The 110582-nt window shown below is 74.2% G+C and carries 108 protein-coding genes and 1 pseudogene (1 of these 109 running past the window's edge); 61 read left to right on the forward strand and 48 right to left on the reverse strand.

Annotated features, from left to right (window positions below; genetic code table 11):
- Nucleotides 1-287 precede the first annotated feature (287 nt).
- Nucleotides 288-728 carry a PhlB family protein gene (locus tag ACZ7RU_RS30795; protein ID WP_401119605.1) on the forward strand — a complete coding sequence of 147 codons (441 nt, stop codon included), beginning with the start codon at nt 288-290 and terminating at the stop codon, nt 726-728.
- 108 nt (nt 729-836) lie between these two features.
- Here the strand turns inward: ACZ7RU_RS30795 and ACZ7RU_RS30800 are convergent, their stop codons facing one another.
- Both ACZ7RU_RS30800 and ACZ7RU_RS30805 read right to left on the reverse strand, forming a co-directional pair.
- Nucleotides 837-1799 (reverse strand): electron transfer flavoprotein subunit alpha/FixB family protein, encoded by a 963-nt coding sequence (locus tag ACZ7RU_RS30800; protein ID WP_470344247.1) that lies wholly within the window; start codon nt 1797-1799, stop codon nt 837-839.
- A 45-nt stretch (nt 1800-1844) separates the two neighbouring features.
- Nucleotides 1845-2630 (reverse strand): electron transfer flavoprotein subunit beta/FixA family protein, encoded by a 786-nt coding sequence (locus ACZ7RU_RS30805; RefSeq protein ID WP_470344248.1) that lies wholly within the window; start codon nt 2628-2630, stop codon nt 1845-1847.
- A gap of 371 nt (nt 2631-3001) precedes the next feature.
- Between ACZ7RU_RS30805 and ACZ7RU_RS30810 the strand changes: the two genes are divergently transcribed.
- Together ACZ7RU_RS30810 and ACZ7RU_RS30815 are read left to right on the forward strand one after the other, a co-directional pair.
- Entirely contained in the window at nt 3002-4273 is a 1272-nt protein-coding gene (locus ACZ7RU_RS30810) for a hypothetical protein (protein ID WP_470344249.1), read from the forward strand.
- The gene (locus ACZ7RU_RS30815) at nt 4270-4887 is read left to right on the forward strand and encodes a hypothetical protein (protein WP_470344250.1); all 618 of its coding nucleotides are present in this window, start codon (nt 4270-4272) and stop codon (nt 4885-4887) included. Before ACZ7RU_RS30810 ends, ACZ7RU_RS30815 begins: the two co-directional genes overlap by 4 nt.
- On the opposite strand, the gene ACZ7RU_RS30820 is transcribed toward ACZ7RU_RS30815, so the two are convergent.
- The 4 genes from ACZ7RU_RS30820 to ACZ7RU_RS30835 form a co-directional block, all read right to left on the reverse strand.
- The gene (locus ACZ7RU_RS30820) at nt 4856-7021 is read right to left on the reverse strand and encodes a tetratricopeptide repeat protein (RefSeq protein WP_470344251.1); all 2166 of its coding nucleotides are present in this window, start codon (nt 7019-7021) and stop codon (nt 4856-4858) included. The two genes, ACZ7RU_RS30815 and ACZ7RU_RS30820, sit on opposite strands and share 32 nt — an antisense overlap.
- A gap of 318 nt (nt 7022-7339) precedes the next feature.
- Entirely contained in the window at nt 7340-8137 is a 798-nt protein-coding gene (locus tag ACZ7RU_RS30825; protein WP_470344252.1) for a family 1 encapsulin nanocompartment shell protein, read from the reverse strand.
- Between the two features lie 26 nt (nt 8138-8163).
- Nucleotides 8164-9234, reverse strand: a complete 1071-nt coding sequence (locus tag ACZ7RU_RS30830; protein ID WP_470344253.1) for a Dyp-type peroxidase — start codon at nt 9232-9234, stop codon at nt 8164-8166.
- Nucleotides 9235-9376: 142 nt separating this feature from the next.
- Nucleotides 9377-10720: an MFS transporter gene (locus tag ACZ7RU_RS30835; protein WP_470344399.1), complete on the reverse strand. Its 1344-nt coding sequence runs from the start codon at nt 10718-10720 to the stop codon at nt 9377-9379.
- A 220-nt stretch (nt 10721-10940) separates the two neighbouring features.
- On the opposite strand from ACZ7RU_RS30835, the gene ACZ7RU_RS30840 reads away from it, so the two are divergent.
- Nucleotides 10941-11366, forward strand: coding sequence for a winged helix-turn-helix transcriptional regulator (locus tag ACZ7RU_RS30840; RefSeq protein ID WP_470344254.1), 426 nt, complete (start codon nt 10941-10943; stop codon nt 11364-11366).
- Nucleotides 11367-11461: 95 nt separating this feature from the next.
- Here the strand turns inward: ACZ7RU_RS30840 and ACZ7RU_RS30845 are convergent, their stop codons facing one another.
- A complete protein-coding gene (locus ACZ7RU_RS30845; protein WP_470344255.1) occupies nt 11462-12085 on the reverse strand; it encodes an FMN reductase in 624 nt (207 codons plus the stop codon).
- Complete coding sequence (locus ACZ7RU_RS30850; RefSeq protein WP_470344256.1) at nt 12082-13197, reverse strand: LLM class flavin-dependent oxidoreductase; 1116 nt, start codon at nt 13195-13197, stop codon at nt 12082-12084. Before ACZ7RU_RS30850 ends, ACZ7RU_RS30845 begins: the two co-directional genes overlap by 4 nt.
- A gap of 148 nt (nt 13198-13345) precedes the next feature.
- Here ACZ7RU_RS30850 and ACZ7RU_RS30855 point away from each other — a divergent pair, with 148 nt between their 5' ends.
- On the forward strand, nt 13346-14107 hold the full coding sequence (locus tag ACZ7RU_RS30855) for a PP2C family protein-serine/threonine phosphatase (RefSeq protein WP_470344257.1): 762 nt from the start codon (nt 13346-13348) through the stop codon (nt 14105-14107).
- Between the two features lie 87 nt (nt 14108-14194).
- Here the strand turns inward: ACZ7RU_RS30855 and ACZ7RU_RS30860 are convergent, their stop codons facing one another.
- Both ACZ7RU_RS30860 and ACZ7RU_RS30865 read right to left on the reverse strand, forming a co-directional pair.
- On the reverse strand, nt 14195-16477 hold the full coding sequence (locus tag ACZ7RU_RS30860) for a M9 family metallopeptidase (protein WP_470344258.1): 2283 nt from the start codon (nt 16475-16477) through the stop codon (nt 14195-14197).
- A 340-nt stretch (nt 16478-16817) separates the two neighbouring features.
- Nucleotides 16818-17384, reverse strand: a complete 567-nt coding sequence (locus ACZ7RU_RS30865) for a DoxX family protein (RefSeq protein WP_470344259.1) — start codon at nt 17382-17384, stop codon at nt 16818-16820.
- Nucleotides 17385-17595: 211 nt separating this feature from the next.
- Between ACZ7RU_RS30865 and ACZ7RU_RS30870 the strand changes: the two genes are divergently transcribed.
- Together ACZ7RU_RS30870 and ACZ7RU_RS30875 are read left to right on the forward strand one after the other, a co-directional pair.
- Complete coding sequence (locus ACZ7RU_RS30870; RefSeq protein WP_470344260.1) at nt 17596-18192, forward strand: TIGR03086 family metal-binding protein; 597 nt, start codon at nt 17596-17598, stop codon at nt 18190-18192.
- 152 nt (nt 18193-18344) lie between these two features.
- Nucleotides 18345-18824: a hemerythrin domain-containing protein gene (locus ACZ7RU_RS30875; protein WP_470344261.1), complete on the forward strand. Its 480-nt coding sequence runs from the start codon at nt 18345-18347 to the stop codon at nt 18822-18824.
- 93 nt (nt 18825-18917) lie between these two features.
- Here the strand turns inward: ACZ7RU_RS30875 and ACZ7RU_RS30880 are convergent, their stop codons facing one another.
- Entirely contained in the window at nt 18918-19706 is a 789-nt protein-coding gene (locus ACZ7RU_RS30880) for a VOC family protein (RefSeq protein WP_470344262.1), read from the reverse strand.
- Nucleotides 19707-20019: 313 nt separating this feature from the next.
- Here ACZ7RU_RS30880 and ACZ7RU_RS30885 point away from each other — a divergent pair, with 313 nt between their 5' ends.
- The 3 genes from ACZ7RU_RS30885 to ACZ7RU_RS30895 all read left to right on the forward strand — a co-directional run bounded on the left by ACZ7RU_RS30885 (nt 20020) and on the right by ACZ7RU_RS30895 (nt 23188).
- A complete protein-coding gene (locus tag ACZ7RU_RS30885; protein ID WP_470344263.1) occupies nt 20020-20697 on the forward strand; it encodes a TetR/AcrR family transcriptional regulator in 678 nt (225 codons plus the stop codon).
- A gap of 187 nt (nt 20698-20884) precedes the next feature.
- Entirely contained in the window at nt 20885-22411 is a 1527-nt protein-coding gene (locus tag ACZ7RU_RS30890) for an MFS transporter (RefSeq protein WP_470344264.1), read from the forward strand.
- 336 nt (nt 22412-22747) lie between these two features.
- A complete protein-coding gene (locus ACZ7RU_RS30895) occupies nt 22748-23188 on the forward strand; it encodes a PPOX class F420-dependent oxidoreductase (protein WP_470344265.1) in 441 nt (146 codons plus the stop codon).
- Between the two features lie 117 nt (nt 23189-23305).
- Here ACZ7RU_RS30895 and ACZ7RU_RS30900 read toward each other — a convergent pair whose 3' ends face one another.
- Entirely contained in the window at nt 23306-23575 is a 270-nt protein-coding gene (locus ACZ7RU_RS30900) for a DUF1876 domain-containing protein (protein WP_470344266.1), read from the reverse strand.
- 175 nt (nt 23576-23750) lie between these two features.
- On the opposite strand from ACZ7RU_RS30900, the gene ACZ7RU_RS30905 reads away from it, so the two are divergent.
- From ACZ7RU_RS30905 to ACZ7RU_RS30920, 4 genes are all read left to right on the forward strand, one after another.
- Nucleotides 23751-24638, forward strand: coding sequence for a YndJ family protein (locus tag ACZ7RU_RS30905; RefSeq protein ID WP_470344267.1), 888 nt, complete (start codon nt 23751-23753; stop codon nt 24636-24638).
- The gene (locus ACZ7RU_RS30910; RefSeq protein ID WP_470344268.1) at nt 24635-25147 is read left to right on the forward strand and encodes a DUF1990 family protein; all 513 of its coding nucleotides are present in this window, start codon (nt 24635-24637) and stop codon (nt 25145-25147) included. Before ACZ7RU_RS30905 ends, ACZ7RU_RS30910 begins: the two co-directional genes overlap by 4 nt.
- Nucleotides 25148-25846: 699 nt before the next feature.
- Nucleotides 25847-26467, forward strand: a complete 621-nt coding sequence (locus tag ACZ7RU_RS30915) for a hypothetical protein (protein WP_470344269.1) — start codon at nt 25847-25849, stop codon at nt 26465-26467.
- A 48-nt stretch (nt 26468-26515) separates the two neighbouring features.
- Nucleotides 26516-26881, forward strand: coding sequence for a hypothetical protein (locus tag ACZ7RU_RS30920; RefSeq protein ID WP_470344270.1), 366 nt, complete (start codon nt 26516-26518; stop codon nt 26879-26881).
- On the opposite strand, the gene ACZ7RU_RS30925 is transcribed toward ACZ7RU_RS30920, so the two are convergent.
- Genes ACZ7RU_RS30925 through ACZ7RU_RS30935 form a run of 3 tightly spaced genes read right to left on the reverse strand, consistent with a single transcriptional unit; the run spans nt 26849 to nt 28866 of the window.
- A complete protein-coding gene (locus ACZ7RU_RS30925) occupies nt 26849-27664 on the reverse strand; it encodes a zf-HC2 domain-containing protein (RefSeq protein ID WP_470344271.1) in 816 nt (271 codons plus the stop codon). The two genes, ACZ7RU_RS30920 and ACZ7RU_RS30925, sit on opposite strands and share 33 nt — an antisense overlap.
- A complete protein-coding gene (locus ACZ7RU_RS30930; protein WP_470344400.1) occupies nt 27661-28224 on the reverse strand; it encodes a sigma-70 family RNA polymerase sigma factor in 564 nt (187 codons plus the stop codon). Before ACZ7RU_RS30930 ends, ACZ7RU_RS30925 begins: the two co-directional genes overlap by 4 nt.
- Before the next feature lie 51 nt (nt 28225-28275).
- Nucleotides 28276-28866, reverse strand: coding sequence for a hypothetical protein (locus ACZ7RU_RS30935; RefSeq protein WP_470344272.1), 591 nt, complete (start codon nt 28864-28866; stop codon nt 28276-28278).
- A 201-nt stretch (nt 28867-29067) separates the two neighbouring features.
- On the opposite strand from ACZ7RU_RS30935, the gene ACZ7RU_RS30940 reads away from it, so the two are divergent.
- Nucleotides 29068-29457 (forward strand): thioredoxin family protein, encoded by a 390-nt coding sequence (locus ACZ7RU_RS30940; RefSeq protein ID WP_387758269.1) that lies wholly within the window; start codon nt 29068-29070, stop codon nt 29455-29457.
- 98 nt (nt 29458-29555) lie between these two features.
- Here ACZ7RU_RS30940 and ACZ7RU_RS30945 read toward each other — a convergent pair whose 3' ends face one another.
- Entirely contained in the window at nt 29556-30518 is a 963-nt protein-coding gene (locus ACZ7RU_RS30945) for a helix-turn-helix transcriptional regulator (RefSeq protein ID WP_470344273.1), read from the reverse strand.
- A 293-nt stretch (nt 30519-30811) separates the two neighbouring features.
- On the opposite strand from ACZ7RU_RS30945, the gene ACZ7RU_RS30950 reads away from it, so the two are divergent.
- The 6 genes from ACZ7RU_RS30950 to ACZ7RU_RS30975 all read left to right on the forward strand — a co-directional run bounded on the left by ACZ7RU_RS30950 (nt 30812) and on the right by ACZ7RU_RS30975 (nt 36929).
- Nucleotides 30812-31546 carry an alpha/beta hydrolase gene (locus ACZ7RU_RS30950; protein WP_470344274.1) on the forward strand — a complete coding sequence of 245 codons (735 nt, stop codon included), beginning with the start codon at nt 30812-30814 and terminating at the stop codon, nt 31544-31546.
- Nucleotides 31547-31736: 190 nt separating this feature from the next.
- A complete protein-coding gene (locus ACZ7RU_RS30955) occupies nt 31737-32090 on the forward strand; it encodes a hypothetical protein (protein WP_470344275.1) in 354 nt (117 codons plus the stop codon).
- Entirely contained in the window at nt 32087-33547 is a 1461-nt protein-coding gene (locus tag ACZ7RU_RS30960; protein WP_470344276.1) for a dihydrolipoyl dehydrogenase family protein, read from the forward strand. Before ACZ7RU_RS30955 ends, ACZ7RU_RS30960 begins: the two co-directional genes overlap by 4 nt.
- Before the next feature lie 140 nt (nt 33548-33687).
- Nucleotides 33688-34782, forward strand: coding sequence for a WD40/YVTN/BNR-like repeat-containing protein (locus ACZ7RU_RS30965; protein ID WP_470344277.1), 1095 nt, complete (start codon nt 33688-33690; stop codon nt 34780-34782).
- Nucleotides 34783-34985: 203 nt separating this feature from the next.
- Nucleotides 34986-35738 carry a GNAT family N-acetyltransferase gene (locus tag ACZ7RU_RS30970; RefSeq protein ID WP_470344278.1) on the forward strand — a complete coding sequence of 251 codons (753 nt, stop codon included), beginning with the start codon at nt 34986-34988 and terminating at the stop codon, nt 35736-35738.
- Between the two features lie 162 nt (nt 35739-35900).
- Nucleotides 35901-36929, forward strand: a complete 1029-nt coding sequence (locus ACZ7RU_RS30975) for a LacI family DNA-binding transcriptional regulator (protein WP_470344279.1) — start codon at nt 35901-35903, stop codon at nt 36927-36929.
- Between the two features lie 29 nt (nt 36930-36958).
- Here ACZ7RU_RS30975 and ACZ7RU_RS30980 read toward each other — a convergent pair whose 3' ends face one another.
- Together ACZ7RU_RS30980 and ACZ7RU_RS30985 are read right to left on the reverse strand one after the other, a co-directional pair.
- Nucleotides 36959-37477 carry a GNAT family N-acetyltransferase gene (locus tag ACZ7RU_RS30980; RefSeq protein ID WP_387758255.1) on the reverse strand — a complete coding sequence of 173 codons (519 nt, stop codon included), beginning with the start codon at nt 37475-37477 and terminating at the stop codon, nt 36959-36961.
- A 299-nt stretch (nt 37478-37776) separates the two neighbouring features.
- On the reverse strand, nt 37777-38241 hold the full coding sequence (locus ACZ7RU_RS30985; RefSeq protein ID WP_470344401.1) for a MarR family winged helix-turn-helix transcriptional regulator: 465 nt from the start codon (nt 38239-38241) through the stop codon (nt 37777-37779).
- A gap of 118 nt (nt 38242-38359) precedes the next feature.
- Here ACZ7RU_RS30985 and ACZ7RU_RS30990 point away from each other — a divergent pair, with 118 nt between their 5' ends.
- Nucleotides 38360-39142 carry a dioxygenase family protein gene (locus ACZ7RU_RS30990; protein ID WP_470344280.1) on the forward strand — a complete coding sequence of 261 codons (783 nt, stop codon included), beginning with the start codon at nt 38360-38362 and terminating at the stop codon, nt 39140-39142.
- A 36-nt stretch (nt 39143-39178) separates the two neighbouring features.
- Here the strand turns inward: ACZ7RU_RS30990 and ACZ7RU_RS30995 are convergent, their stop codons facing one another.
- Nucleotides 39179-39826, reverse strand: coding sequence for an NAD(P)-dependent oxidoreductase (locus ACZ7RU_RS30995; protein WP_470344281.1), 648 nt, complete (start codon nt 39824-39826; stop codon nt 39179-39181).
- Between the two features lie 145 nt (nt 39827-39971).
- On the opposite strand from ACZ7RU_RS30995, the gene ACZ7RU_RS31000 reads away from it, so the two are divergent.
- Nucleotides 39972-40565, forward strand: a complete 594-nt coding sequence (locus ACZ7RU_RS31000) for a maleylpyruvate isomerase N-terminal domain-containing protein (RefSeq protein ID WP_470344282.1) — start codon at nt 39972-39974, stop codon at nt 40563-40565.
- 9 nt (nt 40566-40574) lie between these two features.
- Here the strand turns inward: ACZ7RU_RS31000 and ACZ7RU_RS31005 are convergent, their stop codons facing one another.
- From ACZ7RU_RS31005 to ACZ7RU_RS31015, 3 genes are read right to left on the reverse strand one after another with little or no spacing between them, the layout of a single operon-like run.
- A complete protein-coding gene (locus tag ACZ7RU_RS31005; RefSeq protein ID WP_470344283.1) occupies nt 40575-40961 on the reverse strand; it encodes a VOC family protein in 387 nt (128 codons plus the stop codon).
- Between the two features lie 10 nt (nt 40962-40971).
- The gene (locus ACZ7RU_RS31010; protein WP_470344284.1) at nt 40972-41517 is read right to left on the reverse strand and encodes a GNAT family N-acetyltransferase; all 546 of its coding nucleotides are present in this window, start codon (nt 41515-41517) and stop codon (nt 40972-40974) included.
- The gene (locus ACZ7RU_RS31015) at nt 41514-41975 is read right to left on the reverse strand and encodes a group II truncated hemoglobin (RefSeq protein WP_470344285.1); all 462 of its coding nucleotides are present in this window, start codon (nt 41973-41975) and stop codon (nt 41514-41516) included. Before ACZ7RU_RS31015 ends, ACZ7RU_RS31010 begins: the two co-directional genes overlap by 4 nt.
- 200 nt (nt 41976-42175) lie before the next feature.
- Here ACZ7RU_RS31015 and ACZ7RU_RS31020 point away from each other — a divergent pair, with 200 nt between their 5' ends.
- The 3 genes from ACZ7RU_RS31020 to ACZ7RU_RS31030 are packed head-to-tail and all read left to right on the forward strand — an operon-like array spanning nt 42176 to nt 44928.
- Nucleotides 42176-42940, forward strand: a complete 765-nt coding sequence (locus ACZ7RU_RS31020) for an SDR family NAD(P)-dependent oxidoreductase (RefSeq protein WP_470344286.1) — start codon at nt 42176-42178, stop codon at nt 42938-42940.
- A 20-nt stretch (nt 42941-42960) separates the two neighbouring features.
- Nucleotides 42961-43341 (forward strand): MerR family transcriptional regulator, encoded by a 381-nt coding sequence (locus tag ACZ7RU_RS31025; RefSeq protein ID WP_470344402.1) that lies wholly within the window; start codon nt 42961-42963, stop codon nt 43339-43341.
- Between the two features lie 51 nt (nt 43342-43392).
- Nucleotides 43393-44928, forward strand: a complete 1536-nt coding sequence (locus ACZ7RU_RS31030; RefSeq protein ID WP_470344287.1) for an AMP-binding protein — start codon at nt 43393-43395, stop codon at nt 44926-44928.
- Here ACZ7RU_RS31030 and ACZ7RU_RS31035 read toward each other — a convergent pair.
- The gene (locus ACZ7RU_RS31035) at nt 44921-45697 is read right to left on the reverse strand and encodes a helix-turn-helix transcriptional regulator (RefSeq protein ID WP_470344288.1); all 777 of its coding nucleotides are present in this window, start codon (nt 45695-45697) and stop codon (nt 44921-44923) included. The two genes, ACZ7RU_RS31030 and ACZ7RU_RS31035, sit on opposite strands and share 8 nt — an antisense overlap.
- Before the next feature lie 194 nt (nt 45698-45891).
- On the opposite strand from ACZ7RU_RS31035, the gene ACZ7RU_RS31040 reads away from it, so the two are divergent.
- Complete coding sequence (locus tag ACZ7RU_RS31040; RefSeq protein ID WP_470344289.1) at nt 45892-46710, forward strand: TIGR03084 family metal-binding protein; 819 nt, start codon at nt 45892-45894, stop codon at nt 46708-46710.
- Between the two features lie 137 nt (nt 46711-46847).
- Nucleotides 46848-47459, forward strand: coding sequence for a hypothetical protein (locus tag ACZ7RU_RS31045; protein ID WP_470344290.1), 612 nt, complete (start codon nt 46848-46850; stop codon nt 47457-47459).
- A gap of 86 nt (nt 47460-47545) precedes the next feature.
- Here ACZ7RU_RS31045 and ACZ7RU_RS31050 read toward each other — a convergent pair whose 3' ends face one another.
- The 3 genes from ACZ7RU_RS31050 to ACZ7RU_RS31060 all read right to left on the reverse strand — a co-directional run bounded on the left by ACZ7RU_RS31050 (nt 47546) and on the right by ACZ7RU_RS31060 (nt 53418).
- Nucleotides 47546-50803, reverse strand: coding sequence for an error-prone DNA polymerase (locus ACZ7RU_RS31050; RefSeq protein ID WP_470344291.1), 3258 nt, complete (start codon nt 50801-50803; stop codon nt 47546-47548).
- A 61-nt stretch (nt 50804-50864) separates the two neighbouring features.
- The gene (locus tag ACZ7RU_RS31055) at nt 50865-52598 is read right to left on the reverse strand and encodes a DNA polymerase Y family protein (protein ID WP_470344292.1); all 1734 of its coding nucleotides are present in this window, start codon (nt 52596-52598) and stop codon (nt 50865-50867) included.
- 1 nt (nt 52599) lies between these two features.
- The gene (locus ACZ7RU_RS31060) at nt 52600-53418 is read right to left on the reverse strand and encodes a hypothetical protein (RefSeq protein WP_470344293.1); all 819 of its coding nucleotides are present in this window, start codon (nt 53416-53418) and stop codon (nt 52600-52602) included.
- Nucleotides 53419-54189: 771 nt separating this feature from the next.
- Between ACZ7RU_RS31060 and ACZ7RU_RS31065 the strand changes: the two genes are divergently transcribed.
- The 5 genes from ACZ7RU_RS31065 to ACZ7RU_RS31085 all read left to right on the forward strand — a co-directional run bounded on the left by ACZ7RU_RS31065 (nt 54190) and on the right by ACZ7RU_RS31085 (nt 57408).
- Nucleotides 54190-54765, forward strand: a complete 576-nt coding sequence (locus ACZ7RU_RS31065) for an RNA polymerase sigma factor (protein WP_470344294.1) — start codon at nt 54190-54192, stop codon at nt 54763-54765.
- Between the two features lie 20 nt (nt 54766-54785).
- Entirely contained in the window at nt 54786-55154 is a 369-nt protein-coding gene (locus ACZ7RU_RS31070; protein WP_470344295.1) for a hypothetical protein, read from the forward strand.
- Between the two features lie 111 nt (nt 55155-55265).
- Nucleotides 55266-55940: an ArsR/SmtB family transcription factor gene (locus ACZ7RU_RS31075; RefSeq protein ID WP_470344296.1), complete on the forward strand. Its 675-nt coding sequence runs from the start codon at nt 55266-55268 to the stop codon at nt 55938-55940.
- Entirely contained in the window at nt 55937-56686 is a 750-nt protein-coding gene (locus tag ACZ7RU_RS31080) for an SRPBCC family protein (protein WP_470344297.1), read from the forward strand. Before ACZ7RU_RS31075 ends, ACZ7RU_RS31080 begins: the two co-directional genes overlap by 4 nt.
- Before the next feature lie 149 nt (nt 56687-56835).
- Nucleotides 56836-57408 carry a dihydrofolate reductase family protein gene (locus ACZ7RU_RS31085; RefSeq protein WP_470344298.1) on the forward strand — a complete coding sequence of 191 codons (573 nt, stop codon included), beginning with the start codon at nt 56836-56838 and terminating at the stop codon, nt 57406-57408.
- A 19-nt stretch (nt 57409-57427) separates the two neighbouring features.
- Here ACZ7RU_RS31085 and ACZ7RU_RS31090 read toward each other — a convergent pair.
- Nucleotides 57428-58143: pseudogene (locus tag ACZ7RU_RS31090) on the reverse strand (SAM-dependent methyltransferase).
- Between the two features lie 124 nt (nt 58144-58267).
- On the opposite strand from ACZ7RU_RS31090, the gene ACZ7RU_RS31095 reads away from it, so the two are divergent.
- Nucleotides 58268-58858, forward strand: a complete 591-nt coding sequence (locus ACZ7RU_RS31095) for a DinB family protein (protein ID WP_470344299.1) — start codon at nt 58268-58270, stop codon at nt 58856-58858.
- A gap of 42 nt (nt 58859-58900) precedes the next feature.
- Here the strand turns inward: ACZ7RU_RS31095 and ACZ7RU_RS31100 are convergent, their stop codons facing one another.
- Nucleotides 58901-59458 carry an ATP/GTP-binding protein gene (locus ACZ7RU_RS31100; RefSeq protein ID WP_470344300.1) on the reverse strand — a complete coding sequence of 186 codons (558 nt, stop codon included), beginning with the start codon at nt 59456-59458 and terminating at the stop codon, nt 58901-58903.
- A 500-nt stretch (nt 59459-59958) separates the two neighbouring features.
- Between ACZ7RU_RS31100 and ACZ7RU_RS31105 the strand changes: the two genes are divergently transcribed.
- From ACZ7RU_RS31105 to ACZ7RU_RS31120, 4 genes are all read left to right on the forward strand, one after another.
- Nucleotides 59959-61110: an SUKH-4 family immunity protein gene (locus tag ACZ7RU_RS31105; protein WP_470344301.1), complete on the forward strand. Its 1152-nt coding sequence runs from the start codon at nt 59959-59961 to the stop codon at nt 61108-61110.
- 237 nt (nt 61111-61347) lie between these two features.
- Nucleotides 61348-62106, forward strand: coding sequence for a MerR family transcriptional regulator (locus tag ACZ7RU_RS31110; RefSeq protein WP_470344302.1), 759 nt, complete (start codon nt 61348-61350; stop codon nt 62104-62106).
- A 537-nt stretch (nt 62107-62643) separates the two neighbouring features.
- Nucleotides 62644-63684: an isopenicillin N synthase family dioxygenase gene (locus ACZ7RU_RS31115; protein WP_470344303.1), complete on the forward strand. Its 1041-nt coding sequence runs from the start codon at nt 62644-62646 to the stop codon at nt 63682-63684.
- A gap of 208 nt (nt 63685-63892) precedes the next feature.
- Nucleotides 63893-64669, forward strand: coding sequence for a MerR family transcriptional regulator (locus ACZ7RU_RS31120; RefSeq protein WP_470344304.1), 777 nt, complete (start codon nt 63893-63895; stop codon nt 64667-64669).
- Between the two features lie 103 nt (nt 64670-64772).
- Here ACZ7RU_RS31120 and ACZ7RU_RS31125 read toward each other — a convergent pair whose 3' ends face one another.
- The 4 genes from ACZ7RU_RS31125 to ACZ7RU_RS31140 all read right to left on the reverse strand — a co-directional run bounded on the left by ACZ7RU_RS31125 (nt 64773) and on the right by ACZ7RU_RS31140 (nt 70661).
- Nucleotides 64773-66950: a 3-hydroxyacyl-CoA dehydrogenase NAD-binding domain-containing protein gene (locus ACZ7RU_RS31125; RefSeq protein ID WP_470344305.1), complete on the reverse strand. Its 2178-nt coding sequence runs from the start codon at nt 66948-66950 to the stop codon at nt 64773-64775.
- Nucleotides 66951-66976: 26 nt separating this feature from the next.
- A complete protein-coding gene (locus ACZ7RU_RS31130; RefSeq protein ID WP_470344306.1) occupies nt 66977-68191 on the reverse strand; it encodes an acetyl-CoA C-acetyltransferase in 1215 nt (404 codons plus the stop codon).
- Nucleotides 68192-68283: 92 nt separating this feature from the next.
- Nucleotides 68284-69426, reverse strand: a complete 1143-nt coding sequence (locus ACZ7RU_RS31135; protein WP_470344307.1) for an acyl-CoA dehydrogenase family protein — start codon at nt 69424-69426, stop codon at nt 68284-68286.
- A gap of 2 nt (nt 69427-69428) precedes the next feature.
- Nucleotides 69429-70661, reverse strand: a complete 1233-nt coding sequence (locus ACZ7RU_RS31140; RefSeq protein WP_470344308.1) for a CaiB/BaiF CoA transferase family protein — start codon at nt 70659-70661, stop codon at nt 69429-69431.
- A 206-nt stretch (nt 70662-70867) separates the two neighbouring features.
- Here ACZ7RU_RS31140 and ACZ7RU_RS31145 point away from each other — a divergent pair, with 206 nt between their 5' ends.
- From ACZ7RU_RS31145 to ACZ7RU_RS31165, 5 genes are all read left to right on the forward strand, one after another.
- Nucleotides 70868-71419 (forward strand): GNAT family N-acetyltransferase, encoded by a 552-nt coding sequence (locus tag ACZ7RU_RS31145; RefSeq protein ID WP_470344309.1) that lies wholly within the window; start codon nt 70868-70870, stop codon nt 71417-71419.
- Nucleotides 71420-71531: 112 nt separating this feature from the next.
- Complete coding sequence (locus ACZ7RU_RS31150; protein WP_470344310.1) at nt 71532-72509, forward strand: hypothetical protein; 978 nt, start codon at nt 71532-71534, stop codon at nt 72507-72509.
- Entirely contained in the window at nt 72506-73774 is a 1269-nt protein-coding gene (locus tag ACZ7RU_RS31155) for a sensor histidine kinase (protein WP_470344311.1), read from the forward strand. The genes ACZ7RU_RS31150 and ACZ7RU_RS31155 overlap by 4 nt, the downstream gene beginning before the upstream one ends.
- A gap of 68 nt (nt 73775-73842) precedes the next feature.
- Nucleotides 73843-74535: a response regulator gene (locus tag ACZ7RU_RS31160; protein WP_470344403.1), complete on the forward strand. Its 693-nt coding sequence runs from the start codon at nt 73843-73845 to the stop codon at nt 74533-74535.
- A gap of 168 nt (nt 74536-74703) precedes the next feature.
- On the forward strand, nt 74704-75357 hold the full coding sequence (locus tag ACZ7RU_RS31165; protein ID WP_470344312.1) for a Pr6Pr family membrane protein: 654 nt from the start codon (nt 74704-74706) through the stop codon (nt 75355-75357).
- A 105-nt stretch (nt 75358-75462) separates the two neighbouring features.
- Here the strand turns inward: ACZ7RU_RS31165 and ACZ7RU_RS31170 are convergent, their stop codons facing one another.
- The gene (locus ACZ7RU_RS31170) at nt 75463-75675 is read right to left on the reverse strand and encodes a hypothetical protein (RefSeq protein WP_470344313.1); all 213 of its coding nucleotides are present in this window, start codon (nt 75673-75675) and stop codon (nt 75463-75465) included.
- 120 nt (nt 75676-75795) lie between these two features.
- The gene (locus ACZ7RU_RS31175) at nt 75796-77409 is read right to left on the reverse strand and encodes an ABC-F family ATP-binding cassette domain-containing protein (protein ID WP_470344314.1); all 1614 of its coding nucleotides are present in this window, start codon (nt 77407-77409) and stop codon (nt 75796-75798) included.
- Nucleotides 77410-77926: 517 nt separating this feature from the next.
- Between ACZ7RU_RS31175 and ACZ7RU_RS31180 the strand changes: the two genes are divergently transcribed.
- The 4 genes from ACZ7RU_RS31180 (at nt 77927) to ACZ7RU_RS31195 (ending at nt 82384) form a co-directional block, all read left to right on the forward strand.
- On the forward strand, nt 77927-79153 hold the full coding sequence (locus ACZ7RU_RS31180) for a trypsin-like serine peptidase (protein ID WP_470344315.1): 1227 nt from the start codon (nt 77927-77929) through the stop codon (nt 79151-79153).
- Nucleotides 79154-79282: 129 nt separating this feature from the next.
- Nucleotides 79283-80920 carry an ABC-F family ATP-binding cassette domain-containing protein gene (locus tag ACZ7RU_RS31185; protein ID WP_470344316.1) on the forward strand — a complete coding sequence of 546 codons (1638 nt, stop codon included), beginning with the start codon at nt 79283-79285 and terminating at the stop codon, nt 80918-80920.
- A gap of 68 nt (nt 80921-80988) precedes the next feature.
- Complete coding sequence (locus tag ACZ7RU_RS31190) at nt 80989-81672, forward strand: nitroreductase family protein (RefSeq protein WP_470344317.1); 684 nt, start codon at nt 80989-80991, stop codon at nt 81670-81672.
- Nucleotides 81673-81754: 82 nt separating this feature from the next.
- A complete protein-coding gene (locus tag ACZ7RU_RS31195) occupies nt 81755-82384 on the forward strand; it encodes a GNAT family N-acetyltransferase (RefSeq protein WP_470344318.1) in 630 nt (209 codons plus the stop codon).
- 19 nt (nt 82385-82403) lie between these two features.
- Here ACZ7RU_RS31195 and ACZ7RU_RS31200 read toward each other — a convergent pair whose 3' ends face one another.
- Complete coding sequence (locus ACZ7RU_RS31200) at nt 82404-83357, reverse strand: aldo/keto reductase (RefSeq protein WP_470344319.1); 954 nt, start codon at nt 83355-83357, stop codon at nt 82404-82406.
- A gap of 185 nt (nt 83358-83542) precedes the next feature.
- Between ACZ7RU_RS31200 and ACZ7RU_RS31205 the strand changes: the two genes are divergently transcribed.
- From ACZ7RU_RS31205 to ACZ7RU_RS31215, 3 genes are all read left to right on the forward strand, one after another.
- Complete coding sequence (locus ACZ7RU_RS31205; RefSeq protein WP_470344320.1) at nt 83543-83896, forward strand: hypothetical protein; 354 nt, start codon at nt 83543-83545, stop codon at nt 83894-83896.
- Nucleotides 83897-84071: 175 nt separating this feature from the next.
- Complete coding sequence (locus ACZ7RU_RS31210) at nt 84072-85607, forward strand: carbohydrate binding domain-containing protein (RefSeq protein WP_470344321.1); 1536 nt, start codon at nt 84072-84074, stop codon at nt 85605-85607.
- A 147-nt stretch (nt 85608-85754) separates the two neighbouring features.
- Nucleotides 85755-87170, forward strand: a complete 1416-nt coding sequence (locus tag ACZ7RU_RS31215) for an SDR family oxidoreductase (protein WP_470344322.1) — start codon at nt 85755-85757, stop codon at nt 87168-87170.
- Between the two features lie 28 nt (nt 87171-87198).
- On the opposite strand, the gene ACZ7RU_RS31220 is transcribed toward ACZ7RU_RS31215, so the two are convergent.
- Nucleotides 87199-87636, reverse strand: coding sequence for a hypothetical protein (locus tag ACZ7RU_RS31220; protein WP_470344323.1), 438 nt, complete (start codon nt 87634-87636; stop codon nt 87199-87201).
- Between the two features lie 37 nt (nt 87637-87673).
- A complete protein-coding gene (locus ACZ7RU_RS31225; RefSeq protein WP_470344324.1) occupies nt 87674-88417 on the reverse strand; it encodes an SDR family oxidoreductase in 744 nt (247 codons plus the stop codon).
- 98 nt (nt 88418-88515) lie between these two features.
- Here ACZ7RU_RS31225 and ACZ7RU_RS31230 point away from each other — a divergent pair, with 98 nt between their 5' ends.
- Nucleotides 88516-89136, forward strand: a complete 621-nt coding sequence (locus ACZ7RU_RS31230) for a TetR/AcrR family transcriptional regulator (RefSeq protein WP_470344325.1) — start codon at nt 88516-88518, stop codon at nt 89134-89136.
- Between the two features lie 1261 nt (nt 89137-90397).
- Here the strand turns inward: ACZ7RU_RS31230 and ACZ7RU_RS31235 are convergent.
- The 6 genes from ACZ7RU_RS31235 to def form a co-directional block, all read right to left on the reverse strand.
- On the reverse strand, nt 90398-90928 hold the full coding sequence (locus ACZ7RU_RS31235) for a hypothetical protein (RefSeq protein ID WP_470344326.1): 531 nt from the start codon (nt 90926-90928) through the stop codon (nt 90398-90400).
- A 281-nt stretch (nt 90929-91209) separates the two neighbouring features.
- Entirely contained in the window at nt 91210-91749 is a 540-nt protein-coding gene (locus tag ACZ7RU_RS31240; protein ID WP_470344327.1) for a GNAT family N-acetyltransferase, read from the reverse strand.
- 55 nt (nt 91750-91804) lie between these two features.
- Nucleotides 91805-92155, reverse strand: coding sequence for a hypothetical protein (locus tag ACZ7RU_RS31245; protein ID WP_470344328.1), 351 nt, complete (start codon nt 92153-92155; stop codon nt 91805-91807).
- A 266-nt stretch (nt 92156-92421) separates the two neighbouring features.
- Nucleotides 92422-92637, reverse strand: a complete 216-nt coding sequence (locus ACZ7RU_RS31250; RefSeq protein WP_470344329.1) for a hypothetical protein — start codon at nt 92635-92637, stop codon at nt 92422-92424.
- Nucleotides 92638-93131: 494 nt separating this feature from the next.
- Nucleotides 93132-93794: a class I SAM-dependent methyltransferase gene (locus ACZ7RU_RS31255; protein WP_470344330.1), complete on the reverse strand. Its 663-nt coding sequence runs from the start codon at nt 93792-93794 to the stop codon at nt 93132-93134.
- On the reverse strand, nt 93791-94381 hold the full coding sequence (def, locus tag ACZ7RU_RS31260) for a peptide deformylase (protein ID WP_470344331.1): 591 nt from the start codon (nt 94379-94381) through the stop codon (nt 93791-93793). The genes ACZ7RU_RS31255 and def overlap by 4 nt, the downstream gene beginning before the upstream one ends.
- A gap of 56 nt (nt 94382-94437) precedes the next feature.
- Between def and ACZ7RU_RS31265 the strand changes: the two genes are divergently transcribed.
- Nucleotides 94438-94956, forward strand: coding sequence for an ArsR/SmtB family transcription factor (locus ACZ7RU_RS31265; protein ID WP_470344332.1), 519 nt, complete (start codon nt 94438-94440; stop codon nt 94954-94956).
- A 10-nt stretch (nt 94957-94966) separates the two neighbouring features.
- Here ACZ7RU_RS31265 and ACZ7RU_RS31270 read toward each other — a convergent pair whose 3' ends face one another.
- The 4 genes from ACZ7RU_RS31270 to ACZ7RU_RS31285 all read right to left on the reverse strand — a co-directional run bounded on the left by ACZ7RU_RS31270 (nt 94967) and on the right by ACZ7RU_RS31285 (nt 99886).
- Nucleotides 94967-95494, reverse strand: a complete 528-nt coding sequence (locus tag ACZ7RU_RS31270; protein WP_470344333.1) for a hypothetical protein — start codon at nt 95492-95494, stop codon at nt 94967-94969.
- 174 nt (nt 95495-95668) lie between these two features.
- On the reverse strand, nt 95669-96604 hold the full coding sequence (gene hemC, locus ACZ7RU_RS31275) for a hydroxymethylbilane synthase (protein WP_470344334.1): 936 nt from the start codon (nt 96602-96604) through the stop codon (nt 95669-95671).
- Nucleotides 96605-96747: 143 nt separating this feature from the next.
- Nucleotides 96748-99063, reverse strand: a complete 2316-nt coding sequence (locus tag ACZ7RU_RS31280; RefSeq protein ID WP_470344335.1) for an ABC transporter permease — start codon at nt 99061-99063, stop codon at nt 96748-96750.
- Nucleotides 99064-99163: 100 nt separating this feature from the next.
- Nucleotides 99164-99886 carry an ABC transporter ATP-binding protein gene (locus tag ACZ7RU_RS31285; protein WP_470344336.1) on the reverse strand — a complete coding sequence of 241 codons (723 nt, stop codon included), beginning with the start codon at nt 99884-99886 and terminating at the stop codon, nt 99164-99166.
- 118 nt (nt 99887-100004) lie between these two features.
- On the opposite strand from ACZ7RU_RS31285, the gene ACZ7RU_RS31290 reads away from it, so the two are divergent.
- The 6 genes from ACZ7RU_RS31290 (at nt 100005) to ACZ7RU_RS31315 (ending at nt 105374) form a co-directional block, all read left to right on the forward strand.
- Complete coding sequence (locus ACZ7RU_RS31290) at nt 100005-100868, forward strand: sensor histidine kinase (protein WP_470344337.1); 864 nt, start codon at nt 100005-100007, stop codon at nt 100866-100868.
- Nucleotides 100865-101575 carry a response regulator gene (locus ACZ7RU_RS31295; protein ID WP_470344338.1) on the forward strand — a complete coding sequence of 237 codons (711 nt, stop codon included), beginning with the start codon at nt 100865-100867 and terminating at the stop codon, nt 101573-101575. Before ACZ7RU_RS31290 ends, ACZ7RU_RS31295 begins: the two co-directional genes overlap by 4 nt.
- Nucleotides 101576-101806: 231 nt before the next feature.
- On the forward strand, nt 101807-103012 hold the full coding sequence (locus ACZ7RU_RS31300; RefSeq protein WP_470344339.1) for a cytochrome P450: 1206 nt from the start codon (nt 101807-101809) through the stop codon (nt 103010-103012).
- Nucleotides 103013-103063: 51 nt separating this feature from the next.
- A complete protein-coding gene (locus tag ACZ7RU_RS31305) occupies nt 103064-104224 on the forward strand; it encodes a type III polyketide synthase (RefSeq protein WP_470344340.1) in 1161 nt (386 codons plus the stop codon).
- Complete coding sequence (locus ACZ7RU_RS31310) at nt 104221-104805, forward strand: NUDIX domain-containing protein (protein ID WP_470344341.1); 585 nt, start codon at nt 104221-104223, stop codon at nt 104803-104805. Before ACZ7RU_RS31305 ends, ACZ7RU_RS31310 begins: the two co-directional genes overlap by 4 nt.
- A gap of 107 nt (nt 104806-104912) precedes the next feature.
- Nucleotides 104913-105374 (forward strand): SHOCT domain-containing protein, encoded by a 462-nt coding sequence (locus tag ACZ7RU_RS31315; RefSeq protein WP_470344342.1) that lies wholly within the window; start codon nt 104913-104915, stop codon nt 105372-105374.
- 235 nt (nt 105375-105609) lie between these two features.
- Here the strand turns inward: ACZ7RU_RS31315 and ACZ7RU_RS31320 are convergent, their stop codons facing one another.
- A complete protein-coding gene (locus ACZ7RU_RS31320) occupies nt 105610-108069 on the reverse strand; it encodes a Tex family protein (protein WP_470344343.1) in 2460 nt (819 codons plus the stop codon).
- 257 nt (nt 108070-108326) lie between these two features.
- Here ACZ7RU_RS31320 and ACZ7RU_RS31325 point away from each other — a divergent pair, with 257 nt between their 5' ends.
- The 3 genes from ACZ7RU_RS31325 to ACZ7RU_RS31335 all read left to right on the forward strand — a co-directional run.
- A complete protein-coding gene (locus ACZ7RU_RS31325) occupies nt 108327-109226 on the forward strand; it encodes an aminoglycoside phosphotransferase family protein (RefSeq protein ID WP_470344344.1) in 900 nt (299 codons plus the stop codon).
- Nucleotides 109227-109576: 350 nt separating this feature from the next.
- A complete protein-coding gene (locus ACZ7RU_RS31330) occupies nt 109577-110266 on the forward strand; it encodes a TetR/AcrR family transcriptional regulator (protein WP_470344345.1) in 690 nt (229 codons plus the stop codon).
- 23 nt (nt 110267-110289) lie between these two features.
- A protein-coding gene (locus tag ACZ7RU_RS31335; RefSeq protein ID WP_470344346.1) for a tyrosine-protein phosphatase crosses the window boundary here: on the forward strand, nt 110290-110582 show its 5' end (the start). 445 nt of this gene lie beyond the right edge of the window; only the first 293 of its 738 coding nucleotides appear in the window; it begins with the start codon at nt 110290-110292; its stop codon lies off the right edge, out of view.

Consider the following 110582-nt stretch of genomic DNA (forward strand, 5'->3'; position numbering starts at 1 on the left):
TCCGCCGCGAACGGAGCGATCTTCGCCTCGGCCAGCGAACGCACCGCCTCACGGAGCATCCCGTGCTCCTCGGAGATACGGAAGAGATCGAAGTCCTGGCTCATGATCGCCACTCCTGTTTCACGACGGTACTCAGTACCCTTCATTATGCACGTGCACGGCAAAAAGGGAACTCAGTGCCTTCCCTTCGCGGCACTGAGTTCCCTATCCTTTTCGTGCCGAACTTCTGGCGTACTTCCGCCGTACTTCTGCCGAACGAGCCGGCCCGAGCGCAGGGAGATGACAGCGTGGTCCACTCAGCCATCGCCGAAGCCGACACCCGGAGCACGACGCTGTACTTCCAGCGCTGCGCGTGGTGCAACAACCCGACCTTCCAGCGGCTGCTCTGCCCCACCTGCGGATCCACCGACCTCAGGCTGGAGCCCAGCGAGGGCACCGGCGTGGTGCGGCGCTGCGCGGTCGAGCAGGCCCGGACGCCGCTGGTCCGTCAGAAGTCCCTGATCCGGATGGCGGAGGGCTTCGACGTCTGGTGCATCGTGGACGGGATGCGCAGCACCGTCCCGGTCGGCACCCGGGTGCGGCTGCTCTCCTCCCCCGACTCCGACCAGCCGGAGCTGCGGCTGCTGCCGATGGAGGAGCCGCCGGTGCCGCAGGACCCCGAGCCGCGCCCGCTGCCGCCCGCCCAGGGCGGCTTCACCCAGCACCTCGCGGCGTTCGTCACGGAGTGAGCCGTACGGCGACCGGGACGGGCGGCGCGCCTGAGCGCCGTCGGGAGACGACGGAGGGCGTGACACCGAGGGGTACTCGGTGCCACGCCCTCCGTCGTCGTCCGGAGATCAGGCCTTGCGGGCCTTCACCTCGGCGGTGAGCTGCGGCAGCACCTCGAAGAGGTCGCCGACCACGCCGTAGTCGGCGAGCTCGAAGATCGGGGCCTCGGGGTCCTTGTTGACGGCCACGATGGTCTTCGAGGTCTGCATGCCGGCCCGGTGCTGGATGGCGCCCGAGATGCCGTTGGCCACGTAGAGCTGCGGGGAGACCTGCTTGCCGGTCTGGCCGACCTGGCTGCTGTGCGGGTACCAGCCGGCGTCCACGGCGGCGCGCGAGGCGCCGACGGCCGCGCCGAGCGCGTCCGCGAGCTCCTCGACCACGCCGAAGCCCTCGGCGGCACCGACACCGCGGCCGCCGGAGACCACGATGGCGGCCTCGGTCAGCTCGGGACGGCCGGAGGACACCCGCGGGGTGCGGGAGGTGACCTTGGCGGCGTTGCCGGTGAACTCGACGGCGACGTTCTCCACGGCGCCGGCGGCCGGGGCGGCCTCCGGGGAGACGGCGTTCGGCTTGACGGTGATGACCGGCGCGCCGTTGCTCACCCGGGAGTCGACGGTGTACGAGGCGGCGAACACCGACTGGGTGGCGATCGGGCCCTGGTCGCCGGCGCGCAGGTCGACGGCGTCGGTGATGATGCCGGAGCCGAGGCGCAGCGCCACGCGGGCGGCGACCTCCTTGCCCTCGCCGGAGGAGGTGACCAGCACGGCGGCGGCGTCGCTGGCCTTGGCGATCTGGGCCAGGGCGTCCACCTTGGGGACGACCAGCTGGTCGGTGAACTCGGCGCCGTCGGCGACGTACACCTTCGCCGCGCCGAACTCGCCGGCCTTGGCGGCGATGTCGGCCGCGGCCGCACCGGCGCCCAGGACGACGGCGGACGGCTCGCCGATGCGGCGGGCCAGGGTCAGCAGCTCCAGGGCCGGCTTGCGGACCACACCGTCGGCGTGGTCCACCAGGACGAGAATCTCAGCCATTGCTCAATGTCTCCGTGTTTCGCTGGGTCGGGGGGTGGGGGCGGCTCAGATGAACTTCTGGTCGGCGAGGAAGGTCGCGAGCGCCTTGCCGCCCTCGCCGTCGTCCTTGACGACCGTGCCCGCGGTGCGCGCCGGGCGCGCCGCCACCGACTCGACCGCCGTCCACGAACCCGCCAGGCCGACCTCGTCCGCCTCGATGCCCAGGTCGTCCAGGTCCAGCGACTGCACCGGCTTCTTCTTCGCCGCCATGATCCCCTTGAAGGACGGGTAGCGGGCCTCGCCCGACTGGTCCGTCACCGAGACCACGGCCGGCAGCGGAGCCTCCACCAGCTCGGTCGCCGCGTCACCGTCACGACGGCCCCTCACCACGCCGCCCTCGACCGACACCTCCGACAGCAGCGTCACCTGCGGCACGCCCAGACGCTCCGCCAGCAGCGCCGGCAGCACACCCATCGTGCCGTCCGTCGACGCCATGCCACCGATCACCAGGTCGAACCCGGTCCGCTCCAGCGCCTTCGCCAGGATCGCCGACGTGCCGATCACATCGGAGCCGTGGATGTCGTCGTCGTTCACGTGCACGGCCTTGTCCGCACCCATCGACAGCGCCTTGCGCAGCGCGTCCTTGGCGTCGTCCGGCCCGACCGTCAGCACCGTGACCTCGGCACCCTCGTTCGCCTCCGCGATCCGCAGCGCCTGCTCCACGCCGTACTCGTCGAGCTCCGACAGGAGGCCGTCCACACCCTCCCGGTCGGTGGTGTGGTCGTCCGCGAAACGACGGTCACCCGTCGCGTCCGGCACGTACTTCACACAGACGACGATCCTCAAGCTCATGAGCGGTTCTCCTGTCACGGGTGCACGGATGCACTGGATCCATGGCCTCAGGCATGCCGAGGGTACTGAGTGCCAAGTCCGGCCCGGGTACGACCCACGCACCGCAGGCGCCACCTGGACCGGCATACCGTGTCGGCTCTCTTCGACTGGCGTCAGAGGCTCCACGGAGAGAATACGGCACTCAGTACCCCTCGTAAAGGAACTCAGTACCCTTGCGGCCCCCGGCGACCGGACGGGCGGCCCGGCAAGCGGACACAAGGTTTCCGCAAGCACCGACCAGGTCGCGTCATGGAATCCGCCAGACGGCCCGAGGAGCATCGACCCCGGGGCCGGCCGACGGCTCCGACCTGGGATCAAGGAGGGGGAGAAGGATGACCTTGGTGCACGGGGAACAGGACGTCACGACGACCGACGGCGGGCGCGGGACGCCGGCGGCCTGGAGCAACAACGGGCCCTGGGAGACCCTGCGGGACCGCAAGGAGGTGCTCGTGGTCGCGCAGACGATGGTGTACGCGAAGCGCCTGCACGACTTCTACGCGCTGCTCGCCGCCGACCTGCGGGTCCACGTGCAGTTCACGGTGGCGCCGCACATGTTCAACGGGGGTGCCGCGGAGATCCTCCGGGCGCTGGGCGGCACCGTGCTGCCGTGGGAGCAGGCGGTCCGGCGCGAGTTCGACCTGATCCTGGCCGCCGGTTCCCAGGGCATGGAGCAGTTGCACGGCCCGGTCGTCCGGCTGCCGCACGGGGCCGGCAACATCAAGCTGTCCCGGCGCAGCACCCCGGACGGCGAGCGGGCGGCCATCGGGCTCGGTCCGGACTACCTCTACTGGGAGGGGAGGCTCGTCCCCGCCTCGTTCGCGCTGGCCCACGAGGAGGAACTGCTCGAACTCGGGCGCGGCTGCCCGGAGGCCCTGCCGATCGCCGAGGTGGTCGGCGACCCGTGCTACGACCGCATCGCCGCCGCGCTGCCGCACCGGGAGCGCCACCGGGCCGCGCTGGGGCTGCGGCCGGAGGAGAAGCTGGTGGTGGTCTGCTCCACCTGGGGCGACGGCTCGCTCTTCACCCGGCTCGACGCCGTGCTGCCGAGACTGACCTCGGAGCTGCCCCGGCACGGCTACCGGGCGGTCCTGCTGACCCACCCCAACATCGCGGCCCAGCACTCGGCCTACGCGGTGCGCTCCTGGGCCAAGGCCACCGCCCGGGGGGCCGTCACGGTGGTCCCGCCCGAGACGGACTGGCGGCCGCTGCTGGTCGCCGCCGACTTCGTCATCGGGGACCACGGCTCGGTCACCCTGTACGGCGCGATGACCGGCGTTCCCGTCCTGCTCGCCGAGTACCCGCACCGGCATGTCAACCCGCGCTCGCCGGCCGCGCAGCTCGCCCGTACCGCGCCCGCGCTCGCGCCCGGGCATCCGCTCACCGGCCAACTCGCGTACGCCGCCGAGCACTACCACCCGGAGGACTACGCGGCGATCGCCGCCCGGATCAGCTCCGAGCCGGGCCGCTTCGACCGGAACGCCCGTCGGCTGCTGTACCGCGTCCTCGGGCTCGGCCAGCCGGCGCACGCCCCGGACCCGGAGCCGCTCCCGCTGCCCGAGCCGCTGGACGCGATCGCGGCGGCCGAGGGACGGCGGGCCGGATGACGGCCGCGCTGCACACGGTGCGCCTGGTGCCGGTCGGCGCTTCGGCGGTCCGCGGCTCCTCCGCCCGGAGCGGCTCGGCGGCCGCGCTGTTCGAGGCCCGGGTGACGTCCACGACCGGGGTCCGCCACGGGCTGCTGGCCGCGGACCCGGCGTCCCCGGCGTCCCCGACTCCGGGCGGACGGCCGGGGCCCGGGTTCGTGGACGAGCACCTCGTGCTCGACCTCACCGAGCCCGGGGGCCTGCACTGGCGCCGACACGCCGACGTGCTGCACCTCGGGCCGGTGCGGGCGGCGGACGCCCACGCGCGGCTCGCGGAGCTGCTGTCCGCCCACCCCGGGTGTGCGGTGGCCACGGCCGAGCACCGTCCGGGGGCGGTGCTGGTGCTCGCCCGGAACGGGGCGCGGCTCGTCCTGCGGGCCCGGGGCCCGGTCGGTGGGCCGGTCCCGGCGTCGGCCCTCGGGTCGCTGGCGCACGCCTGGCTGGCGGCCGGGCGGGCACTGGACGAGCTCGACCGGGTCAGTGCCGGCGGGTGGCACGACCCGGGTTCCGGGTGGCACGCCCCGAGGGCCGGGTGGCGCCGGCTCACTCCTCCGGTTCGTCCGGGCGGGCGGTGACGGCGGAGTCGGCGCCGTACGCGGCGAGGCGGTCGGCCAGTCTGGCCGCCTCGGCCGCGGCACCGATCTCCCGGTACCGGGCCATGGACTGCTCGAACCGGGCGCGCGCCGCGTCCGGACGGCCGCGCAACTCCTCGACCTGGCCGGCGAACTCCAGCGTCCGCGCCTCCCAGTGCGCGGACAACCGGGCCCGGAAGCCCGCGAGGGCCTCCTCGATGCGGGCCTCGGCCGGCTCGTACGCGCCCAGCCGGCCGTACGCCAGCCCCAGGAAGGCCGTCGCACGGGCCGCCTCGTAGTCGTCCTGGACCGAGGCCAGCTCGCGGCCCGCCCGCTCGATCGGCTCCACCGCCTCGGCCGCCCGGCCGGCCAGCAGCAGCACCTCGCCGTACGCCAGCCGGGCCAGCGCCGCACCGCGCAGGTAGTCCTCGGCCTCGCGGAGCCGGACCACCTGGTCCAGGCACTCGGCGGCCGCCTCCAGCCGGCCGGCCATCCGGTGGGTCTGGCTGAGCCCGTACAGCGCGTCCGCCTGGGCCAGCGGACGGTCGACGTCCCGGGCGAGGGCGAGGGCGGCGGTGAACCAGTCCGCCGCCTCCTCCCCCTCGCCCGCGTTCCGCAGGCCGTTCCCGCCGCTGGTGAGCATCCGCAGCTCGCCGCTGCGGGAACCGTCCGCGCGGGCGGCCCGCAGGCCGATCCGGTGGGCCTCGACCCACAGCCGGCCCGGGCGCAGCCGCAGGAACAACGGCCACATGGCGTCGGCGAGTTGCCAGGCGGCCGCGGGCCGGCCCAGTTCCTCGCACCAGCGCAGGACGTCGGCGAGCCGGTCGCGTTCCGCGTCGAGCCACTCCACGGCCGGCACGTCGCCCGTGAACTCCCGGGCCGGGTGGACGGCGCGGGTGCGGTAGTCGCGGGCGAGGGTGCGGTGGCTCGGCGAGACGACGGCCTCGGCGGCCGTGGCCGAGGCCAGGTACCAGTCGACGACCCGGTCGAGCGCGGCCGCGGCGGGCCGGGTGCCGCGGACCAGCGCCCCCTGTGCCCGGGCGTGCAGCCGCACCAGGTCGTGGAAGCGGAACCGCTGCGGCCCGGTCTCCTCCAGCAGGTGCACGTCGATCAGGCCGTCCAGCAGCCGATCGGCCCCGGCCAGGTCCACGTCCGCCAGCACCGCGGCGTTCTCCAGGGTGAACTCGGCGAAGGGCAGCAGGCCGAGCAGCCCGTAGAGCCGGGCGGCGTCCGGCTCCAGCACGCCGTAGGAGGCGTCCAGCAGGTCCCGCACCGTCTCCCCCTCCACGTCCAGCGCCGCCAGCCGGTCGGTACCGCGGCCGAGCATCTCGGCGGTCGCCGCGAGCGACTGGGCCGGGCGCGCCGCGATGCGGGCCGCCGCCAGGCAGATCGCCAGCGGCAGCCCGGCGCAGGCCTCCACCACCTCGGCCGCGGCGTCGCGCTCGTCGACCACCCGGCTCCTGCCGACCCGCGCGGCGAGGATCTCGGTGGAGGCCTCCGGGGCGAGCGGGGCCAGCGGCCGGAAGACCGCGCCGTCGATGCCCAGCCCGGTGAGCCGGCGGCGGCTGGTCACCACGACCACGGTGTGGTCCGAGCCGGGCAGCAGCGGCCGCACCTGGGCGGCCGTCGAGGCGTTGTCCAGCAGCACCGAGATCCGCCGCTCCGCCGCCAGCGAGCGCCAGAGCGCGGCGCCCTCCTCCAGGGTCCCGGGCACCGGGGAGATCCCGAAGGCCCGCAGGAAGCCGCCGAGGGCCTCGGCCGGGTCGGTGGGGCCGTCGGGCGCGTAGCCGCGCAGGTCGGCGTACAGCTGGCCGTCCGGGAAGCGGTCGGACTGGCCGCGCAGCCACTGCGCGGCCAGGGCCGTCTTGCCGACCCCGGCGGGGCCGGTCACCACGACGGTGACGTCCGCCGCCCCGGCGTCCGGGGCCAACGAGCGGTCCAGCGACTCCAGTTCGGCGTCCCGACCGATCAACCGCCTCGGACAGGGCGGGAGTTGCCGCGGCGTCGGCAGGGCGGGCGGCCCGTGCAGGTGCAGTCCGCCGTGGATCGCGCCGGCCTGCACCACCGGGCCGGAGACCGTCGTGGCGCCGGCCAGCGAGTTCCGCACCACTCCGCACGGCAGGTTGGCGTCGTTCACCGGCACCCGCCGACCACGGTCGATCCTGTCACTGGCTCCCCCGGCCTCGGACGAATTACCCCTGTGGCGCTATCACATGACGTGTCGTCATGCCGGGACAATTCCCGAAAGCACGACCGCTGAACCCTGTGGTGCTATGGCCGACCTCCGGGAGACGCCCACGATCGTCACCGGATCGCATACGTACACTCTGCGGACGGATTCCCTGCTGATCGACCGGTACCTGTATCCGGACCTCTCCGAACAGGCCGCACTACTCGCCGAGAACCGGACAGGACCACCAGGCCGGAACCGTGTTGGGCTGCCGCCGCGAGCGCCCTAGGCGCGTAGGACGACGGCTGCCTCTCCCGTGTACACCCGGAACGTCATCGATTCCTGAAGGTAAAGGCGAATCGTTTCTGCGTCGTGGGAGAGGTAGCCCACCGAGGCGTCCTGGCCGAGGAAGAGCTCGAAGTCCCCGCCGCGGACGGAGAGCAGGTAGGCGCCCTCGATGGCCGGGGCCCAGATGATGTCGCCGTCGAGGAGCCGGGCGAGGTGGTTGTGGACGGGGTAGCCGTGGTCACTGGTCTCGTTCACCGCGGTGAAGGCGGCCGCGCCGAGCAGGAGCGAGTAGGGGCCGCCGACGCCGGCGAGGCGCAGGGCGGTCAGGGCCCGGCTGACGGCCTCCGGGTACTCGCGGACGTCGTCGGGGAGTTGGACCTGCGGATTGGTGGAGGCGGCCCGGATGCCGTCGATGGCGGCGGCGCGGTAACCCTCGAAGACGGCCCGGTCCTCGGCCAGGGCGAGAGTGCGGGCCGCGTCCTTGACCGGCTGCCAGTCCGAGTCCCGGGAGCCGCGCTCGACGTCGTCCACGGCGTCCCGGCGGACGGTGAAGGGGACACGCAGCTCGACCACCGGCTGGGCGGCGCGGGCGCGGGCCTGGACGCCGTCCGCCGGGGGGTCGACGGTGGTCAGGTGGCCGGTGCCGACGGCGGCGAGGGCGGCGCCCTCGGGCCCGGTGAGGTCGACCACCCGGCGGCCGGCGATGTGGAGCTTGAAGGTCTGGCGGGCCTCCTCCTCGATCTCCTCCCAGGCGGCGGCGGAGATCGGGGCGAGGTCCCGGTGGAGGTTGTTCATGGGCGGGGTCCTGTTCGGCGGGTCTGTCAGGGACTCTGCTTGAGGCTGCCGATGCCGAGCGAGCCGTCCCCGGGGGCGGGGGCGGACTCCGGAGCGGCGGCGGGCGCGGCGGACGCGGGGGCGGCGGTGCTCCGGGGGACGGAGGGTGCCGGGGGCGGGGAGTCGAGGAAGTCGGCGGTCGGGACGAAGAACAGCCCGCCGGTGACGGCGGTGGAGAAGTCGAGCAGACGGTCGGTGGTGCCGGGCGGGTCGCCGACGAACATGTTGCGCAGCATCTCCTCGGTCACCCCGGGGTCGGCCGCGTAGCCGATGAAGTAGGTGCCGGCCTCGCCGCCGTGCCCGGCGGAGCCGAACGTGCCGTACGGCATGTTGAAGCGGAGGATCTTCCGCTCCTCGCCGTCCGGTCCGGTGATCACGGTGAGCGCCACGTGCGAGTCGGCGGGCTTGACGTCGTCGTCCAGTTCGATGTCGGTGAGCTTGGTGCGGCCGACCGCCCCCTCCTGCTGCTCGACGCTCAGGGCGTTCCACCCGTCCATGTCGTGGACGTACCGCTGCACGACGACGTAGCTGCCGCCGGCGAACGCCGGGTCCTCGGCGCCGATCAGGGCGGCGTGCTCGGCGGCCCGGCCCTCCGGATTCTCGGTGCCGTCGACGAAGCCGAGCAGGTCCCGGTCCTCGAAGTACTTGAAGCCCTGGACGGAGTCGACGACGGTGGCCGCCCCGGCCAGCCGCTCGGTGAGCTGCGCGGCCAGTTCGAAGCAGAGGTCCATCCGCTCCGCCCGCAGGTGCAGCAGCAGGTCGCCGGGGGTGGCGGGGGCCCGGTGGCGGGGGCCGACCACCTCCTGGAAGGGGTGCAGGGAGGCCGGCCGGGGGCCGGCGAAGAGGCGGTCCCAGAGTTCGGAGCCGATGCCGGTGACACAGGTGAGGGCGCCGTCGGGGGCCCGGAAGCCGACCGCGCGGCGCAGGCCCGCGAGGTCGGGCAGCAGGTCGCGGACGACCGCCTCCCGGCCGGGTTCGACGGTGAGGACCAGGAAGACGGCCGCGCTGGTGAGCGGGGAGAGTACGGCTTGCGGTTCGGCCCGCACGGTCGTGATCATGGGACTGATTACACCGCAAAGCGGACGATCCGGCGCGTCCGACACGCAGCCGAACGGCCCTACCGGGCAGGCCGGACAGCCCCGTCGGAGTGCGTTCCGACGGGGCCGTCCGGCTGACGCGGCCGCCCCGTCCGGGTGAACGTCAGGCGCGTCGCCGCCCGGCGCCGGTGGCGGCCACCACGGCCCCCAGCACCGCCGAGACGACCGGCACCACCAGGCCCGCCCGGAAGCCCTCCAGCGCGGTGGCCCCCGACCCCAGCGCGGCCAGGTTCACCGTGGTCACCACCGAGAGGCCGAGCGCCGCCCCGAACTGGAAGGAGGTGTTGAGCAGCCCGCCGGCCAGCCCCTGCTCCTCCTCCGCGATCCCCTCGGTGGCCGCGATGGTCAGCGGCCCGTACGCGAGGGCGAAGGCCAGCCCGGTCAGCAGCATGGTCGGGAACATCATCGGGTACGTCCAGTCGGCGCCCACCGGCAGGAACAGCCCGTACGAGAGCGCGGCCAGCAGGAAGCCGCCGAGGATCACCCGGGCGTTGCCGAAGCGCTCCACCAGCTTCGGGGTGAGGGTCGGCGCCAGCACCGAGTCCACGCCGACCGCGAGCAGCGCCAGGCCGGTCTGGAGCGGGGACCAGCCGCGCAGGTCCTGGAGGTAGAGGGTGGCGGTGAACTGGAAGCCGAAGAAGGAGGCGGCGAACAGCACCGCGCCGAGGTTGGCCCGCAGCAGCGGCCCGGAGCGCAGGACGCCCAGCCGCACCAGCGGCGCGGGCGAGCGCCGCTCGACCACCGTGAACACCGCCAGCAGGGCGAGCCCGCCGGCCAGCACGGCGGCGGTGGTGCCGACCCGCGCGCCCGGCTCGCCGATCCGGACCACGCCGTACACCAGCAACAGCATCGCCCCGGTCGCGGCGGCCGCCCCGGCCAGGTCGAAGCGCCCGCCGGACCGCTCCGGCGCGGCCTCGCGCGGGATCAGCTGGACGGCCGCCGCCAGCAGCGCCCCGGCCAGCAGCTCCGGGGCGAAGAACACCCAGCGCCAGCTGACCGCCGTCAGCAGGCCGCCGACCACCAGGCCGAGCGAAAAGCCCGCCGCGGCCGTCCCCGCGTACACCAGCAGCGCCCGGTTGCGCCGCGGGCCCTCGGGGAAGGCGGTGGTGATGATCGACAGCCCGGCCGGGGTCATGAAGGCCGCCGACAGGCCGGTGACGAACCGGGCCAGGATCAGCACCCAGCCCTCGGTGGCCAGCCCGCCGAGGCCGGAGAAGAGCACGAAGACGGTCAGCCAGCACAGGAACATCCGGCGCCGGCCCAGCAGGTCGGCCGTCCGGCCGCCGAGCAGCATGAAGCCGCCGTAGCCCAGCACGTACGCGCTCAGCACCCAGGACAGCGCGCCGGTGGACATCCCCAGCTCGGCGCGGATCGAGGGCAGCGCCACGTTCAGCATGGCGACGTCGATGCCCTCCAGGAAGATCGCGCCGCAGAGCACGGCCAGCACTGCGGCGGACCGGCCGCCGAACCGGGCCGGGGGCTCCGGCGGCGCCGGGCGCTCCCCGGCCCCGGGAAGGGCTTCCCGACTGTTTTCGGGCAGGGCTGATGACACGGACACCTGGGGCTCCTCGGGGAGACGGGGGGTGGCGAGGGCCCCGGACGGTTCTCAGCCGTCCGGTCGGTTCCCTCTTGTAACCACTCGTCATCCTCGGGCAGCATCGGGAGGCATGGAAGAAGGCACTTCGAAGGAACCGACGCACTGCCCGGGTACCGAGGGTGGCTACGACGTCCTCCAGTGGGACGTCCGGGAGGACTGCGAGGTGCGGCAGATCCTGGACCGGATCGCCGACAAGTGGTCGCTGCTGGTGATCGCCCTGCTGGACCGGCAGTCGCTGCGCTTCACCGAGCTGCGCCGGGCGATCGACGGGGTCAGCCAGCGGATGCTCACCGTCACGCTGCGCCAGCTGGAGCGGGACGGCCTGGTCGAGCGGACGGTGCACCCGGTGGTGCCGCCCCGGGTCGACTACGCGCTGACCCCGCTCGGACGGACGCTGCACGCCACCATCCAGTCGCTGGTCACCTGGACCGAGGCGCACCAGCGCGAGATCGCGGCGGCGAGGGCGGCGTACGACACCCGGGAGAACGCGTCCTGAGACGCGACGCGGGGCGGGCGCGCCTCGTCGCGCACCCGCCCCACTCCTGCCCCGACTTCCGCTTCCCGTCCGGCCCTCGCGGCGTCCGGGCCGGCTCAGACCCGCAGCGCCGCCAGCTGCTCGGCGAACGGCACCACCTGCTCGGGCACCGCCGGCGCCGCCGGACCGCTCCCGGCCAGCAGGGCCGCCAGCTCGCCGGCCGCCCGGTCGATCCGGCGCGGCAGGCCGTCGGTGAGCCCGTCCCCCGCCGTGCCCCAGTCGTCGGTGGCCGCGTAGACGGCGGTCGGCAGCACCACCGCGCGCAGGTAGCTGAACAGTGGCCGGACGGCGTGCTCCAGGGCGAGCGAGTGCCGGGGCGTGCCGCCGGTGGCGGCGATCAGCACCGGCTTGCCGGTGAGCGCGTCGTTGTCGACCACGTCGAAGAAGGACTTGAACAGACCGCTGTACGAGGCCGTGAAGATCGGCGTCACCGCGATCAGGGCGTCCGCCTCCGTCACCGCCTCGATCGCCGCGCGCAGCCCGGCGCCGGGGAAGCCGGTGACGAAGTTGTTGGCGATCTCCACTGCCAGGTCCCGCAGTTCGACCACGGTGACGTCCACCTCCCGCCCCTCCTGGGCGAGTCGGCGCACGGTCGAGTCGGTGAGCCGGTCCGCCAGCAGCCGCGTCGAGGACGGCTTGCTCAGCCCGGCACTCACCACCACCAGCTTGAACGCGGTCACTTGGCCACCTCCGCCTTCTCGTTCTCCTCGTTCGCGCGCGCGTCGCGCGCCGCGACCAGCGCGGTGTGGGTCGGCCCGTCCGGCACCTCGGCCGGGCGGCCCTTGGCGAACTCCTCGCGCAGCACCGGCACGACCTCCTCGCCGAGCAGGTCCAGCTGCTCCAGCACCGTCTTGAGCGGCAGGCCGGCGTGGTCCATCAGGAACAGCTGGCGCTGGTAGTCGCCGAAGGTCTCGCGGAAGGTCAGGGTCTTCTCGATGACCTCCTGCGGGCTGCCCACGGTCAGCGGGGTCTGCTCGGTGAACTCCTCCAGCGAGGGCCCGTGCCCGTACACCGGCGCGTTGTCGAAGTACGGACGGAACTCGCGCACCGCGTCCTGGGAGTTCTTCCGCATGAACACCTGCCCGCCGAGCCCGACGACGGCCTGCTCGGGCGTGCCGTGGCCGTAGTGGGCGTAGCGCTCGCGGTAGAGCTCGATCAGCTTCTGGAAGTGCTCCTTGGGCCAGAAGATGTTGTTCGCGAAGAAGCCGTCACCGTAGTAGGCGGCCTGCTCGGCGATCTCGGGGCTGCGGATCGAGCCGTGCCAGACGAACGGCGGGACGTCGTCCAGCGGGCGCGGCGTGGAGGTGAAGCCCTGGAGCGGGGTGCGGAAGCGGCCCTGCCAGTCGACGACCTCCTCGCGCCACAGCCGGCGCAGCAGCGCGTAGTTCTCGATCGCGAGCGGGATGCCCTGGCGGATGTCCTGGCCGAACCACGGGTAGACCGGGCCGGTGTTGCCGCGGCCCATCATGACGTCCACCCGGCCCTCGGCCAGGTGCTGGAGCATCGCGAAGTCCTCGGCGATCTTCACCGGGTCGTTGGTGGTGATCAGCGTGGTCGACGTGGAGAGGATGATGCGGTCGGTCTGCGCGGCGATGTAGCCGAGCATGGTCGTCGGCGAGGACGGGACGAACGGCGGGTTGTGGTGCTCGCCGGTCGCGAAGACGTCCAGGCCGACCTCCTCGGCCTTGCGGGCGATCGCCACCATCGCCTTGATCCGCTCGTGCTCGCTCGGGGTGCGGCCGGTGGTGGGGTCGGTCGTCACGTCGCCGACGGAGAAGATTCCGAACTGCATGCTGATCACCACGTCCCAGGTAGTCTAAATTTCAACCACCTTAGCGCCGGGACGCGGGCCGGTATTCCGCCTGGTCGCCTCCCGTGCCCTGCGACGACAATGGAAGGCGCGGAGAGACCAGGGAAGGCTCCGGAAGGGCGGCGGACGGATGGGTCCGTACATCGCGGTGAGCGCGCTGAGCCACGAGGGCCTGGTGCGGGAGCACAACGAGGACAGCCTGGCGGTCGGGCCGTGGACGCTCTGCGCCACCGTGACCACCAACCCGCAGACCCTGCTCTTCCCGCTGGGCCCGCCCTGCGTGATCGCGGTCGCCGACGGCCTGGGCGGCCACCCCGGCGGCGAGGTGGCCAGCGCCCTGGTCGCCCGCCGGCTCGCCGCCGACGGGGGCGCGCTGGACGACGAGGAGTCCCTCCGCGAGGAGCTCCAGGCCTGCAACCGGGCCGTCTACGCGGCCGCCGCCGAGGAGCCCGAGCTCGCCGCGATGGGCACCACCGTCGCCGGGCTGGTGCTGCTGCCCGAACGGGTCCTGGCCTTCAACGTCGGCGACAGCCGGGTCTACCGGATCACCGGGGACGGGCTGCGCCGGGTGAGCGTGGACGACAGCCCGCCGCTGCCGCCCGGGCAGCGCACCACCTCGGTGGTCACCCAGACCCTGGGCGGCTCGCTCGGGCTCACCTTCGTCGAACCGCACGTCCGGGCGGCGCCACTGGCCGCCGGGGACCGGTACCTGGTGTGCAGCGACGGGCTCACCGACCCGGTGCCCGAGGAGGAGCTGGCCGGGCTGCTGGAACGGTCGTCCGAGGGGGCGGACCGGTCGGACGGCAGGGCGGCGTTCGAGCTGTGGAAGGCGGCGATCGAGGCCGGCGGGCCGGACAACATCACCCTGGCGCTGGTGCGGGTGGGCGCGTAGGGCTCCCCCGACGGCACGGACCCGCCCCGGGCGGGGCGCCGCAGCGCTCCGCCCGGGGCGGTCACCTGTCCGTTCGCCGTACTCGGCTCACATCTCGCTCGTGACGCTCACCCCGCTGAAGCCCTGCTGGGCGTAGAGGCTGAAGTAGACGTAACCCGCCGGCGGGTTCGTGACGGTCAGCGTCTCGGAGTTGTCCGGGTTGGTCGACCGCGCGGTGTTCGCGTTCGTGTAGGCCCAGCCCGCCGCGTTGTAGTAGAGGTCGCCGTTGCCGGTGCCGCCGTTGGTGGTGATCTTCACCTGCTTGGTGCCGGCCGGCACCAGCAGGTAGAAGTGCGCGTAGTTGCCCGTGCCGGCCGCGACGCTGCTGCGGGCGCAGTTGGCGTCCAGCTGCCGGACGTCGGCGGCGCTGCACTCGGGCACCTGCGGGACGGTCGGAGTGGTGCCGCAGGCGCCGTTCGCGCACTTGGTCAGCCAGCTGTCGAAGTCGGCGTCGTAGCGGGTGCCGATGGTGGTCTTCAGGATGGCGCGGGCGCCGTCCCAGTCACCGGCGCGGTACTTGGCGAGGACCGCGTCCACGTCGGAGCGGTGCTGCTCCAGCATGTAGCGCACGGCCAGGTAGCCCCAGCGGTAGACCCGGTCCTGGTCGCCGTAGCCGGTGTCGAAGAGGTCGCTCAGCCTGTAGGTGTGACGGCCGGCCGCCGCGACGGCGGCGTCGTTGTTCACCTTGCGGTACGAGTAGGACACGTACTCGGCGAAGCCCTCGACCCACCAGACGGTCGGGGTCTTCATGCCGGCCTCGAAGTCGCCGTACATGTCGAACCGGCCGTCGAGGTAGTGGGTGTACTCGTGGTTGAGGTTCCAGATCTCGAAGGACGGGCGGGCCCACTCGGCCTCGTAGCAGAGGAAGCGCGGCTGGTTGCCGGCCTTGGCCGGGTCGCCCTCCAGGTACATGCCGCCGTTGTTGGTGTCGATGCCGTAGATCGCGGCGGCCAGCACCTGGTAGTCGAGCGAGGAGTGGAAGACCACGACCTCGATCGTCTTGTTCTGGTCGTCCTTGACCGCGCCGTTGTCCTTGGCGACCGAGTGGAAGTACGCGTCCTGGCCGTTCAGGCTGGTGCAGGCGGTGCCCAGCTGGGTGCTGTCCAGCGCCTGGGCGAGCAGGGTGATGCTGGGGCTGCAGACGTGCTTGACGGTCAGCACGCCGGCCTTGAGCTGGTCGGACTTGTTGCAGGTGCCGTAGTACGAGCAGTTGCCGATGTCGTAGTAGTCGACCGCCTCGGCGACGGCGGCCCACTGGAAGACGGTGCGGCCCTTCGGCTCCGCCTTCTGGACCAGCGCCTTGGCCAGCGGACGGACCTTGGCCTGGAGCGCCGTGTCCTTCAGGAAGCGGGACAGCTCCTTGGTCGCGTTGTAGACCAGCACGCCGTAGGTGTCGCCGAGCAGGGCGTTGTTGCGGGTCGCGAAGTCGGACAGCGCGTCCAGCACGCTCGGGTCCGCCTCGACGGCCGCGTCGAAGCCGGGCACCTGGTGGCCGCGGAACAGCACGGTGAACACCGGGTTGACCGCCCACGCCATGCCGGCCGGGTTCCAGGTGTCGGCCTTGTAGTCGCCCAGCAGCCGCTTGACCACCGGCAGGTAGCGGACGTTCTCCTGCGCGCTGTCGATCAGGGTGATGGCCTCGCCCAGGATGGGCGCGTTGCCCGCCACGACGTCGCGCGAGTGCGCACTGTTGAAGAAGGCGTCCAGCCCGGACTGGATCGCGGTCTTGAGGCCGGCGCCGTACTCGCCGACGTCCTCCTTGTGGTACCACTGCACGAAGTAGCCGGCGCGCAGGAAGAGCACCAACTGCTCGACGGAGGTGGAGTTGTCACCGGGGTAGCCGGCCGCCGCGTCGCGCAGCGCGTAGGCCACCGTGCTCATCTGCTCCTCGCGGAACGCGCCGCGCGCGTCGCCGCCGGTGAGCTGGAACAGCGAGTTGACGCACTGGATGTCGGCGTCCTTGATGTGCTGGACCAGGTCGCTGCCGGTCCGGCCGGTGAAGTCGCCCTTGTTGCAGGGCTTTTCGGCCGCCGCGCCGAGGCCGAACACCTTGGCGGTCGACCGGACCTCGGCCGGCCGGGTGTCGACCGGGAGCGGGGCGCGCTCGTCGGCCGAGGCCAACTGCTGCCCGCTGTCGGCTCGTTCGGGCGCACCGATGGCCGGCTGGGGGGCCGGTCCGGCGGGGGTCGGGGCGGGGGTGCCGCCGGACGCGGGGCCGGCGGGGGCGGCCTGGGACTGGGGGGCGAACAGGCCGACCGCCAGGAACAGGGACAGGACGAGCGTCAGCAATCGTGCCAGCTGCGGGAGTCGCAGCAGACGTGAAGGACTCACGTGGGGGCCTCCGGGCCGTCGTCGGCCGCGACTCGGGGCGCGGCCGGTGGGGGTGTCGAGGACCGTTGGTGACGATGCCACGTGGGGGCGGCTCCGTCGGGCACGGCGGGGGATGTGACATGTACCATGGCACACATCACATGCCTCTGGGAACCCGGCGCGTTGTGCACGATTTGCGGGGAACGGAGGCGGGAGCCGTGATGACGGGCCGTCGAAAGACCGGCCCGGGCCTTTACCCGAGGCCCCTCATCCGCAACGACGGGAAGGGCATGGCGACGCGTCGTCACCATGCCCTTCCCGCTTGCGAAGCAGCCGCTTGCGGCGCGGCTGCCCGCGGCGGCTACTTGCGCAGCAGCAGGATCACGCCCGCCGTCACCAGGCCGACCACGACGGCGGCCGCACCGTACGCCAGGCGGTGCGCCCGCAGCACCGGCAGGAAGCGGTCCACGGCGTAGCGGCCGGGGCCGGTCAGGGCGAGCGCGGCGGCACCGGCGGTCAGCAGCAGCTCGTACTCACTGCCCTTCGGGGCGAAGAAGCCGCCGCCCCAGGTGACGGCGATCGCGTTGACCATCGTGCCGACGATCGCGGCGCCGGCCAGCGGGGTCAGCAGGCCGACGGCGAGGGCGAGGCCGCCCAGCGTCTCGGTGAGGCCGGCCACCACGGCCATGGCGTTGCCGGCCGGGTAGCCGCTCATGGTGAAGAACTGACCGGTGCCGTCGATCCCGCCGCCGCCGAACCAGCCGAACAGCTTCTGGCTGCCGTGCGCGGCCATGGTCAGGCCGAGGACGAGGCGCAGGAGCAGGAGTCCGGCGTCGTAGGCGTGCGGGGAGGTCGTCGCGGGCCCGGCGCTGCCCCGGGCCGGGCTGACGGTGGTGGCGGCGGTCGTGCTCGGGCTGCTGCTCGGCATGCGCGTCTCCATCGATCGGGGTTCGGTCGTCGTCCGGCGCGGCCGGACGTGGTCAGGTCGTGGTGCGCGGCGGGCGGGCGGGGTCGCCACCCCGCGCCATTGTTCAAATTTGAACCGCCGCTCTTCCGACCGTACCCCGAAGTTCGAATTTGAACAACTGACGGGGCGTCGACAACTCGCGATGCCCGTCCGGGCCGGAGAGGGTGGAGGCATGGCTCACCACAGGCAACACCGACGGGAGGCACGGGCGGGCACCCCGTACGCCGAGGCGCTGGACGCCTTCGGCGAGCGCGTCCGGCTCATCACCCCCGGCCAGTGGGACTCCCCCACGCCGTGCAGCGACTGGTCCGTCCGCGACCTGGTCAACCACCTCACCGGCGAGCAGCTCTGGGTGCCCGAACTGCTGATGGGCGCCACCATCGGCGAGGTCGGCGGGCGCTTCGACGGCGACGTGCTCGGCGACGACCCGGTCACCGCCTGGACCGAGGCCGCCGAGGCCGCCCGGGAGGCGTGGGCCGTCCCCGGCGCCACCGAGCTGACCGTCCACCTCTCCTACGGGGACGTCTCCGGCCAGTACTACCTGGACCAGCTCACCACCGACCTGGTGGTCCACACCTGGGACCTCGCCGAGGGCATCGGACGGCGCACCCGCCTGCCCGCCGGGCTCGTCGAGTTCGCGCTCGGCGAGTTCAGCGGGTACGGGGACCTCTCCGGCAGCGGGCTCTTCGACCCACCGGTGCCGGTGCCCGACGACGCCGCCCCGCAGACCCGGCTGCTCGCCCTCACCGGGCGGCGGGACGGCGGGTGAGCGGGGGCGGGCCGGGCCCGGGGTGAACGGGGGCCGGCCCGGGCACGTCGGGGCGCGACTCCGGGTGTGCCGGGGACGCTACTCCGGGTGAGCGGCCCGGCGCCGGATACTGGAAGGCAGGGGGAAGTCTTCCGTGCGAGAGGCGGCGGGCCATGAGCCGCAGGCCTGACATCCTCGGCGAGTTCACCGCCGACCACCGGGCGGCCACCGAGCTGCTGGACCGGATCGAGGCCGCACCGGCCGACGACCCCGGGCGCGGCGAGCTGCTCTCCCGGCTGACCGACCTGCTGTTCGCCCACTGCGCCGCCGAGGAGGAGCACCTCTTCCCGGTGGTGCAGCACGACGTGCCCGACGGCGGGGCCCTGGTGTACCGCAGCATCCACGACCACCTGGCGATCGGGCAGTACCTCGCCGACCTCCAGGGGCTCGGACCGGCCGACCCGGTCTTCGACACCCTGCTGCGCGGCCTCGCCGAAACCCTGCGACAGCACCTGCGCGGCGAGGAGGAGCGGCTCTTCCCGGCCGCGCGCAAGGCCCTGCCCGCGGCCGCCCGCACCGCGCTGGGCGACCGGCTGCGGGCGGAACGGGCGGAGCTGGAGGCACCCGAGGGGCCGGCCGGTCCTTCGGGCTGATCGATCCTTTCGGCTGATCAGTGGCCGATCATCGGCCGGCGGTGGCCGATCAGTGGCCAATCACTGGCCGATCACTGGCCGATCACTGGCCGATCAGCCCTTCGGGCCGATCACCGCGAACCGGGCGCCGTCGCGGTCCCGCAGCCGAGCCACCCGGCCGTAAGGGGAGTCGAAGGCCGGGCCGATCGCCCCGCCGCCCAGCTCCACGGCCCGGGCCAGCGCCCGGTCGGTGTCCGGGACGGCGAAGGACACCTCCCAGTGCGGCGGCGTCCCGGCCGGGCCGCCCGACTGCTCCTTGGCCAGCGCGGCCACGCTGTGCCCCTCGGCGCGCAGCACCACCCGGTCGTGCTCCCAGCGGACGTCGAAGCGCTCCGGGTCGCGGCCGTCCCAGCGGAACACCTCGCCGTAGAACAGCGCCGCCGCGAACGGGTCCGGGGTGCGCAGCTCGATCCAGACCGGCGCCCCGGGCAGGTCCAGCCGCCGGGCCCGGCCCGGCGGGCCCTCCCAGATGCCGAACGCCGCGCCCGCCGGGTCCGCCGCGAAGGCCACCCGCCCGGCGTCGAAGGCCAGCGGGCCGACCGCCAGCGTCGCGCCGCGCTCGCGCACCGCGTCGGCGGCGGCGTCGGCGCTCTCCGTCCCGAAGTAGCTGGTCCACGCGCGCGGGATCGCCCCGACGCCGGCGACGCCCAGCCCGGCCACCGCCTCCCCGCCGGTCACCGCGTGCACGTACGGACCGAAGCGGTCCGCCACGGGCTCGAACTCCCAGCCGAGCAGCGGCCCGTAGAACTCCTCGGCGTCCTCCAGGTCCCGGGCCATCAGGCTCACCCAGCACGGTACGGCCGCCACACAGCGCACCCTCGCGGCCGTCTCACCGCTGCTCATCGCGAACCTCCTCGCCCACCCGGCCGCCGGGCCCCTCCCGACTCCCACGGCCCACCGGCCGCCCGGGACACCCACACCCTAGGCCGCCACCCGCACCGCCCCGGGAAGCCATGCCCGGGATCAGCGCACCCGCTTCTCGAGGGGCCCGGTGTCCGGGGAGATCTCACCGCTGCGGCCCGGCCGCAACAGCCGCACTCTCGTCGACGTGACGCAGGTCACATCGGCGCGGGAAATTCCGGGGACAGATTCCCCGTTTCCGAGTACGTTGGCAGAAGCGGGGAGAATTTCCCCGGTATCCTGAGGAGCAGTCGTCGTGACCACCACCGCCGAGTCGGGCCGTCCCGCCGGGAGCGCGCGTACGCCGAAGTTGCGTGCGGACGCGAGCCGGAACCGGGAGCGGATCGTGCTGGCGGCCCGGGACGCGTTCGTCGAGCACGGTGCGGACGCGCCGCTGGACGAGATCGCGAAGCGGGCGGGGGTCGGCAACGCCACGCTGTACCGGAACTTCCCGGACCGGATGGCGCTGATCCACGAGGTGGCGGTGCTCGTCAAGAACCGCATCCTGGCCCTCGCCGAGGCGGCGACGGTGGAGGCGGACGCTCCTGACGGCGGCGGCCCGTTCGACGCCCTCCAGCGGTTCGTGCACGCGTCCGTCGGAGAGAAGGTCGGCGGCCTCTGCACCCTGTTCAGCACCCATGTCGACCCGTTCGGCCCGGAGTTGACCGAGATCCGGGAGCGTCTGCAGGCCGCCGTGGGCGGGCTGATGGAGCGCGCCCGGGCCACGGGCGAGCTGCGGGCGGACGTCGATCACGGTGACCTGTTCATCGCGATGAGCCAGCTGACCCGGCCGCTGCCGAACACCTCCTGCCGACTGCTCGACGACTTCGTCCACCGGCACCTGCAGATCTTCCTGGACGGCCTGCGCGCTCCGGCGCCTTCGACCCTGCCCGGCAGGGCCGCGACCTTCGAGGACTTCCAGCCCCAGAACTGACCGAGTACCAGCACCGACCGCCCGTACCGACCACGCAGTACCGACGACGTAGGACCGACCGCCCGGCGGCGCCCTGCCGCGCCCCGGCGCGCCCTGACACCGCACCTTCCGTACGGCGACCTGCCGTGTCCCCGTACGGCGCTCGACCGTTCACGCACACCACACGCACCGTGAAGTGAGTACCCCCATGCCTCAAACCGACGCCCGACCGGCGACGCTGCCCGATCCCCGGCGCTGGAAGGCGCTGATATTCATCGGCCTCGCCCAGCTGATGGTCGTCCTCGACGCGACCATCGTGAACATCGCCCTGCCGTCCGCACAGCAGGACCTGGGCATCTCCGACGGCAACCGCCAGTGGGTGATCACCGCCTACGCGCTGGCCTTCGGCGGCCTGCTGCTGTTCGGCGGCCGGATCGCGGACCTGTGGGGCCGCAAGCGGACCTTCATCGTCGGCCTGACCGGCTTCGCCCTCGCCTCCGCGCTCGGCGGCGCCGCGGCCAACACCGCGATGCTGCTCGGCGCCCGCGCCCTGCAGGGCGTGTTCGGCGCGCTGCTCGCGCCGGCCGCGCTGTCGCTGCTCGCGGTGACCTTCACCGAGGCCAGGGAGCGCGCCAAGGCCTTCGGCATCTACGGCGCGATCGCCGGTGGCGGTGGCGCGATCGGTCTGATCCTCGGCGGCCTGCTCACCGAGTACATGAACTGGCGCTGGACCTTCTTCGTCAACATCCCGTTCGCCATCGTGGCCGCCGTCGGCGCCGTCATGGTGATCCGCGAGCCCGCCGAGGGCCGCAACCGCAACAGGCTGGACGTCCCCGGCGTGCTGCTGGTGACCGCCGGCCTGGTCTCGCTGGTCTACGCCTTCACCCGCGCCGAGGCCGACGGCTGGTCGTCCGCCAGCACCGTGGGGCTGTTCGTCGCGGCCGCCGTACTGCTGACTGCCTTCGTGCTAGTGGAGCGCCGGGTCAAGGCCCCGCTGCTGCCGCTGCGCGTGGTGCTCGACCGCAACCGCGGCGGGGTGTACCTGTCGCTGGGCATGGCAGTGATCGGCATGTTCGGTCTGTTCCTCTTCCTGACCTACTACCTGCAGATCGTGCTGGGCTACAGCCCGGTGCTGACCGGCGTGGCCTTCCTGCCGATGGTGGCGGGCATGATCACCGGCTCGACCCAGATCGGCGCCCGGCTGATGACCAGGGTCCCGGCCCGCTACCTGATGGCGCCCGGCTTCCTGACCGCCTCGGTCGGCATGTTCCTGCTGGCCCACATCGGCGTGGACACCTCCTACCCGGCGCTGATCCTGCCCGGCCTGGTCCTGATGGGCCTCGGCATGGGTACCGCGTTCATGCCGGCCATGAGCCTCGCCACGCACGGCGTCCAGCCGCGCGACGCGGGAGTGGCCTCGGCGATGGTCAACACCTCGCAGCAGGTCGGCGGCGCCATCGGCACCGCGCTGCTGAACACCATCGCGGCCAGCGCGACCACCGGCTGGCTCGCCTCGCACGCCACCGCGGCGGCCACCTCGCCGGAGGCCGCCAAGGCGTTCCAGTTCCAGGGCATGGTGCACGGCTTCTCGACCGCGATCTGGGTGTCCTTCGGGATCCTGGTGGCGGCCGCCGCGGTCGCCTTCACCTTCGTCAACGCCGGCCGGCCGGGTGCCGCGGCGGGCCCGGGCACGGGCGCGGCGAAGGAGAACGAGGTGCCGGTGCTGGTGCACTGACGCCCAGGGGTTGCTCGGGTGCGTACGCGGCCCGTCCGGTGTCCTCCACGACACCGGGCGGGCCGCTCGCCGTTCCCGGGCCCGCACGCCCGGCTCACGGCGCACGAACAGCCCTGCCCCCTCGTACTGTCCGCCGCGGTCGACGAGAATGGAGTGGCCCGCCCGGCGGGCATGCTCACCCGCACCCGGACCCGGCACTCGCGCGGGTTCCACGGCGTTCCACGGCGTTCCGCGGCGAGAGCGGCCGGATCCCCGAGCCGACCGCCGAGGAGTTCCGCGAGACCGCCGAGGGCCACCAGCTCCGACCCGCACCCCCCGACGGCACAGGGAGGACAGGTGCACCACCGAACCGACGGGCTCGCCGACAGCAGGTACCTCCTGCTCACCACCTTCGACGAGGACGGCGGCCGCATGGACTCGCAGCTCTGGGTGGTGCCGGACGGCACGGCCCTCGGGGTCTGGGCCCCGGCCCACTCCGGCGAGGCCGAACGGATCCGCCGCCATCCCCGGGTACTGATCGGCCCCTGCGACGCCCACGGGCGCCCCACCGGCCGCCAGGTCCCGGCCCGGGCACGGCTCTGCGACGCCGACGACACCGCCCGCTACCGCATCTCGCTGATCAACAAGTACGGCCTGACGGCGCTGCTCGTGCTGGCCCGCAGCCGGTTCCGGGTGGGACTGGCGGGGACGGTCGGGATCCGGATCACGCCGAGCGAACTGGAACAGCGGCTGGTCGGCCCGGAGTGGCGGCCGCCCGCCGGCTACTGCGCCAACTGACGGGGCATCAGTTCGCTTCGGGCACCCGGACGCCCGGGCTCCGGGAGCGGCGGCCGATCGACCACCGATCGACCACCGTCCGACTGCCATCCGACCGTCGTCCGACCGCGTCGGACGTCAGGACAGCGGGTGGGTCGGGACCGGACTGACGTCCTGGATCTCGCCGTGGGCCTTGGTGAGCAGCTGCGAGGCGAGCTCGTTGAGCGCGCGGGCCCCCGCGATCTCCTCGCCGACCCTCAGCTGTTCCGGGTCGGAGGGATGGCGGCTGCTGTAGCCGTGGGCGCGTAGTTCGGTCCCGTCGCCGAGCCGCAGCAGCGCCGCGGCGCTGGTCCGCGGCCCCTCTTCGCGGAACTCCATCTCGATGTGCCAACCGACCAGAGTCTGCATGGCGGATCACCTCCATCGGTTACTCCTCCAGGGTGCGCCGCACCCACCGTGAACACCAGGCCAGCGGATCCGGACGTCACCGGGTCGGACCCGGGGGCGGGTTGAACGCGTTCAATTCATCCGCGTAGAGTCAGCGACGCAAGCCATTTGAACGCGTTCAAGGGGGGTGTCCACGATGGGGACAGGCACCACGGAACTGGTCGACCTGCTGATCCTGCTCGGCATGGGCGCCGTCGTCCCACTCGGCATGGCCCTGGTCGGCGAGCCCGGGCTCGCCCGGGTCCGCCGGCTATGGCCGATCGCGGCAGTACCCGGCGCGCTCTCGCTCTGGCTGCCCCGCGGCGCCCTGGCCACCGGCAGTGCCGTGCTCTACGCGCTCGGCACCCTGGCGATCGCCCTCCATGCGCCGCTGCGGCTGGCCCGCACCCGTTCGCTCGCGCCCGCCGAGGTCGCGGTGCTCACCGCACTCGCCGCGCCCTCGGTGGCCGGGGTCGCCCTGGTCGCCGAGCGCTCCGGCTACCCGCTGTTCGGCTTCGAGCCGCACATCCTGGCGCTCACCGTCCCGCACTTCCACTACGCCGGGTTCACCGCCGCCCTGGTCGCCGGACTCGTCTGCCGCGCCGCCCGCCCGGACTCCGCCGCGGCCCGCTGCGCGGCGCTCAGCGTCCCGGCGGGCACCCTCCTGGTGCTGGCCGGGTACTTCCTCGGCAACTGGTGGCAGTTCGCCGGGGCCGTCGTGCTCACCACCGGCATGTGGCTGGTCGGCCTGGTCACCTGGCGGGAACTGCGCCCCCGCAGCGGCGACCGGGCCACCGCCCGGCTGCTCGCCGTCTCCTCGGCCGTCCTCGCGCTCACCATGGTGCTCGCCCTGTGGTGGGCCCTCGGCCGGGCCGCCGGACTCCCCCACCCCACCCTGACCTGGATGGCCGCCACCCACGGCGTCGGCAACGCGCTCGGCTTCGCGCTCTGCGCCCTGCTCGCCTGGCGCCGGATCGCGGCCGACCGTACTGGCGCCGACCGGATCGCCACCACCCCGACCAAGGCCCCGGAGGCCGCCCGATGAACGACTACAGCTACCCCGAGCAGGGCGCCAGCCGCACCGGCGAACTGCCCCCCGGCTACCACCACCTGCGGCACAGCGCGCTCATCGGCCACGGCCGCCCCGCCCTGGCGGCCGCCGGAGCCGCCCTGCTCGAATGGCGGATGCACCGGCTCGCGGGCGTCCGCGTCGACGCGGCGGCCGACCGCGCCGCCCCGGGCGTCGCCGTACGCTGCGCCATCGGCCTCGGCCCGCTGCGGGCCGGCGCCCCCAACCGGGTGCTGGCCGTGGTCGACGGCCCGGACCGGTACGGCTTCACCTACGGCACCAGGACCGGGCACCTGGCGTGCGGCGAGGAGACCTTCCTCGTCGAGCTGGCCCCGGACGGCGACGTCCGGTTCTCCGTCACCGCCTTCAGCCGACCCGTCGCCTGGTACGCCCGGCTGGCCGGCCCGCTCCTCCCCCTCGCCCAACGCGCCTTCGCCCGCCACTGCGGACGCGTCCTGGCCCGGATCGCCGCCGACGCGAGGTGAGTGGCGGAGTCGGTCGGTCGGGCGGCGGATCCCCGCCGACACCGTCAGGTGGTCGATCGCCCGATACACCCGGCTCGCCGACCCAGGCGGCGAGGGTCCGTTCCCCGGCCACCGCCGCCCGCCGGGCACGCCTGGCGTGCCCGGCGCACCGTCGCCCTCCACTGCGAACGGGCCCTGCCCTGGATCACGGCAGAACCGGTCGAACAACGCAGGCCAGTCGAGCGAGCCCGGCGGTGGTCGCGGACCGGTCCGCGGCCACCGCCTTCAGCTTGCCGCTCATCTGGCACGCCCGACGCGCCGACCGGCCTCCAGCGCCCGGGCACCTTCACCCGCCACTACGGACAAGCACCGGCCCGCACCACGGCATACGGGCTGGCCGTGCAGCAGCGACTCGGTCCGGCCCCACAGGTCGTCCGGCACCGACCACGGCGGTCTCTTCCCCGCGCCTCCTGGGCACCAGGCAGTTCCGTCAGCTCCTCCTGGTCCGACTGCGAACCTGTACCGGCTCGCACACAGGCCGATCGGCCGAAGGCCAGCGGGAAACGGGGACCGGCGCTCCGGTGCCGGCTCCGGCCGACCGGTCTCCTGGGAGGGCCCGCTGCTCCGCCCGCCCAGCGCGCCTTCGTCCGGCTGCGGGTCTGTACCGACCCGCACGCAGGCCGGCTGGTCGGGGTGGGGGCTGTTCGGGATGATCGGCGGATGATATCGATGCGACCGGTCCTGGAGGTCTCCTCTCCCGGCGGCTTCACGCTCTGGCCGACGGGCCGCCACGAGCCGTACGGAAGCCTCACGCTGGACGGGCGGCTGGCGCCGGACGACGTGGGCACGGCGGTGTGGTGGCTGGCCGAGCACAACGACGTCGAGGCCGAGGAGCGCGAGCCCCGGCCGGCGGATCCGCCGGGGGCCTTCCTGCACGGGCTGCTCTCCGAGTCGCACCCGTACGCGCCCGGCGGGCTGGTGGTGACGGACTCCACCACGGGTGCCGTCTTCGAGCCGGGCTGTTGCAGCGGCTTGGAGGACTGGCGCGACTGGCTGAACGTCACGGACGGCTCCGGGACCGCCTGGTTCGGCCACGACCCCGACGCCCGGGCCGAGTGCGTCGCCCGGGTCGTCCGGCTGAGCCAGGACGCCGAGGGCGGCGGAGGCCCGGTGATCGAGCTGCCGGTGGACGAACTGCGCCGACTGCTCGCCGGTGCCGAGCGGGACCTGCGCGACTTCCTCGCGCTCGCGGCGGAGTGGGCCGAGCGGCAGGTGCCCGGGTACGCCGCCGCCGTCACCGCCGCGCTCGCCCGCGCCCTGGACCTGGAGCCGCCGTCGTGACGCTCGCCGGACGCGGCCTGGCAGCACGACCCGTTCCTGCACCCGCCGTTGCGGCTGCCCGAGTACGTCCGGCGGCAGAACGCGCTGTTGGACGGCGTCGACCTGCCGGGCTGCCCGGCCTGCGGGGAGCAGGGGCCGCCGGTGCGGCTCCCGACCGGCCACGGCAGCGGCCACGCCGAGCTGTGCCGCTGCTGTGCCCGGGTGCCGGCGCCCTGCGGCTGCGGGCGGTGGCACGGGTTCGAGCCTGCGCTGCGGGTCGGCTGGCGCCGGACCTGGCGGCGGGAGCACATGACCGCCACCGGCGAGCCGAGCCCGCACTGGCCCGGTGTCCGGGGGACGGCCCGGGTGGAGCGGTTGGAGTCGTACGCGGTCCGCCGGGAGTCAGGCGGGGTGGGTCGGGATCGCGACCAGTAGCGCGCCGCCGTCCTGGACCCGGACCTCGAAGTGGTCGATGTCCCCGGGCTGGAGCGCCGTGCCGCCGGTGGTGCGCACGGTGCCGTCCCCGCCTCCGTTCCCGTTCGCGTAGCCGCCCGCCGGGACGGACCAGGTGGTAACGGTCTGCTGCTCGCCGGTGCGCGAGACGGCGACCAGCCGACAGGTCAACGGGCCCTGGACGCCGCCGAGTTGCAGGCTGATCCGGCTGCCCCAGGTGGCGCCGTCCACCCCGACGGTCGCGTGCGCGCCGGTGCCCGGGTCGGTGGCGCTGAACTGCTGGGCGGCCGCGACCACGGCGGGCGTCCGCTCGGCGGTGATCACGGCGGCGGTGACGGCGGGGCCGGCCGCCACCATCACGGTCGCGGCCAGGGCCAGCACCAGCCGCCGCACCCGGCCCCGCCGCCGGGTGGCGCCGACCTCGGCGACCAGCCGTTCCAGCAACTGCGGGTCCGGTTGCGGGGCGGGGTCGGCCGGGTCGGTCCCGGCCGCCCGCGCGGTGGCCGCGTACTCGGCCAACAGCGGCTCCATCGGGCCGAGTCGGGACACCTGATCGACGCACTGCGGGCAGTCGGCGAGGTGCCGTTCGAAGGCGGCGCGCTCGGCGGGCTCCAGCAGGCCGAGGACGTACGCACCGGCGTCGACGTGCTCCGGGCCGGGGACGTGGCGAGGTGCGCCGGCGGCGTCGCCAGGCCGGACGGCGCCGCCGGGCAGGCCGTCGGGCAGCCGGTCGGGGGCGGGGTCGGGGTCGGGGTGCCTGGTCACGATGTCACTCCCCGTTCCTCCAGCGCGAGCCTGAGCGAGCGCAGCGCGTAGAACACCCGCGAGCGCACCGTCCCGGCCGGGATGCCGAGTTCGGCGGCCGCCTCGTTGGCCGTGCGGCCCTTCAGGTAGGTCTCGACGATGATCTCCCGGTGGGCGGGCGAGAGGTCGTCGAGCGCGTCCGCGACGGTCATCATCCGCAGCGCCCGGTCGGTCTCGTCCTCGGCGGGCAACTGCTCCAGCGCCGACGCGTCCACCTCGCGCGGCCGGGCCAGAGCGCTGCGGTGGCCGTCGATCACGATCCGCCGCGCGACCGTGACCAGCCAGGGCCGCAGCGAGCCGCCCTCCGGGTCGAGCCGGTGGATGTTGCGCCAGGCGCGGACCAGCGTCTCCTGCACGACGTCCTCGGCCCGCTGCCGGTCCCCGGCGACCAGGTGGAGCACGAAGCCGAACAGCGGACCGGCGTGCTCCCGGTACAGGGCGCGCATCAGGTCCTCGTCCGGCGCCCCCGCGCCGTGGCCGCCGGAGCGGCCGGAGCGGCCGACGGGGTGCTCCTCGGTCACCACATCATCGTCGCGCACCCGGGCCTCCTGGTCGAGGGCGGTCGGAACCGGTCAGTAGCCCGGGGCACCGGGCATCGGGGTACCGGGTGCAGGGGTGCCGGGCATCGGGTTGCCGGGGTTCGTCGGGCTCGGCGTGGAGCCACCCGGGGCGCCCGGGGCGCCCGCCCTGCCGCCGCTCGGGGTCAGCGCGAACCAGGTGCCGCCGACGCCCTGGCCCTTGGTGTCGCCGGGCTTGGCGTCCGGCGAGTAGCGGTAGGCCGGCCAGCCGTTGAGGGTGACCTGCCTGGTGCCGTCGGCGCGGGTGACGGTGCCGACCAGCTTGCTGTCGATGCCCTTCACCGTGACGTCGCCGTCGGCGTGCTCGGGCGGCCAGACGACGGCGCAGCTCCCGTTGCAGGAGGACTCCGGCGGGCTGTTCCGGTCCTGGTCGAAGCGGTAGAGCGTGAAGCCGGCGCTGTCGGTGACGATCGTGCCCAGCTTCGGGTCCTGGGCGGTCTGCATCGTGACGCCCGCCGGGGCGCTCGGCCTGCCCGACGATCCCGAGGAGCCGCCGGACGATCCGCAGCCGGCGATCAGGGCGGCCGCCGCGATGCCGGACGCGGCCAGCACGACGGTCCGGCGGGTACGGAGTGTGCTGCGCATGGGGTGCCTCCCGCGCGGGGGAATGGGTCGGGACGGACCGGACACCCTCCGGTACGGGCGGCGGCCGTCGGCTGCTCAATCCCGGACGCCGGGATTCCCGGCGCACCTCGCCCGGAATACCCCGTCGACCGGGGCCGTTGTGGCGGGCACCAGGCCCGAACCGGCCCGGACCGCCACCGCCGGAAGGGAAGGAAGCGCGAGATGAGCAGCACGGTCGAGCTGACCAAGGAGAACTTCGACGAGATCGTCCCGGGCCCGGAGGGCAAGGACTTCGTCTTCATCGACTTCTGGGCCGGGTGGTGCGGGCCGTGCCGCCAGTTCGCCCCGGTGTACGAGAAGGCGGCCGAGCGCCACTCGGACCTGGTCTTCGCCAAGGTGGACACCGAGGCGCAGCAGGAGCTGGCCGCCGCGTTCGACATCCAGTCGATCCCGACGCTGGCGATCATCCGTGAGGGCGTGCTCGTCTTCTCGCAGCCCGGAGCGCTGCCGGAGGCGGTGTTCGAGGACCTGATCGGCCAGGCCCGCGGCCTGGACATGGCCGAGGTGAAGCGCAAGGTCGCCGAGGAGCAGGCGGCCGGCGGCCAGGCCTGATCCGGACGTCCGAGGGCCCGGGGAGCGTCGTCTCCCCGGGCCCTCGCCGTGCCGGGCCCACCCATGCCAGGACGTGCCTGCGCCCGGGCTCCGGATTGTCAGTCGGGTTCGGCGCCCCAGGCAGCGAGCCGGGCCGCGAGCGCCCGTACCTCGGCGCGCAGGGCTGCGGGCTCCCGGACGGTGAACGGCCACCCCAGCCCGGCCAGCAGCACCGCGACGCCGTCCAGGTTCTGCGCCCGGGCCCGCAGCAGCACCCGGCCCCCGGCGAGTTCGGTGAGCGTCCCGACGGCGGGCGGCAGCCGGCGGCGGGCCTCGGCGAGGGTGGCCTCCAGCTCCACCTCGACCCGGTGCCGCCAGGGCACCCCCGCCAGTGACTCCACCACCCGCTGGACCGGGTCGAAGTCCTCGGGCGGCTCGAATCCGGCCTCGCCCTGCTCGACCCGGGTGATCCGGTCCAGCCGGAAGGTGCGCGGCTCGCCGCTGCGGTGGTCGAGCCCCGTGGTGTACCAGCGCCCGGAGTGGAAGACCAGCCCGTACGGGTCGAACTCGCGCTCGCTGGGCCGGTCCTCGCGGTCCCGGTAGGAGAGCCGCACCCGGCGCCGCCGACGGGCCGCCTCGGCCAGGGTGAACAGCGCGGCGGCGGCCGGGCCGGGGCCGGCGGCGGGGAGGGCGGTGAGGCCGAGGGTCTGTTCGACGGCGGAGACGCGTTCGCGCAGCGGCGGCGGCAGGACCCGCTGGATCTTGGCGAGGGCGGTCTCGGTGGCCCCCTCCCCCACCGACAGGCCGGAGCTGCGGCCGGCCAGCAGGCCGAGCACCACGGAGGCGGCCTCGTCCGGGTTGAGCATCAGCGGCGGCAGCCGGTAGCCGGGCCGCAGCCGGTAGCCCCCGTAGCGGCCGCGGTCGGCCTGGACGGGGATGCCGAGTTCGGCCAGCCGGGCGGCGTAGCGGCGGACGGTGCGCTCGTCCACGTCCAGCCGGGCGGCCAGTTCGGGACCGGTCAGGCCGGGGCGGTCCTGGAGCAGTTCCAGCAGGGCGAGGACACGGCTGACCGGGTGCTCCACCGTGCGCTCCTTCCCGTCTCCGCGCCGCCCGTCGGCGCGACTCGCCGCGCCACTCTCCGTGCCGCTTCCTGCCGTCCTTCCGGACGCCCGACGGCGACGCGGGGGAAATCCGGGCGACTTCTGTCCGGATCCGATCCTAGAGTCGGCGGTGGAGGAGGTCCCACCGCGGCGAAGCCCTCGCCGGCCCTTCGAGGCCTGCCGCGACTCGACCGGCTCGCCCCGGGCCCGTCCCGGCTCGCCCTGGCTCATCGAGGCCTCCCCGACATCCCCACCGACGAATGGAGTGATCCGCCATGAGCACGTTCGTACTGGTCCCCGGGTTCTGGATCGGCGCCTGGGCCTGGGACGAGGTGGCCGAAGCGCTGCGCGCTGACGGCCACCGGGTGTACGCCGTCAGCCTGCCCGGGGTGGCCGAACGCGCGGGCGAGGAAGGCGAGTTCGGGCTGGAGGACCACATCGCCGACCTCGCCGGGCTGCTGGTCCGGGAGGACCTGTCGGACGTCGTCGTGGTCGCGCACAGCGGCGCCTGCGCCCCGGTGGGCGGGCTGGCGGACCGGATGCCGGAGCGGATCCGCCGGGTGGTCTACCTGGACAGCGGCCCGCTGATCGACGGCTCCGCGGTCTTCGACCTCTGGCAGCCCGACTACCAGCGGGCGGCCGAGGCCTCGGTGGTCGACGGCCGTCTGCCGATGCCGTCCTGGGAGTTCCTGTCGGAGCACGGCGCGAGCGTGGCGGGGCTGGACGAGGCCACCCTCGCGCGCGTCCGCTCCCGCGCCACCCCGCACCCGGCCGGGGCGTACCGGGACCGGCTGCGGCTGACCGGCGCCGGGGCGGCGCTGCCGCAGGCGCTGGTCTCCTGCTCCTTCCCGCTGTCCCAGGTGCGCGAGCTGATCGCCGCCGGACACCCGTACTTCGCCGGGATGTCCGGGCCGAACTGGGAGCTGCGCGAACTGCCCACCGGGCACTGGCCGATGTTCTCCCGCCCGGCCGACACGGCGGCGGTGCTGGCGGAGCTCGCCGCGCTCTGAGCCCGCCGGTCCGTCCGGTGGCGCGTCCGTCGCTCCGGCCGCCGGCCCCGGCCGACACCGGGCCCCGGGTCTGTCCCGTCCGCGTCCGGAGGTGTTCCGACGGCGCCCTCGGCGTGTCCGTCCGTCGCGCGACCGCGCCCGGACCGGCAGGATGGGGCCCACGCCGTACCCGAGCGAGGAGCGAGCACCCGTGCGCGAGCAGCCCAGCCGTACCGAACCACCGGACACCGGACCGGAGTTCCGGCCGGACGGCGGTCCGAACGGTCCGAGCCGGGCCGGCCGACCGGGCACCTCGCCCGGCTCCCGCACCGCGGTCACCCCACGGCCGCGCCACGAGCGGGGGAAGTGGCCGCGGCAGGCCGCCCGGTTCAGGCTCGGGTACGGGACCGACGGCGGCCGCGGCGGCCGCTCCCGGAGGGCCGCCCCGACGGGCGGCCCGGCCGGGGACCGGCACGTCCGGCCGCACGACGACCGCGAGCGCACACCCGCCACCCCCGCCCCGCGGGCCGGGGTGGCCATCGAGACGACGGAGGACCGGGCATGACCAGCACCGCCGAGGAGTACGACGTCATCGTCCTGGGGGCCGGCCCGACCGGCGAGAACGTGGCCGACCGGACGGTCGCCGCCGGGCTGCGCACCGTGATCGTGGAGGCCGAGCTGGTCGGCGGCGAGTGCTCCTACTGGGCCTGCATGCCCAGCAAGGCACTGCTGCGGCCGGTGGCCGCGCTGGCCGACGCCCGGGCGGTGGCCGGCTCCCGGGAGGCGGTCGGCGACCGGCGGCTGGACCCGGCCGCGGTGCTCGCCCGGCGGAACTCCTTCGCCTCCGACTGGCAGGACGACGGCCAGGTGCAGTGGCTGCGGGACACCGGCATCGAGCTGGTCCGCGGCCACGGCCGGCTGGCCGGGGTGCGGACGGTGACGGTGGAGGCCGAGGACGGCAGCGAGCGGGTCCTCACCGCCCGGCACGCCGTCGCGGTGTGTACCGGCAGCCGCCCGGTGCTGCCCGCGCACGTACCGGGGCTCGCCGAGGCCCACCCGTGGACCAACCGGGAGGCGACCGGCTCGCCGTCCGTCCCCGGGCGGCTGGCGGTGGTCGGCGGCGGCGTGGTCGGGGTGGAGATGGCCGCCGCCTGGCGGGCGCTCGGCTCCGAGGTGGTGCTGCTGGTGCGCGGTGACGGGCTGCTGCCGCGGATGGAGCCGTTCGCGGGCGAGCTGGTCGCGGAGGGCCTGCGGGCGGCCGGAGTGGACCTCCGCTTCGGCACCGAGGTCACCGCGCTGGAGCGGGCGGACGGCTCCGGGCCGGTGACCCTCACCCTCGGCGGCGGCGGGACGCTGACCGTCGACGAGGTGCTGTACGCGACCGGCCGGGCCCCGCGCACCGCCGACATCGGGCTGGAGCAGGTCGGCCTGAAGCCGGGCGACTGGCTGGAGGTGGACGACAGCTGCACGGTGCTCGGCGTGGACGGGGCGGACGGCGAGGGCGGCGAGTGGCTCTACGCCGCCGGGGACGTCAACCACCGGGCGCTGCTCACCCACCAGGGCAAGTACCAGGCCCGGATCACCGGCGCCGCGATCGCCGCCCGCGCCCAGGGGCGCCCGCTGGACACCTCGCGCTGGGGCGCGCACGCCGCGTCCGCCGACCTCGCGGGCGCGCCCCAGGTGGTGTTCACCCAGCCCGAGGTCGCCGCCGTCGGTCTGACCCGGGCCGCCGCCGAGGAGGCCGGACTGCGGGTGAAGACCGTCGACCACGAGATCGGCTCCGTCGCCGGGGCCTCGCTCTACGGCGACGACTACCGCGGCCGGGCCCGGGTGGTCTTCGACCTGGACCGGCAGCTGATCGTCGGCGCCTGCCTGGTCGGCCCCGGGGTGGCCGAGCTGCTGCACTCGGCGACCGTCGCGGTGGTCGGCGAGGTCCCGATCGACCGCCTCTGGCACGCGGTGCCCGCGTACCCGACGATCAGCGAGGTCTGGCTGCGGCTGCTGGAGGACTGCCGAGGATAGCCCCGAACGGACGGCCCCTCGAACGGATGTCGCCCTCCCGGGTGACCGGCGCGGCGAGCTGTGGTCACCGGTGGACGGCGGGACACTGGCAGTCGGGGGGCGTCCCGGGGGGCCGTACTCGTGACCAGGTGGTGTGTGGCATGACCGAGGTGTTGTTGGCGGTCGGAACCGAGAAGGGCCTCTTCCTCGGCCGCAGCCGCGACCGGCTGACGTGGGAGTTCAGCGGGCCGCACTTCCCGATGAACGCGATCTACTCCGTCTCCGTCGACCGCCGCGACGGCCGGACCAGAATTCTGGTCGGCGCCGACAGCAGCCACTGGGGGCCCTCGGTCTGGCGTTCCGACGACCTCGGCGAGAGCTGGTTCGAGCCGCCGCAGCCGGCCATCCGCTTCCCCGAGTCCACCGGCGCCTCGCTGACCCGGGTCTGGCAGCTCCAGCCCGCCGGCGCGGAGGCCCCCGGCGTCGTCTACGCGGGCACCGAGCCGGCCGCGCTGTTCCGCTCCACCGACGGCGGCGAGACCTTCGCGCTGGTCGAGCCGCTCTGGAACCACCCCCAGCGGCCGCAGTGGGGCGCCGGCTACGGCGGCCAGGGCCTGCACACCATCCTGACCGACCCGCGCGACCCGCAGCGGCTGCTGATCGCCGTCTCCAGCGGCGGCGTCTACCGCAGCAAGGACGGCGGCGACAGCTGGCAGCCCTCCAACACCGGCCTGCGCGCCGAGTTCTTCCCGGAGGAGAGCCAGTACCCCGAGTTCGGCCAGTGCGTGCACAAGATCGCCCCCGACCCGGTCCACCCGGACCGGCTCTACCTCCAGAACCACGGCGGCGTCTACCGCAGCGACGACTGGGGCGGCAGCTGGCGCTCGATCGCGGACGGGCTGCCCGCCGAGTTCGGCTTCGCCGTGGCCGCCCACCCCCGCCGGGCCGACACCGCCTACCTCTTCCCGCTCGGCGGCTCGGACGACCGCATCCCGCCCGGCCGCCGCTGCCGGGTCTTCCGCACCACCGACGGCGGCACCAGCTGGCAGCAGCTCGCCCAGGGCCTGCCCGGCGAGGACCACTACGGCATCGTGCTGCGCGACGCCCTGCGCACCGACGACGCCGACCCGGCCGGGATCTACTTCGGCAACCGGACCGGCGACGTGTACGGCAGCCGGGACGAGGGCGAGAGCTGGTCGCTGCTGATCTCCCACCTGCCGGACGTGCTCTGCGTCCGGGCCGCGGTGGTGGCCTGACCCGGAGCGCGCGCCCGAGCCCGGCGGTTGACCTCGGCGACCCGACGCCGGTGAGCCCGCGCCGGGGCCCCGCGCCGGTGCCCCATGCCGTGAACCCCGCGCCGGCGGCCTGGAATAACCCGTTGCCGAACGGCAGGACCTCGGTGAGCATGGGCCGCCGACGAACGACCGCGGGATCCGACCGCGAGATTGTGGGGTGGGCCATGGCCGAGGACTGGGTGGTCAGGCAGGGTGCCGACGGCGAGCCGGTGCTGCGCTACCTGCTGGGCGAGCGGGAGGGGCGGCCCTGGGCCGACCTGCTGGAGGTCCTGGACGAGTCGGTGGACGCCGCCGCGTTCATCCGGGCCGAGCTGCCCGGCTGGGTGGTCTCCGGCCCTCCCGGGCTCGGGCGGGAGCTGGTGGCGCAGGGCGCGCGGGTGCTGCGGCACGCCCACACCTTCCGCCGCGACCTGCGCGCCGATCCCCCGCCCGCCGACTGGGCAGGGGCGCCGCTGCGCGAGGGCCTGCGGGCGGTGCCCTGCGACCGCGCGCCCGAGGAGCTGTACGAGGCCTGGCGGGCCGCCTTCCCCGCCGACCACGTCGACCACTACCCGGGCGAGGACGCCAAGGCGCTGGCCGAACGGCTCGCCCCTCTGCTCGAGGGCAAGGTCATCGGCCCGGTGCTGCCGTCCAGCGTGCTCGCCGTGGACGCGGAGGACCGCGTGGTCGCCGGGCTGATCCTCACCGACCGCGACGGCCGGCCCTGGGTCGCCGACGTCTTCCGCCACCCGGAGCGCGGCTACCGCGGCCTCGGCGCCGACCTGCTGCGCCGGACGCTCGGGGACGCCGCCGAGCGCGGGCTCGCCGCCGTGACCCTGGTGGTCTCCGAGGGCAACCCGGCCCGCCGGGTCTACGAGGCGCTGGACTTCGTGCTCCAGGAGACCTCGCTGACGGTCGTCGTGCCCGCCGCCGGCTAACCGGGACCGCCGGCCCTCACCCGCGCCCCGGTGCCGGCTCGGGCGGGGGTGCGGGCCCGCGGGCGGGCGGCCACGGCCGGACCGCCCCCGCGGAGGGCCGGTCGGGGTGGCCGGGGACTCGGCAAACAGGCTGGTCGGAGGGGCTGTGTAGGCTCAACGGTCATGGCGAGGGTGACGCGGGACGATGTGGCGCGGGCGGCGGGGACGTCCACGGCGGTCGTGAGTTATGTGATCAACGACGGGCCGCGGCCGGTGGCGCCGGCGACCCGGGCGCGGGTGCTCGCGGCGGTCGAGGAGCTCGGCTACCGGCCGAACCGGGTCGCCCAGGCGATGGCCCGGCGGCGGACCGACCTGCTCGGGATGGTCGTGCCGGACGCCCGTCAGCCGTTCTTCGCCGGGCTCGCGCACGCCGTCGAGCAGGCCGCCGCCGAGCACGGCCGGCTGCTGCTGATCGGCAACTCCGACTACGCCGACGAGCGCGAGGCGCACTACATCCGCGCCTTCCTCGGGATGCAGGTGGACGGACTGATCCTGGTCACCCAGGACCCGGCGACCCCCGGGCTGACCGGCTTCGACGTGGCCGACGGCACCCCGGTGGTGCTGCTCCACCACCGGGCGGAGAGCACCGACGGCGTCGCCGTGGTCGCGGACGACGAGGGCGGCGCCCGCGAGGTGGTCCGCCACCTGCTCGGGCACGGGCACGCCGAGGTGCACTGCTTCGGCGGCACCCGCGCGCTCAGCCCGCACGACCCGGTCACCGGGCGGACGGCCGGCTGGGTCGCCGCGCTGGAGGAGGCCGGGCTGCCCACCGAGGGACGGCTCACCCCGGCACCGTTCGACCGGGTCCGGGCGCACGCCGAGGCGCTCGCCCTGCTCGCCCGGCCCGACCGGCCGTCCGCCGTGTTCTGCGCGACGGACGACCAGGCGATCGGCCTGCTGCGGGCCGCCGACGACCTGGGCATCCGGGTGCCGGAGGACCTCGCGGTGGCCGGCTTCGACGACATCGCCGAGGCGGTGATCGCGGGGCCCGCGCTGACCACCGTCACCACGGCGCAGGACGAGATGGCGCGCGCCGCGCTGGAGCTCGTCCTCGGCGGGCCCGAGCGCCGCGCCCGGGGCGCCCGCACCTTCCCGGCCCAGCTGGTGGTCCGGCGCTCCTGCGGCTGCCCGCCGGCGGAGGCGCGGGCCTGACGCCGGCGCCGACCGCCGGGGCCGGTACCTCAGCCCTCGAGCAGTTCGTCCGCGAGCAGGTCCATCAGCACGTTGTCGTGCCAGGTGCCGTCCGGCCCGCGCTCGTACTGGCGCATGGTGCCGACGGTGCGGAAGCCGACCTTGGTGTAGCAGCGGATCGCGGCGAGGTTGTCCGCGGCCGGGTCGATCACCAGCCGGTGGTAGTGGTGGTCGTGCACCAGGTGACGGGCCATCGTGCGCACGGCGTCGGTGCCCAGACCCAGGCCGTGCACCGTCGGGTCGAGGTAGAGGTCCATCCCGGCGTGCCGGTACTCGTCGTCGTTGTTGGCGTACCACTGGATGGCGCCGACCACCTGGCCGCCGAGGTCGATCGCGAAGGTCTCGGTACCGGGCGATTCCAGGTCGTTGGCGACCTCGCCGGCCAGGTCGTCGCCGCCGCGCCAGCGGGCGAACACCTCGGGCGTGCCGCGGATGGCCGCCAGTGCCGGGATGTCCTCGCCGGTGGCCGGGCGGAGCGTGACCAAGGTGCCGTGCAGAATCGTCCCCATATGGGGCATGTTGGCATGGAAACCCGGCTCCGGCGAGTGTTTTCGGACCCCCCGTTCGGCCCCTTCCGGCGTGCGGCGGCGGGGTTCGGGCGGCAGACCCGCGAGGCGGCACCCGGGCGTCGGGCGGTGCGCAGCCCGTCCAGCAGGGCCGGGCCCTCGTGGCCGTGGTGCCGCTCGGCCGCCGTCCGGCAGTCGAAGCCGGTCTCGACCCGGTGGCGGGGAGGGTGCGCAGCTGCGCCACCGTCAGCTCGGCGGGGCGGTCGAGGCGGCCGCGGAGCTCGACGAGGGCGGGGCGGACGTCAGACGTCCTCCAGGCGCAGCCGGGCACTGACCGCGCCGAGGCCCTCGGCGAGGACCGCGAGCTGCTCGCGGGTGAGCACGTCGATCAGCAGCTCGCGCACCAGGGCGACGTGCCCGGGCGCGGCCTGGCGCAGCGTCTCCCGCCCCTGGTCGGTGAGTTCGGCGATGACACCGCGCACATCGCTGGGGCAGGAGCGGCGGGCGACCAGGCCGGCCCGTTCCAGCTGGGTGACCTGGTAGGTCAGGCCGCTCTTGGAGGTGACCAGCTTGTCGGCGAGTTCGGTCATCCGCAGCGAGTCGCCGGGGGCCGCGGACAGGTGCACCAGGATCTCGTACTGCTGGTGGGAGAGTCCGGAGTCCTCCTTGAGCTGGCGTTCCAGCCGCCGGTTCAGCAGGTTGCTCGCGGTCACGAAGCCCCGCCAGGCGGCCGCCTCGTCCGGGTCCAGCCAGCGGGGTTCGTTCAGTGAGGACATGGGGCGAAGCCTACTCCTGTTGTTCAAATTCGAACGAAGGTGTACCGTCGACCGCAGTAGACGTTCAAATTTGAACTACTTTGTTTTCCGAGGTCCCGAGGAGGACGCCATGAGCACCGCGGCCCCCGAGCGCATGCCCGCCCTGTACCTGTCGCACGGCGCCCCGCCGCTGGCCGACGACCCGGTCTGGCCGGGCGAGCTGGCCGCCTGGTCCGCCGACCTGCCCCGGCCCAAGGCCGTCCTCATGGTCTCCGCCCACTGGGAGGAGGCCCCGCTCGCCCTCGGCGCCGTCACCACCCTCCCGCTGGTGTACGACTTCTGGGGCTTCCCCGAGCACTACTACCGCGTCCGGTACGCCGCCCCCGGCGCGCCGGAACTCGCCGAGCGCGTGCGCAAGCTGCTGCGCGCCCCCGGCACACCCGTCCAGGACATCCCCGACCGCGGACTCGACCACGGCGCGTACGTCCCGCTGGTGGAGATGTACCCGGACGCCGACGTCCCGGTGCTCCAGGTCTCGCTGCCCACCCTCGACCCGCAGCGGCTGATGGAGATCGGCCGCAGGCTCGCCCCGCTGCGCGACGAGGGCGTGCTGATCGTCGGCAGCGGCTTCTTCACCCACAACCTGCGGGCGCTCAGCAACGACGGCCGGGTCACCTCGGTGATGGCCGAGTTCGACGACTGGGGCCGGCGCGCCCTGGAGGCCCACGACCTGGACGCGCTGCTCGACTTCGAGCACAAGGCCCCGGCCGGACGCCTCGCCCACCCGCGCACCGAGCACTTCGCCCCGCTGTTCGTCACCCTCGGCGCCGGCGAGGCCGACCTGGACAGCCAGCGCAGCGTCATCGACGGGTTCTGGATGGGCCTGGCCAAGCGCTCGATCCAGCTGGGCTGACCCCGCCGGGACGCGGGGCGAACCCCTCGCGGGTCCTCACGCGGAACAGCAGGTGAAGCGCTCGCCGATGTGCTCGGGCTGCTCGATCTCGTCCACCAGGGCGACCGCGTAGTCCGGCACCGTGATCCGGCTGCGCCCCTCGGCATCGGTGAGCAGCTGTTCCAGACCGGTGCGGTAGCGGCCGGTCCGCTCCCCCGGGCCGATCTCGGCGGCCGGGCTGAGCACCGTCCAGCGCAGGTCGGAGACCGTCCGGTAGTAGTCCAGGGCGGCACCGTGGGCGTGCATGATCTGGAGGACCGGCTCCGGCAGGCCCGGGGCGTCCCAGACCCGCACGCCCGGCGCGGTCTCCAGGCTGCCCGCCCCGCCGACCGCGACCAGCCGGGGCGCCGCGTCGCCCAGCGCGCGCAGGCCCTCGACCAGGGAGTGGGCGGCGGGCTCGATCAGCGCCAGGTGGCCCGGGCCGTCGCCGCCGCCGACGGCGCTCACCAGCACGTCCTGGCCGCCGGCCACCCGGGTCACGTCCGCCGGGTCCAGCACGTCCGCGCGCTCCACGGAGGCGGCTCCGCCCCGGTAGTGGTCCGGGTCGCGGACCACGGCGGTGACCTCGTGCCCGCGAGCCACCGCCTCGGCGACGACGGCGCTGCCGATGGTGCCGTTGGCGCCGATCACGGCGATTCTGGCCATGGGTACCTGCCTGCCTGGGTGCTCGCGCGGGTGGGGGTGCCGGCGACCGGACGGAACGCGTCGGACAGGGTCGATTATCGGACGGACTCCCGGCGCGTGCCCGGGCGTTGGGCCTATCGTGTGACGTTCCGTCGAAGGAGTGATCATGCGCAACGGCGACCCCGTACGAACCGCCCTGGACGCCTCGCTGGCGGTCCTCGCCCCGCACACCGGGGACCGCGACTGGGACGTGCCCGCCGGACTCCTGGAGTGGAGCTGCCGCGACACCGCCGTCCACATCGCCCACGACCTGCTCGCCTACGCCGGCCAGCTCGCCGCCCGCCCCCGGGACCGCTACCTGCCGCTGGACCTCACCGTGCGGCCCGAGGCCGACCCGGCCCAGGTGCTCACCGTGGTCACCGCCGCCGGGCACCTGCTCGCCACCGCCCTGGACGCCGCCCCGCCCGAGCTGCGCGCCTACCACCACGGCCCCTGCGAGCCGCTCGGCTTCGCCGCGATGGGCGTCGCCGAGACCCTGCTGCACACCCACGACATCACCAGCGGCCTCGGCCTGCCCTGGCAACCGCCGGCCGGGCCGTGCCGGTTCGCGCTCGACCGGCTCTTCCCCGACGCGCCGCAGGAGCCGGCCGCCCACCCCGCTGAGGTCCTGCTCTGGTGCACCGGGCGCGGGGAACTGAACGGCCGCCCGCGCAGGTCCTCGTGGACCTGGCGGGCGGCCGTGGGCGAGTGGCCGGACTGACCCGGCCGGTCAGGCGCCCTCGGTGGCCGCCCGCTCGGCCTGGCTGCGCTCGACGCAGAACTCGTTGCCCTCCGGGTCCGCCAGGGTGACCCAGCCCCTGCCGTCCGGGGTGCGGCGGTCCGCCAGCACGGTGGCGCCCAGGACGACCAGGCGGGCCACCTCCTCGTCCCGGCTGCGGTCCTGCGGCTGGAGGTCGAGGTGCACCCGGTTCTTCGCCGACTTGCCCTCGGGCACCCGGATGAAGAGCAGCCCGGCGCCGGCGGACTCCACCAGGACCTCGTCGTCACCCGGGTTGTCGTCCTCGCCCAGGGTGCCCTCCAGGGCCTCGGCCCAGAAGCCGGCGAGGGCGTACGGATCGGCGCAGTCGATCGTCACATGTCGTACCAGAGAAGCCATGTGCCTACTCTCACCTGCGCCGATCGGATCCGTCCAGCCTTTTCCGGGAGTGCCGGTGGCCGTCCCGAGGGTACGGCGGGGAGGCCGGGACGATCTCCGTGAACGCGTAGCCGCTCTTCTCCGCGACCCGGCAGGAGGCGTGGTTGTCGCCCTCGTGCAGCAGGTCGATCCGGCACAGGCCGTCCTCGGCGAAGGTGGCGAAGGCCCAGGCGGTGAGGGCCTCCACCGCGCGCGGGGCCACACCCCGGCCGCGGGCCGGGCCGACCGTCCAGTACCCCACCTCGGCCGTCTCCCCGCCCGGGGTGCCGCGCTTGAGCACCACGTTGCCGACCAGCTCGCCGGCGTCCAGGACGGCGAACGAGTACCGGGTGCCGGCCGCCCGGCCCTCGTCCTGGAGGCGCAGCCAGTGCGCGGCCTGCCCGGCGTCGTCCACCGGGGTGCGGGTGAAGCGGCGCAGGGTCTCGTCCCGGTAGGCCTCGATCAGCGCGGGTGCGTCGGCCTCCTCGAACGGGCGCAGCAGCAGGCCGTCGGCCACCAGGGGTGCGGCGACCGTCACTTGAGGCCCTCCCAGCCCCAGCGCGGGGTCGGGCCGGGCTCGCCGAGGTCGGTGCCGGCCGGGGAGGCGGAGACGTCCTCGGCGATCCTGGTGCCCCAGTCGAAGTACTCCAGCACCCGGCGGCGGAGCGGTTCGTCCTCGGGCAGCTCCGCGCGGACGGCCTCGGCCATCAGCTCCATCCAGCGCAGCCGCTGCTCCTCGGTGATGGCCAGGCCCAGGTGGGCGCGGAGCAGCGCCTGGTGGCCGCCCAGTTCGTCGGTGTAGCCGGTCGGGCCGCCGAAGACCTCGGCCAGCCAGACCGCGACGCGCTCGATGTGGGTGGGGGTGAAGTCGGCGAAGACCGGGGCGAGCAGGGGGTCGGCGAGGACGCCCCGGTAGAAGGTGTGGCTGAGCCGGCGCAGGACGTCGATGCCGCCGACGGCCTCGTAGAGCGTGGTGTCGGGCCGTGGGTCGTTCATGGTGTGCTCCCCGTGGATGGACCGTGCGTGGGCACCTTCCTAGCAGTCGGAGGCCACGGGCGGCGGGCCTCGGGCCCCTGTTCGCGCCGGGCTCAGCAAGCGGAGCGCCGGGTTCGGCAAGCGGAGCGGCGGGCTCCCGTCGCGGAGGGCGGGGATCCCGCTTGACCCTGACGCTGGCGGCAGGGTTGGAGGGTGGGGCCATGAGCGACGAGAGCGGGACGCGGAGCAGGGTCGTGGTGGTCACGGGGGCCGGAACGGGGATCGGCCGGGAGACGGCGCGGGCCTTCGCGGCCGAAGGGGCGCGGGTGCTGGCGGTGGGACGGCGGTTCGAGCCGCTGGCGGAGACGGCGACCGCGTTCCCGGCGCTGATCGAGCCGCTGGCCGCGGACGTGACCGGGCCGCAGGCGCCGGAGGAGATCGTCCGGGTGGCGCTGGAGCGGTTCGGACGGCTGGACGTGCTGGTCAACAACGCGGCGATCGTGCGGGACCGGCAGAGCGTCGGCGGCTTCGACCGGGCGGGCGTCGAGACGCTGCTGGCCACCAACCTGGTCGCCCCGGTGCTGCTCGGGCAGGCCGCGCTGCCCGCGCTGGAACGGAGCCGGGGCGTGGTGGTCAACGTCAGCACCGCCGTCGGGCAGCGCGGCTGGCCGAGCAACTCGGTGTACGCGGCGAGCAAGGCGGCGCTGGAGACGGTCACCCGCAGCTGGGCGGTGGAACTGGCGCCGCGCGGGATCCGGGTGGTGGCGGTGGCGCCCGGGGCGATCGACACCCCGATCGGCGAGCACTCCGGGTACGGCCCCGAGCAGCGGGCGGCGATCCGGAAGTGGCAGATCGAGCACACCCCGCTGGGCCGGATCGGCCGGCCGGCGGAGGTGGCCTGGGCGATCACCCAACTCGCCTCGCCGCAGGCCTCGTTCGTGACCGGCGTAGTGTTGTCGGTGGACGGCGGCGCGCTGGTGGGCTGACCGGGAGGGGACAGGTGGCGGTGCGGATCGGCGAGCTGGCGGCCCGGACGGGCAGTACCGCCCGGGCCCTGCGGCACTACGAGCAGGCCGGGCTGATCGACTCCGAGCGCGCGCCGAACGGCTACCGCGAGTACGGCGGGTCGGCGGTCGTCCGGGTGCGCAACATCCGCGCGCTGGTGGCCGCCGGGCTCACCCTGGAGGACCTCCGGCCACTGCTGGGCTGCCTGGACGGGGACGTGCTGGCGGTCCGGCCGTCCGAGCGGGTGCTGGGGATCGTCCGGGAACGGCTGGCGGTGCTGGAGCGCCGGATCGCCGCCCAGACCGAGGCCCGGGACCGGCTGGTGGCGGCACTGGCGGCGGCCGGGGCGCCGGCGGACGGGCCGCACGACGCGGACGGGTGACACCCCCGATCGGGGGTGTGCAGGGCGCGGCCGGGAGAGGACAGTGGCCCCATGCAGATTCCACTCTCCGTGATGGACTTCCTCGACCGGGCCGAGCTGGTCTACGGCGACCGGGTCGGCATCGTCGACGAGCCGGTGCAGCCGGCCGAATCCTGGGGCGAGCTGAGCTACCGCCGGGTCGCCGAACTGGCCCGGGCCCAGGCCGCCGGGCTGGACCGGCTCGGCGTCGGGCCGGGCGAACGGGTCGCGATCGTCTCGCACAACTCGGCCCGGCTGCTGACCTCCTTCTTCGGGGTGAGCGGGTACGGCCGGGTGCTGGTGCCGGTGAACTTCCGGCTGAGGGCCGAGGAGGTGTCGTACATCGTCGAGCAGAGCGGCGCCTCCGTGCTGCTGGTCGACCCCGAGGTCGCCGACTCCCTGAGCGGGGTGGTGGCCAAGCACAAGTTCGTGCTCGGCGCGGACAGCGACGCCGTGCTGTACGACTTCGACGGCACCCCCCGGCGGTACGCGGTGGCCGAGAACGACACCGCCACCATCAACTACACCAGCGGAACCACCGCCCGCCCCAAGGGCGTTCAGCTCACCCACCGCAACCTCTGGCTGAACGCGACGGTGATGGCCCTGCACTACGGCGCCGGCGACCGGGACGTCTACCTGCACACCCTGCCGATGTTCCACGCCAACGGCTGGGGCCTGCCGTACTCGCTCACCGGCCTGGGCGCCCGGCACATCGTGCTGCGCAAGGTGGACGGCGCGGAGATCCTGCGCCGGGTCGAGCGGCACGGGGTGACCTTCCTGTCCGGCGCGCCCGCCGTGGTCCAGATGGTGCTGGACGCGGCCGCCGACTGGGACGGCCCGGTGCCCGGCCGGGACCGGGTGCGGATGATCGTGGCCGGCGCCCCGCCGCCGACCTCGGTGGTGCAGCAGGTCGAGGAGCAGTTGGGCTGGGAGTTCATGCAGCTCTACGGCCTGACCGAGACCTCCCCGGTGGTCACGGTCAACCGCTCGCGGGGCGAGTGGGACGCGCTGCCGGCCGCCGAGCGGGCCGAGAAGCTGGTGCAGGCGGGCGCCCCGGCGCTCGGCACCCGGCTGCGGGTGGACGCCCAGGGCGAGGTGCTGGTGCGCTCCAACACCGTGCTGGACGGCTACTGGCAGCAGCCCGGGGCCTCGGCCGAGGCACTGCGGGACGACTGGTTCCACACCGGTGACGGCGGCACCCTCACGGACGGCCTGCTGACCATCTCCGACCGCAAGAAGGACGTCATCATCAGCGGCGGGGAGAACGTCTCCTCGATCGAGGTGGAGGACTGCCTGTACGACCACCCGGCGGTCGCCGAGACGGCGGTGATCGGCGTGCCGCACGAGAAGTGGGGCGAGACGGTGAAGGCGCTGGTGGTGCTCCGGGAGGGCCACGAGGCGGTCACCGAGGCCGAGTTGATCGCGCACTGCAAGCAGCGGCTGGCCGGCTACAAGTCGCCCACCACGGTGGAGTTCCGGGACGCCCTGCCGCGCACCGCCACCGGGAAGCTGCAGAAGTTCCGGCTGCGCGAGCCGTACTGGGCCGGACGGGACCGCCAGGTCAACTGACGAGCCCCGACTCCCGTGCCGTGAGGGCGAGTTCGGTCCGGTTGCGGACACCGAGCTTGTGCATCGCGGACTTGAGGTAGCCCGTCACCGTGTTGCAGGTCAGGCCCAGTCGGGCGGCGATCTCCGGATTGGTCCGGCCGGTCGCCGCCCAGCGCAGCACCTCGTGCTCGCGCGGGGTCAACGGCGGTACGGGGGCCGCCTTCCGGGGCTGTTCGCGGTTCCAGGCGGCGGCCCCGGCGAGCGCCCGGGCCGCCGCCTTCGCCAGCGTGCCGACCGCGGAGATCCGCACGTCCCCGAACGGGACGACGGCGCGCAGCGAGGCGTACACCACGCCGTGCACGGTGCCGCCGTCCATCAGCGGGACGGTGAGCATCGCGTACAGGTCCTCGGCGGCCACGGCCGCGTCGTAGTGGTGCGAAATGGTCGTCGCCGCACGGTAGTCGGGCACCCAGGTGGGCGCGCGCTCGGCGAGCGCCCGGCCGCCGAGGCCGAGTCCGGCCGGGACGGGCACGTCGTGCAGCAGGTCGGCCCGGGTGCCGGCCCAGTGGCGCAGCACCATGCCCTCGCTGCCGGGGCGGCTGCCGGGCAGCGGCTCGGGCACGCCGACCAGGCCGACGTCGACACCGCACTCGGCCACCACCCGGCGGGCGAGGTCGCCGAGCACGGCGTCCCGCACCAGCTCGGCGGCGCGCGCGGCGAGTTCGGGATCGTCGGGTCGCGCAGCGCCGTCGACGGGTTGCGCAAGGTGGGGGTCCGCAGCCCTGGTCATCGCGGAATTGTCACACGCGGTGGGGCCGGTGGCGAGAGTCCTGACATGCGTGTTTCGTGGAGTCGCGGACGGCGGAAGCCGGCCGGGCGTAGGGTGCGCCGATACGCTACCGGCGGGTAGTAACTGCCGGGCGGGGGCCGCCCGGACCGGAAGACGAGTCGATGCCGGAGGGGAAGATGTCGGAGGGGAAACCGATGACCGACCCGAACACCCCGGGTGACGTCCTGGGCGGGCTGCTGGCGGACCTGCGGGCCGAGAGCGCCGTGCTGGACGGCCTGGTCGCCGGGCTGCCGGCCGAGGGCTGGGCCCGTCCGACGCCCGCCGAGGGCTGGACGGTGGCGCACCAGATCGCCCACCTGGCCTGGACCGACGACTGGACGGCCCTGGCCGCACGCGACCCGGAGGGCTTCGGCGCGTCGCTCGGCGGGCGCTTCACCGAACTGCTGGCGGCCGGCGCCGACCCGGTCGAGGAGGGCGCCCGCACGGGTGCGGCCGCCGAACCCGCGGCACTGCTCGCCCGCTGGCGGGCCGGGCGGGCGCAGGTGCTGGCCGCGCTAGCCGCCGCCCCGGCCGACGTCCGGCTGCCGTGGTTCGGCCCGCCGATGAAGCCCGCCTCGATGGCGACCGCCCGGCTGATGGAGACCTGGGCGCACGGCCAGGACGTCGCGGACGCGCTCGGCGCCATCCGCGAGCCCACCGACCGGCTGCGGCACATCGCCCACCTGGGGCTGCGCACCCTGGGCTTCGCCTTCACCCTGCACGGACTGCCCGCGCCGGAGCGCCCGGTGCGGCTCGAACTGACCGCGCCCGACGGCGGGGCCTGGTCCATCGGCCCGGCCGGGGCGCAGGACGTGGTGGCCGGCCCGGCCCTGGACTTCTGCCTGCTGGTGACCCAGCGCCGCCACCGGGACGACCTCGCCCTCACCGCCACCGGACCGGTCGCCACCGCCTGGCTCCCGATCGCCCAGGCCTTCGCCGGGGCGCCGGGCAAGGGGCGGCAGCCCGGGTCGTAGGACGGGCGGGGGCGGGGCCCGAGGTCGGGGCCGGGAGGGTCGCGGTGGCGGGCCCCGGGACGTGCGGCGGCGGCCCGGGAGGCCCCCCGGCGGCCCCGGGCGCGGCGCTGTCGGGCCGCCGGGGTTGAATGGCCTGCATGAACGACCTGCTCAGCCCCCTGCCCCCCGTCCCCGAGCTGCGCGACCGCTGCCGCGCGCTGGCCACGCTCGACGCAATCCTCTGCCCAGAGGACTGGGAGTCGCGCTACCACTCCTTCGACGCCGCCTGGGACGAGGGCGAGGAGATGGCCTCGATGCGCAACGGCCAGGGCGACGACTGGGTCGTGGTCTTCTCCGCCGTCGGCGCCTACGGGCGCGGCTTCGACCACGAGGCGCCCAACGCCCCGGAGCTGCTCGCGGCCGTGCCGGAGGAGTTCCGCCGCTTCGCCGAGGAGCCCGCCTTCGGGGACGAGGACGGGCCGACGGTCACCCGCTGCTTCTGGCGCGCCCCCGGGGACGACGCCTGGCACGGCGCGGCCGCCGAGCGCGGCGCGGAGCGCCTCTTCGATCTGCTGCTGGACGGCTCCGCCGAGGCCTACCGGGCGTGGGCCGAGGACTACTTCGAGCCGGAGCGGGCGCTGGACACCGCCGCGGTCGAGCACGTCCTGGCGCTGCGCCCGCTCACCCCGGCCGTGGTGGCGGCGCTCAACCCGGACACCGACCTCGACGAGCTCGCCGAGGACCTCGCGGAGATCGGGTACCCGGGCTGACGCCCACCGGCTGACGTCCGCCGGCGCTGACGTCCATTGCCGACGAGCCCCCTCCGGGCGGCATCGGCGCACTCCCTCCGGATGCCTCAGAGGCCGATCCGGAGCGGGGTGAGCCGGGTGGCGATCAGGTTGGTGGCGCCCCGGTCCCGCTCGATGCGGCCGTGGACCAGCAGCCCGGCCCGGTCCAGGGCGGTGCGGCGCTGGGACTCCCAGACCGGGCGGTCGCAGATCACGTTGATCAGCCCGGTCTCGTCCTCCAGGCTGAGGAAGAGCACCCCGCCGGCCGTCGGCGGCCGCTGCCGGTGGGTGACCAGGCCGCCGACCACCACCGCCGTCCCCGGTGGCACGTCCGGGAGCTGGACGGCGCAGAGGGCGCCGCCGCGTTCCAGCTGGCTGCGCAGGTGCTGGAGCGGGTGGCTGGTGGCGGAGGTGCCGGTGGCCCACAGGTCGGCGATGGTCTCCTCGACCGGGCTCATGCCGGGCAGCTCCGGCGCCTCGGTGCCGGGGGTGGTGCCGGGGAGCGGATCGGCCGAGATCCCGGCGAACGCCCCTGCCGCCCACAGGGCCTGACGCCTGGTCAGTCCGAAGCAGTCGAAGGCGCCCGCCGTCGCCAGCGCCTCCAGGGCGGGCCCGGGCAGGCCGGTGCGGCGGGCGAAGTCCTCCAGGCCGGCGTACGGCTGCCCGGCCACGATCGCCTCGGCCTGCGGGGTGCCGATGCCGCGCACCGTCTCCAGGCCCAGCCGGATCGCCGGTTGCGGGCGTCCGGCGGTCAGCGGCGGCTTCGGGGTCGGCCCCCGGTACGGCTCCAGGGTGGGGCGCGCCCCGCTGGCGTTGACGTCCACCCCGCGCACCCGCACGCCGTGCCGCCGGACGTCCGCGACCAGGCTAAGCGGCGAGTAGAAGCCCATCGGCTGGTTGGCCAGCAGGGCGCAGGTGAAGGCCGCCGGGAAGTGGTGCTTCAGCCAGGCGCTGGCGTACACCAGGTAGGCGAAGCTGATCGCGTGGCTCTCCGGGAAGCCGTAGTTGGAGAAGGCCTCGATCTTGACGTAGACGTCCTCGGCCACCTCCGGCGGGATGCCGCGCTCGGCCATCCCGCCCAGCAGCCGCTCGCGCAGCCGGGCGACCCGCTCGTGCGAGCGCTTGGCGCCCATCGCCTGGCGCAGCCGGTCGGCCTCCGCGGGGGTGAACCCGGCGCAGTCGATGGCGAGTTGCATCATCTGCTCCTGGAACAGCGGCACCCCCAGGGTCTTGCCGAGCGCGTTCTCCATCAGCGGGTGCGGGCAGCCGGCCGGTTCCACCCCGGCGCGGCGGCGCAGGTACGGGTGGACGGAGCCGCCCTGGATCGGGCCGGGGCGGATCAGCGCGACCTCGACCACCAGGTCGTAGAAGTGGTCCGGCTTGAGCCGGGGCAGGGTCGCCATCTGCGCCCGGGACTCGACCTGGAACACGCCGACGGTGTCGGCCCGGCGCAGCATCGCGTACACGCCCTTGTCGTCGTCCGGGATGGTGGCCAGGTCGTAGCGCAGGCCGTGGTGCTCCGCGACCAGGTCGCAGGCGTCGTGCAGCGCGGCGAGCATGCCGAGGCCGAGCAGGTCGATCTTCACCAGTCCGGCGCCTGCGATGGACTCCTTGTCCCACTGGAGCACGGAGCGCCCGGGCATCCGGGCCCACTCGGTGGGGCAGATCTCGCCGATCGGCTCCCGGGTCAGCACCATGCCGCCCGAGTGGATGCCCAGGTGGCGGGGCAGGCCGTGGAGCTGGGTGGCGAGTTGGAGCACGTCGGCGGGGATGACGGCGTCCGCGCCGGGGGCGGAGCGGAAGTCGGTCTGCCTGCTGAACGCGTCCACCTGCCCCTGCGGGTAGCCGAGCACCCGGGCGGCGTCACGGATCGCCAGCCGGGGCCGGTAGGTGATCACGTTGGCGACCTGGGCGGCGTGCTCGCGTCCGTAGCGGCCGTAGACGTACTGGATGACCTCCTCGCGGCGGCGGTTCTCGATGTCCAGGTCGATGTCGGGCGGCCCGTCCCGGGCGGTGGAGAGGAAGCGTTCGAACAGCAGCTTGTAGTGGATCGGGTCGACGGCGGTGATCCCGAGGGCGTAGCAGACCGCGGAGTTGGCGGCCGAGCCACGGCCCTGGCACCAGATGTCCTGACCGCGGCAGAAGTCCACGATGTCGTGCACGATCAGGAAGTAGCCGGCCAAGTCGAGGTCCTCGATCACGTCCAGCTCCTTGGCGAGCTGGCGGCGGGCGGCGGCGTTGCCGGGGCCGAAGCGGGCCGGGCCGCCGGCCGCGACCAGGGCGCGCAGGTGGCTGATCTCGGTCTCGCCCTCGGGGACGGGGAAGCCGGGCAGCTCCGGGTCCAGCTTGGCGAAGTCGAAGGCGCAGGCCCTACCGAGTTCGGCGGTGGCCCGCTGCACCCCGGGGAAGCGGGCCAGCCGGCCGGCCATCTCGCGGCCCGAGCGCAGGTGCGCGGTGCCGGCCGCCCTGGTCCAGCCGGCCGCGTCCTGGAGGGTGCGGCGCCCGTGCAGGGCGGCGAGGCTCTGCGCGAGGCGGCCCTGGGCGGGGCCGGCGTGGTGGGCGTTGGTGGAGGCGACGACGGGCAGGCCCAGCTCCGCGGCGAGGGCGGCGAGGGCGCCGTTGCGCCGGTCGTCGCCGGGCAGCCACTGGTCGATCAGCTCGACGTGGACGTTCTCGCGGCCGAACGCCTCGGCGAGGGTCCGCAGTCGGCGCTCGGCCTCGCCCCGGTCGGGCAGCGCGGCCGGGACCCGGCCGAGACGGCAGCCGGTGAGCACCGCCCAGTGGCCGTCGTGCGCCCCGGCGAGCGCCGCGAGGTCGTACCGCGGGTTGCCCTTGGCGCCGCCGGCCAGTTGGGCGGCGGCGATCGCGGCGGACAGGCGGCGGTAGCCGGCCGGGTCGCGGGCGAGGACCAGCAGGTGCTCCTGCGCGCCGCCGTCGCGGATGGTCAGCTCGGCGCCGAACACGGTGGCCAGGCCCGTGCCCCGGGCCGCCTCGGCGAGCCGGACGGCGCCGTACAGGCCGTCGTGGTCGGTGATCGCGAGGGTCTCCACGCCCAGCCGGACCGCCTCGGCGACCAGGTCCTCCGGGTCGCTGGCGCCGTCCAGGAAGCTGAAGGCGGAGTGGACGTGCAGCTCGGCCCAGGGCTCGGCGCCCTGCCCGGGGGTGGGGCCGGTATTCGGGGCGAGGGGTTCCTCGGGGCTGGGCTCGGCGTCCGGCTGCTCCGGGGCGGAGCGGCGCAGCCGGACGACCGTACGGTCCGGCGCCGCGCCGGCCAGCCGGCGGTGCAGTTCGCTCCAGGGGAGGGTGGGGTGGCTGGTGAAGCCCATCGGGGGTTGCCTTCGTCGTTCTCGTGCTCGTTCTGGCTCCCCCCTCGGGTTCCGGGCACCGCTAGTCGTAGCCGGCCTCCAGGTACCAGGCACCCCCCTCCACGGTGAGCAGCAGCGCCCGGCCGCCGCCCACCACGACCTGGAACCGCGCCCGGCGCCGGGCCAGCGACTGGTCCCACCAGTACTCGACCGCCGGCCAGGGCCCGGTCCAGCCGTCCACCCGCTCCTCCCGGCCCCGGGCCACGACCAGGGCCGGCCGGGCCGACACCCCCGCCCGGCCGTCCACCGTGACCGGCCGCCCGGCCCCGTCCAGCACCCGCACCGGTGCCGGCTCCCGCAGCACCACGGTCGGCCACACCTCCGGCAGCCGCCCCGGCCAGGGCGCGTCGGCCGGCGCCGCCGCCTCGTACGGCTCGCCCCACGGCACCTTGACCACCTGCTCGCCCGGGCCGCGCCCGCCGGCCGGCTCGATCCGGCGCAGCCCGGCGTGCCCGAGCACCGCCTGCACCCGGGCGACCGCGCGCTCCACCCGGTCGTCCGCGACGGCCTGGCCCCACAGCGCGAGCTGGCGGCCCTGGTCCGGGGAGAGGCCGTCGGGGGCCAGCCGGAGCAGGGTGAAGCCTTCCTGGCCGCCCGGGCCGGGGGTGGGGTGGCGGCTCGGGGCGCCGTTCGGGTGGTCGTTCTGGTCACGGCTCGGGGCGCCGTTCGGGTCGCGGCTCGCGAAGGTGCCCGCGCCCTGCCAGGCCTGGAGCTGCCAGCGGACCCGCTCGGCCAGCGCCGTCGCGGACAGCCGGCCCTCGTGCCGCCACAGCCGGGAGGCCGTCCGGCCGTCCGCGCAGGCCACCTCGACGGCCACCCGGCGGCAGGTCAGCCCGGCCCCGGCCAGCCGCCGGTGCAGCTGCTCGGCCAGCGTGCGGGCGACGAACACCAGCGGCTCGGCCAGCGGCTCCGGCGGATCGAAGCGCTGCTCGACGGCGAGGTCCGGCTCCTCGTCGCGCGGCACCAGCGGGCGCGGTTGCAGGCCGCGGGCCAGCCGGTGCGCGACCGTCCCGGCCGGGCCGAAGCGGTCCGCGACCGACTCGGCCGGCAGCGCGGCGAAGGCCCCGACGGTGGGCAGGCCGAGCTGTCCGAGCAGTCCGGCCAACGCCTCGTCGCCCAGCGCGCCCACCGGGTACGGGGCGAGGAACTCCGCCGTCCGGCCGGCCGGGACCAGCACCCCGGCCCGGGCTGCGAGCACGGCGGCGAACAGGCCGTCGGCGACACCGACCTGGGCCTGTGGGGCGTCCGCTCGCCGTTCGGTCACGGCGCCCGTGTGCTCGTCCACGGCCACCGTGCCTTCGTCGACGGCCACCGCGCGTTCGTCGACGGCCACCGCACCCGGGACGGCGTCCGGGACGAGCGGCTGTCCGAGGGCGTCCGCCACCGCCCTGCCGACCTTGCCTGCCAGCGCCTCCTCGCCGCCGAAGTAGCGGACCGGGCCCTTCACCGGGATGGCGCACAGGCCCGGGCGGATCACCTCCACCCGGGGCGTGAACGCCTCCATGGCCGCGACCACCGGTTCGAAGCGGCGGGTCTCCGCCTCCGGGTCGCGGTCGCGCAGCTCCAGCTCCGGGCAGAGCCGCTGGGCCAGCTTGAGCCGCTGCCCCTGCCGCACCCCGGCCGCCCGGGCGCCCGCCGAGCAGGCGAGGATCCGCCCGCCCTCGGTCACCGCGACCGGGTCGTCACCGGTGACCGCCGCCACCGGCCAGTCCGGGCACCAGACCACCAGCACCCGGGGGGTTCTGTCGTCCGCCATCTCAGACCACCGCCGCCACGAGGGGGGCCACCGGCTCCGCCGCCGGTATCGCCGGAACCACGGGGATCACCGGTGTCGCCGGTTCCGCCATTGGCTGCGGCTGTTCCTCCTGCGGCTGCTCCTGGAGCGGACGCACCGCGCCGTGCTCGTCCGGCAGCCAGAGCCGGGCCGTCCGGCCGCGCCCCGCCGAGCCGCGGCCCTCGGCCACCACCTCCACCTGTCGGCCGACGAGCTGCCCGTGGCCGTCGCCCAGCCCGAACCAGCGCCCGGAGCGCACCCCCAGCCGCAGGGCCGCGCCCGGCCACGGCCCGGCGACCAGCAGCACGCAGCCGCTGCGCCGCAGCACCGCCGCCAGCCGGGCGGCCAGCTTCGGCGGCACCGGCCCGTCCGGACGCAGCATGATCAGCTCGACCGCACCGGCCAGCACCGAGACCACCTCGGCCCAGTGCGGCCCCGGGTCGTCCGCGACCAGCAGCCGCCGCAGGTCCAGCCCGTACCCCTCGGCGGCGGCCAGCCCCAGGTCCGGCAGTCCGACCGCCGCGGCCCAGCCGCCCTCGGTCTCCTTCACCCCGGCGGCGAGCGCCAGCAGCAGTCCGGTGTCCCCGCCCGCCACCGACACCGCCGTCCCCCGGCGCAGCCCGGCGTCGGGCAGCACGTCCCGCAGCGCGGGCGGTACCGGCAGGAGCCCCCGGCGCTCCGCCGCCTGCCCTTCCCGGTCCCCCCGCTCCCCCGGCGCGGCAGCCGGGGGCGCCACCGGTCGGAGCACGGGACGTGCGGGCTGCTCGGCGGTGGATTCGAAAACAGATTCGAAAACGGGCACACCCCCAGGATCGAACATTCGTTCGCAAAGATTCAAGTCCGACCTGGTCAACCCACCCGTCACTCTCCGTTGCGCCGCCTCGCCGAGGCTTGAGGGGAGGTACGGTGCGCGCATGCCCCCCCGCGCGACACGGCCTCGGTCCGGCCGGCACCGTCCGGGCCGAGCACGGTGGTGGCCGCCGTAGCCCTGATCCACGGCGAGAGCGGCGACTGCCCCGGCGAGGTCCTGGTCTTCGCCCAGGCCGGCTACCTCTCTGGCTGGAGGTCTGCTCCTGGAGCGACAACGCCGAGGCCACGCCGGCCTTGGCCCGGCAGCCCCTGCGCCGTTGACGCCGGCGATCCCGGCAGCGCACTCGCCACCGGGATCGCGGAACCACCAGGTCGTCCGGAGCCCGCGGCCGAGTACCGAAGTCCCCCCGGGCACGCCGCCGTTGCACCCCGGGGCGATGGTGCGCCGCCGTCCGGGCCGGCGGTTCGGCGCGCCACCAGGTGGCCGGAGCCCGTCGGACAGCCCGGTGGCGAACACCTCCCGGTCCCGGGCGGCGCTCACCCGGTCCGCGACTCGACGGGCGGCGGCGACCCGTCGGGAACGCGGACGATTTTTTCCGGGGTGGGGCCGAATCCTTCGAGGCGCCCCGTGCCTCTTATAAACGTTCCGACAAACGTCGGGCACGGGATCCGGAGGTAGTGATGGTCATCGGAATCGGCATCGCCGTCGCCCTGGTGCTGCTCTGCACCTGCATGCTGGTCGTGAAGCGCAAGCGAGCCGGGCGTGGCTGAATCGACCTGGCCCGGCGAGCAGTTGATCGCCGCCGCGCAGGGCGGTGACGTCGACTCGATCGCCGCGTTGGTGTCGGGCTCGCACCCCAATGTGCAACGGTTCGCCCGCTCGCTCTGCGCCACCCCGGAGGACGCGGAGGACGCGGCGCAGGAGGCCCTGATCATCCTGTACCGCAAGATCGGGATGCTGCGGGCCTCCGGCGCCCTGGCGTCGTGGATGTTCCGCATCGTCCGCAACGAGTGCCTGCGGCGCGCGCGGACCCGACTGCGGGACGACGCCGCACCGTTGCGGCAGGACGCCTCCGTGGCCTCGGCCGAGGATGCGGTCCTGCGACGCCTGGAAGCGGAGCGGGTGGCGGCCGCGGTCGCCGCCCTGCCCGCCGACCAGCGCCGGGTGCTGATCATGCGGGACGTCCAGGGCTACAGCGGCCGGATGGTCGCCGACGCGTTGGGCCTCAGCACACCCGCGATGAAGTCCCGCCTGCACCGGGCCCGTTCGGCGGTTCAACGGGCCCTGCTGGCCAACCCCGAAACAGTCCCCGGAGGGAACCGATGCCCGGAACGATGACCAGGACGAAGACCAGAGCGATGACCGAAGCGACGATCAGGACGACGACCACGACGCTGATCAAGACGCCGACCGGGTCCCAGCCCGGAGCCGACGCCCGCCCCGCGGGCCCCGACTACGCCAGCAGGACCCTGTCCGAGCACGTCGCGCGCGGCGTGGTGGGCTTCGGCTCGCTGATCGGCTCGATCGCCCTCCTCCCGCTGGTCGGACCGGTCGGCCTGGTCCTCCTGCCGGTCGGCCTGTTCGCCCTGCGCGGCTGCCCGATGTGCTGGACGATCGGCCTGATGCAGACCGTCTCGCGGGGCCGCCTCCAGCGCTCCTGCGAGGACGGCCGGTGCAGGCTGACCGTCGCCGGCCACGACAGGCACCCCGGGAAGACCGCCTCCTGAAGGACGACCGTGCCCGTGCCTCGCGGGGGGAGGCACGGGCACGGGGCCGCCCCGGTCACCGACAAGCATTTTTTCCTTGACAAATTTTTTTGTCGGCTGGATCCTGGAACGGTGCTGGAAGTCGCCGTGATCGAAGAACCCGCCGCGGCCGAGGCCTCGCTGGACCCGATGCGGTCACGCCTCCTCGCCGCCCTGACCGAGCCCGCCTCGGCCGCCATGCTGGCCGCCCGGCTGGGACTGCCCCGGCAGAAGGTCAACTACCACCTGAAGGAGCTGGAGCGGCACGGCCTCGTCGAACTCGCCGAGGAACGCCGCAAGGGCAACGTCACCGAACGGGTGTACCGCGCCACCGCGTCCTCCTACGTGATCTCCCCCAGCGTCCTGGCCGCCGTGAGCCCGGACCCGGCCCGCTCCCCCGACCAGCTCTCCGCCCGCTGGCTGCTGGCACTCGGCTCCCGGCTGGTGCAGGAGGTCGGAACCCTGCTGACCGGCGCCTCCCGGGCCCGTCGACGGGTCGCCACCTTCGGCATCGACGCCCAGGTGCGGTTCGCCTCCGCGGCCGACCGGGCCGCCTTCGCCGAGGAGCTGGCCCAGTCCGTGGCCGCCCTCGTCAGCCGCTACCACGACGAGTCCGCCCCCGGGGGCCGCAGCCACCGGGTGGTCGTCGGACTCCACCAGATCCCCGCCGCACAGCCCGGAGCCGGGGCGGAGACCGGTCCCGCCGGATCCGCGTCGCACGAGGAGAGGCCGGACGGGGAGAAGCCGAACCAGGAGGACCCGCGATGACCCACCCGTTCGAGATCGAGCTGGAGACCTCCCTCCCGGCGAGCCCGGAGCAGGTCTGGGAGGCGATCGCCACCGGACCGGGCATCGACTCCTGGTTCATGGGCCGCAACGAACTGGACCCGCGCGAGGGCGGCACCGCCGTCATGGAGACCGGAGGCCACCGCGAGGAGGCCGTCGTCACCGCCTACGAGCCCGGCAAGCGCCTGGCCACCCGTACGGCCACCGGCGAGGACGGCCGGTTCATGGCCTTCGAGTACCTGGTCGAGGGGCGGGACGGCGGCTCCACCGTGCTCCGCGTCGTCCACAGCGGGCTGCTCGGCGACGACTGGCAGGACGAGTACGACGCGCTGCGCCGCGGCTGGCCCTTCCACCTCCACACGCTCCGCGAGTACCTCACCCACTTCCCCGGCCGCACCGCCGTCCCCGTCTTCGCCGCCGCGCCCTCGGGCGGCCGACCGGAGCCGGAGGTCCGGGCCCTGCTCGCCCGTGCCCTGTCGCTGCCGCTCCCGGCCGCCGTGGGCACCCGGGTCCACGGCGGACCGGCGGCCCTGCCGCCGCTGGACGGTGAGGTGGTCTGGGCGGACGACGAGCGCCTGGAGGTCCGCACCGCCGACGGGCTCTACACCTTCCACCACGGCTCCGGCCTGGTGCTGATGTTCCACCACCTCTTCGGCCCGGCTGCGGTCGGGGCCGGGGACGGAGCCGAGGCCGCCTGGCAGCAGTGGCTGGCCGGGCTCCTCGCCTGACCTGCTCCGTCCAGGTCGCTCAGAACGCCCAGATCGTCCAGACCCTTCAGATCGTCCAGACCCGTAAGACCCATGGAAACCGTCCGAGCTGTCGGGCCTTCGTGGCCGACCGCTCCGGACCCGCCCGCACGAGAACCGAGGAACCACCCATGCGCACCCTGATCAGCACCGCCTTCATCTCGCTCGACGGCGTCGTCGAGGGCCCCGGCGGCGAACCCGGCTACCGCAACTCCGGCTGGACCTTCAAGGACATCGAGTTCCTCCCCGAGGCGTTCGAGATCAAGGGGCGGGAGCAGGAGGAGGCCACCGCGATGCTGCTCGGCCGCACCAGCTACCAGGCGTTCAGCCAGGTGTGGCCGGACATGGCGGAGTTCGCCCGCTACAAGGCGCTGCCGAAGTACGTCGTCTCCACCACCCTCGCCGAGGACGACCTGGTGTCGAACTGGGGGGAGACCACGATCCTCCGCTCGCTCGACGAGGTCGCCGCGCTGAAGGAGACCGAGGGCGGCCCGATCATCGTCCACGGCAGCGCCACCCTGAACCACGTCCTCTCGGACGCCGGCCTGATCGACCGCTACCACCTGCTCGTCTTCCCGCTGCTGCTCGGCGCCGGCAAGCGCCTGTTCAGCGCGACGGACAAGGACGTCCAGAAGCTGAAGCTGGTCGAGCACGAGGCGTACGGGAACGGCGTCCAGAAGCAGGTCCTCGACGTCGTCCGCTGACCGCTCTCCCCACCTCCCCTCAACGTCCTTCCACAGTGCGCCGGATGAACACCTCGCTGCTCGGCTGCCGCTCCGAGAAGAGCCCCGACGGCGAGGTCCGGGCGAGGATCCGGCGGAGGTCCGCCTCGAAGTCCGGGCGGCGCCCGGCGAAGAGGTGCGGGGCTGAGGAGGAGAGCGCGAAGACACCCGCGACCGCGTCGTCGGCCGTGCGCTCCAGCGGCCGCCCGCCCGGAACGACGAGCCGCTGCGGCCCGGCGAAGCCCGCCCGGGCGAGGACGGCGGCCTCGTCGCCCGGCGTGCCGTGCGGCAGCAGCCCCTGCCCGGCGCGGCGGACCGGGCCGAGGTAGCGCCGGACCAGTTCCTCGATCGCGGCGTACGGGACGGGCGGGTGCGGCAATCCCTCGGTGGGGCGCGGTTCACCCTTCAGGTCCGAGACGTGCGCCAGGGCGCCGCCGGGCCGCAGCACGCGCCGTACGGTCGCCGCCACCAGGTCGCGGTCCATCCAGTGGAAGGACTGGCCGAAGACCGCCAGCGTGAAGGTGCCGAGGCCCGCCGGCAGTTCCTCGGCCCCGGCCCGCACCCCACGTCGAGCAGCCGCCCCCGCCCGTCGGGTCCCAACGCCTCGGCGGCCAGCGCCTCCGCCAGCCCGGGGGCGTAAGGGAGTCTGCCGCGGGTGTAGTGGGCGGCCGTTCCGGCGAACAGCGTCTCGTCCCAGGACCAGGCGTCGCCGGACATGTCCGCTCCTTCGGGTCGGGTTCCCGGTGAACAGGCCTGAGCATGGCACGGGTTGACTGGCACCCAGGAATCGTCGGGGTCGGAAATCGATGGACAGGCACCCTGCGATCAACAGACTGATCCGATGACCGTGACAGACGACAAGACCGACCTCCGGATCTACATCCAGGACGCCCGTGACGCCCTGCTCTGGAAGCTCGAAGGCCTCTCCGAGTACGACCTGCGCCGACCGCTCAGCCCCACCGGGACCAACCTGCTGGGGCTGGTCAAGCACGTCACCGGCGCCGAGGCCCTGTACTTCGGCGACACCTTCGGCCGCCCCTTCCCCGAGCCGGCCCCCGTGTGGATCACCGGCCGGACCGAGCCGAACGGCGACCTGTGGGCACGGGCGGACGAGAGCACCGAGGAGATCGTCGGGCGCTACCGGCGGGTCTGGGCGCACTCCGACGCCACCATCGAGGCCCTGCCACTGGACGCCGTCGGCAGGGTTCCGTTCGGCGCCCGCCACGAGCAGACCCTGCACCGGGTGCTCGTCCACATGATCGCCGAGACCCACCGCCACGTCGGCCACGCCGACCTGGTCCGCGAACTCGTGGACGGCTCCGCCGGCCAGCGCTCCGACGGCGCCAACACCGCCCCCGGCGACGCCGACTGGTGGCGGGCCCACCACGACCGCGTGGAGCAGGCAGCCCGGGAGGCCGGCGGGTTTGCCTGAGTCGGGGCTTCGGGGGGCGGGGCAGCGCGGGGAACCGGGCCGTCAGCCTCCGTGCCGGGCGGCCGCGCCGACGTGCCGTACGACGGCCGCCGCCCGGTCGGCGAGGGGCCCCGGGGCGATCGGGACGCACGTGTACCCGAACTCGGCGTAGGCCTCCCGGTGGATCCGCTCGAACCGCAGCGACTCCTCGTACGAGATGCGCCGCGCCCCGGTCGGGGTGACGAAGCCCGGGCTCTCCACGAAGAACACCCGGCGCTCGTAGACCCCCGCCTCCCGGACCCGGTCGAGCTCCCCGGCGAGGGCCGGGGTCACCGGATGGCCGAGGTACACCGCCAGGGCGTACGTGCACACCGGCGAGCGGTCGAAGAACCGCACCTCGCCCGGCGGGCCGACCGCCCCCTCCTGTCGCCGCCGCTGAAGGGCGACCACCGCGTCCACGAACGACGGGTCCGTCCACGGCTCCGGCTCGCCCTGGGCCTGCCGCAGCGCGATCACGTCCGTGGCGGCCTCCTCGACCACCGGGTAGCCCGCGCACTCCAGCCACCGCAGGATCGCCGTCTTCCCGGCCCCCGGGGTGCCGGTCAGCAGGTAGCGCCTCATCCCCGCACTCTACGGGCCCGGTGGCGGCGGCAGGGGCGCCGTAGGCTGTCGGGCCTGGGCCTACCGGGGCGGGGGGAAGTCAGGCGTGCCGGGCACGGAACAGGGCGTACGGGTGGCGAGTTCGCCGCCTGGGCGGAGGACCGGCCTGCGGCGGAGCTCGCGGAACCGTTCACCTACGTGGTCGACCTCGACGGCTGCGGCTCGCGCCGCGCCGTAGCGAGCATGCTGCCTGCGCGGACGGGGAGTTGGTGCTGAGCGCCGGGAGATCGGATTCCGGCGGGCGCGGGACGGATGGAAGGTCGAGACGGTCAGCAACCAGTCCACCGGCTAACACCACCTCCTGGCCCGCCGTCGCCGGAGAACACTCCCGCCGCCACAGACCCGGGCCCCACCGCCCCACCACCCGCCGCACACCTCCCCACGGCAAGCCCGTCGGGGCTGTCGGGCCGGGCCGCTAGGGTCTGTGGGTCACGGGGTAGGTCGGGAAAGGGGTGGGACAGGTGCGGTTCGAGCGGGTGGCGGAGTTGCCGGACGGGGTGGTGCACGCGGGGAGCCGGGAGTTCCTGGTGCGGGAGGGACTGCCGTCGACGGGGGCGTTCCTGGACTTCGAGGCGCTCGGGGACGGGGAGCTGACGGCGTTCCCGGCGGAGGCGGAGCGGCTGTTCGTCCTCGGGGAGACGGAGTACTGCACGCCGTTCGCGGCCGGCGGGAGCCTGGTGCTGCTGGACGGGGTGACCGGCGAGGTGTTCCTGGACAACGGCGGCCCGCGGCGCGACCTGCTGGCCTCCGGCCTGGCCGCGCTGGCGGGCCTGGTCCGTGAGGTGGACGCGGTGGCCGAGGCGGCCCGGCGGCCGGAGGCGCTGGACGGGCGGCGCGGGCCGGCCGTGACGGCGGAGGTGCTGGCGGAGGCCGAGCGGCGGCTGCGGGAGGTCGATCCCGGACTGTTCGGCGACGGGTCCGCGCCGCCCCCGCACTGGGGCACCGCGCTGCTGGTGCGGGCGCTGGGCTGGGGTGCGCTGCCGGGCGGTCCGGGCGGGCCCGCGTACGAGATAGCCCCGGAGCTGGTGGCGGAGCTGGCCGCGCTGACGGACCAGGACGGCGGCCCCGGCCGGGTGCACCGCTTCCGGTCCGAGGAGCTGCCCGCCGCCCTGGTGCACGGTCCGACCCGGCAGCTGCTGACCGAGGTCGGTCTGCCGCTGGGCGGGGCGATGTTCGGGGTGTGCGAGGAGCCGCTGGTCACCATGGGCGAGGCGTACCCCGAGTACTTCGACGGTGAGGAGGAGCGCCCGTACCAGCGGGACTTCCTGGCCCTCGGGGACTGGCCGACCGACCTCACGATCGCCCTGGACGGCGCCACCGGCCGGCTGGAGCTGCCGGACTGGTACGACGACGGCCACCCCGAGGCCTACCTGAACCGCGATCTGTCCGCCCTGCTCTACGCCCTCTGGACGTACGAGCGGCTGCGCGCCGAGTGGGACCGCTGGGACTACGGCCGGGCCCGGGGCACCTGGGCGGTGTTCGATCCTCAGGCGCTGCTGAGCGCGGTGGTGGACCGGCTGGTGGAGGCCGTCGACCCGGAGGCGTTCGCCTCACCGGGCTGCTCCTGGCGGCTGCTCGCCGAGGACGGGCACATGGGCGGACTGCTGGGCTGAGCGCCTCGGCCGCCCCGACCCCGGTGCCGGGCGGCGGCCGGGCCGGGGCCTGCGGCGGGGAGGGCGGGGCGACCGGGGGCGGCCGGGGGCTGTCGGGGACAGCCGGGGGCTGTCGGGAACGGACCGGCGCCTCGGGCTTGAAGCTGCCGCAACGGCAGCTTCTACCGTCGTGACCGGGGCCGGAGGACCGGCCCCGGTCCACGCGAACGCGGGGACGTGGAAAGGAGGGAGGCAGCCATGGACTGGCCCATCGCCGAAGTGGCCCGGATGTCCGGCGTGACCGCCCGGACGCTCCGGCACTACGACGAGATCGGGCTGCTGCCCCCGGCCCGGATCGGCTCCAACGGCCACCGCTACTACGGGCAGAGGCAGTTGCTCCAGCTCCAGCAGATCCTGGTGCTGCGGGCGCTGGGCGTACGGCTGACCGAGATCGCCCGGATCCTGGGCGATCAGGTGGACGAGCTGGAGGCCCTGCGGGGCCACCGCCGCCGGCTGGTCGCCGAGCGCGACCGGCTCGACGCCCTGGCCGTCACCGTTTCCCGCACGATCGCCGACCTGGAACGCTCCCGGAAGGACGGCACACCCATGACCATCAACCGCCCCGAGAACCTGTTCGAAGGCGTCCAGCCCGACGACGTCGACGCGAGCCTGCGCGACTTCCCCGAGCACGCCGAGGCGGCCCGGCGCGCGACCGCCGCGATGACCCCCGCCGAGGTCGAGGCCGGACAGCGCGAGCGGACCACCCGCATGATCCACCTGGCCGAGCTGATGGCGGCCGGCCACCCCGCCGACGCCGAGCCCGTGCAGAGCGCGGTCGACGAGGAGTACCGACTGCTCGGCGCCATCCGGTCGGTCCCGGCCGAGGAGTACCTGGCGATCGCCCGCTCCTGCACCGAGAACGAGCAGTGGAGCGCCGCGTACGAGGCCATCACCCCGGGCCTGGCCGCGTACCAGCGTGCCGCCATGGAGGCGTACGCGGCGGCGCGGCTGTCCTGATCCGGGCCGGGCGGGGCCGGAGAGCCCTGGCTGGACGCCGTGTCCAGCCCGGCTCCCGGCCCTCCCCCGCCTGCGCTTCATCTCACTGCGTCCGCAGCGCCGTGACCGTCCGGTTGCGGCCGCCCAGGCGGCCGGGAGGGCGGCGCCGAGCACGGCCGGCGCCAGGCCGCCGAGTGTCAGCGGCCCCACCACCGGCGGCCCCCGGCAGCACCACCGGCACCGCCATCCCCTAACTTGATAGGTCACCGACAAGTGGTGAGTGGCCCTCCGCCGCAGGGGGCTCGCCTGCCGCGGAACGGGTCAATTAGGCTGGTGGGGTGCTCATCCTTGTTCGCCGCCGCCACGTGGACCTGCTCCGCGTGACGACCATGTCCTGTCGACGCTCCGGCTGAACCTCGCGCCACCACCCTCAACGGCGACCCCTGCCCGGTCGCCACCACCTCCCGGCTCCCGAGCACCCGCCGCACCAGGCACTGCTCCGGCCGTCCCCGGTCGACCACCGGGACCAGCCGGGACGAGACCCAGCGGATGTCACACATGACGCAGCAGTACACCCCCATATCCGAAACCGGTGCCGGATCCGCCCCGGACGCCCTCCCGGTGATCGACCTCTCGCTCGCCGACGGCAGCCCGGAGGACCGCCGCAGGCTGCACGACGAGCTCCGCTCCGCGGCCACCGGCGTCGGCTTCTTCCAGCTCGTCGGCCACGGCGTCACCCCGGAGGAGACCGCCGCGCTCACCCGGGCGATGCGCGCCTTCTTCACGCTCCCCGAGGCCGACCGGCTCGCCGTGAGCAACCTCAACTCCCCCCATTACCGGGGCTACACCCGCACCGGTGACGAGCGCACCGGCGGCAGCCAGGACTGGCGCGACCAGCTGGACATCGGCGCCGAGCTGCCCCCGCACGTCCCCGGCACCGGCGAGCCCCCGTACTGGTGGCTGGAGGGGCCCAACCAGTGGCCCGCGGCACTGCCCGAGCTGCGCACCGCCGCGCTCGGCTGGATCGACCACCTCGGCGCGGTCGCCCGCCGTCTGCTGCACGAACTCCTCACCTCGATCGGCGCCCGCCCCGACTTCTACGACGAGGCCTTCGCGGGCCACCCCCACCTGCGTCTGAAGCTGGTCCGCTACCCCGGCACCGCCCCGGACGGCGCAGGGCAGGGCGTCGGCGCCCACAAGGACTACGGCTTCATCACCCTGCTGCTGCAGGACACCGTCGGCGGCCTCCAGGTCGAGCGCGCGGACGGCACCTTCCTGGACGTCCCGCCGCTCGACGGCGCCTTCGTCGTCAACCTCGGCGAGCTGCTGGAGGTGGCCACGGACGGCTACCTCAAGGCCACCAGCCACCGCGTGGTCAGCCCGCCCGGCGCCCGCGAGCGCTTCTCGGTGCCGTTCTTCTACAACCCCCGCCTCGACGCCCACATCGAGCCGCTGGACTTCCCGCTCGCCCACCACGCCCCGGGCGCCACCGAGGACCCGGACAACCCGCTCTTCGCCGACTTCGGCCTCAACGAGTGGAAGGGCTACACCAGGGCCCACCCCGAGGTCACCCGCCGCCACCACCCCGCCCTCGCCTGACCCGGGGCACGCACCGCCCCGACGCCCCTGCCCGAAGCCGGACCCCCGGCGGAGGGCAGGGGCGTCGGCGTACCCGGCCGAGCCCACCCGCCCCCACACCTCGCCGCACACCGGACCCCCCTTCCTCTCCCGTCGGTGGACCGGGCGTGGAGCGCACTGTCACACTGCTGCTGTCACAGCAGGAGTGTGCCAGCGCGGGAGGCGGCAGATGGGGGAGCACGGCGGGGCCGGGGCCACGGCCGGAGCCGGGACCGGAGCCGGGCCGCGGCTGACGGTGGACGAGCTGGCGGCGCGGGCCGGGGTGACGGTGCGGACGGTGCGGTTCTACGGGACGAAGGGCCTGCTGCCGCCGCCGGAGCTGGGGCCGCGGCGGGTGGGGCTGTACGGGGCGGCGCACCTGGACCGGCTGGAGCTGATCGAGGAACTGCAGCGGCAGGGGCTGACGCTGGCCGCGATCGAGCGGTACCTGGCGCGGTTGCCGGAGGACAGCACCCCGCTGGACCTGGCGATCCACCGGGCGCTGGTGGCGTCCTGGACGCCGGAGGCCCCGGAGGAGGCCACCAGGGCGCAGCTGGAGCGCCGGGCCGGTCGGGGGCTGACGGAGGAGCAGGTCGAGCGGCTCACCGCGATGGGGGCGCTGGAGCGGACGGACGATCCGGAGGTGTTCCGGGTGGATCCCGGCCTGCTGCCGCTGGGCGTGCGGATCCTGGACGTGCCGATCCCGTTGGAGACGCTGCTGGCCGCCCGGGCGGTCGTGCTGGAGCACAGCCGGGCGACGGCACGGGAGCTGCAGCGGCTGTTCCGCGAGACGGTGTGGAAGCCGTACCGGGAGAGCGAGCCCGAGCCGGCGGAGCTGGCCCGGATGCGGGCGCTGACCGACCACATCCAGCCCATGGTGGCGCAGGCGCTGGTCACGGCCTTCCAGCGGTACCTGCGGGAGGAGCTGGGCGAGGAGCTGCGCCAGGAGCAGGACAAGGAGCAGTAGCAGCAGGAGCTGTAGCAGGTCCCCGGTGGGGCCGTGCACCGCACGGCCTCACCGGAGCCCGGACCAACCCACCGGTCGGTCCGTCAAGGCCGGTCCGTGGACGTCAGTCCGTGAAGGTCCGCCCCTCGGCCGCGACCCGCTCCAGCAGCGCCGGCGGCGCGAACCGCTCGCCGTACGCGGCGGCGAGTTCGCGGGCGCGGGCCACGAAGCCGGCCGGGCCGCCCTCGTACCCGTTGATGTACTGGAACACGCCGCCCGTCCAGGCCGGGAAGCCGATGCCGAGGATCGAGCCGACGTTGGCGTCGGCGACCGAGGTCAGCACGCCCTCCTCCAGGCAGCGCACCGAGTCCAGCGCCTCGCTGAACAGCATCCGCTCCTTGAGGTCCTCGAAGGGGACGTCGGCGGGCGAGCCGCCGAAGTGCTCCAGCAGCCCCGGCCAGAGCCGCCCGCGCTTGCCGTCCTCGCCGTACTCGTAGAAGCCCGCGCCGCCGCTGCGTCCCGGGCGGCCGAACTCGTCGACCATCCGGTCGACCACCGCGTCGGCCGGGTGCGGCGTCCAGGTGCCGCCGACGGCCTCGACCGAGCGCCGGTACTCGTCGCGGATCTTGCGCGGCAGGGTGAGGGTGAGCTCGTCCATCAGGGAGAGCACCTTGGCGGGGTAGCCGGCCTGGGCGGCGGCCTGCTCGATGCTGGCCGGGTGGACGCCCTCGCCGACCATGGCGACGCCCTCGTTGAGGAACTGGCCGATCACCCGCGAGGTGAAGAAGCCGCGCGAGTCGTTGACCACGATCGGGGTGCGGTCGATCTGCCGGACCAGGTCGAAGGCGCGGGCGAGGGCGCCGTCCCCGGTCTGCGGGCCACGGATGATCTCGACCAGGCGCATCTTGTCGACCGGCGAGAAGAAGTGCAGCCCGATGAAGTCGGCCTGGCGCTCGACGCCCTCGGCGAGCAGGCCGATCGGCAGGGTGGAGGTGTTGGAGCAGAGCAGCGCGTCGGGGTCGACCACGCCCTCGACCTCCTGGAACACCTTGTGCTTGAGCTCGGTGTTCTCGAAGACGGCCTCGATCACCGCGTCGCAGCCGGCCAGGTCGGCGGCGTCGCCGGTGGGGGTGATCCGGGCGAGCAGTTCGTCGCGCTGGGCCTCGGTGGAGCGCCCGCGCGCGACGGCCTTGTCCAGCAGCCCCTCGGAGTAGGCCTTGCCGCGCTCGGCGGCCTCGACGCTGACGTCCTTGAGCACGACCTCGATGCCGGCCTTGGCGCAGGTGTAGGCGATGCCCGCGCCCATCATCCCGGCGCCGAGCACCGCGACCCTGCGGACCAGCCGCTTCTCGACGTCCTTCGGGCGCCCGGCACCGGAGTTGACCGCCTGCATGTCGAAGAACAGCGCCTGGATCATGTTCTTGCTGGTCTGTCCGCAGGCCAGCTCGGTGAAGTAGCGGGCCTCGACGGTCATCGCGGTGTCGACGTCCACCTGGGCGCTCTCCACGGCGGCGGCCAGGACGTTGCGCGGCGCCGGGTAGGGCGCGCCGTTCAGCTGCTTGCGCAGGTTGGCCGGGAAGGCGGGCAGGTTGGCGGCGAAGGCCGGGGTGGCGGGGGTGCCGCCGGGGATCTTGTACCCCTTGACGTCCCAGGGCTGGACGGCGGTCGGGTTGGCCTCGATCCAGGCGCGCGCCCGGGCGGCGAGGTCCTCGGGGGTGTCGACCAGTTCGTGCACCAGGCCGTGCTCCAGCGCCTGCGCCGGGCGGTACTGGCGGCCCTGGAGCAGGAACTTCAGCAGGGCGTCGGTGATGCCGAACAGCCGGACCGTACGGACCACTCCGCCGCCGCCCGGCAGCAGGCCGAGGGTGACCTCGGGCAGGCCGATCCGGCTGGCCGGGGTGTCCAGCGCGATCCGGTGGTGGCAGGCGAGGGCGATCTCCAGGCCGCCGCCGAGCGCGCTGCCGTTGACGGCGGCGACGACGGGCTTGCCGAGGGTCTCCAGCCTGCGCAGCGCGCGCTTGATCCGCATCGACTTCTCGAAGACGGCCTCGGCGTCCTCGGGGCGGGCGGCGGAGAGCATCCGCAGGTCTCCCCCGGCGAAGAAGGTCTTCTTGCCGGAGGTGACCACCACGCCGCGCAGCGCGTCGGCGGAGGCGAGCTCGGCCAGCCGCCCGACCACGGTCTCGAAGTCGGCGGTGAAGGCCTCGTTCATGGTGTTGACGGACTGGGTGGGGTCGTCGAGGACGAGGGTGACCACGCCGTCCCGGTCCTGCTCCCAGCGGATGGTGGTGGTGTCGCTCATCAGGTGCTCCAGGTCTGGGAGGGGGGTCAGATGCGCTCGACGATGGTGGCGATGCCCATGCCGCCGCCCACGCAGAGGGTGATCAGGCCGTAGCGCAGGTCGCGCCGCTCCAGTTCGTCGATCACGGTGCCGAGCAGCATCGCGCCGGTGGCGCCGAGCGGGTGGCCGAGCGCGATCGCGCCGCCGTTGACGTTCACCTGGTCGTGGCGGAAGCCGAGTTCGCGGATGAAGCGGAGCGCGACCGCGGCGAAGGCCTCGTTGATCTCGACCAGGTCGATGTCGGCGGCGGTGAGCCCGGCCTTGGCGAGCGCCTTGTGGGTGGCCGGGGCGGGGCCGGTGAGCATGATGGTCGGCTCGGAGCCGGAGACGGCGGCGGAGACGATCCGGGCGCGCGGGCGCAGCCCGTACCGCTCGCCGACCTCGCGGTTGCCGATGGCGACGAGGGCGGCGCCGTCCACGATGCCGGAGGAGTTGCCCGCGTGGTGGACGTGGTCGATGGCCTCGACCCAGTGGTACTTCTGCAGGGCGACGGCGTCGAAGCCGCCCGCCTCGCCGATGGCGGCGAAGGACGGCTTGAGGCCGGCCAGGGTCTCGACGGTGGTGCCGGGGCGGATGAACTCGTCGCGCTCCAGCACGACCAGGCCGTTGCGGTCGCGCACCGGGACGACCGAGCGGTCGAACAGGCCGTCCGCCTGGGCCTTGGCCGCGCGGGCCTGGGACTCGGCGGCGAAGGCGTCCACGTCGGTGCGGGAGAGGCCCTCGATGGTGGCGATGAGGTCGGCGCCGATGCCCTGCGGGGCGAAGTCGGTCTCGTACGCCGTCATCGGGTCGGCGAACCAGGCGCCGCCGTCGGAGGCCATCTTCACCCGGGACATCGACTCCACGCCGCCGGCCAGGACCAGGTCCTCCCAGCCGGACCGGACCTTGGCGGCGGCCAGGTTGACGGCTTCCAGGCCGGAGGCGCAGAAGCGGTTCTCCTGGACGCCGGCGACGGTGTCGGGCAGGCCGGCCGCGATGGCGGCGATCCGGGCGATGTCGGAGCCCTGGTCGCCGACCGGGCTGACCACGCCGAGCACGATGTCGTCGATCGCGGCCGGGTCCAGCCCGGGGAAGCGGTTGCGCAGTTCGTGGATCAGTCCGACGACCAGGTCGATCGGCTTGGTGCCGTGCAGCGAGCCGGAGGCCTTGCCCCGGCCGCGCGGGGTGCGGATCGCGTCGTAGACGTACGCTTCGGTGGTCACGGTGGGAACGCCTTTCAGCGGGTTTTCAGGGGCGGGAGGTCCGAGGGCGGAAAGCTCGGGAGGGTGCGGACAGTGGCGAGAACGGGGACCGCTCAGCCGAGGACGGACCGGCCGACGATCTCCTTCATGATCTCGGTGGTTCCGCCGTAGATGGTCTGGATGCGGCCGTCGGTGAACGCCCGGGCGACCGGGAACTCGCTCATGTAGCCGTAGCCGCCGTGCAGTTGGAGGCAGCGGTCGGCGGTGCGCTTCTGTAGTTCGGTGGCCCACCACTTGGCCATCGAGGCGTCCGCCGGGGTGAGCGCCCAGCGGTTGTGCTCGGTGATGCAGCGGTCCACGAACGCGCGGGTGACGGCGCACTCGGTGGCCAGTTCGGCGATCTCGAAGCGGACGTGCTGGAGCTTGGCGAGCGGGCGTCCGAAGGCCTCGCGCTGCTTGACGTAGTCGGTGGTGATCTCGACCAGGTACTCGGCGCCGGCGATCGCGGCGGCGGCGATGGTGAGCCGCTCCTGGGCGAGGTTCTGCATCAGGTGGACGAAGCCGCCGTCGAGTTCGCCGATCAGGTTCTCCTTCGGAACCCGGACGTCCTCGAAGAACAGTTCGGCGGTGTCCTGGGCCTTCTGGCCGATCTTGTCGAGGTTGCGGCCGCGCTCGAAGCCGGGCGTGCCGCGCTCGACCGCCAGCAGGCTCAGCCCGTGCGCACCGCCCTCCGGGGTGGTGCAGGCGACCACGATCACCAGGTCGGCGAGGATGCCGTTGGAGATGAAGGTCTTGGCGCCGTTGAGCAGGAAGTGGTCGCCCTGGTCGACCGCCTGGGTGCGGATGCCCTGGAGGTCGGAGCCGGTGCCGGGCTCGGTCATCGCGATCGCGGTGATCAGCTCGCCCGAGCAGAAGCCGGGCAGCCAGCGGCGCTTCTGCTCCTCGGTGGCGAGCGAGGTGAGGTACGGGCCGATGATGTCGTTGTGCAGGCCGATCGCCAGGCCGGAGGCTCCGGCCCGGGCGAACTCCTCGGCCAGCACGGCGGCGTAGCGGAAGTCGGGGGTGCCGCCGCCCCCGTACTCCTCGGGGACGGCGAGGCCGAGCAGGCCCTGGCGGCCGGCCGCGAGCCAGGCGGAGCGGTCGACGATGCCGGCCTTCTCCCAGCGGTCGTAGTGCGGCAGCACCTCCTTGGCCAGGAAGGACCGTACGGTGGCCCGGAAGTCGTCGTGCTGCTCGGTGAAGATCTCGCGCTGCACCGCTACTCTCCTTGCTCTGCCGAAGCGTTGGCCGAGGGGTCGGTCGAAGGGGCTGTCGAAGGGCTGGTCGAAGGGTCTGCCGAAAGATCCGGAGAGGGGTCGAGGGAGGAGACGCCCCAGTCCCGGGCCACCTCGGCGGTGTCCGCGCCCGGGCGGGCCGGCGGGCGGCGCAGGGCGCCCGGGGTGGCGGAGAAGCGCGGGGCGGGGGCGGGCTGGGTGACGCCATCCGCCTCGACGTACGTCCCGCGCGCCGACAGGTGGCCGTCGGCGGCGGCCTGACGCATCGTCAGAACCGGTTCCACGCAGGCGTCGGAGCCCGCGAAGACGGCCTCCCACTCGGCCCTGGTCCGGGTGGCGAAGCGGGCCGCGATCAGGGCGCGCAGTTCGGGCCAGCGGGCGAGGTCGTACTGGCCGGGCGCGTCCGGGCCCAGCCCCAGCAGCCGGGCGAACTCCGCGTAGAAGCGCGGCTCCAGCGCGCCGACGGCCAGGTGGCCGCCGTCGGCCGCCCGGTAGACCGCGTAGAACGGCGCGCCGCCGTCGAGCAGGTTGACGCCCCGGCGGTCCTGCCAGTGGCCGGCCGCGAGCAGGCCCCACAGCATGCTGCCGAGGTGTGCCGCGCCGTCCACGATCGCGGCGTCGACCACCTGGCCGGCACCGGTGGCGCGGGCGTGGTGAAGTCCGGCGAGCAGGCCGACGACCAGGTAGAGCGAGCCGCCCGCGTAGTCGCCCAGCAGGTTGGCCGGGATGCCGGGGGGCTCCTCGGCCCCGCCCGGCGCCGCCACCATGCCGAGCACCCCGGCGACCGCCGCGTACCCGAGGTCGTGCCCGGCGGTCGCGGCCCGGGGGCCGTGCTGCCCCCAGCCGGTCATCCGCCCGTACACCAGCGCCGGGTTGCGCGCGAGGCACTCCTCGGGCCCGACCCCGAGCCGCTCCGCGACGCCCGGCCGGTAGCCCTCGATCAGCAGGTCGGCCCGCTCGACCAGGTCCAGCACCCGTCCGGGGCCCTCGGGGGACTTCAGGTCGATCAGCACCGAGCGCTTGTTGCGGTTGCTGAGGTCGTACGCCGGGTCGGTACCGAGCGGCGAGGGCTCCGGCCGGTCCACCCGCACCACGTCGGCCCCGAGGTCCCCCAGCAGCATCGCCGCGAACGGCCCCGGCCCGATCCCGGCGAGCTCCACCACCCGCACGCCCGCCAGCGGGCCCCCGGCCGTCGACCCACTGCTCGCGTCACCCATTGGCTGCTGAACCCTTCCCGATGGGTTTGACAGTAAAGCTGTAACACTCGGGATGATAGGCAAGCGACCCGTCAGTAACAAGACCTCCGCACCCAGCCCCGCCCACCGGTTCCGGACCGGCTCGGCACGCGCCCGAAATCCACCGGCGGCCAGCTCCGTAATGGTCTATCCTGCGATGCAGCCATTACGAAGACGGGGGTAGCGCCATGACCACCATCGACCGAGCCGCGCGCACCGACCGCACCGGCCGCACGATCGTCACCGTCTCCGAGCGGCTGGTGCTGACGCGGCCGCAGGAGGGGGACGTCGAGGCGGTGTTCGCGATCCACGGCGACCCGGAGACCAACCGGTACAACCCGTACGGGCCCCAGCGGGACCGGGCGGCGAGCCGGGAGATGCTGGACGGGTTCGTCGCCGACTGGGTGCGGGACGGGGTGGGGTACTGCACCGTCGCCACCAGGGAGGACCCGGAGACGGTCATCGGCTTCGCCGGGCTGTACCTGCACACCCTGGACGGGGAGCGGGTGTTCAACCTCTACTACCGCTTCCGGCCGTCCGCCTGGGGCCGGGGGTACGCGGCCGAGGCGGCCCGGGCGGCGATGGCCGAGGCGCTGCCGCGCCACCCCGGCATCCCGGTGATCGCCCTGATCCACGCCGACAACCTGCCCTCCCGCCGGCTCGCCGAGCGGCTCGGCCTGGTCGCCGACCCGGACGGCCGCACCGACGAGGAGGACCGGCTGATCCACCGGATGGCCTGAGCCCGGAGATCCCCCCGCCCGGAGATGCCGGCCCGGAGATCCCCCGCCAGGGGGAGCGGGATCGCGCCCCGGGCGGAGGCCCCGGGGCGGGGCCCGGCGGGACCGTGGGGGCATGAGGATCAACGAGCACATGGTGCGGGCCGGGGCGGCCTGGACGGCGGTGGCGGCGACCGGGCCGTACCTGACCCTGAAGCTGCTCTGGCTGACCGGGCACCCGGTGGGGACTGACGACCCCGGCGCGATGGACCGGCTGTGGGTGGTGAACCTGCTGACCTTCGGCATGGACGCGATCGCCGTGGCCCTGGCGCTGGCGTTCGTCCGCCCGTGGGGGCGGCGGGCCCCGGCCGGGCTGGTGGCGTTCCCGATGTGGGTGGCGACCGGGCTGCTCGGCACCATCCTCGTCGCACTGCCGCTGTACCTGCTGAGCCTCCTGGTACTCGGCCCCGAACACGGCGACCCGGACGACAAGGGCCTCGGCGACTGGGTCTTCCTCGTCGTGTACGGCGGCTTCGTCGTCCAGGGCCTCGCCCTGATCACCGCCTTCGCGCTGTACGCCCGCCGGCGCTGGGCCGGGCTGCTCCGGGAGCGGACCGGCGACCTGCCCGACTCCCCCACCCTGACCGTGCAGCGCGCCCTCGCCTGCGTCGCCGCGCTGCTCGCCGCGGGCGTCGCGGCGGGCCGGGCCTACTGGGCGCTCGGCGGCACCGCCGGACTGCCGCAGAGCATGGCGGAGGACCACAACCGGGGCGTGGTGGTGATGGACGGGGTGACCGCGGTGATGGCGGTCGCCGCGGCGGCGGCGCTGCTGGTCCTCGTCTTCCGGATCCGTCCGGGGCGCCGGCTGCTCGGGCCGCTGACGGTGGTCTGGACGGCGGCCGGCTCGTTGTTCGGCTGGGGCGGCTGGCAGCTGGTGGCCTTCGGGGCGTCGACGACCCGGGTGACCGAGCTGCGGATGGCCGTGCCCGGGCTGCTGACCCTGGTGCAGGCCGCCCAGGTGGTGGCCGCCGTACTGGTGCTGACCGTCGGGGCGGTCGCGCTCACCGAACGGGGCGCCCACCGGCGCGCCGCTGCCGTAGAGTCGCGCGGGTGATCACGGGGGTGGGCGGCCGCTTGCGGCGTACGGCGGGGGCGGCGGTCGGGCGGCGGGCGCGGCTGCGCTGGGTGCACCTGGTGCTGGGCGGCGCGCTGCTGATGCCGTACTGGATGCTGTCGGTGGTGCTGTTCGGCGCGCTCAACCCCGACCAGTCGCCCGCCCGCCAGCTGCTGCTGTACGTCCTGTCGCTGCTCACCTCGCTGCCGATGGCCGCCGTCACCGCGCTGGTGCCGATGGTGCGGGGGCTGGAGGGCGCGGCCGCGCGGGCGCTGTGCTCGGTGGCCCGGCCGGAGGAACTGGCCACCGGACCGGCCCGCTCCTGGGCGGCGCGGTGGCGCACCGCGCTCTGGTACGTCCTGCACGTCCTGTTCGGCGGGGTGGTCGCCGGGATGACACTGGCCGGCACCCCCTTCGCGGTGGTGCTGGTCGTCGGCTTCTCGGGGACCGAGGAGTTCGTCCGCACCTGGGAGCGACACTTCCCCGGCTGGCTGGTCACCGGTCCCGCCCTCGGCCTCGGCGTGCTGCTGCTGATCGTCGGCACCAACGCCGTCTGCGGCGCGCTGCTCGCCCGCTGGGCGCCCGCCCTGCTCGGCCCCACCCCGGAGGAGCGGGTGGCCGCCGCCGAGCGCCGGGCCACCGTGCTCGCCCAGCGCAACCGGCTGGCCCGCGAACTGCACGACTCGGTCGGGCACGCGCTCAGCGCCGTCGGCATCCAGGCCTCGGCCGCCGCCCGGGTGCTGCGCAGCAATCCGGACTTCGCCGCCGAGGCGCTCGCGGCGATCGAGGAGACCGCCCGGTCCGCCGTCGCCGAACTCGACACCGTACTCGGACTGTTGCGCGAGGAGGACCCGGAGGCCGCCGAGCCGGCCGGGCCCACCCTCGGCGGGCTGGACGACCTGCTGCGCCAGCTCGGCCGCGCCGGGGTGGCGGTGGACGCCGAGCTGGCGCCCGGGCTGGCCGGCCTGCCGGGGGCGGTCTCCCGCGAGGCGTACCGGATCGTGCAGGAGGGCCTGACCAATGTGCTGCGCCACGCCGGGCCCGCCCCCGCCGGGCTGCGGGTCGGGCTGGCCGACGGCCGGCTGGAGATCGAACTGACCAACCCGCTCGGCCCGGCCCGGCCGAGCCGCCCCGGCGGCGGGCGCGGACTGCGCGGGATCGGGGAGCGGGCGGCGGCCCTGCACGGCGGCAGCACGGCGGGGCCGGACGAGGACGGAACGACATGGCGGCTGGCCGTCTGGCTGCCGGTGGAGGGGACGACGTGAACCAGAGCGTGACGCAGGACGTGAACCGGAACGTGACTCAGAGCGTGGACCGGGACGTGGACCGGAACGTGGACCGGAACACGAGCGGGGACGCCGACGTCATCCGGGTGGTGATCGCGGACGACGAGCGGCTGGTCCGCCTGGGCCTGCGAGTGGTGATCGACAGCGAACCCGACCTCACCGTGGTCGGCGACGCCGCCGACGGCGCCGAGGTCGTCCCGCTGGTGCGCGAACTGCGCCCGGACGTGGTGCTGATGGACGTCCGGATGCCCGGCATCGACGGCATCCGGGCCACCGAACAGCTGGTCAACGGGATGGCCGTGCCGCCGCGCATCCTGGTGGTCACCACCTTCGAGCACGACGACCACGTCTACGACGCGCTGCGCGCGGGCGCCGCCGGGTTCCTGCTGAAGCGGGCCCGGGCCGAGGAGATGGTGCAGGCGGTACGGCTGGTCGCCCGCGGGGACTCGCTGCTGTTCCCGGCGGCCGTCCGCGACCTCGCGCTGCGCCACGGCGCGGACCGGCGGCGGGAGGCGGGGTCGGCGGACCGCGGTCCGATCGGGCGGCTGACCGAGCGGGAGGGCCAGGTGCTGCGACTGATGGCCACCGGCCTCAACAACGGGGAGATCGCGCGGCAGCTGGTGGTGAGCCAGGAGACGGTGAAGACGCACGTCGGCAGCGTGCTCTCCAAGCTGGGCGCACGGGACCGCACCCAGGCGGTCATCGCGGCGTACGAGTCGGGCTTCGTGCTGCCCGGCTGACGCCCGCCCGGCCGCTGCCCGGCCCGCACCCCGGCCCGCACCCGGCCCTCCGGCACGGCGGGAGCGTCGAACACGGATTCCATCCGATCGGAACCAGCGAGTAGAGTGCGGATTTCCCCCTGCAACGTCCGATACCTCCCGTATCGCCTGGAACGAACTGGTGGCCGCATGACAGTCCGGACCCGTCCCGCGCTCTGGTGGCGCATGGGCATCGTGCTCTCGGCGGGCCTCGGCCTGATCCTCGGAACCGCGCCGCTGGTCTACTTCACCGTGCAGAGCAACGTGATCGTGTTCGGCTACTTCATCGGCGCGGTCTACTGGATGCTCAAGCGCGACACCGTGGACGCGCCCGCGCCCCGGCTGCGCGGCGCCGCCACGCTGTACATCCTGATCACCGGCCTGGTCTCGCACGTCCTGCTCCAACACGGCGCCAACCCGCTGCCCGGCCTGGTCAGCGGGCCGGACAAGCTGGCGCACTGGTCCTCGTTCTTCCTGCACTACGTGACGCCGGTGATGGTGATCGCCGACTGGCTGGTGCTCAGGCCGCGCAACGCCGCCGCCTGGAAGGACATCCCGCTCTGGCTGGCCTTCCCGCTCGGCTACGCGGCGATCGTGCTCGCCCGCAACGCCCTGTTCGACGACTACCCGCTGCCCTACCCGTACTTCTTCTTCGACCCGACCACCAAGGGCTACGGCTACGTCTGGGGCCAGATCGCCCTGCTGACCGTCGAGTTCGTGGTGCTCGCCGCGCTCGTCGTCGGACTGGACCGGCTCGGGACGCGGATCGCGGGCAGGCTGCGGCCGGCGGCGCAGACCTCCTGACCCCGACGGACCGCCGCGGCGGCCGGCCTCGGATCCGCCGACCTCGGATCCGCCCGGCGCGGATCCGGTCCGGCCGTACCCGCCGGTACCCGTCCGCGCCCGGCCTCAGGCGGCGGGGGCGTCCTCGGGGAAGGCCGCGTCGAACCCGGCCCGGTGCGCCTTCCAGAACGCCACCGCGTGGTCCACGAAGACCCGGCGCCGCTGCTCCCGCACGCTCAGGTCGTGGATGTACGCCTTCACCGTCTTGCCCTCCGCGGCGGCGGCCTCGCGGATCGCGGCGAGCTCGTGCTCCGTGTACTCGATGGTGAGCGCAGGCATGCCGCCGGTGCTACTGGAGCGCAGGGCAGTCGGGGCCGCGGACGGCGGATTTCCGCCCGCGGTCGGAACGGCCGCTGTCGGGACCTCGCGGGACCGTTCCGCCGCCTCCGGCAGTAGGCGCTACATCGGCTCCACCGCCCGCAGTTCGCCGTCCAGCTCCAGCCACCGGGTGAGCCCCAGGCCGCGCAGGAACGCCACGTCGTGGCTGGCCACGATCAGCGCGCCCTGGTACGCGGCCAGCGCCTGGGTGAGCTGGCGGGCACTGGCGAGGTCCAGGTTGTTGGTCGGCTCGTCGAGCAGCAGCAGCTGCGGCGGCGGGTCGGCCAGCAGCAGGGCGGCCAGCGTCGCGCGGAACCGCTCGCCGCCGGAGAGGGTGGCGGCGGGCTGGTCGGCCCGGGCGCCGCGGAACAGGAAGCGGGCGAGCCGGGCGCGGACCGCGTTGTCCCCGGCGGCGGGGGCGAACAGCTTGACGTTCTCCACGACGGAGCGCTCGTCGTCCAGCAGATCGAGCCGCTGCGGGAGGTGCCGCAGCGGCACCGGCGTGATCACCTCCCCCGCCAGCGGGGCGAGTTCGCCCGCGATGGTGCGCAGCAGGGTGGTCTTGCCCGCGCCGTTGCGGCCGACCAGGGCGATCCGCTCGGGCCCGCGCAGGTCGAGGTCGGCGGTGGTGCCGTAGGGCAGCCGGACCTTGTCCAGGGTGAGCACGGTGCGCCCGGCCGGGACGGCGGTGCGTGGCAGGTCGATCCGGATCTCGGCGTCGTCCCGGACGGCCTCCTCGGCCGCGCTGACCCGCGCCCTGGCCTCCTCCAGGCGCTCGGTGTGCATGCCCTGGAGACGGCCGGCCGTCTCCTGGCCCTTGCGCTTGAGCATCCCGGCGAAGATGTGCGGGTCGTTCCGGGTGACCGAGCGCTTCTTGCCGTACGCGGCACTGCGGTCCAGCCGGATCCGGGCCTCGGCCAAGTCCCGTTTCTGGCGCTGGACGTCGGCCTCGGCGTTGCGCAGCACCCGCTCGGCCGTCTCCTGCTGGGCCGCGAGGGTGCGTTCGTACTCCTCGAAGTTGCCGCCGTACCAGGTGACTTCGCCGTCCCTCAGGTCGGCTATCTGGTCGACGTGCCGGAGCAGTTCGCGGTCGTGGCTGACGATCAGCAGCACGCCGTTCCAGCCGGCCACCGTCTCGTAGAGCCGCTCGCGGGCGGCCCGGTCGAGGTTGTTGGTGGGCTCGTCGAGCAGCAGGACGTCGGGGCGGGCCATCAGCAGGGCGGCCAGCCGCAGCAGCACCGCCTCGCCGCCGGAGAGTTCGCCGGTGGTGCGGTCGAGGCCGAGGCGGCGCAGGCCGAGCCGGTCGAGGGTGGCGCGTGCGCGCTCCTCGACGTCCCAGTCGTCGCCGATCGCGTCGAAGTGGCGCTGGTCGGTGTCGCCGGACTCGATGGCGTGCAGGGCCTCGCGGGTGGCGCGGATGCCGAGCGCCTCGTCCACCCGCAGGGTGGTGTCGAGCGTCAGCCCCTGTGGCAGGTAGCCGAGTTCGCCGTCGATCCGGACGGTGCCGCCGGTCGGGGTGAGTTCGCCGGCGATCAGTCGCATCAGGGTGGACTTGCCCGCGCCGTTGAGCCCGATCAGGCCGGTGCGGCCGGGGCCGACGGCGAGGTGGAAGCCGTCCAGGACGGGCTTGCCGTCGGGCCACTCGAACGAGAGCTCGGTGCAGAGGACGGCGGTGGTGGTGGGTTGGTGTGCCATACAGGCCTCCCGGGGTGGTTGCCGAAGGGGTGGTGAGCAACACGGGGAGACACCGCGGGGTGCGGAACCGGGGACGGCCGGAAGGGGATGAGAGGTGGCGTCACGCAGAGGAGCGCCACGGGCCGTGACTGAGGTCGCACACTCGCGCACCGCGCGACGGCAGCAGGGCCTGCGCGGCGGGGGCGGTGTCCCGGGACCTCAGTAGAGCAACGGCCTTCTCCTTGTCTGGCTGATGACCCGGACCACGGTAGGCAGCCGCTGCGCCCCCCGCAACCGATTTACCGGCCCCCGCCCGACGGAGGCCCGGTGCCGATCCCGTGCCGATCCGGTGGCAGCTTCGTCCCGGTCCGGTGACGGCTTCGTCCCGGTCCGGTGACGGCTCCGTCCCGGCCAGGGGCGGATGTCGGGAGTTCCCAGGCCTCATGGCAGACTCCTCACCTGCCATGCCTGCGGCCGAGTGGGGCCGCACCCGGGGAACGGGCCGCATGGCGGTAGTCCAACAGGGGGATTTGAACTCATGTCACCGATATCCCGGCCGGGCCGTGCCGTCCTGGGCGCCTCCGTCGTCGCGCTGACCATGGTGGTCGCCACCGCGTGCGGCCCCGACAACGCCGACCCGGCCGCCACCGCGGCTCCCAGCGCCGCCGCCAGCGTCCCCGGCAAGCCGGGCGCGGCCCCGATCAAGCTTCCGACGCTCGAGGAGCTGAAGACCTGGAAGCTCGACGACTGGGACAAGTGGGCCCAGGCGAACGTCATCACCCCGGCGGTCAAGGGCTACTGGACCCTGCAGAAGCTGCTGGAGGCCAAGCCGAAGCCGCTGCCGGCGCCCGCCCCGGACGCGACCCAGCCGCCCGCGCAGCCCACCGGCGCCGCTCCGGCCACCAGCGCGCCCGCCCCGGCCCAGCCGACCGCCCAGCCCACCGCGGCCCAGCCCGGCGGCGGCGCGGACCAGTTGCCCGCCATGGTCCCGGCCAAGCCCGTCGCGCACCCGTTCCCGAAGAACATGCACGTCAACGGCAAGATCTTCTTCAAGGACGGCAACGAGGACTACGTGTGCTCCGGCACCGTCGTCTCCGACCCGGCCAACCCGGGCAAGAGCAACCTGGTGTGGACCGCCAGCCACTGCCTGCACGGCGGCAAGGGCAACAAGTACTACACCGACATCACCTTCGCCCCGGCCTTCAACAGCAACGGCGTGCTGAGCAACGGCAACAAGCAGGCCAAGCTGGAGGACGCCGAACCGTACGGCGAGTGGACCGCGACCTCCGGGATGGTCTCGCCGCAGTGGACCGCCGAGGCCGACCCGGAGAAGGGCGGCCCGTGGAGCCAGTACGACTTCGGCATCATCAAGGTCACCAACCCCACCCCGGGCGGCAAGTCGCTGGAGGAGACCGTCGGCGGCTCCGTCCCGCTCTGGTTCAACGCCCCGCGTGACCAGGTCGGCGCCGTCAGCAACTACGGCTTCCCGGAGGGCAAGCCCTTCGACGGCGTGGAGCTGGAGCACTGCGACGGTGGCAAGCCGTCCAAGAAGACCGGCGACCCGAGCCGCCCGGCGATGCTGCTGATCGGCTGCAACATGACCGGCGGCAGCAGCGGCGGCGGCTGGTTCACGACCAAGGACGGCAAGCCGGCCCTGGTCAGCGACACCTCCATCGGCAACGGCGCGAACACCTACGAGGCCGGTCCGTACCTGGAGGACGTGGCCCAGCACATGTTCGAGTACTTCTCGAAGAAGGCCAAGTGATCCACCGGTGATCCGGTAGTCCGGCGATCCGGGGGCCGCGGCCGAGCCAGCCGCGGCCCCCGGCTCTTCCGCGCCCGCTCGCCCCGTTTTTCCGCTGCCCGGGCCGCTCCTCCTACAATCGGCCCCATCATGAGCGCGACACTCGTAGTCAAGGACCTCAGCGCCGGCCACGGCGAACGCACCCTCTTCTCCGGCCTGGACCTGGTCATCGCCCCCGGCGACGTGATCGGCCTGGTCGGCGTGAACGGCGCCGGCAAGTCGACCCTGCTGCGGCTGCTGGCCGGCCTGGACACCCCCGAGGGCGGCTCGCTGCGGCTGAGCCCGGCCGGCGCCAACGTCGGCCACCTGCCGCAGGAGCCGGAGCGGCGCGAGGGCGAGTCGGTGCGCGACTTCCTCGCCCGCCGCACCGGTGTGGCAGCCGCCCAGGCCGCGCTGGACGAGGCCACCGAGGGCCTGGTCGAGGGCCGGCCGGGCGCCGACGACGCGTACGCGGCGGGCCTGGACCGCTGGCTGGACCTCGGCGGCGCCGACCTGGAGGAGCGCGCCGAGGAGGTCGCCGACTCGCTCGGGCTGAAGGTCTCGCTGGACCTGCCGATGACCGCCCTGTCCGGCGGCCAGGCCGCGCGGGCCGGCCTCGCCTCGCTGCTGCTCTCCCGCTACGACGTCTTCCTGCTCGACGAGCCCACCAACGACCTCGACCTGGACGGCCTGGAGCGGCTGGAGTCCTTCGTCAAGGGCCTGCGCGCGGGCACCGTGCTGATCAGCCACGACCGCGAGTTCCTGGCCCGCACCGTGACCAAGGTGCTGGAGCTGGACCTGCACCAGCAGCAGGTCAACCTGTACGGCGGCGGCTACGAGGCGTACCTGGAGGAGCGGGCGGTGGCCCGTCGGCACGCCCGCGAGGAGTACGACGAGTACGCCGACACCAAGGCCGGGCTGGAGGCCCGGGCGCGGATGCAGCGCGGCTGGATGGAGCACGGGGTGCGCAACGCCCGTCGCAAGTCCTCCGACAACGACAAGATCGGGCGTGCGGTGCGCGCCGAGTCCACCGAGAAGCAGGCCTCCAAGGCCCGGCAGACCCAGCGGATGATCGAGCGGCTGGACGTGGTCGAGGAGCCGCGCAAGGAGTGGGAGCTGCGGATGGAGATCGCCACCGCGCCGCGCTCCGGCTCGGTGGTCGCCACCCTGCGCGGGGCGAGCGCCCGGCGCGGCGACTTCGCCTTCGGCCCGGTGGACCTCCAGATCGACTGGGCCGACCGGGTCGCCATCACCGGCGCCAACGGCGCGGGCAAGTCCATGCTGCTGGCCGCCCTGCTCGGCCGGCTGGAGCTGGACGGCGGCAGCGCCTCGCTGGGCTCCGGCGTGGTGGTCGGCGAGGTGGACCAGGCGCGCGGGCTGTTCCTCGGCGGGGAGCCGCTGGCGGACGCCTTCGCCGCCGCCGTACCGGAGCTCTCGCCGGAGGAGGTGCGCACCCTGCTGGCCAAGTTCGGTCTCAAGGCGGTGCACGTCATGCGTCCGGCCGCCACCCTCTCCCCCGGCGAGCGCACCCGGGCCGCGCTGGCGCTGCTCCAGGCCCGCGGGGTCAACCTGCTGGTGCTGGACGAGCCCACCAACCACCTGGACCTGCCCGCGATCGAGCAGCTGGAGTCCGCGCTCGCCTCGTACACCGGCACCCTGCTGCTGGTCACCCACGACCGCCGGATGCTGGACACGGTGACGGTGAACCGGCGGATCGAGGTCAGGGACGGTCGGGTGCACGAGCTCTGAGCCGCCGCTGACCGGCGATTGGTCTCTACCTCTTCCCGGAGGGGCCGTCATGTGCTGTGCTGTCCGCCATGGTTGACAGCACAGACAGCGCCGTGGCGGGGACGTCCCACCCGACCGTCCCGCTCACGCCCATGACGGTGCCCGCCCACGAGGCCGAGGCCCGCAGCAGGACCTTCCACCAGGTGATGGCCCAGCGCCGGACCGTCCGCGACTACTCCACCCGCCCGATCCCGGACGGGGTGATCGAGTGGGCGGTCCGGACCGCGGGCACCGCGCCCAGCGGCGCACACGTCCAGCCCTGGCGGTTCGTGGTGATCACCGACCCGGAGCGCAAGCGGCGGCTGCGCGAGGCGGCCGAGGCCGAGGAGCGCGAGTTCTACGGCCACCGGGCCTCGGCGGAGTGGCTGGCCGCGCTCGCCCCGATCGGCACCGACTGGCGCAAGCCGTTCCTGGAGGACGCGCCGGCCGTGATCGTGGTGTTCGAGGTGCACAAGGGCCCCGACTCGCCGCGCCCGTACTACACCAAGGAGTCGGTGGGGATCGCGGTCGGACTGCTGCTGGCCACCCTGCACCAGGCCGGACTGGCCACGCTGACCCACACCCCGAGCCCGATGAGGTTCCTCAACGAGGTGTGCGACCGCCCGGCCGAGGAGCGCGCGGCGTACGTGATCCCGGTCGGCTACCCGGCCGAGGGGGCGCGCGTGCCGGATCTGCGGCGCAAGGAGCTCGACGAGGTGATGGTCCGGCTCTGACGCGCCGGGGCACGGCCGGACGCGCCCGCCACCGGGGGGACTCGCATGGTGACAGGTCCCGGCCAAGGACATAATCGCCGCCATGAGCCGAGCACAGCCACGGTCCTGTGGCCTCGCCCCGCCGGCCGTGGCGGTGACCGCCGGGCGGCCGCCGGAACGGCTGCGGCTGCCCGGCGGCCTCTGGCTGCGGCGCCGCCGCAGCACCCACGCGGAAGCGCTGAACCGGGCCGTCCGCGCCAACCTGGACCACCTGCGGCCCTGGATGGAGTGGGCGGCCGAGGCCCCGTCCCGGGCCCGGACCGCCGAGCTGACCCGGGCCGGCGCGGCCGCCTGGGAGGCCGGCACCGACTTCATGTACCTGGCCGGGCTGGACGCCGAACCCGGCGGCGTGATCGGCGCCTTCGGCCTGCACGGGCGGATCGGCCCGGGTGCGCTGGAGATCGGCTACTGGGTCGCCACCGGGCACGTCGGCCGCGGCATCGCCACCGCCGCGGCCGGGGCGCTGACCGAGGCCGCGCTGGCGCTGCCCGGGATCACCCGGGTGGAGATCCACTGCGACCAGGCGAACGGCGCCAGCGCGGCCGTCCCGCGCAAGCTCGGCTACCGGCTGGACCGGATCGCCGAGGCCGCCGTCCGGGCTCCGGGCGAGACCGGGCGGCAGCTGGTGTGGGTGATGGAGCGCCGGGCGCGCTCCGAGCGCCGAAAGCCCTGAGAGCCCCGAACGCCGGCCCTCAGTAGCGCTCGCCGGTCGGGGCCGGCAGCGCGTCCAGCTCGGCCAGGTCCGCCGCCGAGAGCTCCACCCCGGCCGCCCCCACGTTGTCCACCAGGTAGCGCGGCGTCCGGGTGCCCGGGATCGGGAAGACGTACCGGCCCTGCGCCAGCACCCAGGCCAGCGCGACCTGCGCGGGAGTGGCGCCGATCCGCTCGGCGACCGCCCGCACCGTCCCGACCAGCTCCAGGTTGGCCTTCAGCGCGTCCTGCTGGAAGCGCGGCAGGCGACGGCGGAAGTCGTCGTCGGCCAGCTCGTCGAAGGAGCTGATGCCGCCGGTCAGGAAGCCCCGGCCGAGCGGCGAGAACGGCAGGAAGGCGATGCCCTGCTCCTCGGTGTACGGCAGCACCTCGGCCAGCGCGTCCCGGGTCCACAGCGACAGCTCGGACTGCACCGAGGCCACCGGGTGCACGGACTGCGCCCGCTTGATCTCCTCGACGGTCGCCTCGGAGAGGCCGATGCTCCGGGCCTTGCCCGCCGCGACGACCTCGGCGAAGGCGCCCCAGGTCTCCTCGATCGGGACCTCCGGGTCGACCCGGTGCAGCTGGTACAGGTCGACGTGGTCGGTGCCCAGCCGGCGCAGGCTCTCGTCGATCGAGCGGCGCACGTGCTCGGGCCGGCCGTTGCGCTCCTGCTGGCCCGCGCCGCCCGGCACGATGCCCGCCTTGGTGGCCAGGAAGGCGCGCTCCCGGTACGGGCCGGCCAGCGCGGCGCCGACCACCTCCTCGTTGGTGTAGGGGCCGTACATGTCGGCGGTGTCGATCAGGGAGACGCCGAGGTCGAGCGCCTGCCGGATCACCCGGACGGAGTTCTCGTCGTCCCGGCTCCCCATGTCGTAGGCCCAGGTCATGCCCATGCAGCCGAGGCCGATGACGCCGATCTCAGGTCCGCCGGTACCGAACGAGGCGTTGCGCATGGTGGTGCTCCCATCGTGGTTCGCGTGGTGGTGCGTGATCAACGCCTTCAGCATTCACCTTCGAGTGCACTCAAGGTCAAGCCCCTTCCGCCCGGCCCGCACGGAGGAGCGGTCGGGGAACCGGACCACGGTGGTCACCATCCTCCTGACGAGGGGTCACGCGTTCGACAGAACGATCCACGGGGGTGGACATGTCCCAGGGCGGAACTGCCGTCGGCATCCTGTTCGGCGCCATCGGACTGCTGGTCGTCGGCCTGGGGGTGGTCAAGCCGGTGCTCGGGGTGCGCCGGGCCCGGCTGCGGGTCCGGACCCTGGCCGAGGGGCTCCCGGCCGAGGCCCGCTGCCTGGAGACGTACACGACGCAGGAGCGGGTGGGCTCGGACTCGTCCCGCCGGCGCACCCGTACGGGACGGTCCCGCGACCGTCTGCACCGCCGACCCGAACTCCGGCCGCCTGTTCTGCCCGACCGGCGGTCTCCCCACCCCCAGCCTCCTCCACGTGCCGTGACGGGTCGCCAGGGCCGCTTCGACCATTCCTGAAGCGTGCCCCCGATGGGGCTTCCGGGACCGGGAAGTGCTTGACGTGCACAGCTGGTCTAGTCCAGTTTGATGTTCAGCACCCCGCCCCGCACCGGACCACCCCCAAGGCCGCCGCCCCGCCCCGTGCCTCCCCCCTCGCGGCGCGGGCGGCCACCATGTCCCGAGAGGCACCCCCATGCCCAGCGCGCCCCAGCACGCCTCCACGCGCCGCCGCCCCGCCCGTCGGACCGCCCTGCTGAGCCTCGCCGCCGCCACCGCGCTCGCCGCCGGCGGCCTGGCCGTCCTCGCCGGGAACGCCGGAGCCGCCGACGGCAACCTGCTCGCCGACGGCGGGCTGGAGAGCGGCGCGACCGGTTCCTGGAGCTGCTCCGCCGGCACCGGGAGTGTGGTCGACTCCGGTGCGCACAGCGGGACGTACGCACTCAAGGGGGCGGTCGGCGCGAGCGACACCGCGCAGTGCGGACAGACCGTCGGCGTCCGGCCCGGCACCGAGTACACGCTCAGCGCCTGGGTGCGGGGCCGGTACGTCTACCTAGGCGCCACCGGCAGCGGCGTCACCGACCCGGCCACCTGGACCGCCGGCGGCGCCGACTGGCAGCAGCTGTCAACGAGTTTCACCACCGGACCGGCCACCACCAGCGTCACGGTGTACCTGCACGGATGGTACGGGCAGGGCGGCTACCTCGCCGACGACATCGCGCTGACCGGCCCCGGCGGCGGCAACCCGTCGACGCCGCCGCCGAGTTCGATGACGCCGAGCCCGACCGGCTCGCCGACGGGCACCCCGCCCGGCACGCCCACCGGCGACCCGGCCACGCCGGGGCCGAGCGTCGCACTTCCGGTCGCCCCGTACATCGACATGGGCGCCTGGTCCACCCCCTCGATGCCCGGCCTGGCCGAGGCCGGCGGCCTCAAGGGCTACACCATGGGCTTCGTCACCGGCGTCGGCTGCAAGGCCAGTTGGTTCAACGCCTACGACCCGCGCACTGCCTGGGCCAAGGACCAGGTGGACGCGCTGCGCGCGGCCGGCGGCGACGTCAAGGTGTCCTTCGGCGGCGCCGCCGGCACCGAACTCGCCGCCGCCTGCGGCACGGTGGACGCGCTGTTCGCCGAGTACGACGCCGTGGTGAAGGCCTACGGCCTGCGCTACGTCGACTTCGACGTCGAGGGCGCGGCCATCGCCGACACCGCCGCCAACGAGCGCCGCTCCGCCGCGCTCGCCAAGCTCCAGCAGGCCCACCCCAGCCTCAAGGTGTCCCTCACCCTGCCCGCCCTGCCCGAGGGCCTGACCAGCGAGGGCGTCGCCGTCGTCAGGTCCGCCCGGGACGCCGGGGTGGCCGTCGACCTGGTCAACATCATGGCGATGGACTACTACCGGAGCGGGACCGACTACGGCGACGCCACCGTGCAGGCCGCCCAGTCGCTGTTCGGCCAGCTCAAGGCGCTCCACCCGGCGAGGACCGACACCCGGCTGTGGGCCATGGTCGGCGTCACCCCGATGATCGGCGAGAACGACGACCACCAGGTCTACAACCAGGCCGACGCCCAGCAGTTGCTGGCCTTCGCCCGGCAGAACCACCTCGGGATGCTCTCCTTCTGGGACGCCACCCGGGACGCCAACGCCTGCACCGGCGGCCCGCTGTCCGCGTGCACCGGCATCCCGCAGCAGCCGTACGAGTTCGCGAGGATCCTCGGCCAGTACGCGGGCTGATCCGCCGCCCACCGGCCCCGTCCACCGCCCGCCGCCCATCCCCACTGCCCATCCCCACCGCCCAACCCCACCGGTGGAAATTGGCATCTCATCGTCCCGGACCGTCGATTACAGTCCGTCCCACCTGTACGGCACGAGGGGGCGGACATGACGGTCCGGGACGACCACATCCAGTTGAGCACGACCACTCCGGCCTGCGACGAAGCAGCCGGCGCGGACGTCACCGCCGAGGAGCTCGCCGCCTTCAGCCGCACCCTCGGCCGGCTGCGCGCCCTCCCCGCCCACGACCGCACCCGGCTGCACGCCGAGCGGCAGCTCAGCTCCTTCGTCATGGAGAGCCGCAAGCGCCGCCGCCAGGAGGCCCGGCAGGCCCAGCGACAGGCCGACGCCGACCTGCTCGCCGCCACCGCGACCGGCCGCCGGACCCGCCGCGAGGACGCGCCGCTGGCCGCGGCGGACGGGCTCCCCGGGCCGGTCGGCGAGCTGCGGATCCCGCGCAAGTGCTACGTCTGCAAGCAGGCCTACCGCCAGGTCGACGGCTTCTACCACATGCTCTGCCCGGACTGCGCGGCCGACAACTCCGCCCGCCGCGCCCTCGGCACCGACCTGCGCGGGCGCCGGGCGCTGCTCACCGGCGGACGGGTCAAGATCGGCTTCCAGCTCGCCCTGATGATGCTGCGGGACGGCGCCGAGCTGACCGTCACCAGCCGCTTCCCGCAGGACACCGTCCGCCGCTTCCGGGCCGCCGAGGGCAGCGGGCAGTGGTGGGAGCGGCTCACCGTCGTCGGCATCGACCTCCGCGACCCGCGCCAAGTCATCGGCCTGACCGACCGGTTGCGTGCCGAGGGCCGCCCGCTCGACATCCTGGTCAACAACGCCGCGCAGACCCTGCGCCGCCCGCCCGAGTCGTACGCGTTGCTGGCCGCGGGCGAGCAGGACGCCCTGCCCGCCGCCGACCGCCGGGCGATCGGCCACGCCGCACCCGGGTTCCGTCCGGCCACCGGACTCGCCCGACTCCCCTCCGGCGCCGGGCCCTTGCCGGACCTCACCGACGAGGCCGGACTGCTGCCCGACCTCGCCCCCGCCAACTCCTGGTCCGCCACGCTCGGTTCGCTCGACCCGGCGGAGGTCCTGGAGACCCAGCTGGTCAACGCGCTGGCCCCGGCCCTGCTCTGCGACCGGCTACTGCCCCTGCTGCTGGCCTCACCGCACCCCGCCCGCTACATCGTCAACGTCACGGCGGTGGAGGGCCGGTTCGCCGTCCGCAACAAGACCGCCCGCCACCCGCACACGAACATGGCGAAGGCCGCGCTCAACATGCTCACCCGCACCAGCGCGGCCCAACTCGCCGACCAGGGCGTGCACATGTGCGCCGTCGACACCGGGTGGATCACGGACGAGAACCCGGCGCCGAAGAAGGCCAGGATCGCCGCCCACGGGTTCCGCACCCCGCTCGACATCGTGGACGGCGCGGCCCGGATCTACGACCCGATCGTCCGCGGCGAGGCCGGGGACCCGGTGTCGGGGGTGTTCCTCAAGGACTACCGGGTGGCGGAGTGGTGACGCCCGGGCGCGCCGGCGCGGCGGCGGCTCAGGTGTCGTAGCAGCCGCACCAGGGGGCGTCGAAGCCGAGGCCGTCGGGGTACAGCTCGAAGTGGACGCGCTCGTCCTCGTCGTCCTCGTCGTCCTCGCCTTCTTCGTCCTCCTCATAGTCCTCGCGGACCAGGCCGAACAGCTCGCCGTCGACGTGCACAGCGAACGGGGCGATCGCGATGTCCCGGTACTCCCGGCCGGGCAGGGCGTCGAGCCCCTCCGCCAGCAGGCGCTTGGCCTCCGCCGCGTCGCCGGCGGAGCGGATCCGCGAGTCGAGGTGTCGGCCGGCGGCGTCGAATCGGTGCAGGACGGCGTAGTACCGGCCGACCCCGAGGCAGACGGCCGAGGCGAAGAACTGGCCGCCCTGCCAGCAGCCGATGGTGTTGGTGCGGTAGTCGGGCCGGTGGCTGATGGGGATGACGTCGGGAACGTTCACGGTCGCACCGTACGGGCGGCCTGTGACAGTGGCCGACTCAGCGCCCGGTGGGGAGGTTGGCCCCGCCTGTGCAGTCGAACACCACCCCGGTGACGAAGCTGTTGGCGGCCAGCATGTGGATCGCCCGGGCGACGTCCTCCGCGCGGCCCACCCGGCCGACCGGGGTGGTGGCGGCGAGGCCCTCGAACAGCGCGGCCCGCTGCTCGGCGGGGACGCGGTCCCACCACGGGGTGTCGATCACGCCGGGCGAGACGGCGTTGACCCGCAGCGGGGCGAGCTCGACGGCCAGCGGCGGGACCATCGCCTCCAGCGCGCCGTTGATGGCGGCCAGTCCGGCGGTGCCCGGGATGGCTGCGCGGGCCGAGGCGGCGGTGATCAGGGTGACCGAGCCGTCCTCGCGCAGGTGCGGCAGCGCCGCCTGGAGGACGCGCACCTGCGGCCAGAACTTGGCGTCGAAGCCGGTCGCCAGCTCGGCCAGGTCCAGCCCGGCGAACGGCCCGGCGCCGGCCGCGCCGCTGACCGCGACGACCAGGTGGTCCACGGTGCCGGCCCCGGCGAAGAACTCGGCGAGGGCGGCCGGGTCCGCCGCGTCCAGGCGGCGACCGGTGCTCCGTCCGCCGATCCGGGCGACGGCGGCGGCCAGCCGGTCGCGGTCGCGGCCGGTGACCACGACCTCGGCGCCGTCCGCGGCGAAGGCGGTGGCCGCCGCCTCGCCGATGCCCGAGCTGCCGCCCATCACGACGACGCGCTGTCCGGCGAAGGGGTTTGACGCAGTGCTCATGGTGGGGCCTTCCGACTTGTCGAGACCGATGGTTCCGGCAATGATGCTTGTCGAGACTGCTAGTCTTGTCAAGTGACGGCAGGAGGAGAGGGAACACGATGAGCGAGAGCGCCGACGCCACCGAGAGCGCCGAGAGCGCCGAGGCCTCCCCGGCCGTACGCCCGCACACCGGGCGCCGCCGCAACGAGGCCGCCCGCCGGGCGATCCTCGACGCCGCACTGCGCCTGCTCGCCGAGTCCGACGGCACGCCCGTCACCATCGACGCCATCGCCCGCACGGCCGGCGTCGGCAAGCAGACCGTCTACCGCTGGTGGCCCTCCAAGGGCGCCGTCCTGCTCGACGCCCTCACCGACCGCGCCGACCAGGACGTCCACGGCCCCGACACCGGCGACCTCCGCACCGACCTGCGCGCCTTCATCACCACCACCTTCGAGGCGGCCCAGCGCGAGACCACCGCCTCCGCCCTGCGCACCGTCACCCGCGAGGCCGCCCGCGACCCGCACCTCGCCGAACTGATGCGGACCTTCACCGCCGCCCGCCGCACCGCCCTGCGCGACCTCCTCGCCAAGGCACGCGACCGCGGCGAACTGGCCGGGACCACCGACCTGGACCTCATCGCCGACCAGGTCTACGGGGTGTTCTGGTACCGCTTCCTGCTCGGCCACGGCCCCCTGGACGCCGACACCGCCGCACGCCTCGCCGACTCCCTCATCCCCTGACCCGCAACCCCGCCCGAACCCGAAGAAAGCCTTCTTCACCCTCGCCGACTACTACGGCACCCACTGTCCCCGCCGTTGCGCAGGAAGTCGGCCCGCCCGACTTCCTGCGCAGCGGGCCGCCAGGCACCAGTCGTAGAGGTCGCAGGGGCCGCAGCGCGAGTGCGCGGCCAGAAGAAATATGTCGACCGATCCACATACTCGAAGACCAGCCCAGCACAGGCATCCGGCCCAGCCGACTTCTCGCGCCACACAGCAGGATCAGCCACAGAATATGACGGTCGGTCTACATAGCCCCCACCCCACGCACTACCGGGCGCACAGAAAGTCGGCCCGGCCGACTTCTCACTCAGAAGGCCAACATAAGACCAGCAGAAATAGACTAACCGGTCTACATATTCACTCGGGACGCGGCCAACGCAGAAGCCGAACAGGCCGGCCGCACCGCACCTGGCCGGAGAGCGCCAGTAGGCGGGCGGCGATGCTGCGCGCAGGAAGTCGGGCCGGCCGACTTCCTGCGCCGCGAACCCGCAAGGCGCCAGACCCGCAAGCCGGCCACGCAGCCCAACAAGAACACGAGGCCCGCTACATACGCTGGGATCAGGCCACGCAGAAAGGCGCCCGGCCGACTTCTCGCGCCGCACAGCAGGATCGGCCCCAGAATATGACGGTCGGTCTACCTAGCCCCCCACTCACGCACCTCCCGGCGCACAGAAAGTCGGCCCGGCCGACTTCTCACGCAGAAACCAATGCAGGGCACCAAGAAATAGGCCAACCGGTCTACATATTCGCTTCGGGATGCGACCACCGCAGAAGTCGAACATGCCAGACCTCGCAGGGAGACGGGCGGCAATGCCGCGGCGCAGGAAGTCGGGCCGGCCGACTTCCTGCGCAGTGAAATGCCGGGCGGCGGCCACCAAGGTACGTGCACGGCCCGGCGGAACATGGCGTCCGATCTACACGCGCTGGGGGCAAGCCGCAGCGCTGGGATTTCAAATTGGTCGGCCTCTCGCGCGGCGCTAATCAGCGCCGGGCGTCGAATATGACGGCCGGTCTACATATAGCGCCCAGGCCCGCTCGACAGTGCGCCCAGGCCCGCTCGGCAGTGCGCACAGGAAGTCGGGCGGGCCGACTTCCTGCGCAGGGTTCAGGGTGCAGGGTGAAGGGTGAAGGGGCAGCAGGCGGAAATGCGGCCTGGTCGAGAAGTCGGACGGGCCGACTTCTCGCGCTGTGTCTCGGGGAGGAGGGGAGAGATGGGACGGGCTCATGCGGGGGCTGGGCTTCGGCGGCGGCGGTGGTAGGCCCAGGCCAGGGCGAGGGTGATCGGGCCCCAGAGCATTGCCGTCGAGGTGCAGATCCGGCCCAGGGCCAGCCACCAGCCGTTGCTGAAACCGACCTCTTCGAACAGGCCCAGCCAGGCGAGGGGCATGCCGTCGAAGAGGACCACCAGGACCAACCCGCCCAGCACGGCCGGGACGACCGCCGCGAGTGGCGGCACCCGGCGGCCCCGCAGCACCGGCACCCAGCGCGGGAACACCTCGCCCCACCCGCTGACCAGCCCGAGGGTCAGGATCGTCAACGCCTCGGTGACCACGCTCAGGCCGATCACGTACGGGGTGGACCACCAGACGTAGGCCGGGGCGGCCGGGTCGACGGTGCCCATCCGGAAGTCGAACGCGAACGGCAGTCGCCACAGGCAGTGCGGCAGCACGATGAACGGGAGGGCCTTGGCCAGTCGCAGGGCCCACCGGGGAACGGGGCGTTCGGTGTCGCCCACCGGGATGTTCTTCAGCATGGATCCACCGTCCCGGACACCACACCCGCCCCACGTCCACCGCAAGGCCCCTTCGCCTCCCCCACGCGAGCCAACCGGCCGTCAGCACAAAGGTCGAGACGGGCCGTCAGGCCCGGAGCTCCAGGCCGACGGAGCCTTCAGCAGACCGAGGCGGTACACCCAAGAGGTGCGGTGCGTGTGCGGCGCGTGTGCGGCGCCAGGCTGGTCGCCGTGCTCCTCCGACGTGACGCGATCCGCCCCCGCCCGTCCGGCTGAGGGCGGAAGGCCCTTCGCGCCGGAACTCACCTGGACGGCGTGACCGGGGCCCGCATGCCGAGCCACTGCTCGGCGCCCCAGGCCTCGAACCGCTCCACCTCGGTGAATCCCAGCTTCGCCGCGAGGCGCAGCGAACCGGTGTTGGCGGTCTGGGTGGTGAGCACCACGGGCTCGCCGGGCAGGACGCCGTCGAACCAGCCGAGCGCCGCCGCGCACGCCTCGGCGGCGTACCCGGATCCCCACGCCCACGGCAGGAAGAGGTAGCCGAGATCGGCCTTCCCCGCGGCAGCCGGACGGCGGTGTCCGGTCGCCCTCCTGAGCAGGATCCGGCCGATCATCGCCCCGTCGAGATCGACGACGAAGCTCCCGGGCCACCGCCCGGGCGCCTCGGGCATCTCGCGCTCGAGCTCGTCACGCGGGCGGGGACCGCCGAGGTAGGTGTGCACCTCCGGCGAGGCGAGCAGTTCGATGAACGCCTCGCGGTCCCTCGCCTCGGGCTCACGGAGCACGAGCCGCTCGGTCCTGATCGGCTCCGGCGGCCACGCCGCCACTCCTAGATCCTCCATCCGGGCAAGCTAACAGATGGTCATACCAGCCGAACGGGGAACGGACGACGGCCGCCTACCCGGGGCGGGCCAAGCGGCGGTACCACCAGAACTCCGTGCGCCGGCTTCGCCGATGGGCGAACGGGTCCGGCAGGGTACGGCGCAGGAAGGCGGCGTCCAGCGGCCGGAGCACCCGGAGGAGCTCGGCGCGGGGCCGGTCCGGCAGCCTGGTCAGGACCTCCTCCAGCACGTCGCGCGCGTGCCGGACGTCGACGAAGGAGCAGCTGTGGCAGGAGCACGCGGAGTCCTGCGGGTAGAGCGGGCGCCGGCCCGGCGGGTGGAGGAACTCCCGGTAGCGCCGGAGGGCTCGCTCGGTGCCGCCGGGATGGATGAGGTAGCTGCCGCCCTGGTGCTCGGCGCGGAGCACAGCCAGGCTCGCCGTGGCGGAGAGCCCGTGGATACGGGCGGGCGGGGCTGGTCCCCAGACACGGGGAACCGCTCGTTCGGCGCGTAGCTCACGTGGCCGCTCACGCGGCAGCCGATCACGCGGCATCGGCCTTTCGACATGTGGTCACGGCAGCCATCGTGCCAGCCCCGACCGGGCGGCCGGCACCGCACTCGGTTACGGGAAGCCCCGGTCCCGGCCGGCTTCACTCGGGCCGAGGCGCCCGCAGCCGACGGGGGCGTGCGCGGTCAGTCGTAGATCCCGAGATGCAGGATGGTGGCCCGGTCGTCGGTGACCAACAGCATGTTGCACCGCCCTACGAAACCCCTGCGCGGGTCGCTGACGTCGCCGGAGCAGCGGACGGGGCCCAGGTGCGCCTCGATGAGGTCGGCGATGCCGTCGGCGACTTCGCCTGCCCGCCGGATCCCAGCGGGGGTGCGCAGGTCGGGGTCCGAGTACCTCACCGCGGGCTGCATGAACCCTCTGGTCACCGCCCCGCGGAAGACGCCCCGCCAGGCCCGTGGTGACACGAGCGGGCCGACGAACGCCTGGTGTCCTCTGCCCCCACCGCGTACACGGCCTGGGCGAGACCCCTCATCCGGTCGAGGCCGGATGCCGTCCCAGCCGCCGGGACCACGGAGAACAGCTCGATGGACGCCACGTGGTGGCAGTCGTCGAGCAGATCCTGGAGCGGTTCGGCTGCGGCCGCCACCGCGTCCGCAGCGTCGAGCGGGTTCAGCACGGGTGTCCCCCGGCTCCTTCGTACGGTTCTGCGCTTCGGCCTCGGTGTGGCGGCTGAGCACGTTCATGCTGCGAGGTTGGCGAGAGCCGGGCCCTGTTCAGAGGGCGGCTTCGTGCTCTCGTCACGGACGCCGGATCGGGCCTCCTGGCCGGTGGCGCCGGCTGTGACCGTGAGGTGCTCTCGAACGTCGGCCCGGACGAGAAGCTCGGACACCACTCAGAGGGCACGCCGCTCGGCGGGCGTGGCCAGCAGGCAGACGTAGGAGCGGGTATTCCGCTCGGGGTTGGGCTGTTCGAGCCTGGTGGTGACGGTGAACCCGGCCTCTTCGAGGAGTTCGACGAGCCGCCCGGCCGGCACGAGGTACGAGGCGTACGACACCGGATGGCCGTACGCCTGGGCAGGGCGCAGCAGTTGGGGCTCGCCGACGTGGCCGCCGAGGAGGAGGTGGCCGCCGGGCGCGAGGACGCGGTGGAACTCGGCGAACAGCGAGGGCAGTCGCTCAACCGGGGTGTGGTGGACGGAGTACCAGGCGAGGATGCCGCCGAGGGCGCCGTCGGGGAGGTCGAGGGCGGCCATCGAGCCCTGCACGAAGCGCAGTCGGGGGTGGGCGCGGCGGGCCAGCGCGACCATCTCGCCGGACACGTCCACCCCGAAGGCCGACAGCCCCAGGCCGCACAGGTACGCCGTCACCCGCCCCGGCCCGCACCCGAGGTCGGCGACCTCTCCGGCGCCCGACTCCCGCACCAGCTCCGCGAACGCGGCGAGCATCGCCCGGGAGACGGGGTCCATTCCCTCGGGCGGGACGACGAGGCGGACGTAGTCGGCGGCGACGGTGTCGTACGACTCCCGGACGGCGGCGAGGTGCGCGGGCTCGGTCACCGTTCCAGTGTGGCAGCCTTGGCGGCGCGCTCGGCGAAGACCTTCTCCCGCCGGTCGGCGGCCTGCTTCAGCATCCGCTTGCGGTCGCGGGCGGAGAGGCGGTCGATGTAGAGCCCGCCGTTCAGGTGGTCGGTCTCGTGCTGGAGGCAGCGGGCGAAGTAGCCTGTGCCCTCGATGGTGACGGGCTCGCCGTGCTGGTTGACGCCGCGCACCACCGTACGGGCCGGGCGGGCGAGCCTGGTGTTGGCACCGGGGACTGAGAGGCAGCCCTCGACCTCCTCGATCAGCGCGCGGCCGGGCTCCTGCTCCTCGACCACCGGGTTGAGGATGTGCCCGGTGTGCCGGACACCGTCGTCGTCGGGGCAGTCGTAGACGAACAGGCGCAGGTCGACGTCCACCTGGTTGGCGGCGAGGCCGCAGCCGTCGGCGACGTGCATGGTGACGAACATGTCGTCGATGAGCTGCGCCAGGCGCTCGCTGCCGAAGTCCTCCCCGGTGGCCGTACGGCAGGTGCGGCGCAGGATCTCCTCCCCCACCTCGGTGATCCGCAGGACGGTCGGACGCTCACGCAGCTCGGACACGGGCACTCCCTCGACGGACGATGGACTTGCTGTCGACTTTGCAAAGTAGCAGACTTTGCAAAGTGACCGAAGACCTCGCCAGAACCGGCTCCCTCCCCGAGCACGCCGTCCGCACCGCCCTGCTGGAGCTGCTCGCCGCGCAGGGCACCGTCACCTCCACCGAGGCCGCCGCCCGACTCGGCGTCAGCTCGGGCCTCTGCTCGTTCCACCTGCGGCAGCTGGCCCGCTACGGGCTGATCGAGGAGGCCCCGGCCGTCGACGGGCGGGCCCGGCCGTGGCGGCTGCCCAGGGCCCAACCTCCGGCGGCGGAGGAGGAGTTCGGGGAACTGGCGCGCGGCCTGGAGGACGAGAGCTACCAGCGCTGGCTCACCCGGCGCGCCGAGGCCCCGGCCGAGTGGCAGCAGGACGAGGCCTTCAGCGCCGTCGTCTACCTGACGCCCGGGGAACTGGCCGCCGTCGGCGAGGAGGTCCGCCGGATGCTGGCCCGCTACCGGGGCCGCGAGGCCGACCCGGCCACCCGGCCCGCCGGGGCCCGGCCGGTCGCCGCCGTCACCCGGCTCTTCCCGCTCCTCGACCGGTAGTCCGGGAGGTTCAGACGGTGCGCGTCCGCACCGCCCGTACCAGCGGCCCGACCGCCAGGCCCAGCGCCGCCCCCAGGGCGACGCCCTGTACCCCGTCCCAGACGTCCTGCACATCGCAGGCCCGGCCGATCGCCGGCACCGCGTAGTGCACCGCGGACACCGCGAACGGGAGCGCCGCCGCACCCAGCAGCGCCACCGCCGTCCGCCGCCGGGTGCCCGCCAGCGCGGCCGCGAAGCCCACCGGGGCGAAGGTCGCCAGCTTGAACTCGATGTCCCGGACGTGCAGCAGCTCGTACGGCGAACGCGGCCGGCCGCCCTCCACGGCGCAGTGCCGGACGGCGCCCTCCGTGAGCCGGAACGCCTCCGGCAGCAGCGTCGCCACGACCACCCCGCCGAGCCCGAGCAGCAGCACGAAGCCCACCGCCCAGTGGGCCCGCAGCAACCGCCCCACCGGCCGGTTCAACAGGGCCGCGGGCACCAGCGAGAGCAGCAGCCCGGGCCAGAACATCGGCATCCCGCCGAGCACCGCACTGATCACGACTCAAACGGACGCCCCGCACACCCGCCCGGTTCTCGTCCGGAGCGGGAAATCCGGGACGGATCCGCGGCGGGAAATCCGGGACGGATCCGCAGCGGGGAATCCGGGGCGGGTGAGACCGCCGGGCGGTCACCGCCCGGTCGGAGGCCGGACCGCCGAAGCGGTCCCGCAGGCTCAGTGCGGGATCGAGGAGATCAGCTCCTGCGCCCCCTGCCGCTTGAGCGCCAGCGCCACCGAGGTCCCCAGGTCCTCCGGGCTGAGCGCGCCCGCCCACTCGTGGGCGTCCAGCACCTGCTTGCCGTCCGGCGTGAAGACCCGGCCGCGCAGGGAGAGGCGGCCGTCCCGCTCGGCCCGGGCGTAGCCGGCGATCGGGCTGTTGCAGTGGCCCTGGAGCGCGTGCAGGAACATCCGCTCGGCCGCCGCCTCGCGCCAGGTGTCGTGGTGGCCGAGGGAGGTGACCGCCTCGATGGTCGCGGTGTCGCCCTCGCGGCACTGCAGGACGAGGATGCCGGCGCCGATCGGCGGGCACATCGCCTCGATGCCGAGCACCTCGGTGATCCGCGCCTGCTCGCCGATCCGCTCCAGGCCGGAGACGGCGAGCAGCAGCGCGTCGACGTCCCCGGCGTCCAGCTTGGCGAGCCGGCTGTTGGCGTTGCCGCGGATCGGGACGCACTCCAGGTGCGGGTGGGAGGCGGCGAGTTGGGCGACCCGGCGGACGGAGGAGGTGCCGATCCGGGTGCCGGGCGGGAGTGCGGCCAGCGGCAGGCCGCCGGGGTGGACGAGGGCGTCGCGGATGTCGTCGCGGCGCAGGTAGGCGGCGAAGACGGTGCCCGCCGGCAGCGGGCGGTCGGCTGGCACGTCCTTGAGGCAGTGGACGGCGACGTCGGCCTCCCCGGCGAGCAGCGCGGCGTCGACCTCCTTGGTGAACGCGCCCTTGCCGCCGAGCTGGGCGAGATCACCCGTCCAGCGGTCCCCCGAGGTGGTGACGGGCACCACCTCGGTGCGCAGGCCCGGGTGCAGGGCGGCGAGTTCGGTGCGGACCCGCTCGACCTGGGCGAGCGCCATGGGCGAGGAGCGGGAGACGATGCGGATCAGCTCAGCGGTGGCCATGGCGCGATGATAGGCGTCCTCACACCGGGGATTGAGCATGCATCAGTGCCATGACACGCGCGGCGGAGGTTTCCGCAAGCTCGGACAACACGGACGGCCGGTCGAGGGGTGCCGACCGGCCGTCCGAACCCGGCGCACGCGTGTCACTCGTTGTGCAGCACCTCGGCGATCGGCAGCCGGGCCGCCGACCGCGCCGGGACGAGCGCACCCAGGACGGCGGTCGCGACGCCCGCGAGGGCGAGGCCGGTGAGCAGCGGGGCGCTCCAGACGTCGAGCGTCTCCTCCGAGAAGACGATGATCCCGACGTTCTCCGCGATCAGCCGGTGGGCCAGCACCCCGACCGGGATGCCGACGACCCCGCTGACCACGCCCTGCCAGGCCACCGAGGTGACCGTCATCGCCACCACCTGCCGGGGCGTCATCCCGATGGACTTCAGCATGCCGAGGTCCCGGCGGCGCTCGCGGACGGTGAGCAGCAGGGTGTTGAAGACGCCCAGCGCGGCGACCACCGACAGCAGCACCGTGAAGACGGTGCAGAAGCCGATGACCGCGACGACCGGCCCGTCCGCGCTGTGCTCGACCACCGAGGGCGAGAGGCTCGGGTCGGCGGCCGAGACCGCCTTCCGGTACGCCTCGGCGTCGGCGCCCCCGGCGAGCCTCACGTCGTACTCGACCACGTGCGGGTCGTCGGTGAGCGCGGCCCTGGTCGCGTCGTTGGAGGCGAACGCCCGGGCGTTGCCCTGGGCCTCCTCGCCGACGACGGTGACGGTCAGCCGGCGGCCGTCCAGCTCCAGGGTGAGCCGGTCGCCGATCCGCAGGCCGTGCTGCTTGAGGAAGGACGGCCCGGCCTCGATCTCGTTCGGCCCCGTCGCCGCGCGCCCCCTGACCACGTCGAGCCGCTTGGGGTCGGCGATGTCGTCGCCGCCGTAGAAGGCGGCGAACGCGAGCTGGGTGTGGCCGACCAGCCCGACCTGGACCAGCCCCCGCGAGCTGACCCGCTCGGCGCCGGGGGCGGTCCGCAGCATCGCCGCGGTCCCGGCCGGGGTGAGCCTGGGCTCGATCGGGCTGCCCGAGAAGTGGGCGGTCCGGACGTTGACGTGGGTACGGCCGTCGCGGTGGTCCGTCGCCTTGGTCAGGGTGCTGCTCAGACCGGTCGTCACGGTCACGGTGACCACGCCGAGCACGATCGCCGCCATGGTCAGCGCGGTCCGGGCCGGGCGGGCGAAGGGCTGGCCGAGGCCCATGCTGACGGCGCGCGGCAGCCGGGTGCCGCTCAGCCACCGCTGGACCCTCAGCCCGCGCCCGGTGCGCGGCGCGCTGCCGGCCGAGATCGCCTCGGCGGCGGAGAGCCGGTGGGCGCGCGCGGCCGGGACCAGGGCGGCGAGCACGACCAGCACCGGGATGCCGGCCAGGGTGGCGGGCGGCAGCCAGCCGGCGGGCCTGATCACGGCGGTGCCGGTGACGATGCCGGAGAACGCGGATTCGAGAATCGGGTACGACGCCGCCCAGCCGGCCGCCGTACCGAGGACGGTGCCGACGACGGCGGGCACCGAGACCATGGTCAGGTAGACCGTGAGCACCTGGCGCGGGGTGAAGCCGATCGACTTCAGCACGCCGATGTGCCGGTAGCCGGAGACCACCGCGCCGCTCACCACGTTGCCGACGATCAGCGCGGAGACCACCAGGCCGAGCACGCCGAACACCGTCATCAGCGGCAGGTAGGCGTCGGCGCCCGCCGAGAAGGCCTGCTTGAGCACCAGGTACGACTGCGCGCTGACGACCGCGTCCCGGGGCAGGCCCTCGGTGGCCTCGGCCAGGGCGGCGGTGAGCCCCCGCTCGCCGTCGCCGCCGGCGTCGGCGAAGCGGTAGAGCATCTGCCGGCCGGTGGGGTGCAGGGCGGCCGCCTGCTCGGGGGTGACCCAGCCGCCGGCGCTCTGGCTCATGCTGGTGGCGAAGCCGACCATGGTGAGCTTCAGGCCCGTGCCGGTGGTGACCGACTGCCCCAGCAGCATGGTGGCGGCGCCCCCGAAGGGGTTGTTGACGACCACCTCGCCGGGTGCGGCGGCCCAGCGGCCGGACAGCAGTTCCACCCGGTCCACCGGCCCGGCCGGGTCGGCCCGGCCGACCAGGGTCAGCGGACCGGGCGGGCGGCCGGCCCAGTCGGTCGGGATGTCCACCACGGCCTGGTCGAACGGCCCGGCGGCGGCCTCGACGCCCGGCCGGTGGGCGGTGGCGGCCAGCTGCTCCGCCGAGGCCCTGGCCGGGTCGAAGGCCGCCACGACGTGCGCCCCGCGCTGGCCGCCGAAGGCCTCGTCGAAGGGGGCCCGGGCGGCGCTGATCACCGCCAGGGCTAGCAGCACGGTCGTGGTGGAGCAGAAGACGACCAGGCCGATCACCAGGGTCTGCACCCGGCGGCGCTTCACGGCCGCCCGGGAGGCGCGCCACACAGCACCGGTCATGCGCCCACCTCGCCGCACTCGGCGGGCGCTTCGCGCAACGCGCACCTCTCGACGGTTCGCTCTCCCCCAGCCTCCGGCCGGGGGTACCCCCACCGCTCGTTCACGACCGCGCCTCCAGCATCCGCTCGCGCGCCACGCGGCCGTCCGCCACCTCGACCAGCCGGCTGGCGCAGCGGGTGGCCAGGTCGGGGTCGTGGGTGACGATCAGCAGGGTCTGGCCGATCTGGTTGAGGTCGATCAGCAGGTCCATCACCTGCTCGCCCGAGCGGCTGTCCAGCGCGCCGGTGGGCTCGTCCGCGAGCAGCAGCGCCGGGCGGTTCATCAGGGCCCGGGCCACCGCGACCCGCTGGCGTTCGCCGCCGCTGAGCGCGGCCGGGTAGACGTCCTTGCGGTGGGCGACGCCGAGTTCGTCCAGCAGTTCCAGGGCCCGGCGGCGGGCCTGGCGGGCACTGGTGCCGGTCAGCTGGGCGGCCAGGGCGACGTTGTCGAGGGCGGGGAGGTCGTCGATCAGGTTGAAGAACTGGAAGACCATGCCGATGTGGCGGCGGCGGAACAGCGCCAGTCCGGTCTCGTTCAGCCGCCCGAGGTCCTGCCCCTGCACCCGGACGGTGCCGGCGGTGGGCCGGTCCAGTCCGGCCACCATGTTCAGCAGGGTGGACTTGCCGCACCCCGAGGGGCCCATCACGGCGACCGCCTCGCCGGCGCGGATCCGCAGGTCGACGCCGTCGAGCGCCTTGGCGTCGCCGAACTCCTTGTGCACCCCGGACAGCTCGACGACGACCTGCGCGTCGTCCGGCGGGGAGGCCCCGTTGTGGTTGCTCATGGTGGACGACCGTAGGGGCGGGGGCGCCGCCGGTACGTCCCACCCCGGGTGTAACCGCGGGCGGCCGTAGTACCCGGGATGTACGGGCGCGGCACCTCCGGATGATGTGGATCATGCCGTGACCTGGGAGGCTGGCGCCGTGTGGGGAACGGGGTGGGACTGGGCGGCGGCCGCGACGGCCGGTGCGGCGGGCACCGCGGCCGGGTGGCTGGCGGTGGCCCTCGGCCGGGCGCGACGGCGGCACCGGGCGGCCGTCGGCGAGCGCGGCTGGCTGCTGGAACGGGAGCGGGAGAGCGCCGCCCGCACCGCCGTGGACGCCGAACGGGCCCGGATCGCCGCCGAGTTGCACGACATCGTGAGCCACAACGTGAGCCTGATGGTGGTGCAGGCCGGGGCCGCGCGCGAGGTGCTGGCCACCATGCCCGAGGAGGCGGCGGCCGCGATGGCGGCGGTCGAGGCGGCCGGGCGGGACACGATGACCGAACTGCGGCACCTGCTCGGCCTGCTCGCCCCCGCCGCCGACGGGAGCGAGGAACCGGCCGCGGACGGGTTCGCGCCGCAGCCCAGCCTGAGCCGGCTGAGCCCGCTGATCGACCGGTTCGCCTTCGCCGGGCTGCCGGTCGAGGTGCGGATCTCCGGCGAGCCGCGGCCGCTGCCCGGCGGCATCGACGTGACGGCGTACCGGATCGTCCAGGAGGCACTGACCAATGCGCTCAAACACGGGGACGGGGTGACGGCGGAGGTGACGGTGCGCTACGCGGACCACTACCTGCGGGTGGAGGTGCTCAACAGCGGCCCGAGCGTGCTCTCCGGAGCGTCCGGCCCTGCCCCACGGCCGACGCCACGGCCGGCCGACGGCGCCGGACGCGGGCTGATCGGCCTGCGCGAGCGCGTCGCGGTGTACGGCGGGGACCTGGACGCCCGGCGCCGGCTCGGCGGCGGCTTCCGGGTGCGCGCCCGCATCCCGCTGGACCGGCCGTGACGGCGGGCGCCGTGGAGCACGACGGGCGGCGCCGTCCGCGCGTGGTGATCGCCGACGACCAGGAACTGGTCCGCACCGGCTTCCGGATGATCCTCACCGCGCGCGGCATCGACGTGGTCGCCGAGGCCGCCGACGGCGCCGAGGCGGTGGCCGCGGCCGTGCTGCACCGCCCGGACGTCGCCCTGCTGGACATCCGGATGCCCGGCACGGACGGCCTGGAGGCCGCCCGCCGCATCCTGGCCCGGGTGCCGGGCTGCCGGGTGATCATGCTGACCACCTTCGACCTGGACCACTACGTCTACGCCGCGCTGTCCGCCGGGGCCAGCGGCTTCCTGCTCAAGGACGTCACCTCGGCCCATCTCGCCGCCGCCGTACGGCTGGTGGACACCGGGGACGCGCTGCTCGCGCCCTCGATCACCCGGCGCCTGGTCGAGCGCTTCGCGGCCGGTGCCCCGCGCCCGGCCCCCGGCGCCGACGGCCCGCCGCTGCACCGGGACCTCGCCCCGCTCACCCCGCGCGAGGCGGAGGTGCTCACGCTGCTCGGGCGCGGGCTGTCCAACACCGAGCTGGCGCGCGAACTCACCCTCAGCGAGTCGACGGTGAAGACCCATGTGGCCCGGATCTTCGCCAAGCTCCACCTGCGCGACCGGGCGCAGGCGGTGGTGCTCGCCTACGAGACCGGGCTGGTGGCGCCCGGCGGCGGCTGACCGCCGCCGACGGGACCGGGCCGGCCGCGCCCGGCGGCTGACGGCCGCCAACTCACCCGCGCCGCGCCCCAATTCGCGTGACTATCATCCGAATCTCACTCCTTAGAGCTAACTCTTCGCCAAATCCGCCTTTTTGCCAATTCATGGGGCACCATCTGCATGTCCACGCCCGAACAGAACCGACACCTCGGGCGCCACCCCCCGGCATGACGAGACCACTTGGACCGGCCCGTGACCACCACCGCCCCCGTGTGGGACTGCCCCTTCCACCACACCGACGGCCTGGAGTTCGACCCCCTCCTGAAGCGGCTGCTCACCGAGGCCCCGGTCGCCAGGATCCGGCTGCCGTACGGCGAGGGCGAGGCCTGGCTGGCCACCCGCTACGAGGACGTCAAACTGGTCACCACCGACCGCCGGTTCAGCCGTGCCGGGGGCATCGGCCGCGACCTGCCCCGGATGACGCCCGCCCCGATCGCCCAGGCCGAGGCGATCAACCTGATGGACCCGCCCGCCCACAACCGGCTGCGCCGGCTGGTCGCCCAGGGCTTCACCAACCGCCAGGTCGAGCGGATGCGCCCGGCCACCCAGCGCACCGTCGACGGCTACTTCGACGAGATGACCGAACACGGCGCCCCCGCCGACCTGATGCACTTCCTGGCCAACCGCCTCCCGCTCACCACCATCTGCGAACTGCTGGACATCCCCGCCGCCGACCGCGCCGAACTGCGCGGCCACGCGGTGGCCATGATGCGGATGGGCCCGGGCAGCCGGGACGGCCAGGAGGCCGCCAAGACCGCGCTGCGCGGCTACTTCACCGAGCTGACCGCCGAACGCCGGGCCCACCCCGGCGAGGACCTGATCAGTGCCCTGGCCACCGCCCGCGACGGCGACGAGCTGCTCGACCCGGACGAACTGACCGTCATGGCGATGGTCCTGCTGGTCACCGGCCACGACACCAGCACCTACCAGCTCGGCAACATCACCTACACCCTGCTCACCCACCCCGAACAGCTCGCGAAACTGCGCGCCCGCCCGGAGACGCTGCCGAGCGCCCTGGAGGAGCTGCTGCGCTTCATCCCCTTCCGCCAGGGCGTCGGCATCGCCCGGGTCGCCACCGAGGACGTCGAACTGGGCGGAGTGCTGATCCGGGCCGGCGAGGCCGTGCACGTCTCCTACCTCACCGCCAACCGGGACCCGGCCTTCTACGAACGCCCCGACGAGCTGGACCTCGACCGCGGCGCGCCCACCCACATGGCCTTCGGGTACGGCCAGCACCACTGCCTCGGCTCGCACCTGGCCCGGATGGAGCTGCAGGTCGCCATCGGCACCCTGCTGCGCCGCTTCCCCGGCCTGCGGCTGGCCGCCGAGCCGTCCGAACTCGACTGGAACTCCGGCTCGATCTGGCGCTTCCCGCGCACCCTGCCGGTCGCCTGGTAACCGCCTCCCCACCAACCCACCGTTCCCGCAGCACTGGGGAGACCCGCACCCATGGCAACTCTCTGCCGCCCGGCGATCGCCGTGCCCGAGCACGTCATCACCCTCGAGGAGACCCTCGACCTCGCCCGCACCCTGCACGCCGACCACCCCCAGCTCGGCCTGGCACTGCGGCTGATCGAGAACACCGGGGTGCGCACCCGGCACCTGGTCCAGCCGATCGAGCGGACCCTCACCCACCCGGGCTTCACCGTCCGCAACGAGGTGTACGAACGCGAGGCCAAGCGGCGCGTCCCTGAGGTGGTCGAACGCGCCCTCGCCCACGGCGAGTTGACCGCCCGGGACATCGACCTGATCGTCTACGTCTCGTGCACCGGCTTCATGATGCCGTCGATGACCGCCTGGCTGATCAACACCATGGGCTTCCGCTCCGACACCCGCCAGGTGCCGATCGCCCAGCTCGGCTGCGCGGCCGGCGGCGCCGCCGTCAACCGGGCTCACGACTTCTGCCGCGCCTACCCGGGCGCCAACGTGCTGATCGTCGCCTGCGAGTTCTGCTCGCTCTGCTACCAGCCGACCGACCTCGGCGTCGGCTCGCTGCTCTCCAACGGCCTGTTCGGGGACGCCGTCGCCGCCGTGGTGATGCGCGGCAACGGCGGCTGCGGCGTCCAGGTCGAGCGCAACGGCTCGCACCTCGTCCCGCACACCGTGGACTGGATCTCGTACGGGGTGAAGGAGACCGGCTTCCACTTCCAACTGGACAAGCGGGTCCCCGGCACCATGGAGATGCTCGCGCCCGCGCTGCGCGGCCTGGCCGGGGAACACGGCTGGGACGTCTCCGGCCTCGGCTTCTACATCGTGCACGCGGGCGGCCCGCGCATCCTGGACGACCTGTGCCGCTTCCTCAACCTGGAGCCGGCCACCTTCCGCTACAGCCGGGCGACGCTCACCGAACGCGGCAACATCGCCAGCGCGGTGGTCTTCGACGCGCTGGCCCGGCTGTTCGCCGACGGCGGCGTGCCCGAGGGCACCACCGGGCTGATCGCCGGCTTCGGCCCGGGCATCACCGCCGAGATCTCCCTGGGCAGTTGGGTCGGCACGGCGACCGAGGGCCCTCGCCCGCGCCGCCCCCGCGCCATCTCCACCTCCGACATCGCCCTCGTCCATCCGAGCGCCCCCCACCGTTTCCCGGCCGGCACTACGATCACCGAATGACCGACACCACGGACCGCGCCGACGCCTCTGCCAGATCCGCCGAACTCGCCTCACTGTTCCCGGCGTTGCACGCGCCGCAGTACTGGGGATGGGGGCGGTTCGACGCACAGTTCTCCACCGAGCTGCCGCCGGACGCGCTGGTCACCAACATCCACCTGGTCGGGTTCGCGGACGGCCGGGTGGTGCTCTGCCGCGACGACCGGGACCACTGGTTCCTGCCCGGCGGCACCCGGGAGCAGGACGAGAGCATCCCGTCCTGCCTCACCCGCGAGCTGCGGGAGGAGGCCGGCGCCCGGCTGCTCGGCGAGCCGCACTGGCTGGGCGCGCACCGCTGCCGCACCGAGGACCCGGTGCCGTACCGGCCGTGGCAGCCGCACCCGGAGAAGGCCTGGCTGTGGGGCTGGGGCGAGGTCGCGCTGGACTCCGCGCCGACCAACCCGGCGGACGGCGAGCAGGTGGTCGAGGTCCGTCCGGTGGCGCCCGCGGAGGCCCGGCGGCTGCTGCTGGCCGGCCACGAGGCCTGGTGGGGCGAGCTGGTCGAGCTGGCGGTGGAGCTGCGGCGGCGGGCCGGGCTGGCCTGAGGCCCCCGGGCTTCCCTCCGCCGCGGATATTCCCGTCAGGCCGGAACACCACCGGAACAGCCGAACAGCGGGGAGTCATGTCCGTTTTGCGGTGATATGACTCGGCCATGGAGACCAAACTGTTGGCCGTGGACTACCCGGTGCTCAACATCTTCTGGACGATGCTGGAGCTGTTCCTCTGGATCCTCTGGTTCTTCCTCCTGTTCAAGATCATCACGGACATCTTCCGCAGCCACGACCTCAGCGGCTGGGGCAAGGCCGGCTGGCTCGTCCTGGTGATCATCCTGCCGCTGATCGGCGTCCTCGCGTACCTGATCGCCCGCGGGCAGTCGATGGGCCGACGGGACGTCGAACAGGCGCAGCGGTCCGAGGCCGCGTTCAAGGCCTACATCCGGGACGCGGCCGGGGCCGCGCCGGGCGACGTCGGCGCCACCGCCACCGGCGTCGGCACCGGCACCGGTGCGGGCCGCAGCCACGTCGACGACCTGGCCAGGCTGGCGGACCTGAGGGACCGGGGCGCCATCTCGGACGAGGAGTACCAGAAGGCCAAGGAGAAGCTCCTGGTGTGACGGACGACGGCCGGGGGCCGGCGGGTGCGTGCTGCGCGCCCACCGGCTCCCGGCCGTCGTGCGGTCGTGCTGTCGTGCGGTCGTGCTGTCGTGCGGTCGTGCTGTCGTGCGGTCGTGCTGTCGTGCGGTCGTGCGGTCGTGCGGTCGTGCGGTCGTGCGGTCGTGCTGTCGTGCGGTCGTGCTGTCGTGCGGTCGTGCTGTCGTGCTGTCGTGCGTCGTCCGTGCCCGGGACGGCTCAGCGCCGCCCGGAGCGCCGGTCGCCCGAGCCGCCGTTGCCGCCGCCGGTGAGGCCCGCGCGGCGCAGCGCGTCCGCCATGGCGCTGTTGGCCGGCGCACCGCCGCCGAAGCCGCCGCGATCGCCGCCCTGGCCCCCGCCCTGACCGCCGCCCCCGCGCCGGTCCTGGCCGCCGCTGCGGCGCTCCTGGCGCGGCGGGCGGGCCTGGCGGTCACCGCGGTCGCCTCGGTCCCCGCCGCGCTCGCGTCCGACCTCGTCGTCCAGCCGCAGGGTCAGCCCGATCCGCTTGCGCGGCACGTCCACTGTGAGCACCCGGACCTTGACGATGTCGCCGGGCTTGACCACCTCGCGCGGGTCCTTGACGAAGTTCCTGGACAGCGCCGAGACGTGCACCAGCCCGTCCTGGTGGACGCCCACGTCCACGAAGGCGCCGAAGGCGGCGACGTTGGTCACCACGCCCTCCAGCACCATGCCGACCTCCAGGTCGCCGATCTTGTCGACGCCCTCCTTGAAGGTCGCGGTACGGAACGCCGGACGCGGGTCGCGGCCCGGCTTGTCCAGCTCGCCGAGGATGTCGGTGACGGTCGGGACGCCGAAGGTGTCGTCGGCGAAGTCCGCCGGACGCAGCGCGCGCAGCCGCTCGCCGTTGCCGATCAGCTCGCGCAGCTCCCCACCGGTCGCGGCCAGGATGCGGCGCACCACCGGGTAGGCCTCGGGGTGCACGCTGGAGGCGTCCAGCGGGTCGTCGCCGCCGGGGATGCGCAGGAAGCCGGCGCACTGCTCGAAGGCCTTGGGGCCGAGCCGGGCGACGTCCTTGAGCTGCCTGCGGGTGCGGAACGGCCCGTTGGCGTCGCGGTGGGCCACGATGTTGTCGGCCAGCGTGCCGGTGATCCCGGAGACCCTGGTGAGCAGCGGCGCCGAGGCGGTGTTGACGTCCACGCCGACGGCGTTGACGCAGTCCTCGACCACCGCGTCCAGCGAGCGGGAGAGCTTCACCTCGCTCAGGTCGTGCTGGTACTGGCCGACGCCGATCGACTTGGGGTCGATCTTGACCAGTTCGGCCAGCGGGTCCTGGAGCCGGCGGGCGATCGAGACCGCGCCGCGGATCGACACGTCCAGGTCCGGCAGCTCCTGCGAGGCGAAGGCGGAGGCCGAGTAGACCGAGGCGCCGGCCTCGCTGACCATCGCCTTGGTGAGCTTCAGCTCGGGGTGGCGCTTGAGCAGGTCCTCGGCGAGCTTGTCGGTCTCCCGGGAGGCGGTGCCGTTGCCGATCGCGACCAGGTCGACGTCGTGCTTCTTCGCCAGGGCCGCCAGGGTGGCCAGGGCCGCGTCCCACTTGTTGGCGGGCTGGTGCGGGTAGATCGTGTCGTACGCGACGACCTTGCCGGTGGCGTCCACCACGGCGACCTTCACGCCGGTGCGGAAGCCCGGGTCCAGGCCCATGGTGGCGCGGGTGCCGGCCGGGGCGGCGAGCAGCAGGTCGCGCAGGTTGGCGGCGAAGACCCGCACCGCCTCCTCCTCGGCCTCGGCGCGCAGCCGGGCCCGCAGGTCGATGCCGAGCCGGACCAGGATGCGGGTGCGCCAGGCCCAACGGACGGTGTCGCAGAGCCACTTGTCGGCCGGGCGGCCGCGGTCGGCGATGCCGAAGCGGGCGGCGATCCGCTGCTCGTAGTCGTTCTCGCCGGGCAGGTCGCCCTCGGACTCGCCGTCGTACGGGGAGAGGTCGAGGTCGAGCACCTCCTCCTTCTCCCCGCGCAGCATCGCCAGGATGCGGTGCGAGGGGAGCTTGGTGTACGGCTCGGCGAAGTCGAAGTAGTCGGCGAACTTGGCGCCGTCGCCCTCCTTGCCGTCGCGGACCTTCGCGACCAGCCGGCCGCGGGTCCACATCCGCTCGCGCAGCGAGCCGACCAGGTCGGCGTCCTCGCCGAAGCGCTCGACCAGGATCGCCCGGGCGCCCTCCAGGGCGGCACTCCGGTCCGCCACGGAGTCGTTGAGGTACTGGTCGGCCAGCACGGCCGGGTCCTGGCCCGGATCGGCGAGCAGGGTGTCGGCGAGCGGCTCCAGGCCGGCCTCGCGGGCGATCTGCGCCTTGGTGCGCCGCTTCGGTTTGAAGGGCAGGTAGATGTCCTCCAGGCGGGCCTTGGAGTCGGCGGCGAGCACCTGGGCGCGCAGCGCGTCGTCCAGCTTGCCCTGGGCCTCGATCGACTCCAGGACGGCCGCCCTGCGGTCCTCCAGCTCGCGCAGGTAGCGCAGCCGCTCCTCCAGGGCGCGCAGTTGGGCGTCGTCGAGGGAGCCGGTGACCTCCTTGCGGTAGCGGGCGACGAAGGGCACGGTCGCGCCGCCGTCGAGCAGGTCGACCGCCGCCTTCACCTGCCCTTCGCGGACGCCCAGTTCCTCGGCGATCTTCCGCTCGATCGCCTGCTGGGCCTGCCGGGCCCCATGTTCGACTGGCGTGGTCACGAAGCCGGTCACCTTCTCCATCAGTGCTTGCGCCGTACGCCCTGCATTCTGGCAGGTGCCGGCGACGACGCCCGGCCGCACCCGGGGCGGCCGGGCGTGGCGCGCCGCCGCGGGACCGGTCCGAGGGCCGGCGCGGGACTCCACCGGGGCTCGGGCGGGGCCCGGTCGGGGTTCCCGGGCCGTGTCGTCGGCCCATGAGTCCGCCCAGTTCGGGAATCCTGCTGAACGGGAACGACCGGCGCTGTACGCTGCCGGGCATGTGCGCTGCCACCCGGATGCACCCCGACGGACCGGTGGTCGACGCGGCCCTGGTGCGGCGGCTGATCTCCGCCCAGTTCCCGCAGTGGGAGCGCCTCCCCGTCACCCCCGTCCCCGTCCCAGGGGCGGACAACGCGATGTTCCGCCTCGGGCCCGAACTCGCCGTCCGGCTGCCCCTGGTGGAGTGGGCCGCCGGGGGCCCGCGGCGCGAGCAGCAGTGGCTGTCCCGGCTGGCGCCGCGGCTTCCGCTGCCGGTCCCTGCGCCGCTCGCGGTCGGCCGGCCCGCCGCCGGCTACCCGTGGGAGTGGTCGGTGCTGCACTGGCTCGACGGCGCCAACCCGGTGGTCGGGGCGCTGGCCGCGCCCGAGGGCCTGGCCCGCGACCTGGCCGGCTTCGTCAACGCCCTGCGCGCCGTCGACCCGGCCGGCGCCCCGGTCTCCCAGCGCAGCGTGCCGCTCGCCTCCCGGGACGGCGCCACCCGCGCGGCCATCGCCCAGCTCTCCGGCTCGATCGACGCAGCGGCCGCAACCTCGCTGTGGGACAAGGCACTTCGGCTTCCCGAGTACGCCGGGCCGCCGGTCTGGCTGCACGGCGACCTCACCCCGGGCAACCTGCTGCTCGCCCGCACCGGCCGGCTCTCCGCCGTCATCGACTTCGCCCTGATGGGCGTCGGCGACCCGACCGCCGACCTGATCGCCGCCTGGAACCTGCTGCCCGCCACCGCCCGTCCGGCCTTCCGCGCCGCCCTCCACGCGGACGGGTCCATGTGGGCCCGCGGCCGCGCCTGGGCGTTCTCCATCGCGCTGGTGACGATCCCGTACTACCGCCACACCGACCAGGCGCTGACCGCCAACGCCCGCCACGTCGTCCGCGAGGTGCTCGCCGACCGTAGCGTCTGACCGTACCGACCGCACGGGTTCGCCGGGTTGGTCTCGCCGGGTCAATTCCGTCGGGACGGGGGCGGCGGTCCGAGTACCCGCGCCCGGTGGAGGAACAGGAGCGCTACGAGCTGTACAGGGAAGGGTCGACGGTGCCGGCGGCGATCGGGGAGTACGTCGACGACCAGGTCGGTCTGGCTCGCGTACGTCGACGCCGCGGGGGCGAACTACCGGCCGCCGCGGCGGCCGGAGTAGGCACGCGGCGGCGGCCACCCTGGCGGGTGTGCGGCCCGGGCCGACCCCGGAGCGGGAGCGAGGTCACCGGGACCGGGTACAAAACCTGCCCGGGTCAACCCTGCTAGCTTGGTTCCATGACCGGACTGCGGGAGCGGAAGAAGGAGCGGACCCGGCGGGCCATCTCCGAGGCGGCCATCGCGCTCTTCCTGGAGCACGGCTTCGACCGGGTGTCGGTGGCGGACGTCGCGGCGGCCGCCGAGGTCTCCAAGCCGACGCTCTTCTCCTACTTCCCCACCAAGGAGGACCTGGTCGTCCACCGCTTCGCCGACCACCAGGAGCAGGCCGCCGAGGTGGTCCGCGGGCGACTGCCCGGCGAGCCGGTGCTCGACGCGCTGCTGCGGGACTTCCTGGCCGGCCTCGCCCGGCGCGACCCGGTCACCGGCCTCAACGACCACCCCGGGGTGCTCGCCTTCACCGCGCTGGTCTACGGCACCCCCAGCCTGGCCGCCCGGGTCGGCGAGTACGTGGCCCGCGCCGAGCGGTCGCTGGCCGAGGCGCTGCGCGAGGCCCCCGGCCTGCCCGGGCCGCAGGACGTCACCGCCGCCCTGCTCGCCGCCCAGGTCACCGCCACCCAGCGGGTCCTCGCCCTGCACAACTGGCGCCGCGTCCAGGACGGCCGCAGCGCCGACGACCTGCACGCGGAGGCCGTCGGGGACGCCACCCGCGCCTTCGACCTGCTCGCCCACGGCTACGGCCCGGCCGCCGGGGACCGGACGGATGGCGGGGACCGGACCGGCGACGGGGACCGGCCCGCCGCCGGCTGAGGCCCGCTGACTAGAGTGCGCGCATGACAACGCGTCACGTCTCCTTCGATGCCCTGCACAACTTCCGTGACCTGGGCGGCTATCCGGCCGCCGACGGACGGTCCGTCCGGTGGGGGCTGCTGTACCGCTCCGACTCGCTCGGCAAGCTCGGCACCCCCGAGGACCTCGACCGGCTGCGGGCCCTCGGAGTGCGGACCGTGATCGACCTGCGCTACCCCTGGGAGATCGCCGCCAAGGGCCGGGTGCCGGAGTTCGAGGGCCTGGAGTACCACAACCTCTCGATCGAGCACCGCCCGTACGACCAGGCCGAGATCGA

This window comes from Kitasatospora sp. NPDC114501, from assembly GCF_055633695.1.

Bases quoted from the DNA above. Each gene is read 5' to 3' on its own strand.
- ACZ7RU_RS31005 (WP_470344283.1), bottom strand. From the start codon at position 40,961: ATGGCTTCTCTGGTACGACATGTGACGATCGACTGCGCCGATCCGTAC.
- ACZ7RU_RS30840 (WP_470344254.1), top strand. From the start codon at position 10,941: ATGGAAGAAGGCACTTCGAAGGAACCGACGCACTGCCCGGGTACCGAG.
- ACZ7RU_RS31310 (WP_470344341.1), top strand. From the start codon at position 104,221: ATGACCGACACCACGGACCGCGCCGACGCCTCTGCCAGATCCGCCGAA.
- ACZ7RU_RS30855 (WP_470344257.1), top strand. From the start codon at position 13,346: ATGGGTCCGTACATCGCGGTGAGCGCGCTGAGCCACGAGGGCCTGGTG.
- ACZ7RU_RS30995 (WP_470344281.1), bottom strand. From the start codon at position 39,826: ATGGCCAGAATCGCCGTGATCGGCGCCAACGGCACCATCGGCAGCGCC.
- ACZ7RU_RS31040 (WP_470344289.1), top strand. From the start codon at position 45,892: ATGACCGACCCGAACACCCCGGGTGACGTCCTGGGCGGGCTGCTGGCG.
- ACZ7RU_RS30880 (WP_470344262.1), bottom strand. From the start codon at position 19,706: ATGAGCAGCGGTGAGACGGCCGCGAGGGTGCGCTGTGTGGCGGCCGTA.
- ACZ7RU_RS31000 (WP_470344282.1), top strand. From the start codon at position 39,972: ATGCGCAACGGCGACCCCGTACGAACCGCCCTGGACGCCTCGCTGGCG.
- ACZ7RU_RS31120 (WP_470344304.1), top strand. From the start codon at position 63,893: ATGGGGGAGCACGGCGGGGCCGGGGCCACGGCCGGAGCCGGGACCGGA.
- ACZ7RU_RS30850 (WP_470344256.1), bottom strand. From the start codon at position 13,197: ATGCAGTTCGGAATCTTCTCCGTCGGCGACGTGACGACCGACCCCACC.
- ACZ7RU_RS31035 (WP_470344288.1), bottom strand. From the start codon at position 45,697: ATGACCAGGGCTGCGGACCCCCACCTTGCGCAACCCGTCGACGGCGCT.
- ACZ7RU_RS31150 (WP_470344310.1), top strand. From the start codon at position 71,532: ATGAGGATCAACGAGCACATGGTGCGGGCCGGGGCGGCCTGGACGGCG.
- ACZ7RU_RS30910 (WP_470344268.1), top strand. From the start codon at position 24,635: ATGAACGACTACAGCTACCCCGAGCAGGGCGCCAGCCGCACCGGCGAA.
- ACZ7RU_RS31125 (WP_470344305.1), bottom strand. From the start codon at position 66,950: ATGAGCGACACCACCACCATCCGCTGGGAGCAGGACCGGGACGGCGTG.
- ACZ7RU_RS31020 (WP_470344286.1), top strand. From the start codon at position 42,176: ATGAGCGACGAGAGCGGGACGCGGAGCAGGGTCGTGGTGGTCACGGGG.
- ACZ7RU_RS30970 (WP_470344278.1), top strand. From the start codon at position 34,986: ATGGCCGAGGACTGGGTGGTCAGGCAGGGTGCCGACGGCGAGCCGGTG.
- ACZ7RU_RS31170 (WP_470344313.1), bottom strand. From the start codon at position 75,675: ATGCCTGCGCTCACCATCGAGTACACGGAGCACGAGCTCGCCGCGATC.
- ACZ7RU_RS30900 (WP_470344266.1), bottom strand. From the start codon at position 23,575: ATGCAGACTCTGGTCGGTTGGCACATCGAGATGGAGTTCCGCGAAGAG.
- ACZ7RU_RS31175 (WP_470344314.1), bottom strand. From the start codon at position 77,409: ATGGCACACCAACCCACCACCACCGCCGTCCTCTGCACCGAGCTCTCG.
- ACZ7RU_RS30870 (WP_470344260.1), top strand. From the start codon at position 17,596: ATGGCTCACCACAGGCAACACCGACGGGAGGCACGGGCGGGCACCCCG.
- ACZ7RU_RS30960 (WP_470344276.1), top strand. From the start codon at position 32,087: ATGACCAGCACCGCCGAGGAGTACGACGTCATCGTCCTGGGGGCCGGC.
- ACZ7RU_RS30825 (WP_470344252.1), bottom strand. From the start codon at position 8,137: ATGAACAACCTCCACCGGGACCTCGCCCCGATCTCCGCCGCCGCCTGG.
- ACZ7RU_RS31195 (WP_470344318.1), top strand. From the start codon at position 81,755: ATGAGCCGAGCACAGCCACGGTCCTGTGGCCTCGCCCCGCCGGCCGTG.
- ACZ7RU_RS31280 (WP_470344335.1), bottom strand. From the start codon at position 99,063: ATGACCGGTGCTGTGTGGCGCGCCTCCCGGGCGGCCGTGAAGCGCCGC.
- ACZ7RU_RS31230 (WP_470344325.1), top strand. From the start codon at position 88,516: ATGAGCGAGAGCGCCGACGCCACCGAGAGCGCCGAGAGCGCCGAGGCC.
- ACZ7RU_RS31330 (WP_470344345.1), top strand. From the start codon at position 109,577: ATGACCGGACTGCGGGAGCGGAAGAAGGAGCGGACCCGGCGGGCCATC.
- ACZ7RU_RS31050 (WP_470344291.1), bottom strand. From the start codon at position 50,803: ATGGGCTTCACCAGCCACCCCACCCTCCCCTGGAGCGAACTGCACCGC.
- ACZ7RU_RS31115 (WP_470344303.1), top strand. From the start codon at position 62,644: ATGACGCAGCAGTACACCCCCATATCCGAAACCGGTGCCGGATCCGCC.
- ACZ7RU_RS31015 (WP_470344285.1), bottom strand. From the start codon at position 41,975: ATGAACGACCCACGGCCCGACACCACGCTCTACGAGGCCGTCGGCGGC.
- ACZ7RU_RS31100 (WP_470344300.1), bottom strand. From the start codon at position 59,458: ATGAGGCGCTACCTGCTGACCGGCACCCCGGGGGCCGGGAAGACGGCG.
- ACZ7RU_RS31210 (WP_470344321.1), top strand. From the start codon at position 84,072: ATGCCCAGCGCGCCCCAGCACGCCTCCACGCGCCGCCGCCCCGCCCGT.
- ACZ7RU_RS30950 (WP_470344274.1), top strand. From the start codon at position 30,812: ATGAGCACGTTCGTACTGGTCCCCGGGTTCTGGATCGGCGCCTGGGCC.
- ACZ7RU_RS31140 (WP_470344308.1), bottom strand. From the start codon at position 70,661: ATGGGTGACGCGAGCAGTGGGTCGACGGCCGGGGGCCCGCTGGCGGGC.
- ACZ7RU_RS30915 (WP_470344269.1), top strand. From the start codon at position 25,847: ATGATATCGATGCGACCGGTCCTGGAGGTCTCCTCTCCCGGCGGCTTC.
- ACZ7RU_RS31095 (WP_470344299.1), top strand. From the start codon at position 58,268: ATGACCGTGACAGACGACAAGACCGACCTCCGGATCTACATCCAGGAC.
- ACZ7RU_RS31285 (WP_470344336.1), bottom strand. From the start codon at position 99,886: ATGAGCAACCACAACGGGGCCTCCCCGCCGGACGACGCGCAGGTCGTC.
- ACZ7RU_RS31055 (WP_470344292.1), bottom strand. From the start codon at position 52,598: ATGGCGGACGACAGAACCCCCCGGGTGCTGGTGGTCTGGTGCCCGGAC.
- ACZ7RU_RS31215 (WP_470344322.1), top strand. From the start codon at position 85,755: ATGACGGTCCGGGACGACCACATCCAGTTGAGCACGACCACTCCGGCC.
- ACZ7RU_RS31070 (WP_470344295.1), top strand. From the start codon at position 54,786: ATGACCGAAGCGACGATCAGGACGACGACCACGACGCTGATCAAGACG.
- ACZ7RU_RS30890 (WP_470344264.1), top strand. From the start codon at position 20,885: ATGCCTCAAACCGACGCCCGACCGGCGACGCTGCCCGATCCCCGGCGC.
- ACZ7RU_RS30800 (WP_470344247.1), bottom strand. From the start codon at position 1,799: ATGGCTGAGATTCTCGTCCTGGTGGACCACGCCGACGGTGTGGTCCGC.
- ACZ7RU_RS30980 (WP_387758255.1), bottom strand. From the start codon at position 37,477: ATGGGGACGATTCTGCACGGCACCTTGGTCACGCTCCGCCCGGCCACC.
- ACZ7RU_RS30810 (WP_470344249.1), top strand. From the start codon at position 3,002: ATGACCTTGGTGCACGGGGAACAGGACGTCACGACGACCGACGGCGGG.
- ACZ7RU_RS30815 (WP_470344250.1), top strand. From the start codon at position 4,270: ATGACGGCCGCGCTGCACACGGTGCGCCTGGTGCCGGTCGGCGCTTCG.
- ACZ7RU_RS31030 (WP_470344287.1), top strand. From the start codon at position 43,393: ATGCAGATTCCACTCTCCGTGATGGACTTCCTCGACCGGGCCGAGCTG.
- ACZ7RU_RS31240 (WP_470344327.1), bottom strand. From the start codon at position 91,749: ATGGAGGATCTAGGAGTGGCGGCGTGGCCGCCGGAGCCGATCAGGACC.
- ACZ7RU_RS30975 (WP_470344279.1), top strand. From the start codon at position 35,901: ATGGCGAGGGTGACGCGGGACGATGTGGCGCGGGCGGCGGGGACGTCC.
- ACZ7RU_RS31165 (WP_470344312.1), top strand. From the start codon at position 74,704: ATGACAGTCCGGACCCGTCCCGCGCTCTGGTGGCGCATGGGCATCGTG.
- ACZ7RU_RS31200 (WP_470344319.1), bottom strand. From the start codon at position 83,357: ATGCGCAACGCCTCGTTCGGTACCGGCGGACCTGAGATCGGCGTCATC.
- ACZ7RU_RS31080 (WP_470344297.1), top strand. From the start codon at position 55,937: ATGACCCACCCGTTCGAGATCGAGCTGGAGACCTCCCTCCCGGCGAGC.
- hemC (WP_470344334.1), bottom strand. From the start codon at position 96,604: ATGGCCACCGCTGAGCTGATCCGCATCGTCTCCCGCTCCTCGCCCATG.
- ACZ7RU_RS30965 (WP_470344277.1), top strand. From the start codon at position 33,688: ATGACCGAGGTGTTGTTGGCGGTCGGAACCGAGAAGGGCCTCTTCCTC.
- ACZ7RU_RS31325 (WP_470344344.1), top strand. From the start codon at position 108,327: ATGTGCGCTGCCACCCGGATGCACCCCGACGGACCGGTGGTCGACGCG.
- ACZ7RU_RS31225 (WP_470344324.1), bottom strand. From the start codon at position 88,417: ATGAGCACTGCGTCAAACCCCTTCGCCGGACAGCGCGTCGTCGTGATG.
- ACZ7RU_RS31180 (WP_470344315.1), top strand. From the start codon at position 77,927: ATGTCACCGATATCCCGGCCGGGCCGTGCCGTCCTGGGCGCCTCCGTC.
- ACZ7RU_RS30875 (WP_470344261.1), top strand. From the start codon at position 18,345: ATGAGCCGCAGGCCTGACATCCTCGGCGAGTTCACCGCCGACCACCGG.
- ACZ7RU_RS30805 (WP_470344248.1), bottom strand. From the start codon at position 2,630: ATGAGCTTGAGGATCGTCGTCTGTGTGAAGTACGTGCCGGACGCGACG.
- ACZ7RU_RS31190 (WP_470344317.1), top strand. From the start codon at position 80,989: ATGGTTGACAGCACAGACAGCGCCGTGGCGGGGACGTCCCACCCGACC.
- ACZ7RU_RS31315 (WP_470344342.1), top strand. From the start codon at position 104,913: ATGGAGACCAAACTGTTGGCCGTGGACTACCCGGTGCTCAACATCTTC.
- ACZ7RU_RS31185 (WP_470344316.1), top strand. From the start codon at position 79,283: ATGAGCGCGACACTCGTAGTCAAGGACCTCAGCGCCGGCCACGGCGAA.
- ACZ7RU_RS31085 (WP_470344298.1), top strand. From the start codon at position 56,836: ATGCGCACCCTGATCAGCACCGCCTTCATCTCGCTCGACGGCGTCGTC.
- ACZ7RU_RS30990 (WP_470344280.1), top strand. From the start codon at position 38,360: ATGAGCACCGCGGCCCCCGAGCGCATGCCCGCCCTGTACCTGTCGCAC.
- ACZ7RU_RS30830 (WP_470344253.1), bottom strand. From the start codon at position 9,234: ATGATCACGACCGTGCGGGCCGAACCGCAAGCCGTACTCTCCCCGCTC.
- ACZ7RU_RS31110 (WP_470344302.1), top strand. From the start codon at position 61,348: ATGGACTGGCCCATCGCCGAAGTGGCCCGGATGTCCGGCGTGACCGCC.
- ACZ7RU_RS31045 (WP_470344290.1), top strand. From the start codon at position 46,848: ATGAACGACCTGCTCAGCCCCCTGCCCCCCGTCCCCGAGCTGCGCGAC.
- ACZ7RU_RS31305 (WP_470344340.1), top strand. From the start codon at position 103,064: ATGGCAACTCTCTGCCGCCCGGCGATCGCCGTGCCCGAGCACGTCATC.
- ACZ7RU_RS30905 (WP_470344267.1), top strand. From the start codon at position 23,751: ATGGGGACAGGCACCACGGAACTGGTCGACCTGCTGATCCTGCTCGGC.
- ACZ7RU_RS30935 (WP_470344272.1), bottom strand. From the start codon at position 28,866: ATGCGCAGCACACTCCGTACCCGCCGGACCGTCGTGCTGGCCGCGTCC.
- ACZ7RU_RS30940 (WP_387758269.1), top strand. From the start codon at position 29,068: ATGAGCAGCACGGTCGAGCTGACCAAGGAGAACTTCGACGAGATCGTC.
- ACZ7RU_RS31145 (WP_470344309.1), top strand. From the start codon at position 70,868: ATGACCACCATCGACCGAGCCGCGCGCACCGACCGCACCGGCCGCACG.
- ACZ7RU_RS31235 (WP_470344326.1), bottom strand. From the start codon at position 90,928: ATGCTGAAGAACATCCCGGTGGGCGACACCGAACGCCCCGTTCCCCGG.
- ACZ7RU_RS30865 (WP_470344259.1), bottom strand. From the start codon at position 17,384: ATGCCGAGCAGCAGCCCGAGCACGACCGCCGCCACCACCGTCAGCCCG.